Origin of the sequence: Cytobacillus stercorigallinarum (assembly GCF_014836495.1) — a bacterium.
Classification (GTDB): Bacteria; Bacillota; Bacilli; order Bacillales; family Cytobacillaceae; genus Cytobacillus; species Cytobacillus stercorigallinarum.
The window spans coordinates 269,901-374,646 of sequence record NZ_JACSQT010000003.1 but is presented as its reverse complement, the minus strand read 5'-3'; the positions used below and the strand labels follow the sequence as shown (position 1 = coordinate 374,646).

Annotated in this window: 110 protein-coding genes and 2 pseudogenes (1 of these 112 running past the window's edge); 72 read left to right on the top strand and 40 right to left on the bottom strand. The window is 38.6% G+C overall.

Annotated elements, in window-relative coordinates; all coding sequences use genetic code 11:
- Together H9655_RS09860 and H9655_RS09855 are read right to left on the bottom strand one after the other, a co-directional pair.
- Nucleotides 1-491 (bottom strand): LXG domain-containing protein (locus H9655_RS09860; RefSeq protein WP_191813446.1); only part of this gene is annotated, 491 nt, incomplete at its 3' end.
- Nucleotides 492-1,082: 591 nt separating this feature from the next.
- A complete protein-coding gene (locus H9655_RS09855; protein ID WP_191813444.1) occupies nucleotides 1,083-1,790 on the bottom strand; it encodes an ArsR/SmtB family transcription factor in 708 nt (235 codons plus the stop codon).
- Between the two features lie 118 nt (nucleotides 1,791-1,908).
- Between H9655_RS09855 and H9655_RS09850 the strand changes: the two genes are divergently transcribed.
- Nucleotides 1,909-2,814: a DMT family transporter gene (locus H9655_RS09850; protein ID WP_191813443.1), complete on the top strand. Its 906-nt coding sequence runs from the start codon at nucleotides 1,909-1,911 to the stop codon at nucleotides 2,812-2,814.
- Nucleotides 2,815-2,858: 44 nt separating this feature from the next.
- On the opposite strand, the gene H9655_RS09845 is transcribed toward H9655_RS09850, so the two are convergent.
- Complete coding sequence (locus H9655_RS09845) at nucleotides 2,859-3,695, bottom strand: hypothetical protein (protein ID WP_191813441.1); 837 nt, start codon at nucleotides 3,693-3,695, stop codon at nucleotides 2,859-2,861.
- 389 nt (nucleotides 3,696-4,084) lie between these two features.
- Between H9655_RS09845 and H9655_RS09840 the strand changes: the two genes are divergently transcribed.
- The 11 genes from H9655_RS09840 (at nucleotide 4,085) to H9655_RS09790 (ending at nucleotide 15,012) form a co-directional block, all read left to right on the top strand.
- Nucleotides 4,085-5,299: an acyl-CoA dehydrogenase family protein gene (locus tag H9655_RS09840; protein ID WP_191813439.1), complete on the top strand. Its 1,215-nt coding sequence runs from the start codon at nucleotides 4,085-4,087 to the stop codon at nucleotides 5,297-5,299.
- A gap of 102 nt (nucleotides 5,300-5,401) precedes the next feature.
- Complete coding sequence (locus tag H9655_RS09835; protein ID WP_191813437.1) at nucleotides 5,402-6,424, top strand: methionine ABC transporter ATP-binding protein; 1,023 nt, start codon at nucleotides 5,402-5,404, stop codon at nucleotides 6,422-6,424.
- Nucleotides 6,414-7,076 carry a methionine ABC transporter permease gene (locus H9655_RS09830; protein WP_191813435.1) on the top strand — a complete coding sequence of 221 codons (663 nt, stop codon included), beginning with the start codon at nucleotides 6,414-6,416 and terminating at the stop codon, nucleotides 7,074-7,076. The genes H9655_RS09835 and H9655_RS09830 overlap by 11 nt, the downstream gene beginning before the upstream one ends.
- A gap of 19 nt (nucleotides 7,077-7,095) precedes the next feature.
- Nucleotides 7,096-7,977: a MetQ/NlpA family ABC transporter substrate-binding protein gene (locus H9655_RS09825; protein WP_191813433.1), complete on the top strand. Its 882-nt coding sequence runs from the start codon at nucleotides 7,096-7,098 to the stop codon at nucleotides 7,975-7,977.
- Nucleotides 7,978-7,991: 14 nt separating this feature from the next.
- Nucleotides 7,992-9,377 carry an LLM class flavin-dependent oxidoreductase gene (locus tag H9655_RS09820; protein WP_191813431.1) on the top strand — a complete coding sequence of 462 codons (1,386 nt, stop codon included), beginning with the start codon at nucleotides 7,992-7,994 and terminating at the stop codon, nucleotides 9,375-9,377.
- A 12-nt stretch (nucleotides 9,378-9,389) separates the two neighbouring features.
- On the top strand, nucleotides 9,390-10,382 hold the full coding sequence (locus tag H9655_RS09815; protein ID WP_191813429.1) for an aldo/keto reductase: 993 nt from the start codon (nucleotides 9,390-9,392) through the stop codon (nucleotides 10,380-10,382).
- A complete protein-coding gene (locus H9655_RS09810) occupies nucleotides 10,383-11,555 on the top strand; it encodes an acyl-CoA dehydrogenase family protein (protein WP_191813427.1) in 1,173 nt (390 codons plus the stop codon).
- A gap of 825 nt (nucleotides 11,556-12,380) precedes the next feature.
- Complete coding sequence (locus H9655_RS09805) at nucleotides 12,381-13,397, top strand: LytTR family transcriptional regulator DNA-binding domain-containing protein (protein WP_191813425.1); 1,017 nt, start codon at nucleotides 12,381-12,383, stop codon at nucleotides 13,395-13,397.
- 14 nt (nucleotides 13,398-13,411) lie between these two features.
- On the top strand, nucleotides 13,412-14,131 hold the full coding sequence (locus H9655_RS09800) for a hypothetical protein (RefSeq protein WP_191813423.1): 720 nt from the start codon (nucleotides 13,412-13,414) through the stop codon (nucleotides 14,129-14,131).
- Between the two features lie 113 nt (nucleotides 14,132-14,244).
- Nucleotides 14,245-14,733 carry a hypothetical protein gene (locus H9655_RS09795; RefSeq protein WP_225230530.1) on the top strand — a complete coding sequence of 163 codons (489 nt, stop codon included), beginning with the start codon at nucleotides 14,245-14,247 and terminating at the stop codon, nucleotides 14,731-14,733.
- Nucleotides 14,734-14,823: 90 nt separating this feature from the next.
- Nucleotides 14,824-15,012 carry a DUF6440 family protein gene (locus tag H9655_RS09790; protein ID WP_191813421.1) on the top strand — a complete coding sequence of 63 codons (189 nt, stop codon included), beginning with the start codon at nucleotides 14,824-14,826 and terminating at the stop codon, nucleotides 15,010-15,012.
- A gap of 299 nt (nucleotides 15,013-15,311) precedes the next feature.
- Here the strand turns inward: H9655_RS09790 and H9655_RS09785 are convergent, their stop codons facing one another.
- The 4 genes from H9655_RS09785 to H9655_RS09770 all read right to left on the bottom strand — a co-directional run bounded on the left by H9655_RS09785 (nucleotide 15,312) and on the right by H9655_RS09770 (nucleotide 18,177).
- Nucleotides 15,312-15,971, bottom strand: coding sequence for a hypothetical protein (locus H9655_RS09785; protein WP_225230529.1), 660 nt, complete (start codon nucleotides 15,969-15,971; stop codon nucleotides 15,312-15,314).
- Nucleotides 15,972-16,227: 256 nt separating this feature from the next.
- On the bottom strand, nucleotides 16,228-16,623 hold the full coding sequence (locus H9655_RS09780; RefSeq protein ID WP_191813416.1) for a 5-carboxymethyl-2-hydroxymuconate Delta-isomerase: 396 nt from the start codon (nucleotides 16,621-16,623) through the stop codon (nucleotides 16,228-16,230).
- Between the two features lie 13 nt (nucleotides 16,624-16,636).
- Nucleotides 16,637-17,389, bottom strand: a complete 753-nt coding sequence (locus H9655_RS09775; RefSeq protein ID WP_191813414.1) for a fumarylacetoacetate hydrolase family protein — start codon at nucleotides 17,387-17,389, stop codon at nucleotides 16,637-16,639.
- Entirely contained in the window at nucleotides 17,386-18,177 is a 792-nt protein-coding gene (locus tag H9655_RS09770; protein WP_225230528.1) for a fumarylacetoacetate hydrolase family protein, read from the bottom strand. Before H9655_RS09770 ends, H9655_RS09775 begins: the two co-directional genes overlap by 4 nt.
- 306 nt (nucleotides 18,178-18,483) lie before the next feature.
- Here H9655_RS09770 and H9655_RS09765 point away from each other — a divergent pair, with 306 nt between their 5' ends.
- The 3 genes from H9655_RS09765 to H9655_RS22700 are packed head-to-tail and all read left to right on the top strand — an operon-like array spanning nucleotide 18,484 to nucleotide 20,539.
- Nucleotides 18,484-18,810 carry a DUF485 domain-containing protein gene (locus H9655_RS09765; protein ID WP_191813412.1) on the top strand — a complete coding sequence of 109 codons (327 nt, stop codon included), beginning with the start codon at nucleotides 18,484-18,486 and terminating at the stop codon, nucleotides 18,808-18,810.
- 1 nt (nucleotide 18,811) lies between these two features.
- Nucleotides 18,812-20,368, top strand: coding sequence for a solute symporter family protein (locus H9655_RS09760; RefSeq protein ID WP_191813410.1), 1,557 nt, complete (start codon nucleotides 18,812-18,814; stop codon nucleotides 20,366-20,368).
- A gap of 48 nt (nucleotides 20,369-20,416) precedes the next feature.
- Nucleotides 20,417-20,539, top strand: a complete 123-nt coding sequence (locus tag H9655_RS22700) for a hypothetical protein (protein WP_263600746.1) — start codon at nucleotides 20,417-20,419, stop codon at nucleotides 20,537-20,539.
- A 79-nt stretch (nucleotides 20,540-20,618) separates the two neighbouring features.
- On the opposite strand, the gene H9655_RS09755 is transcribed toward H9655_RS22700, so the two are convergent.
- Entirely contained in the window at nucleotides 20,619-21,506 is an 888-nt protein-coding gene (locus H9655_RS09755; RefSeq protein WP_191813408.1) for a LysR family transcriptional regulator, read from the bottom strand.
- Between the two features lie 156 nt (nucleotides 21,507-21,662).
- On the opposite strand from H9655_RS09755, the gene hpaI reads away from it, so the two are divergent.
- From hpaI to H9655_RS09720, 7 genes are all read left to right on the top strand, one after another.
- Nucleotides 21,663-22,592: a 2,4-dihydroxyhept-2-ene-1,7-dioic acid aldolase gene (hpaI, locus tag H9655_RS09750; protein ID WP_191813406.1), complete on the top strand. Its 930-nt coding sequence runs from the start codon at nucleotides 21,663-21,665 to the stop codon at nucleotides 22,590-22,592.
- A 27-nt stretch (nucleotides 22,593-22,619) separates the two neighbouring features.
- On the top strand, nucleotides 22,620-24,140 hold the full coding sequence (gene hpaE, locus H9655_RS09745) for a 5-carboxymethyl-2-hydroxymuconate semialdehyde dehydrogenase (protein ID WP_191813404.1): 1,521 nt from the start codon (nucleotides 22,620-22,622) through the stop codon (nucleotides 24,138-24,140).
- A gap of 12 nt (nucleotides 24,141-24,152) precedes the next feature.
- Complete coding sequence (gene hpaB, locus H9655_RS09740; protein WP_191813402.1) at nucleotides 24,153-25,625, top strand: 4-hydroxyphenylacetate 3-monooxygenase, oxygenase component; 1,473 nt, start codon at nucleotides 24,153-24,155, stop codon at nucleotides 25,623-25,625.
- A 13-nt stretch (nucleotides 25,626-25,638) separates the two neighbouring features.
- Complete coding sequence (gene hpaD / locus H9655_RS09735) at nucleotides 25,639-26,628, top strand: 3,4-dihydroxyphenylacetate 2,3-dioxygenase (protein ID WP_191813400.1); 990 nt, start codon at nucleotides 25,639-25,641, stop codon at nucleotides 26,626-26,628.
- Between the two features lie 79 nt (nucleotides 26,629-26,707).
- A complete protein-coding gene (locus tag H9655_RS09730) occupies nucleotides 26,708-27,559 on the top strand; it encodes an FAD synthetase family protein (protein ID WP_191813398.1) in 852 nt (283 codons plus the stop codon).
- Between the two features lie 99 nt (nucleotides 27,560-27,658).
- Nucleotides 27,659-29,479 (top strand): XylR N-terminal domain-containing protein, encoded by a 1,821-nt coding sequence (locus H9655_RS09725; RefSeq protein WP_191813396.1) that lies wholly within the window; start codon nucleotides 27,659-27,661, stop codon nucleotides 29,477-29,479.
- A 102-nt stretch (nucleotides 29,480-29,581) separates the two neighbouring features.
- Complete coding sequence (locus tag H9655_RS09720; RefSeq protein WP_191813393.1) at nucleotides 29,582-31,093, top strand: 4-hydroxyphenylacetate 3-hydroxylase family protein; 1,512 nt, start codon at nucleotides 29,582-29,584, stop codon at nucleotides 31,091-31,093.
- Here the strand turns inward: H9655_RS09720 and H9655_RS09715 are convergent.
- Nucleotides 31,047-32,393 carry a hypothetical protein gene (locus tag H9655_RS09715; protein ID WP_191813391.1) on the bottom strand — a complete coding sequence of 449 codons (1,347 nt, stop codon included), beginning with the start codon at nucleotides 32,391-32,393 and terminating at the stop codon, nucleotides 31,047-31,049. The genes H9655_RS09720 and H9655_RS09715 overlap by 47 nt on opposite strands.
- A gap of 204 nt (nucleotides 32,394-32,597) precedes the next feature.
- Complete coding sequence (locus H9655_RS09710; protein WP_225230549.1) at nucleotides 32,598-33,497, bottom strand: nuclease-related domain-containing protein; 900 nt, start codon at nucleotides 33,495-33,497, stop codon at nucleotides 32,598-32,600.
- Between the two features lie 152 nt (nucleotides 33,498-33,649).
- On the opposite strand from H9655_RS09710, the gene H9655_RS09705 reads away from it, so the two are divergent.
- The gene (locus tag H9655_RS09705) at nucleotides 33,650-34,966 is read left to right on the top strand and encodes a short-chain fatty acid transporter (protein ID WP_191813388.1); all 1,317 of its coding nucleotides are present in this window, start codon (nucleotides 33,650-33,652) and stop codon (nucleotides 34,964-34,966) included.
- Here H9655_RS09705 and H9655_RS09700 read toward each other — a convergent pair.
- From H9655_RS09700 to H9655_RS09690, 3 genes are all read right to left on the bottom strand, one after another.
- Entirely contained in the window at nucleotides 34,963-35,457 is a 495-nt protein-coding gene (locus tag H9655_RS09700; protein ID WP_191813385.1) for a hypothetical protein, read from the bottom strand. The genes H9655_RS09705 and H9655_RS09700 overlap by 4 nt on opposite strands.
- The gene (locus tag H9655_RS09695; protein ID WP_191813383.1) at nucleotides 35,441-35,791 is read right to left on the bottom strand and encodes a hypothetical protein; all 351 of its coding nucleotides are present in this window, start codon (nucleotides 35,789-35,791) and stop codon (nucleotides 35,441-35,443) included. Before H9655_RS09695 ends, H9655_RS09700 begins: the two co-directional genes overlap by 17 nt.
- 121 nt (nucleotides 35,792-35,912) lie before the next feature.
- Nucleotides 35,913-36,086: a hypothetical protein gene (locus H9655_RS09690; protein ID WP_191813381.1), complete on the bottom strand. Its 174-nt coding sequence runs from the start codon at nucleotides 36,084-36,086 to the stop codon at nucleotides 35,913-35,915.
- A gap of 52 nt (nucleotides 36,087-36,138) precedes the next feature.
- Here H9655_RS09690 and H9655_RS22395 point away from each other — a divergent pair, with 52 nt between their 5' ends.
- Together H9655_RS22395 and H9655_RS09685 are read left to right on the top strand one after the other, a co-directional pair.
- Nucleotides 36,139-36,921 carry a hypothetical protein gene (locus H9655_RS22395; protein WP_225230527.1) on the top strand — a complete coding sequence of 261 codons (783 nt, stop codon included), beginning with the start codon at nucleotides 36,139-36,141 and terminating at the stop codon, nucleotides 36,919-36,921.
- Nucleotides 36,905-37,534, top strand: coding sequence for a hypothetical protein (locus H9655_RS09685; protein WP_225230526.1), 630 nt, complete (start codon nucleotides 36,905-36,907; stop codon nucleotides 37,532-37,534). Before H9655_RS22395 ends, H9655_RS09685 begins: the two co-directional genes overlap by 17 nt.
- Before the next feature lie 262 nt (nucleotides 37,535-37,796).
- Here the strand turns inward: H9655_RS09685 and H9655_RS22835 are convergent, their stop codons facing one another.
- On the bottom strand, nucleotides 37,797-39,557 hold the full coding sequence (locus H9655_RS22835; RefSeq protein WP_191813377.1) for an ABC transporter ATP-binding protein: 1,761 nt from the start codon (nucleotides 39,555-39,557) through the stop codon (nucleotides 37,797-37,799).
- A 120-nt stretch (nucleotides 39,558-39,677) separates the two neighbouring features.
- On the opposite strand from H9655_RS22835, the gene H9655_RS09675 reads away from it, so the two are divergent.
- From H9655_RS09675 to H9655_RS09655, 6 genes are all read left to right on the top strand, one after another.
- Nucleotides 39,678-41,138, top strand: a complete 1,461-nt coding sequence (locus H9655_RS09675) for an ABC transporter permease (protein ID WP_191813375.1) — start codon at nucleotides 39,678-39,680, stop codon at nucleotides 41,136-41,138.
- A gap of 13 nt (nucleotides 41,139-41,151) precedes the next feature.
- The gene (locus H9655_RS09670; protein ID WP_191813373.1) at nucleotides 41,152-42,651 is read left to right on the top strand and encodes an ABC transporter permease; all 1,500 of its coding nucleotides are present in this window, start codon (nucleotides 41,152-41,154) and stop codon (nucleotides 42,649-42,651) included.
- Nucleotides 42,652-42,682: 31 nt separating this feature from the next.
- On the top strand, nucleotides 42,683-44,482 hold the full coding sequence (locus H9655_RS09665; RefSeq protein ID WP_191813371.1) for an ABC transporter substrate-binding protein: 1,800 nt from the start codon (nucleotides 42,683-42,685) through the stop codon (nucleotides 44,480-44,482).
- A gap of 52 nt (nucleotides 44,483-44,534) precedes the next feature.
- The gene (locus tag H9655_RS22685) at nucleotides 44,535-44,663 is read left to right on the top strand and encodes a hypothetical protein (protein ID WP_263600745.1); all 129 of its coding nucleotides are present in this window, start codon (nucleotides 44,535-44,537) and stop codon (nucleotides 44,661-44,663) included.
- A gap of 304 nt (nucleotides 44,664-44,967) precedes the next feature.
- On the top strand, nucleotides 44,968-45,726 hold the full coding sequence (locus tag H9655_RS09660) for an ABC transporter ATP-binding protein (protein WP_225230525.1): 759 nt from the start codon (nucleotides 44,968-44,970) through the stop codon (nucleotides 45,724-45,726).
- Between the two features lie 3 nt (nucleotides 45,727-45,729).
- Nucleotides 45,730-46,482: an ABC transporter permease gene (locus tag H9655_RS09655; protein WP_191813367.1), complete on the top strand. Its 753-nt coding sequence runs from the start codon at nucleotides 45,730-45,732 to the stop codon at nucleotides 46,480-46,482.
- A 198-nt stretch (nucleotides 46,483-46,680) separates the two neighbouring features.
- Here H9655_RS09655 and H9655_RS09650 read toward each other — a convergent pair.
- Nucleotides 46,681-47,112 (bottom strand): annotated as a pseudogene (locus H9655_RS09650) (ClbS/DfsB family four-helix bundle protein).
- Between the two features lie 491 nt (nucleotides 47,113-47,603).
- Between H9655_RS09650 and H9655_RS09645 the strand changes: the two are divergent.
- The 5 genes from H9655_RS09645 to H9655_RS09625 all read left to right on the top strand — a co-directional run bounded on the left by H9655_RS09645 (nucleotide 47,604) and on the right by H9655_RS09625 (nucleotide 50,852).
- Complete coding sequence (locus H9655_RS09645; RefSeq protein WP_191813365.1) at nucleotides 47,604-48,359, top strand: SDR family NAD(P)-dependent oxidoreductase; 756 nt, start codon at nucleotides 47,604-47,606, stop codon at nucleotides 48,357-48,359.
- A 274-nt stretch (nucleotides 48,360-48,633) separates the two neighbouring features.
- The gene (locus H9655_RS09640) at nucleotides 48,634-48,996 is read left to right on the top strand and encodes a PadR family transcriptional regulator (protein ID WP_191813363.1); all 363 of its coding nucleotides are present in this window, start codon (nucleotides 48,634-48,636) and stop codon (nucleotides 48,994-48,996) included.
- Nucleotides 48,957-49,733 carry a VanZ family protein gene (locus H9655_RS22830; protein WP_191813361.1) on the top strand — a complete coding sequence of 259 codons (777 nt, stop codon included), beginning with the start codon at nucleotides 48,957-48,959 and terminating at the stop codon, nucleotides 49,731-49,733. The genes H9655_RS09640 and H9655_RS22830 overlap by 40 nt, the downstream gene beginning before the upstream one ends.
- Nucleotides 49,734-50,144: 411 nt before the next feature.
- Complete coding sequence (gene yiaA / locus H9655_RS09630; protein WP_225230546.1) at nucleotides 50,145-50,594, top strand: inner membrane protein YiaA; 450 nt, start codon at nucleotides 50,145-50,147, stop codon at nucleotides 50,592-50,594.
- A gap of 78 nt (nucleotides 50,595-50,672) precedes the next feature.
- Nucleotides 50,673-50,852 (top strand): DUF6366 family protein, encoded by a 180-nt coding sequence (locus H9655_RS09625; protein ID WP_191813359.1) that lies wholly within the window; start codon nucleotides 50,673-50,675, stop codon nucleotides 50,850-50,852.
- 782 nt (nucleotides 50,853-51,634) lie between these two features.
- Here the strand turns inward: H9655_RS09625 and H9655_RS09620 are convergent.
- Nucleotides 51,635-53,290, bottom strand: coding sequence for an ABC transporter substrate-binding protein (locus tag H9655_RS09620; protein WP_191813357.1), 1,656 nt, complete (start codon nucleotides 53,288-53,290; stop codon nucleotides 51,635-51,637).
- A gap of 90 nt (nucleotides 53,291-53,380) precedes the next feature.
- Between H9655_RS09620 and H9655_RS09615 the strand changes: the two genes are divergently transcribed.
- The gene (locus H9655_RS09615; protein WP_191813355.1) at nucleotides 53,381-54,571 is read left to right on the top strand and encodes an MFS transporter; all 1,191 of its coding nucleotides are present in this window, start codon (nucleotides 53,381-53,383) and stop codon (nucleotides 54,569-54,571) included.
- Nucleotides 54,572-54,796: 225 nt separating this feature from the next.
- Here the strand turns inward: H9655_RS09615 and H9655_RS22390 are convergent.
- Nucleotides 54,797-55,018 (bottom strand): annotated as a pseudogene (locus H9655_RS22390) (Tn3 family transposase); the annotation flags it as partial.
- Nucleotides 55,019-55,280: 262 nt separating this feature from the next.
- Here H9655_RS22390 and H9655_RS09605 point away from each other — a divergent pair.
- Complete coding sequence (locus H9655_RS09605) at nucleotides 55,281-55,547, top strand: YxiJ family protein (protein WP_318245467.1); 267 nt, start codon at nucleotides 55,281-55,283, stop codon at nucleotides 55,545-55,547.
- Between the two features lie 203 nt (nucleotides 55,548-55,750).
- On the top strand, nucleotides 55,751-55,984 hold the full coding sequence (locus H9655_RS09600) for a hypothetical protein (protein ID WP_191813350.1): 234 nt from the start codon (nucleotides 55,751-55,753) through the stop codon (nucleotides 55,982-55,984).
- Nucleotides 55,985-56,013: 29 nt separating this feature from the next.
- Here the strand turns inward: H9655_RS09600 and H9655_RS09595 are convergent, their stop codons facing one another.
- Together H9655_RS09595 and H9655_RS09590 are read right to left on the bottom strand one after the other, a co-directional pair.
- A complete protein-coding gene (locus tag H9655_RS09595; protein WP_191813348.1) occupies nucleotides 56,014-57,189 on the bottom strand; it encodes a chromate transporter in 1,176 nt (391 codons plus the stop codon).
- An 11-nt stretch (nucleotides 57,190-57,200) separates the two neighbouring features.
- The gene (locus H9655_RS09590) at nucleotides 57,201-57,560 is read right to left on the bottom strand and encodes a PadR family transcriptional regulator (protein WP_191813346.1); all 360 of its coding nucleotides are present in this window, start codon (nucleotides 57,558-57,560) and stop codon (nucleotides 57,201-57,203) included.
- A gap of 205 nt (nucleotides 57,561-57,765) precedes the next feature.
- On the opposite strand from H9655_RS09590, the gene H9655_RS09585 reads away from it, so the two are divergent.
- The 6 genes from H9655_RS09585 (at nucleotide 57,766) to H9655_RS09560 (ending at nucleotide 63,896) form a co-directional block, all read left to right on the top strand.
- Complete coding sequence (locus H9655_RS09585) at nucleotides 57,766-58,569, top strand: class I fructose-bisphosphate aldolase (protein WP_191813344.1); 804 nt, start codon at nucleotides 57,766-57,768, stop codon at nucleotides 58,567-58,569.
- A gap of 82 nt (nucleotides 58,570-58,651) precedes the next feature.
- Entirely contained in the window at nucleotides 58,652-59,203 is a 552-nt protein-coding gene (locus H9655_RS09580) for a glycerol-3-phosphate responsive antiterminator (protein WP_191813341.1), read from the top strand.
- A gap of 118 nt (nucleotides 59,204-59,321) precedes the next feature.
- Nucleotides 59,322-60,584: a PTS galactitol transporter subunit IIC gene (locus tag H9655_RS09575; RefSeq protein WP_191813339.1), complete on the top strand. Its 1,263-nt coding sequence runs from the start codon at nucleotides 59,322-59,324 to the stop codon at nucleotides 60,582-60,584.
- 11 nt (nucleotides 60,585-60,595) lie between these two features.
- Nucleotides 60,596-62,113 carry an FGGY-family carbohydrate kinase gene (locus H9655_RS09570; protein WP_191813337.1) on the top strand — a complete coding sequence of 506 codons (1,518 nt, stop codon included), beginning with the start codon at nucleotides 60,596-60,598 and terminating at the stop codon, nucleotides 62,111-62,113.
- Between the two features lie 2 nt (nucleotides 62,114-62,115).
- Nucleotides 62,116-62,877 (top strand): SDR family NAD(P)-dependent oxidoreductase, encoded by a 762-nt coding sequence (locus H9655_RS09565; RefSeq protein WP_191813335.1) that lies wholly within the window; start codon nucleotides 62,116-62,118, stop codon nucleotides 62,875-62,877.
- Nucleotides 62,878-62,891: 14 nt separating this feature from the next.
- Nucleotides 62,892-63,896: a 2-hydroxyacid dehydrogenase gene (locus H9655_RS09560; protein WP_191813332.1), complete on the top strand. Its 1,005-nt coding sequence runs from the start codon at nucleotides 62,892-62,894 to the stop codon at nucleotides 63,894-63,896.
- Between the two features lie 89 nt (nucleotides 63,897-63,985).
- On the opposite strand, the gene H9655_RS09555 is transcribed toward H9655_RS09560, so the two are convergent.
- The 7 genes from H9655_RS09555 to H9655_RS09525 form a co-directional block, all read right to left on the bottom strand.
- Nucleotides 63,986-64,672, bottom strand: a complete 687-nt coding sequence (locus H9655_RS09555) for an N-acetylmuramoyl-L-alanine amidase (RefSeq protein ID WP_191813330.1) — start codon at nucleotides 64,670-64,672, stop codon at nucleotides 63,986-63,988.
- Between the two features lie 560 nt (nucleotides 64,673-65,232).
- The gene (locus H9655_RS09550) at nucleotides 65,233-65,409 is read right to left on the bottom strand and encodes a hypothetical protein (RefSeq protein ID WP_191813328.1); all 177 of its coding nucleotides are present in this window, start codon (nucleotides 65,407-65,409) and stop codon (nucleotides 65,233-65,235) included.
- A gap of 89 nt (nucleotides 65,410-65,498) precedes the next feature.
- Nucleotides 65,499-65,699, bottom strand: a complete 201-nt coding sequence (locus H9655_RS09545; RefSeq protein WP_095371726.1) for a cold-shock protein — start codon at nucleotides 65,697-65,699, stop codon at nucleotides 65,499-65,501.
- A 278-nt stretch (nucleotides 65,700-65,977) separates the two neighbouring features.
- The gene (locus tag H9655_RS09540) at nucleotides 65,978-66,793 is read right to left on the bottom strand and encodes an ABC transporter ATP-binding protein (RefSeq protein ID WP_191813326.1); all 816 of its coding nucleotides are present in this window, start codon (nucleotides 66,791-66,793) and stop codon (nucleotides 65,978-65,980) included.
- Complete coding sequence (locus H9655_RS09535) at nucleotides 66,793-67,824, bottom strand: FecCD family ABC transporter permease (protein WP_191813324.1); 1,032 nt, start codon at nucleotides 67,822-67,824, stop codon at nucleotides 66,793-66,795. The genes H9655_RS09540 and H9655_RS09535 overlap by 1 nt, the downstream gene beginning before the upstream one ends.
- Entirely contained in the window at nucleotides 67,821-68,855 is a 1,035-nt protein-coding gene (locus H9655_RS09530) for a FecCD family ABC transporter permease (protein WP_191813322.1), read from the bottom strand. The genes H9655_RS09535 and H9655_RS09530 overlap by 4 nt, the downstream gene beginning before the upstream one ends.
- Nucleotides 68,848-69,912 carry an ABC transporter substrate-binding protein gene (locus H9655_RS09525; RefSeq protein WP_191813320.1) on the bottom strand — a complete coding sequence of 355 codons (1,065 nt, stop codon included), beginning with the start codon at nucleotides 69,910-69,912 and terminating at the stop codon, nucleotides 68,848-68,850. The genes H9655_RS09530 and H9655_RS09525 overlap by 8 nt, the downstream gene beginning before the upstream one ends.
- 228 nt (nucleotides 69,913-70,140) lie before the next feature.
- Here H9655_RS09525 and H9655_RS09520 point away from each other — a divergent pair, with 228 nt between their 5' ends.
- The 3 genes from H9655_RS09520 (at nucleotide 70,141) to H9655_RS09510 (ending at nucleotide 71,576) form a co-directional block, all read left to right on the top strand.
- Nucleotides 70,141-70,488, top strand: a complete 348-nt coding sequence (locus H9655_RS09520; protein ID WP_191813318.1) for a hypothetical protein — start codon at nucleotides 70,141-70,143, stop codon at nucleotides 70,486-70,488.
- A 72-nt stretch (nucleotides 70,489-70,560) separates the two neighbouring features.
- Complete coding sequence (locus H9655_RS09515) at nucleotides 70,561-70,836, top strand: hypothetical protein (RefSeq protein WP_191813316.1); 276 nt, start codon at nucleotides 70,561-70,563, stop codon at nucleotides 70,834-70,836.
- A gap of 398 nt (nucleotides 70,837-71,234) precedes the next feature.
- A complete protein-coding gene (locus tag H9655_RS09510) occupies nucleotides 71,235-71,576 on the top strand; it encodes a hypothetical protein (RefSeq protein WP_191813314.1) in 342 nt (113 codons plus the stop codon).
- Between the two features lie 41 nt (nucleotides 71,577-71,617).
- On the opposite strand, the gene H9655_RS09505 is transcribed toward H9655_RS09510, so the two are convergent.
- From H9655_RS09505 to H9655_RS09490, 4 genes are all read right to left on the bottom strand, one after another.
- Nucleotides 71,618-72,808 carry an iron-containing alcohol dehydrogenase gene (locus H9655_RS09505; RefSeq protein WP_191813312.1) on the bottom strand — a complete coding sequence of 397 codons (1,191 nt, stop codon included), beginning with the start codon at nucleotides 72,806-72,808 and terminating at the stop codon, nucleotides 71,618-71,620.
- A 17-nt stretch (nucleotides 72,809-72,825) separates the two neighbouring features.
- Nucleotides 72,826-74,247, bottom strand: a complete 1,422-nt coding sequence (locus tag H9655_RS09500) for an aldehyde dehydrogenase family protein (protein ID WP_191813310.1) — start codon at nucleotides 74,245-74,247, stop codon at nucleotides 72,826-72,828.
- A gap of 1 nt (nucleotide 74,248) precedes the next feature.
- Nucleotides 74,249-75,646, bottom strand: coding sequence for a hypothetical protein (locus H9655_RS09495; RefSeq protein WP_191813308.1), 1,398 nt, complete (start codon nucleotides 75,644-75,646; stop codon nucleotides 74,249-74,251).
- A gap of 170 nt (nucleotides 75,647-75,816) precedes the next feature.
- Nucleotides 75,817-76,806, bottom strand: a complete 990-nt coding sequence (locus tag H9655_RS09490) for a LacI family DNA-binding transcriptional regulator (RefSeq protein ID WP_191813306.1) — start codon at nucleotides 76,804-76,806, stop codon at nucleotides 75,817-75,819.
- Between the two features lie 133 nt (nucleotides 76,807-76,939).
- Between H9655_RS09490 and H9655_RS09485 the strand changes: the two genes are divergently transcribed.
- The 3 genes from H9655_RS09485 to H9655_RS09475 all read left to right on the top strand — a co-directional run bounded on the left by H9655_RS09485 (nucleotide 76,940) and on the right by H9655_RS09475 (nucleotide 79,049).
- A complete protein-coding gene (locus H9655_RS09485) occupies nucleotides 76,940-77,698 on the top strand; it encodes an SGNH/GDSL hydrolase family protein (RefSeq protein ID WP_191813303.1) in 759 nt (252 codons plus the stop codon).
- A 30-nt stretch (nucleotides 77,699-77,728) separates the two neighbouring features.
- Nucleotides 77,729-78,142, top strand: a complete 414-nt coding sequence (locus H9655_RS09480; protein WP_191813301.1) for a hypothetical protein — start codon at nucleotides 77,729-77,731, stop codon at nucleotides 78,140-78,142.
- Nucleotides 78,143-78,395: 253 nt separating this feature from the next.
- Complete coding sequence (locus tag H9655_RS09475) at nucleotides 78,396-79,049, top strand: spr1630 family ClpXP-sensitive toxin (protein WP_449757704.1); 654 nt, start codon at nucleotides 78,396-78,398, stop codon at nucleotides 79,047-79,049.
- A 37-nt stretch (nucleotides 79,050-79,086) separates the two neighbouring features.
- On the opposite strand, the gene H9655_RS09470 is transcribed toward H9655_RS09475, so the two are convergent.
- The 4 genes from H9655_RS09470 to H9655_RS09455 all read right to left on the bottom strand — a co-directional run bounded on the left by H9655_RS09470 (nucleotide 79,087) and on the right by H9655_RS09455 (nucleotide 81,574).
- On the bottom strand, nucleotides 79,087-79,812 hold the full coding sequence (locus tag H9655_RS09470) for an alpha/beta family hydrolase (protein ID WP_191813297.1): 726 nt from the start codon (nucleotides 79,810-79,812) through the stop codon (nucleotides 79,087-79,089).
- A gap of 21 nt (nucleotides 79,813-79,833) precedes the next feature.
- Nucleotides 79,834-80,547: a TspO/MBR family protein gene (locus H9655_RS09465; RefSeq protein WP_191813295.1), complete on the bottom strand. Its 714-nt coding sequence runs from the start codon at nucleotides 80,545-80,547 to the stop codon at nucleotides 79,834-79,836.
- 95 nt (nucleotides 80,548-80,642) lie between these two features.
- Nucleotides 80,643-81,119, bottom strand: coding sequence for a glutathione peroxidase (locus H9655_RS09460; RefSeq protein ID WP_191813293.1), 477 nt, complete (start codon nucleotides 81,117-81,119; stop codon nucleotides 80,643-80,645).
- Nucleotides 81,116-81,574: a MarR family winged helix-turn-helix transcriptional regulator gene (locus H9655_RS09455; RefSeq protein ID WP_191813291.1), complete on the bottom strand. Its 459-nt coding sequence runs from the start codon at nucleotides 81,572-81,574 to the stop codon at nucleotides 81,116-81,118. The genes H9655_RS09460 and H9655_RS09455 overlap by 4 nt, the downstream gene beginning before the upstream one ends.
- Nucleotides 81,575-81,750: 176 nt before the next feature.
- On the opposite strand from H9655_RS09455, the gene H9655_RS09450 reads away from it, so the two are divergent.
- A complete protein-coding gene (locus H9655_RS09450; RefSeq protein ID WP_191813289.1) occupies nucleotides 81,751-82,374 on the top strand; it encodes an acyltransferase in 624 nt (207 codons plus the stop codon).
- 162 nt (nucleotides 82,375-82,536) lie between these two features.
- Here the strand turns inward: H9655_RS09450 and H9655_RS09445 are convergent, their stop codons facing one another.
- The gene (locus H9655_RS09445; protein ID WP_191813287.1) at nucleotides 82,537-82,968 is read right to left on the bottom strand and encodes a GNAT family N-acetyltransferase; all 432 of its coding nucleotides are present in this window, start codon (nucleotides 82,966-82,968) and stop codon (nucleotides 82,537-82,539) included.
- A 260-nt stretch (nucleotides 82,969-83,228) separates the two neighbouring features.
- Between H9655_RS09445 and H9655_RS09440 the strand changes: the two genes are divergently transcribed.
- Genes H9655_RS09440 through H9655_RS09425 form a run of 4 tightly spaced genes read left to right on the top strand, consistent with a single transcriptional unit; the run spans nucleotide 83,229 to nucleotide 86,046 of the window.
- On the top strand, nucleotides 83,229-84,029 hold the full coding sequence (locus H9655_RS09440; protein ID WP_191813476.1) for an MBL fold metallo-hydrolase: 801 nt from the start codon (nucleotides 83,229-83,231) through the stop codon (nucleotides 84,027-84,029).
- 26 nt (nucleotides 84,030-84,055) lie between these two features.
- On the top strand, nucleotides 84,056-84,682 hold the full coding sequence (locus H9655_RS09435) for a histidine phosphatase family protein (RefSeq protein WP_191813285.1): 627 nt from the start codon (nucleotides 84,056-84,058) through the stop codon (nucleotides 84,680-84,682).
- Between the two features lie 13 nt (nucleotides 84,683-84,695).
- Nucleotides 84,696-85,727, top strand: a complete 1,032-nt coding sequence (locus H9655_RS09430; protein WP_318245464.1) for a DUF2804 domain-containing protein — start codon at nucleotides 84,696-84,698, stop codon at nucleotides 85,725-85,727.
- Nucleotides 85,728-85,743: 16 nt separating this feature from the next.
- Complete coding sequence (locus H9655_RS09425; protein WP_225230524.1) at nucleotides 85,744-86,046, top strand: hypothetical protein; 303 nt, start codon at nucleotides 85,744-85,746, stop codon at nucleotides 86,044-86,046.
- A 39-nt stretch (nucleotides 86,047-86,085) separates the two neighbouring features.
- On the opposite strand, the gene H9655_RS09420 is transcribed toward H9655_RS09425, so the two are convergent.
- Both H9655_RS09420 and H9655_RS09415 read right to left on the bottom strand, forming a co-directional pair.
- Complete coding sequence (locus tag H9655_RS09420; protein WP_191813281.1) at nucleotides 86,086-86,568, bottom strand: hypothetical protein; 483 nt, start codon at nucleotides 86,566-86,568, stop codon at nucleotides 86,086-86,088.
- Between the two features lie 276 nt (nucleotides 86,569-86,844).
- Entirely contained in the window at nucleotides 86,845-87,999 is a 1,155-nt protein-coding gene (locus H9655_RS09415; RefSeq protein WP_191813279.1) for an acyl-CoA dehydrogenase family protein, read from the bottom strand.
- Between the two features lie 215 nt (nucleotides 88,000-88,214).
- Between H9655_RS09415 and H9655_RS09410 the strand changes: the two genes are divergently transcribed.
- The 7 genes from H9655_RS09410 to H9655_RS09380 all read left to right on the top strand — a co-directional run bounded on the left by H9655_RS09410 (nucleotide 88,215) and on the right by H9655_RS09380 (nucleotide 93,168).
- Entirely contained in the window at nucleotides 88,215-88,967 is a 753-nt protein-coding gene (locus tag H9655_RS09410) for an amino acid ABC transporter ATP-binding protein (protein WP_191813277.1), read from the top strand.
- A 17-nt stretch (nucleotides 88,968-88,984) separates the two neighbouring features.
- Nucleotides 88,985-89,830, top strand: coding sequence for a transporter substrate-binding domain-containing protein (locus H9655_RS09405; protein ID WP_191813275.1), 846 nt, complete (start codon nucleotides 88,985-88,987; stop codon nucleotides 89,828-89,830).
- Between the two features lie 51 nt (nucleotides 89,831-89,881).
- On the top strand, nucleotides 89,882-90,580 hold the full coding sequence (locus tag H9655_RS09400) for an amino acid ABC transporter permease (protein ID WP_191813273.1): 699 nt from the start codon (nucleotides 89,882-89,884) through the stop codon (nucleotides 90,578-90,580).
- An 18-nt stretch (nucleotides 90,581-90,598) separates the two neighbouring features.
- The gene (locus H9655_RS09395; RefSeq protein WP_191813271.1) at nucleotides 90,599-91,351 is read left to right on the top strand and encodes an amino acid ABC transporter permease; all 753 of its coding nucleotides are present in this window, start codon (nucleotides 90,599-90,601) and stop codon (nucleotides 91,349-91,351) included.
- A 153-nt stretch (nucleotides 91,352-91,504) separates the two neighbouring features.
- Nucleotides 91,505-91,828: a PadR family transcriptional regulator gene (locus H9655_RS09390; RefSeq protein ID WP_191813269.1), complete on the top strand. Its 324-nt coding sequence runs from the start codon at nucleotides 91,505-91,507 to the stop codon at nucleotides 91,826-91,828.
- Entirely contained in the window at nucleotides 91,821-92,378 is a 558-nt protein-coding gene (locus H9655_RS09385; protein WP_191813267.1) for an HAAS signaling domain-containing protein, read from the top strand. The genes H9655_RS09390 and H9655_RS09385 overlap by 8 nt, the downstream gene beginning before the upstream one ends.
- The gene (locus H9655_RS09380; RefSeq protein WP_191813265.1) at nucleotides 92,371-93,168 is read left to right on the top strand and encodes a DUF4097 family beta strand repeat-containing protein; all 798 of its coding nucleotides are present in this window, start codon (nucleotides 92,371-92,373) and stop codon (nucleotides 93,166-93,168) included. Before H9655_RS09385 ends, H9655_RS09380 begins: the two co-directional genes overlap by 8 nt.
- A gap of 376 nt (nucleotides 93,169-93,544) precedes the next feature.
- On the opposite strand, the gene H9655_RS09375 is transcribed toward H9655_RS09380, so the two are convergent.
- Entirely contained in the window at nucleotides 93,545-94,753 is a 1,209-nt protein-coding gene (locus H9655_RS09375; protein ID WP_191813263.1) for a M20 family metallopeptidase, read from the bottom strand.
- 142 nt (nucleotides 94,754-94,895) lie between these two features.
- Between H9655_RS09375 and H9655_RS09370 the strand changes: the two genes are divergently transcribed.
- From H9655_RS09370 to H9655_RS09345, 6 genes are all read left to right on the top strand, one after another.
- A complete protein-coding gene (locus H9655_RS09370) occupies nucleotides 94,896-96,698 on the top strand; it encodes a sigma-54-dependent Fis family transcriptional regulator (protein WP_191813261.1) in 1,803 nt (600 codons plus the stop codon).
- Nucleotides 96,699-96,833: 135 nt separating this feature from the next.
- Complete coding sequence (locus tag H9655_RS09365; protein WP_191813259.1) at nucleotides 96,834-98,027, top strand: iron-containing alcohol dehydrogenase; 1,194 nt, start codon at nucleotides 96,834-96,836, stop codon at nucleotides 98,025-98,027.
- Between the two features lie 22 nt (nucleotides 98,028-98,049).
- Nucleotides 98,050-99,387 carry a GntP family permease gene (locus H9655_RS09360; RefSeq protein WP_191813257.1) on the top strand — a complete coding sequence of 446 codons (1,338 nt, stop codon included), beginning with the start codon at nucleotides 98,050-98,052 and terminating at the stop codon, nucleotides 99,385-99,387.
- 21 nt (nucleotides 99,388-99,408) lie between these two features.
- Nucleotides 99,409-100,872 carry a CoA-acylating methylmalonate-semialdehyde dehydrogenase gene (locus tag H9655_RS09355; protein WP_191813255.1) on the top strand — a complete coding sequence of 488 codons (1,464 nt, stop codon included), beginning with the start codon at nucleotides 99,409-99,411 and terminating at the stop codon, nucleotides 100,870-100,872.
- Between the two features lie 92 nt (nucleotides 100,873-100,964).
- Nucleotides 100,965-101,621, top strand: coding sequence for a carboxymuconolactone decarboxylase family protein (locus H9655_RS09350; protein WP_191813253.1), 657 nt, complete (start codon nucleotides 100,965-100,967; stop codon nucleotides 101,619-101,621).
- A gap of 314 nt (nucleotides 101,622-101,935) precedes the next feature.
- Nucleotides 101,936-102,382: a VanZ family protein gene (locus H9655_RS09345; protein ID WP_191813251.1), complete on the top strand. Its 447-nt coding sequence runs from the start codon at nucleotides 101,936-101,938 to the stop codon at nucleotides 102,380-102,382.
- Between the two features lie 117 nt (nucleotides 102,383-102,499).
- Here the strand turns inward: H9655_RS09345 and H9655_RS09340 are convergent, their stop codons facing one another.
- On the bottom strand, nucleotides 102,500-102,847 hold the full coding sequence (locus H9655_RS09340) for a YnfA family protein (RefSeq protein WP_191813249.1): 348 nt from the start codon (nucleotides 102,845-102,847) through the stop codon (nucleotides 102,500-102,502).
- A gap of 46 nt (nucleotides 102,848-102,893) precedes the next feature.
- Here H9655_RS09340 and H9655_RS09335 point away from each other — a divergent pair, with 46 nt between their 5' ends.
- The 3 genes from H9655_RS09335 (at nucleotide 102,894) to H9655_RS09325 (ending at nucleotide 103,532) form a co-directional block, all read left to right on the top strand.
- Nucleotides 102,894-103,124 carry a hypothetical protein gene (locus H9655_RS09335; RefSeq protein ID WP_191813247.1) on the top strand — a complete coding sequence of 77 codons (231 nt, stop codon included), beginning with the start codon at nucleotides 102,894-102,896 and terminating at the stop codon, nucleotides 103,122-103,124.
- Between the two features lie 15 nt (nucleotides 103,125-103,139).
- Nucleotides 103,140-103,283: a hypothetical protein gene (locus tag H9655_RS09330; protein WP_191813245.1), complete on the top strand. Its 144-nt coding sequence runs from the start codon at nucleotides 103,140-103,142 to the stop codon at nucleotides 103,281-103,283.
- A gap of 66 nt (nucleotides 103,284-103,349) precedes the next feature.
- A complete protein-coding gene (locus H9655_RS09325) occupies nucleotides 103,350-103,532 on the top strand; it encodes a hypothetical protein (protein ID WP_191813243.1) in 183 nt (60 codons plus the stop codon).
- A 32-nt stretch (nucleotides 103,533-103,564) separates the two neighbouring features.
- On the opposite strand, the gene H9655_RS09320 is transcribed toward H9655_RS09325, so the two are convergent.
- Nucleotides 103,565-104,746: the 3' portion of an amidase gene (locus tag H9655_RS09320; RefSeq protein ID WP_191813241.1), read on the bottom strand. 348 nt of this gene lie beyond the right edge of the window; 1,182 of the gene's 1,530 nt are visible here — the last part of the coding sequence; the start codon falls outside the window, past its right edge — the gene reads right to left on this strand; the stop codon is at nucleotides 103,565-103,567.

Genomic DNA, 104,746 nt, shown 5'->3' with positions numbered 1-104,746 from the left:
TGATGTAATCTTTCCACGGTTTGTTTGATTTGATTGTTGGCCGACTCGGCATGTTGGTGTAAACGGTTATCATCCAAACGCGGCAAGGAGACGATATCACCGACTGATTGGATGGTGCGGTTGCCTTCGTCTGTTAAATCGCTTGTGATGTTTTCTGTTCTTCTGATACTTTGGGATAGGTCTTGTTGAAGGAAGCTTTCTCGTATCATTGCTCGGCTAGATGAGTCTAACGAACGTAATGATTGGGTAAGTTCCTTTAAAGTTGCTTCATATTGTTCTACCATTTGTTTCATCGATTGGAGAAAGGGGAGATGGACGTCTTTGTAAAACGCGCGGATGGAATTTCCGCCTTCCCCGCGGAGCTCACTTTCTAAGCTACTAATAGAAAGGATGCTCATTTTTAGCGTTTCGAGCTGGTTTCTTAAGTGCTTCAATCCATTTTGCGTGTTATTTATGCCCGAATGTAACTCATCAGCATCTAATACTTTCATTATATGTCACCTCGTAGGTCTCGTACAAATATGGCCATTTGTTAAAATTGGAAATATATATGTAAATTGTAGGAGTAATGGGTAAATAGTTCAATATGAGGATAGTAGTAGTTTATTTTTACTATATATGAAGCAATTTTCTGGCACATAACAATTGGAAAAGACAAATGCACTCTTGCCCAACTGAGTTACGTTTTTTATTCAACGAACCCGATTCCTGGTTTTAGTGATGTGATCACTTCCTGCTTTTTCTCAGCCGTAATTCGGCCTGTTAGTGTATAGATAAAATGGATGGGTTTTCTCCACATTATGCACCTCTATTCGTTTGTTTGGGTAAGAAGAAAAATAAGGACAATTTCCCAAGAAGGAAACAGTGGGGACGGGTGGATCGCCTAGAAAATGCAAAAGAATGGATAGTTCAATTTAAAGGGAATCGTATCATTAAATCGTATGCTAAGTAGTAGGGTGTTAATAAAAGATGTGGCTTAAATGAGATTGAGAAAAGAAGAAGGCAGTCAATAAATAGCAGACCTTCTTCAGCTCATTCCTCGTAACATTCATATGATCAAACGTATTCTAAAATATCTTCGCTTATTTTGTTTTGTCCAGTAAATCATGTTCCAGTCCAAAAAAGTCCCTAAAACCGGATTTACCCACGGTAGTTATAGTGATTTCCCTCGAGTTTTCTCTAGATTCTATCCACCCCAATTCGAGATATCTTTCAAATAAACCATTCCCTAAAGCGCCGCCTAAATGATGTGTACGTTCACTCCAGTCAAGACAGGCGTGGCAGAAGGAGCGGCGTTTTTTGGATAGAGCAATTACATCTATCCCTAATTCTTTGAAAAAATGCTCGCCTTTTGTTGTTATGATAAATCGCTTGTTGGATTTCTCAATATATCCTTCTTCTTCCATGATATTGGTTAGTTTCACACTCAGACGTCCGGCTAAATGGTCGTAACAAGTTCGGGCGTTTTCTAATCTTTTTAGCTGGCTTGATTGTTTTAAAGAGCGAACTTCAGGTGGAGGGGAGATGGACATGAAAATTTCTAGTGTGTTGGCCACTTTATCATTTGCTATACGGAAATAGCGAAATCGGCCATTTTTTTCACTGATTACGAGATTGTTTTCTACTAGTTTGGCAAGATGAAAACTGGCTGTCTGGGGTTTAATGGTGGCCATGTAGGCTAGCTCGCTTGCTGTATGGAATTTCCCATCCATTAAAGCTGCCAGTATAGTGGCTCTTGATTTTTCAGCAAGTAGCGCCGTTAGTGCCGTAATATTCGGATGTATACTCATTTTTTCACACCTCTGTAATCCATACTTCGATAAGTATCGTATGATATAGGTTTTATAATAGTTCAAAGAAAACCTATTTACAAGGTAGGTGGGGATATTTTTGGGGAGGGTCATATACATGAAGAAATTTAATTTTTTTACTTTAATTATTTTGACTACAGCACTAATGGGTTCATCTTTTGCCATAGGGAAAATAGGGTTAGGCTACTCATCTCCTTTGTTATTGGCAGGTTTACGCTTTTTTCTAGCTGGTTTGATCATGATGGTGATTGTGATGATACAGAAGAGGGAGCACCCTAGTAGCATGAAAAATTGGGGAAGAGTGCTATTGATTGGGTCGTTTCAAACGGCTGGGGTCATGGGATGCATATTTATCAGCTTAAGAACGATAACAGCCAGTGAATCTTCTATTTTAACTTTTATGAATCCGCTATTGGTCATTATTTTTGGCACTATTTTATTGGGTCACCGTTATAAATGGTATCAGTGGAGTGGGGTTGTCTTGGGCTTCATAGGTGTAGGAATTACATTAGGGGGCATTAGTGATTTTAGGATTGGTCTTGTGTTTGGGGCTTTTTCTGCTGTTTTTTGGGCAATTTCTACTTTATTAGTTAATCGCTGGAGTGGGCATTTCGATACATGGGTGCTTTCCGCCTATCAAATGTTGCTTGGCGGTGGCATTCTCTTATTTTTAAGTAGCGTACTGGAAGAGCCATTCTTCCATGTGACGAGGCATTCAGTATTTATTTTGTTATGGCTAAGTATTATGTCTTCTATCGTGCAATTTGCGGTTTGGTATTTCCTTTTACAAAAAGGCGATCCAGGCAGGACGAGTTCCTATTTATTTTTAGCTCCATTCTTTGGTGTTTTGACTGGATCTGTCCTGCTTGATGAACCGATTTCTTTGTCACTTTTAGTTGGGGGCTCATTTATCTTAATAGGTATTTATCTCGTAAATATTACTTTCAAAAAAGAAGTGATAGGCGACATGCGTTTCGTTCAAAATAAAGCAAAAAGTGGATAATAACTAAACAAAAAGGTCGCCATCCTAAAGCGACCTTTATTCACTCATTCTCTGCAACTATACCCCGAAATATCACTACTACCAAATGCACCATACCGGCCAGATGGCCAAAATACGCCTTGTGTTTGCCCGTTTGCGTCGTGCCCTGTAATATGCATTAATAGTATTTGCCCGTCTGTTAACTGGATGATGCTCCATTTGTTTACACAGGCGGAACCTTTGCTTTGTAGAATGTTTTTGGCGGTTTGTGGGTTTTTGAGTAGAGAGTAATATTTGTTGACGATATAGTGTGATGGTGGTGCGGGTAAGGCAGGGGCTGTTGCTCCTTCCTCGCCAGCGCTTTCACCTGATTGTCCGTTGCCATTTGTCCCGCTGTTGCCTTCTGGTTGCCCGTTTTGTCCGTTTGACTCGTTCGGCTGTGGGAGAAGTTCGGTTAGGTCCTCTAAGCTTGGCATGCCGCCATTTGCTCCGGATTCTCCTTGTCCAGGAAGGATGTCTTGTAAGTTCGGTAACCCTCCGCCATTACTGTTGGAGCCGTTTTGTCCTGGTAATAATTCCTGGAAGTTTGGCATGCCGCCTCCATTTCCATTTTGTCCCGGTAGGAAGTCAGCTGGATTGGGCATACTTCCCCCATTATTTTGCCCTGGCATCAAGTCACCTAAGTTAGGCAACCCGCCGCCGTTATTAGGTGAGCCTTGGCTCGGCATGAAATCATCTAAGTGTGGTGCGCCGCCTGATGGGGGGCCATCTCCTCCTGAAAAGCCACCAGCGCCAGGAAATCCTCCGGGTAAGCCGCGAGCGTTGTTTTTATTGGCCTGAGGTTGATTATAAGGTTGTGGCCCGAATGGACCGTAATAATAATACATGTTGTGCCTCCTCATTCAAATCTCCATAAAGTGTCTAGATAAATTATGATGAAATTACCTATTTGTGAATGGTTTTGCATTGGTAAATAGTCATTTTTTAAATATTAATTACTATGTCTCTTACTTTTTTTAGTGAGAAGGCTATTTTGTCTAGGGAATGGCATCTGATACGGAGTTAAATATCTATAATTATTAAATAATTCTATATTATCTAAAAATTATGTTGACATCTTTACTGTTACCGTTTAAGATATGATTAATTTATTAAAAAGATAGCCGACTGGAACACTAGAGGCTCTCTATACAGCGTGTGAAATGCTGTATAGAGAGTCTTTTTATTTTTTATAATTCCTACTAAATTAGTGCGAATAATTGGATTAAAACAGTAAAGAGGTGGCGTGGTGATGTCAGGAAAAGAGCTAGTAACATCAGATAAAGCAATGACAATAGATTCCTGTGAGATGGAGGAACTATTAATAGCAATTGCGCAAGATGCGAAAAAGAGAAGAGAAGATGGTAGTGATGCCAGACCTTTTTACGCGATGAGATTAATTAAAGAGAACAAAATAGGAGCATTGAGGGTACCTAAAGCGCTTGGTGGAGGCGGTATTGAATTGAAGGAATTAATACAAGTCGTCATCCGTTTAGCCGAGGCAGATCCAGATGTTGCTCATTTATTAAGGTCTCATTTCTCACACGTGGAAAGGTTGATTCAGCTAGGGGACGAAACGAAACGTGAACAAGAGTTGGATAAAATTGTAAATGGAGAGATCATCGGCAATGCTTATACGGAAATCTCGAAGAATGCGGCAGGCAGTTCAAAGTTCGAAACGACCTTATCCGTAGATGGAGAAAATTTTCGATTAAACGGTACAAAGTATTTTTGTACAGGAACCATGTATGCCGATTGGGTGAGTGTGATGGCAGAAACGTCGTCTGGTAAAGTAGTGTCTGCTTTTATTCCGACAGATAGAGAGGGTGTCATAATAAAAGATGATTGGGACGGGTTTGGACAAAAGGGGACAGGAAGTGGAACGACCATCTTTAAAGATGTCACGGTTTACCCGGAAGAAATCAAGGAGCTCAAGGAGGATAAAAAATCATTTAACGCCTTTCTGCAATTAATCCTACAAGCTGTGATTGCCGGTATTGTCCGCAATGTGGTGACGGATGCGAAAGATTTGATACATAAACGAAAACGCACGTTTAGTTATGCACCGGCAGAACAACCGAAGGACGATCCCTTATTACAACAAAAAGTGGGTGAGATTGCCAGTATCGCTTTTGCTGTAGAAGCAACGGTGTTAGCAGCCGCGGAAGCGTTAGAGAGGGCGACGAGTCAATCAGGTAATACGGAACAAAATTATGAGCTTAACCATGAAGCGTCATTGCAGGCAGCACAAGCAAAAGTAGTTGTGGATGAATTAGCATTAAAAGCAGCGACTCTTCTATTTGAGGTAGGAGGTGCATCAGCGACGAAGCAGTCAGCTTATTTAGATCGTCATTGGCGCAACATCCGCACGATATCTTCTCATAATCCAACTGTTTATAAAGCACAAGCGGTTGGTAAATACATCATCAATAATGAACAGCTCCCAGTAGGGGTTGTGTATTTCTAATCACATTTAAGAAAAGCCGACTAGATCAACTAAAGGCAGACTTCTTTTATAGAAGGCTGCCTTTTTGTATTTAAAGAAATGAGTTTTAGAGGGGGAAAAGGTTTGATTCGATTTACGAATGTAAGTAAAACATTTGGCACAAAGGAGAATGTCGTAAAAGCCGTTCAAGATGTAAGTCTAGAAGTGAAGAAGGGTGAGATTTTTGGGGTTATTGGGTTTAGTGGGGCGGGAAAAAGCACCTTGTTACGTTTAGTTAATTTGCTCGAGCGACCGACTTCAGGTGAAATCATAGTTAATGACAAAAGAATTGATGCTCTCTCACAAAAAGAGTTGCGTCAATTAAGAAGCCGTATCGGGATGATTTTTCAATCTTTTAATCTCTTTAGTTCGCGAACAGTCTATGGCAATATTGCTTACCCACTTAAGCTTGCTGGCTGGTCAAAAGCAAAGCTCGATCAACGAGTGAAGGAAATGCTGAGGTTCGTAGGTTTGGAGGATAAGGCAACTAAATACCCGGAAAGTTTATCAGGCGGTCAGAAGCAAAGGGTGGGCATTGCCCGTGCCTTGGCAACATCGCCAGACATTCTCATTTGTGATGAGGCTACATCCGCACTAGATCCAGAGACAACGGAAGAGATTCTTCAGCTCCTATTGAAGGTGAATAAGGAATATAACATTACGATTATGCTCATTACCCATGAGATGCATGTGATTAAGAGAGTATGTAACCGTGTGGCTGTCATGGAGGATGGCAGAGTGATAGAAGAAGGTCAAGTATTTAACGTGTTCACGAAACCACAGAACGAGACGACTAAAAATTTCATTCGTTCCGTCCAGAATGACCAACTTTCCTCACATCTATTAGAAAAATTACAGGAGAGCAAGCGGGGGAAACTGTATCGCATTATCTATAAAGAAGGGGTTAGTAATCAGCCCATCCTATCAAAAATTAGTAAGAAATATCAGGTAGACTTCAATATTCTTTATGGCAATATTAGTGAACTGCAAGAAAGATTGTTTGGTAGTTTAATAGTCGAATTCATTGGTGAAGAAGTAGAAGTAAGTAAAGTGATTAAGGAGTTAGAAAAAATTGTTGAGTTGAAGGAGGTTCATTATGCAAGTTGATTGGGCGACATTTTGGCCAAGAATTATAGAAGCAACTGGGGAAACGATTTTGATGGTGATCTTGACTTTAATATTTGCTACTATTCTCGGTCTTGTAATTGGTTTGCTACTCTTTGTTACGAGAAAAGGAAATATTTTAGAGAATCGTTGGATTTTCTATTTCTTAAATTTATTGATTAATATTATTCGACCAATCCCATTTATCATATTTCTCGTTGCCATTAGTCCCTTTACGAGAATGATTATGGGCACAACAATCGGTACGGCCGCGGCGGTGTTGCCAATGACGATTGCCGCAGCCTTTGCTGTCGCTCGCATTGTAGAAAATAATCTTGTATCAATCGACCCGGGAATTATTGAAGCGGCTCAGGCGATGGGAGCTAGTCCATTAAGAATTATCTTTACGGTGCTCATACCGGAGGCACTTGGCCCGCTGATTCTTGGGATTACTTTTATCACTGTTGGTTTAATCGACTTCTCCGCGATGGCAGGGACAGTTGGTGGCGGTGGATTGGGTGACTTGGCGATGACTTATGGTTATCAACGATTCGATACGTCAGTCATGATCGTCACGGTTGTGATCCTTATTTTACTTGTACAAATCGCTCAGTTTTTAGGAAATATGCTTTCAAGGTTCTTTTTAAGAAGATGAAGAAAAGAGGGGTTTTTAATTGAAAAAAGGAAAATTTGTTTTCGTGCTATTTCTATTAACTGCGGTATTTTTAAGTGGATGTGGTTCTGATTCAGCTTCTGGTGACACAAAACATGTCAAAATCGGTGTGACAGGTTCAGATGGTCAGTATTGGCAGATCATTCAAGAAAGGGCAAAGGAAGAGGGAATTGAGGTCGAGTTAGTCGAGTTTTCCGATTACACTTTACCCAATAACGCTTTAATCAATGGAGAAATTGACGTGAACTCCTTTCAACATTTAGCGTTTCTAAGTCAGTTTATCGTCGAAAATGACGATGCAGATATTCAACCGATTGGCTCGACAGTTGTCGCACCAATGGGGTTATATTCGGAAAAATACGATCATCCAGACGATATCCCGGGGGGTGCAACAATTGCTATCCCAAATGATCCAGCAAATACGGGGCGGGGGTTAAAAGTATTGGAGGAAGCGGGCTTAATTACTTTGAGAGAGGATGTTGGGTTATATCCAACACCTGATGATATTGTAGACAATCCGCGAAACATAGAAATATTGACTGTTGTTGCACAACAAACGCCAAGAGTCTTACCTGATGTTGCCGCTTCGATTATTAATAGTGGAATTGCTGGTCAAGCAGGTTATCTTCTAGAGGATGCGATTTATCACGATGACCCACATAGTGAAGAAACACGGCCATACTTAAACGTTTTTGCGGTTCGTGGGGAGGATGCGGATGATGAAACTTATCAAACGATTGCTAGAATTTATCAAGAAGAAAGAGTCGTAGAGGCTGTGAAGGAAGACTCCAATGGCGGGAATGTCGTTGTTGATATTCCAATTGCAGAATTACAGGACACGCTTGATCAACTTCTAGCAGATATTAAATCTGGTAAACAGTAAGAGGAGGAGAGTCGATGGGTAAGCAAATTCAATTGAATGCATTTGAAATGGCTGGTGCCATGCATAATTCACATGGCTTATGGAAGCATCCTCAAAGTAGGCGGCATCGCCATTACAATGATTTGTCTTATTGGATAGATTTAGCAAAACTTTTAGAAAGGGGCAAGTTTGACGCCCTTTTCTTTGCTGATGTAGCAGGCGTATATGATGTCTATCGTAATAATAAAGAACCAGCGATAAGAGACGGTTTGCAATTTCCTTTAAATGATCCAGCGATGATGATTTCGGCGATGGCTAGTGTGACAACGGATTTATCATTTGCTGTGACAGTGAGTACAACATATGAACATCCCTTTAGTCATGCCCGTCGTTTTTCAACATTAGACCATTTAACAAAAGGGAGAATCGCTTGGAATATTGTCACATCCTATTTACCGAATGCTGCGCGAAATTATGGCTTAACAAATATGATTAAGCATGATGAACGCTACGAGCGGGCAGATGAATTTTTAGATGTTGTCTATCAATTATGGGAAGGTAGCTGGGAGGATGGCGCGATGATAGCAGATGTCGAACGCGGCATTTTAGTCGACCCTGAAAAAGTGCATTCTATTAACCATGAAGGCCATTATTATCAAGTAGAAGGACCTCATCTAACAGACCCTTCTTTACAAAGAACGCCTGTGATTTATCAAGCGGGCACTTCTGAGAGAGGAAAAGAATTTGCCGCCAAGCATGCGGAGTGTGTCTTCATTGGCGGTCCAACAAACGAGAAAATCCGTGAGCATATTAAGGATATTAAAGCACGGGCAAAAAGGTATGGCAGAAACCCAGAACAGGTGAAATTATATACATTTTTAAATGTGATTGTAGCGGAAACGACGGAGGAAGCGGAAGCGAAGTTTGAAACGTATCAAAAACTGTGGAGTGCAGAGGCCGCAAAAGCGCAGTATGGTGGTTCAAGTGGATATGATTTATCAAAATATACCGATTTAGATAGTTATTTTGAATACAAGCATACTGAGCATGGACAATCGCGAGCAGCCTCACTAACAAAGGATGCGCCGAAAAAATTAACGGTGCGGGAAGTGTTAAACCGTTTTGAAACAATCAATCGTGATCATGTGATTGTCGGTAATCCTAAGGAAGTTGCAGATGCCATTCAGTTTTTCTTTGAGGATACAGGCATTGATGGCTTTAATTTAGCGCATTTTGTCACCCCACAAAATTTACAGGAGTTTATTGATTTAGTGATTCCTGAATTACAAGATAGAGGGTTGTATAAAAAGGATTATGCAGAAGGAACGTTTCGCGAAAAAATATTTGGTAAGGGGCAGAGCTTATTACCTAACGGACATCCAGGAAGTAGATATAGGCAAACGCACACGACAAAACTGTAAGGAGCGAGAATAGTGACTAATCGATTAGTAGGGAAAACAGGTATCAAGGTGTCCAATCTATGTTTTGGCACGATGTCATTTGGTGGAAATGCAGATAAACAGACATCTAAAGAGATGTTTCATTTAACGAGAGAGGCTGGTATTAACTTTTTTGATACAGCAAACGTATATAGTCAGGGCAGGTCAGAAGAAATTTTAGGTGAATGCATCAGCAATTGTCGTAACGAGGTGATTATTTCTTCTAAAGTAGGTTTTCCCGTTGGTGAAAATATGAATAGTAGAGGGGCATCAAGGCGTCATATTTTTCAAGCAGTTGAAGATAGTCTGAGGAGATTAAAGACAGACCGAATTGAATTTTATTTCATCCATTTGTTTGATCCTCATACAGATATAGAAGAAACGATACTTGCGCTAGATGATTTACAAAGGCAAGGGAAAATTCTTTACCCGGCAGTGAGTAATTGGTCAGCATGGCAAATTATGAAGGCACTTGGCATTTCTGCTAGAAAAGGGCTTGCTCGGTTTGAGCTCATTCAACCGATGTACAATTTAGTGAAGCGCCAAGCGGAAGTAGAACTTTTCCCGTTAGCGGAGGAAGAACAATTAGGGGTCATTTCCTATAGTCCTTTAGGTGGCGGCTTATTATCTGGAAAATATAATCATGACAACTTACCCGCTCAAGGTAGATTGATAGAATTAAAAAATTATGCAAGACGGTATGGAACGAAGCAATACTATACGACGACTGAGCAATTTATCCAATTGGCACAAGAATATGGTTATCATCCAGTCTCATTAGCCATAGCCTGGGTGTTAAGGAACCCTGTAATCACGGCCCCAATCATCGGTGCACGTAGTGTGGAACAATTACAGTATGCTATTCGTGCAAGGGAAGTTCACTTAAGTGATGAGCTCTATGAAGCGATTACTAACTTATCGGAAGCACCCCCTCTTTCCACCGATCATAGTCGCGAAGAGGATTTATTTAAAGGAGTGAAGCTATAAATGCTATTAACCAAAACAAAGGACATCCACCTACGGAATGAACGGGAAGCAGCTTTAGCGGAAAAGTTTGATGAAGTAGCAAAGCAGCTAGAATCTTATGCGACTGAAAATGACGAGCGAGGGACGTTTCCGTTTGCCTCTTTTAACATATTAAGAGAGGCAGGCTTCTTTTCGTTAACGACCCCTGAGAAATACGGTGGGTACGAGGCATCATTATATGAAATGACATTAGTTTTAGAACGGTTGGCTAAGGGGGATGGAGCAGTTGCCCTTGCAGCCGGTTGGCAGTCTTGTTTATTCCTTAATTATCGTGAGGGAAACCGTTGGAAAGAGGAGGTGTTTGCGAAGGTCTGTCAAGGTGTTGTGCAAAACGGAGACATTCTTAATATCTTTGCAACTGAAAAGAAAGGCGGCAATATTTTTAGAGGCAGCCAACCAGAGACGATTGCGAGAAAAACCGCTAATGGTTACCTCATTTCAGGGGAAAAGACATTCGCCACGCTGGCACCGATTGCTGATCCACTGATAGTGATGGCCTGGGTGGAGGATGAAGGTGTACTTGGGGAATTTCTCGTTCGCAAATCAGATAAAGTAGTAGTGAAAGAAACATGGAACACAATCGGTATGCGTTCGACAGGTAGTGATACGATTGTATTAAATGAAGTGTTCGTACCAGAGGAGGCACTGCTGGCAAAAGCAACTGGCAAGGACGGAGGCTTAAAAAACCGCTCCACCTTTCTGTTCATCGCCTCAGTCTTTCTTGGTGTTGCCCATGCAGCCAGAGATTTTATTATCGACTTTGCCAAACACCAACAAGCAGGCAGTTTAAAAAAACCAATAGCCGAAGTCCCCCACATCCAACAAAAAATCGGCGAAATGGAAATTTCCTTAACCACATCCCGTACATTACTGTATTCACTAGCAGACAAATGGGATCGCTTCCCCCACCAAAGAAATGACTTACTAAACGACTTTCAAGCAGCGAAATACACCATCTGTCACCAAGCGATACGAATCGTGGAACTCGCCATGAGAGTAGCTGGTGGAATAGGACTGTCAAAAGACTTTAAACTAGAACGCCATTTCCGAGACGTGCAATGTGGCCTGTCTATGCATCCGGCTGATGATATGATTGTGGAGGGGTTGGCGAAAGCTGCTTTATTTTCTGAGTAACGAATGCTTGCTATAAAATGATAATACGGACCCAATAGGAGAGAAAGATGTGGGGTATGTAAAAGTGCGACCAGCCTTAATGTTAAAGGGTGGTCGCTTTTTGTATCTTATTGACTATAAGGATGCCACGGCATATAGGCACACCAAGGTGTCACCATAATGTTTGCTTTTTTTAAAGTAACTATTTAGTCGAAAGCTTGTCTTATTTCCCGGAAAATGATTGGATATGTAGAATTTTGATGAAGGTAGTCAGGGAGAACGGATAGATATGCTGCTTTTAGTGTGATCAGTAGTATTTATGCTTAAAAAACATCTGTTTACCAATGTTAGCATGCTTGAAAATTTAATCACGTTTCTCGCTTTTTCTAAGTTCGTGTGAAAATAGGGAGTCAGTTGAGACAAGGAGCAATGACACTAACGGTTATTTTCAATATTGTTAATTTCCTTAATGAATGTGGTGAGATAGTAAATGAATCTTGCCACATAGTTTTCTCAAAATGTCCTTTTCTCTGTGCCATTATGTATACCCATTTTTTATTATTTGCCATTAGGAGCCACTATTTCCCCAATTATAATATGATAAATTTCCGTCTGAAAAATTGCGTACTCCAATGAAAAACAGTTATTGTATCATAAATTAACGTATCAGTTTTATACACCCCGATAAAAATGAATGTCCACTCGTTTAGGCGTAAATAATAAAAGGATGAGTTTAACCAAGATTTGCTCCCTTTTCGTTTGCTTTTTCCTCTTTTTCGTTCATTATGAAGGTACCACTTATAGAAATCCGTCATAATAAATAGGTTCAGAAGGAGAAGAGTGTAAATGTCATTAATCTTTGAAGGTTTTGGAAAGGTCGTTGGCAATACAGTTGTCCTGCCTTCTATACAATTGAACATTGAAAAAAAAGATGTAATTGCGATTCAAGCAGACATGGAATATATGCATGCATTTTTATCCTTAATGGAGGAAGATAGAAGTTATATGACAAATGAAATCCGTCTTTCAGACGGTGTTCTCTGTGGGGTGGAGGATTTATTCTTTTACCGGACGAATATGGGCGAATATAAACGGTTAACCCCTGAACAGACGGTTCGTTTTTGGTGTGACTTGTATGGTGTGAAAGTGGATATAGATAGAATTTTAGCTCTTGTCGAATTAAATGAAGTACGTAGAAAGAAAAATAAGGGACTAACGTTCTCAGAGAAAAAAAGATTGCAATTTGCACGCAGTTTGATTCAACCTACGAACATTTATATTTTCCAAGAACCCACTTATCACATTGATCTCCAATCGAAGCAAGTGTTGAATCGTATTCTAAATGAATTGCTGAAAAAGGATGGTTTCATTATTATTCTTACCTCTTCATTAGAAGAGAGCATTCGTATAGGGACAAAAGTATTCCGTTTGACCGATAGAGGACTACAGCAGCTTGAATATAACGAGGATGCCGAAGAAGAGGTAGAGGAAAAAGAGGCTAGTGACATAGAGGACGAAACAATTTACCAACAAAGATTTGAGAAAATATCAGCTAAATCAGACGATAAATTTATTCTATTTGATCCATTGGAGATTGATTTTGTGGAATCGAGAGATAGACAAACAATTCTCCATGTGAATAATGAAGAGTTTATATCAACTGTTTCAATGAAGGATATTGAAACGAGATTACATATATACGGTTTTTTCCGTTGTCATCGCTCTTACTTAGTGAATTTGCAGCGGGTTAGGGAAGTTGTGGTATGGAGTAAGAATAGTTATAGCCTCACATTGGAAAATGAAAAGACGGTCCCTTTATCCAAATCAAGATATGGGGAGTTAAAAGAACTGTTGAACTGGTAAAAGGGGTGAGTCGGATGAATGTACGACAAATTAAGGTTTTAATGGTAAGGGAACTCAAAGATTTGCGCTTTAATGGGCAAGTATTACTACTCTTTTTCACTGCCTTCGCGATGATTTTTCTCATTTACATATTAAATAATCTGACAATCACCTTTTCAAATGAACAGATTACCTTTTTCAAAGGCATGACTTCACTGCTGAGTTTTATTAGTATATTGGTGACAATGTACACACAAGGAAACATAATGGTTGAAGAAAAAGAGCAAGGGACAGGAATAGTATATCGATTGATGAAGGTAAGGCGAATCAATATTTTCTTAGCTAAATCCATCGTCACCTATAGCATGTCTTATCTTTTGTTCACTATTGGCATGATTATTTATGGCTATAGTTTACCGCAAATACTGATGGCCAGTATATTTACCATCCCCTTTTTCAGTATGTGGCTTTTTATAGGGACGGCTATCGCTGAATATGCAAAAAATACAATTGATGTAAGTTTATATGGATGGCCAATTATGATAGCTTATTTCTTAATAGAAGGATTTGTTTATTCTTCGCTCCTGAATAAGTTAACGATTCTTTTTCCCAATTATCATATTGAACGGGGTCTTACTCTGATTGAAAATGATGACTTTACCTCTGTATTGAAGTTTATGGTTGTGCCATTTATTTGGAGTGGCATGGCTTTACTATTCCTTATAAAGAGAAGGCAAAAGAACGGTCTCCATTGAGGCATAAATCGTCTCCACTCGGAATGAATTTCCCTCCTTTCATGCAAAAGTGGCTGATATAGAAGGGATTATCCTTCATACTAAAAGTAGGCAAACATGAGAGGGGAGAACTTATGCAAGACATACAAGATTTCTATTTGAACTTAATGCCAGCACTAGAAGATAATTTATTTCTACAATTACTGAGTATTTTTGTTTTATCGCTCATCCCATTTTTTGAATCATACGGTGCGATTCCATTCGGGTTCCTTTTGGGATTTCCTGGAATACCCGTTATTTTAATAGCGATATTAGGTAACTGGGTATCAGTCATGGCTTTTATATGGGTTATTAATGCGTTGAGGTCAAAGTTGATGAAAGGAAAGAAAAAGGAAAAAGAACCAACTAAACGTATGATCAAAGCAAAGAAATATTTTGGAAAATATGGTGTACCAGGCGTTTCTTTAGCAGGACTTCTATGGGGATTTCATATTTCGGCTGCAATCGGATTAGCAGGAGGGGCAAAAAAAAGCTATGTCAGCTTATGGGCAACCATTGCTATCGTAGCACAGGCACTTATTATTGGAATTTTAATCATGTCTGGTATTAATTTATTCTCTTAAAATGAAATACTTCCATTGATTATTACAAATACTTTTATCAGTATGCCTTGTATTTCTTACTAAAAATGAAATTTAGAAAGGAGTGTTGGCGTGTTTAAAAAAAGAGAGACCCGTTTTGTAGAAATATTGAAAGAAAGTTACTCATCAGGGCTGCTTTCCATCCTCGTTGATCGTGAAACCGGGGTCCATTATGTTCATACATGGGCAAGTACAGGCGGAAGTGGACTTACTCCGTTGTTAGATGAAACCGGGAAGGTTGTTGTGAAGAAACCAGAGTAACCTTTTATGCCAGAGACCGTTGTTTTTAACTCTCAGACTGTAGAAAACCCTACCTTGCATTAATCGAAGGTGGGGTTTTCTGCTGCTTTAGAAGATTTTCTTCTTTTTTAGGTTGGCACCATGCGGAAGCCAAAGATATAAGCCATGTAAAACAAGGAAACGACGCTAATAGAGCGGAAGCCAAAAATATAAGCAATGTAAAACGGTGAAACGACGCAAATAGAGCGGAAGACAAGGATATAAGCAATGTAAAACGGTGAAACGACGCAAATAGAGCGGAAGGCAAAAATATAAGCAAATTAAAATGGTGAAACGACGCTAATAGAGCGGAGGACAAAGATATAAGCAAAGTAAAACGAAGAAACGATGCTAATAGAGCGGAAGCCAAAGATATAAGCAATGTAAAACGGTGAAACGATGCTAATAGAGCGGAAGACAAAAATATAAGCAATGTAAAACGGTGAAACGACGCAAATAGAGCGGAAGTCAAAAATATAAGCAATGTAAAACGGTGAAACGACGCAAATAGAGCGGAAGGCAAAAATATAAGCCATGTAAAACGAGGAAACGACGCTAATAGAAAGGAAGCCAAAGATATAAGCCATGTAAAACGAGGAAACAACGCTAATAGAGCGGAAGCCAAAGATATAAGCAAAGTAAAACGAAGAAACGATGCTAATAGAGCGGAAGCTAAAGATATAAGCAATGTAAAACGGTGAAACGACGCAAATAGAGCGGAAGCCAAAGATATAAGCAATGTAAAACGAAGAAACAACGCTAATAGGGCGAAAGTCAAAGATATAAGCCATGTAAAACGAGGAAACGACGCTAATAGAAAGGAAGCCAAAGATATAAGCCATGTAAAACGGTGAAACGACGCTAATAGAGCGGAGGACAAAGATATAAGCAAAGTAAAAGGAAACAACGCTAATAGAACAGAAGCCAAAGATATAAGCCATGTAAAACGAAAAAACAACGCTAATAAAACCGAAAACAAAAATATAAGCAATGTAAAACAAAGGAACAACGCAAATAAAACGAAAGACAGAGGAATAAGCAACGCAATATGAGTAAACACCAAACCAAGGCCACCCACCAACATTAGCTATTATCCGTAACTAATTTACACATATAAAATGAGTGGCCCGAATACAAGTCATCCCCGTATCCTTAACTCCTTATCCATGGAGACAAAGGAAAAACCCTGCTCAACTTTTAGAGCAAGGTTTTCTTAAACCGACCATGAATATTATTCCACTTATACGTACCTGCTTCGCTAAATTCATATAGTTCCATTGATAAAGCAAAATAGCGGTGATCATATAGTTCCTGGAAGTGTTCCTTCATCATGGTAAAGAGTTCATCACATACCGATGCCTTTTCTTGTTCACTTCGTCCGGAGCCGATTTTGAGGGTTGCATGAACGAAGGCATCGTCTGCCTGACCATCTGCAATATAGTAGTCTTTTAGTTCAATTGCCCTTGAACGGATACCGCCTATTGGAAAAGTAGGCGATTTACTGATGAGGATCTTGTTCGCTTTTTCCAATAAAGCGGGAATATGTGCATCACTTTTGATGTTACTTGTATATTCAATAATGAAATGTGGCATAAATATCCTCCTTTTACTGATAGACCGGTTCACTAACAATGGTGTTCTTGAGTCGACCGATGCCTTCGATTTCAGTGATGACCGTGTCGCCCACTTTCGTATCGACTGAACCTTTTGGCGTCCCAGTGAGAATGATATCGTTTTTATTGAGTGTCATGAAACTGCTTAAATAAGCGATGAGCTTTGGAATACTAAAAATCATATCTTTCGTTGTTCCTTCTTGGACGATTTTGTCATTTACATAGGTGCGTAATGCGAGATTCATTGGATCTTTTATTTCATCTGCGCTGACAAACCAGGGGCCGAGCGGTGTCAATGTATCACGATTTTTCACACGTAAGTTCGGGCGATAGTAGTTTTCCAAATAATCGCGGATGGCATAATCATTGGCCACGGTATACCCAGCGATATAGTCATATGCATCCTTCTCTTGAATGTTTTTACCAGATCGGCCAATCACAACTGCTAGCTCACATTCATAATGCATATAGGTGACATCGGCAGGGCGAAAAGTTTCCCCGTTATGACCGATAAGTGTATTAGGTCCTTTTAAAAAAACAAGTGGCTCTTTCGGTGCGTTAAAAGCAAGCTCTGCCGCGTGATCAGCATAGTTGAGTCCTAGTGCAAAAATTGTTTGTGGCACAATAGGAGGAAGCCAAACGACATCATCCTCTGAAACGGTGGCGCCAGTATCTAATTGTAGCTTACCGTCCCATTCTGTGGCCTCATGAATATTTCCTTGATAAGCGACACGTGCGGTTTTCATATCGTATTCTCCTTTACAGCTTGTTTTGTGACAACCACTTGGTTTTCAAGTGAGCCGATGCCAGCAATCGTTATTTTAACAACATCCCCATTACGAGCAAGAGGTGGGTTCTCTGGTACACCGATCAGTAATGTATCTCCTTCATACAAGGTCATAAAGGAAGTAACTTCTGCAATCAGCTCGTCGACAGAGCGGATTAAGTTTCTTGTTGTTTGCTGCTGCTTTAACTCGCCGTTAATATGGACAGTAATGTCTAAATCATCAGGGTTTGGTATTTCCTCATTTTCAACAATCCAAGGTCCAATAGGGCAAAATCCATCTCTTGCTTTTTCTTTGATGGCAGGACGATACACACTGCTGTGTGGGATACTGACATCGTTGGCGACTGTGTAGCCCAAAATATAATCCCGTACTTCTTTTTTTGAGACTTTACTTGCTTTTTTACCGATGACTACTGCAAGAGCAGCACCTATTTGTAAGGAATCTTCTTCTTGTGGCAAAGGAATGGTCGCTTGATGGTTGTTGATTGTATTGACTGGTTTGATATAAAGAATTGGTGCTTTCGGTGGTTGTTGGTAAGGGCTTTCATAAATAGCTGAACCGAGTGCTTCTAGCTCACCTTTGTAGTTAAGTAGTGTTCCATAAATTGTTCCTGATACAGGGGGAAGGACGTCAAGCTGGTCCATTGGGGTTGTTTCTTCTCCAATGGTTATTAACTGTTTAGTAGGTTCGACAAGAACTTCTTGTAAAATCAATTGTCCATTATATCTCATCATTGCTTTTATCAATGGATTCAACACTCCTTCAACAAAATGGTGATTAAATCATAATAGATTACGAGTTATTTTTCAAATTATTAAAATAGTCAATTAGTTATTTACTGATGTAACGATTTAACGTAAAGAATAGAGAGAGTAAGGAGCAGAGGGGTTTTCGCAAGATGATCTGGGAGATCTATACTTTTTTTATATTAGAAACCAATGAAATTGGTATTTTTCTAATTTTGGACGGTCATGATAGAGTGTTTTTGAAAAGGCTTTCAAATTAATAGACTGAATTTTTAGATAAGTAATTAAATAAGGATGTGATAGTCTATGCAAAATGAAGTGCGCAATCATCATTCCCATGTAACTAAATATGATCGAATAGCAGAGATGGATGAATTTCGAGTGTTAATGGCAGAAAAGAAAAAGTTTATTCTCTCGTATACACTGTTCTATGTTGGTTACTCATTACTTTTGCCCTTTTTAGCTCTGTACACGGATGTATTAAATGTCCATGTTTTTGGAGAAGTGACACTTGCTTGGTTATATGGTGTTTCTTTTATCCCTGTTTCCCTTTGGGTGTGCAATGTTTATGTGAAACGAGCCGCTCATTTTGATGAAGTGGTGAAAAGTATATTAGAAAGGGAGAATGTATAACATGGATATGCAGGTTATTATACTTTTTTCAATTATTACTATTGGCACCTTGCTAATAACGTATTTCGCTTCGAAAAAAACAAAAACGGCTGGCTCTTTTTATACAGCAGGCGGTGGATTAACTGCTAGGCAAAATGGTTTGGCTTTAGCAGGTGACTTTATGTCTGCCTCGACCTTTTTAGGATTAATTGGCGCCTTTGCTTTGTCAGGTTTCGATGGATTCTTCCTTATGTATCCTGCATTACTATCCTTCTTAGTGATTTTATTTTTAGTAGCTGAACCTTTACGTAACTTAGGTAAGTACACATTAGGTGACATGATTACTGCACGTTACCGTTTCAAGCAGGTGCGCGCGGTCACTGCCATTAACACAATTGTTATATCCATTTTTTATATGCTTGGCCAATTGGTTGCGGCTGGTGCTTTGTTCAAATTGTTATTAGGTATTCCATTTCATATCTCAATCATTATTGTTGGTATTGGTATGCTCACATTTGTACTCTTCGGTGGAATGACGGCAACGAGCTGGGTCCAGATTATTAAGGCGATATTACTCGTGGGCGGAACCTTTATTTTGTTTATCATGGTGATGTGGCAATTTAATTTTAACTTCATTGGGATGTTTGCTGAGATGAAAACTGCTACACCAGTTGGAGCCGATTTCTTGAACCCTGGGGTAAAGTATTTAAGCGGATTGGATGCAGCCTCATTGGTGTTAGGGTTGTTGCTTGGGGCGGCAGGCTTACCGCATATTTTAGTCAGATTCTTGACTGTTCCAAATGCCCAAGTTGCGCGTAAGTCCGTTGTTTGGGTCATGTGGATTATGGGGTGTTTTCATTTTATGGTGATCTTCTTAGGATTTGGTGCGGCGAAGTTAGTAGGAATGCCAACCATTATTGAAGCCAATCCAGCCGGTAATATGGCGGCACCATTATTGGCGCAACTTGTTGGTGGGGATTTGATGTTTGCCTTCATTTCAGCGGTTTCATTTGCAACGATTCTAGCAGTTGTAGCGGGGATTGTTGTGACAGGGGCAGCTGCGTTCTCTCATGATTTGTATAATGAAATTTTCAAAAATGGACAAGCGACAGAGAAACAGCAAATGACCATGGTTCGCTTAGCTTCAATAGTGATTACGGCGGTATCCATCGTACTCTCCCTTTCTTTACAAAGCTTCAATGTTGCTTTCTTAGCTTCCCTTGCTTTTACTTTGGCAGCAAGCTCGAATCTTCCAGTTATTTTATTTACGGTATTCTGGCGAAAGTTTAATAAAACGGGGGCGGTTTTCGGGATGTTGGTCGGTTTACTGGGGACGCTTACACTCGTTGCCTTAAGCCCAAATGTGTGGAATCCTGTACCAGGTGCGGCACTCCTAACAGGTGAAGCTATCTTCCCGCTTTCTTCACCAGGTATCGTTTCCATCCCACTTGGTTTCTTAGCTTGTTACATCGGGACAAAAATTGGTGCCAAGAAAGCAGCTTTGGAAGAAGATCGCTATACAGAAATATTAGTAAAATCACATACAGGTAGCGATGTGAAAGGTGTAATTAAACATTAAATATTGGTGAACGAGATGCCTGGTTGTTGGCGGGTATCTTGTTTTTTTATGAGGAGAGATGTTACGGCTCTTGTAGGAAGAGCGGGGGATGAGAGCGACGCAAAAAGAGAAATTGTTGCTCTCAGTTTACCAAGCGAATCGAAAAAAATCACCGGTAAAAAGGAACTGTGAAAATCCCCTTTCCCCCCGTTCGAAACCAAATATACCCATCTCAAAAAACTACTCTATCAACCTATCTCACCCAATTCAATCAAACGTTTGTTTGAAAGGTCTCTATCATCCGACTCGCACTTTTGGAGAGGTAACGATTTTTCAACCAGATAATGGCTGATTCTGATTGGATGGTTGCATCTTCTAGTTCTACGACCATCGTCTTGTCTGCATAATAGGATTGCAGTGTAGATTTAGGCACAATCGTTGCGCCAACACCGGCACTCACAAGGGATAATAGCATAGAGGCATCAGGACACTCCAAAATCACTTTCGGTTCGAAGCCGTGACGTCGGCATTCATTTGTGACGATTTCGAATTGACCTTTGCCATTGATGCGATGGAGTAAGAGTAATGGGAAGTTTTTGATATCTTTCATTCTGATTGAGGTCTTGTTGTGGATATGTTGTTGCCATGATTCCGGGATGACGAGGACGTATGGTTCTGTCGGAAAACGAATCATCTCAATATCATCCATCTCTAGTGGGAGGCGAGTGACAGCTAGTTCGATTTCACGATTCTTCAGCAGCTCGCCAATGTAGTATGTGTCACCTTCTCTTAACTGAAAAGTAACGAGAGGGTATTTTTCACGAAAAGCACGCAGGCGATCGGGTAAAAAGGCGAAACATGATTTGCTCGCGCCGATAGCCAATTTTCCTTTTATGCCTTCATTTGTTTCTTTGACTTCATTTTTTGCCTCATCTAACTCAGATAATATTTGCAAGGCGCGTTCATAAAGGACCCTGCCTGATTTGGTCAGTTCCATTTTCCTGCCGATGCGATCGAATAATTTGACTTCTAGTTCATCTTCTAACTGTTTCAGCTGGTGACTAAGTGGTGGTTGTGCCATATGTAACTTCTTTGCTGCTCGAGTGATTTGCCCTTCTTGAACAATTGTACAAAAGTATTGCAGCTGCTTTATGTCCATATTGCGCCTCCTTGAAACTATACTTTTTTTATATCCAAAACAAACAAAAACAATATTTTTTATATAATCTAACACATGTTAAACTGCAATTGAAAGAGCTTACAGTAAAAATATTCTAAAATTTCAGAACTAAATAAAAAGAAGGAGTGTTTGTAAATGACGAAGTTTGCAGAAGTAAAACAAAGATTAAGAGGTTCGATTGCCCCGATTATTACACCATTTCATGAAGATGAATCGATAGACTTTGAATCATTTAAAAAACTCATCCATTGGCATATTGAAAGCGGAAGTCATGGCATTTCTGTTACGGGAACAACTGGAGAACCAAGTTCATTGACAATCGATGAACGAATCAAAGTGATGGAAGTGGCAAAAGAAACGATTAACGGAAGAGTACCATTTGTACCAGGTACAGGCTCAACAAACCATCAAGAAACGTTGTATTTAACGAAGAAAGCAGAAGAAATGGGTGCAGACGCTGCCCTTATTATCGTTCCTTATTATAATAAGCCTTCGCAACATGCGTTATATAAACATTTTAAGCTCGTCGCTGACTCTGTACCTGATCTTCCCCTTATTGTATATAACATCCCAGGTCGAACAGGAACAAATATGCATGTGGAAACACTTGCGAAGTTAAGTAAAGATTGTCCAAATATTATTGGTGTAAAAGAATCAAATAAAGATTTCGAACATGTGAATCGTGTGTTACTAAATTGCGGTCGTGACTTCCTACTCTATTCAGGAATTGAACTCCTCTGTTACCCGATGCTGGCCATTGGTGGCGCGGGACATATTAGTGCAACAGCAAATATTGTTCCTGATAAAGTGGCAGCGATTTATGATGCATGGAAAAATGGCGATGTCGAGCAATCTCAAAACTTGCATTACGAACTCATGGAGTTAAATGATGTTTTGTTCAAAGATACGAACCCTGCCCCATTAAAAGCAGCGCTAGGTCAAATGGGCAAAATTAAGCCCGTTCTCAGATTGCCAATGGATTTACCAACGAAGAGCTTACAAGATGAAATTGCAGAAGTATTAAAACAATATGTAGAGCTTCCAGGCGGTGTCGTGCAGAAGTAAGCCGATTTTAAAAAGGAGTGAATCAATATGGCCAATCATGTAACCGAGACGAACCAACCGACACAAAATCTAGCTGTTGAGGACGTATCGCTGTTTATCAACGGTGAATTTGTTGATAGTGTTTCAAAGAAAACGTTTGCCAATTTAAGTCCTTTTACGAATGAAACGATTAATCTTGTAGCTGAAGGTAGGAAGGAAGATATTGATGCCGCGGTAGAAAGTGCGAAAACCGCTTTTGATACGACTTGGAAAACAATGAAAATCTCAGAGCGTATGGTTTATATTAACCGCATCGCTGACCTTATTGATGAAGAAGCGGAAGAGATTGCGAGATTAGAAGCGATTGATACAGGGTTACCGATCAGTCAAACGAAAAAACAAGCAGCACGTGCGGCGATGAACTTCCGATTTTACGCGAAAATGGTTGAATCTACCTTGCATGGTGAGGCTTATCAAGTGGACGATGAATTTATCAATTACACAATCTATAAACCGCTTGGGGTGGTGGGGTTAATTACTCCGTGGAATGCGCCGTTTATGTTAGAAACATGGAAGGTGGCGCCTGCTTTAGCGACTGGGAATACAGTCGTCCTTAAACCTGCGGAGCTATCTCCTTTAACGGCAAATAAACTGGCTGAAGTGATACAAAAAGCCGGTTTGCCGAAAGGGGTATTCAATATTGTCCACGGTTTCGGGGAAACGGCCGGTGATGCGCTTGTTCGTCATCCTGATGTGGAAGCGATTTCATTTACGGGTGAAACAACGACTGGCTCGACCATTATTAAAAATGCTGCCGATACGTTGAAGAAAACCTCAATGGAATTAGGGGGGAAATCACCGTTGATTGTTTTTGAGGATGCCGATTTAGATCGCGCCCTTGATGCAGCTGTTTGGGGGATATTCTCGTTTAATGGTGAGCGCTGTACATCGAATTCCCGCGTGTTTTTACACAAAAATATTAAAGAAAAGTTCGTTGCAGCACTTAAAGAACGGGTGAAGAACATTGTCGTTGGTGATCCGATGGATAAGTCCACTGAACTTGGCCCGCTGATTGAAACGGCCCATTATAACAAAGTGAAAAAATATATTGAAATCGCGGGAGAAGAAGGTTGTGACGTTTTCCAAGGGGACGTGCCAGCAGCATTCTCTGCCGGTAACTATGTTCCGCCTACTTTATTATTAAATGCGACGAATGATATGAAGGTTTGTCAGGAAGAAATTTTCGGACCAGTGATGGCTGTAATTGAATTTGAAACAGAAGAAGAGGTCATCAAAGTGGCGAACGACGTTAAATACGGCTTAGCTGGGTTCGTTTGGACGAATGATATTAAGCGTGGTCACCGCGTGGCCCAAGCTGTAGAGGCAGGAATGATTTGGATTAATTCACAAAATACACGGGATTTACGCATTCCGTTTGGTGGAACGAAGGCGAGTGGTATCGGCAGAGAAGGTGGACATTATGCCATTTTCGAGTTTTATACAGAACCTAAAGTCATTCATGTCGCCATCAGTGATCACCATATTCCACAATTCGGTAAGAAAAAATAAGGAGGGGAATAGATGGGGGCAAAGAATGGGAAGCAATATATTGAGCGGCTACAAACAGCAAGCAATAATATTTATTTGCACGGCGAAAGAGTGCAAGATGTAACAACACATCCCAGTTTAAAAGGTGTCGTGAAATCAATGGCGAACCTATACGATTTGCAGTTTGAAAAACCGGAGAAAATGCTTTACACATCACCGACAACAGGTGAACAAGTAGGCATGACTTGGCTGCAACCAAAAACGATTGAAGATGTAATAAAAAGACGTGAAGCCATTCAAGAGTGGGCCCTCACATCTGGCGGTATGATGGGACGATCACCAGATTACTTGAATGCAGAAGTGATGGCGATGGGTGTAGCTAATAGTCTATTTGCTGAGGCAGACCCGATGTTCGCAGAAAATGCCCGTAAGTATTACGAGTTTGCTAGAGAAAATGATATTAGCTTGACTCATACATTGATTCATCCACAAGTGAACCGTGCTAAGGCACAACATGAACAGAAGGATGCTAATGTCGCTCTCCATTTAGTGAAGAAAACAGATGAAGGGATATATGTGGATGGTATCCGTTTATTAGCGACGCAAGGCGGCATCACTGATGAGATTCTCGTGTTTCCATCTACGGTGAAAAAAGCGGGTGAACTAGATGATCCGTACTCACTCGCCTTTGCCATTCCAAATAATACTCCAGGTTTAAAATTCATTAGCAGGGAATCATTTGATTACGGTAAAAACAGTTTTGACCATCCACTTAGTTCCCGTTTTGAAGAAGGGGATGCGATTGTTTCATTTGAAAATGTTTTTGTGCCTTGGGAGCGCGTATTTGTGTGCGGGAATTCATCGATTTGTAACCGCACTTTCCGCGAAACAAATGCAGTCGTGCATATGTCGCACCAAGTTGTCTCCAAAAATATTATCAAGACGGAATTTATACTTGGCGTGGCTTTGTCGATGATGGATGCTATCGGTATTGATGGTTTCCAACATGTGAAAGACAAAGGAACAGAAATCATGTTGGCACTTGAAACAATGAAATCTCATATGTACCGTGCTGAACATAATGCAAAGCTCGATAAGTGGGGGACGATGACACCTGATTACGAGGCACTCGATGCTGCACGTAACTGGTATCCAAGAGTTTATCCACGTCTCATTGAAATTCTGCGTGTACTAGGTGCATCTGGATTAATGGGTATTCCGACACAAGCGGATTTCCAAAATGAAGAAATTGGCGATATTATTCACCGTGGATTACAAGGAAAAAATCTAGAAGGTTACGAGAGAGTCCAACTATTTAGGTTAGCTTGGGATATCACGATGAGTGCATTTGGCAGCAGGCAGATGCATTATGAATACTACTTCTTCGGCGATCCTATCCGTATGGGGATGACATACTTTGATAATTATCAAGCAAAGGATGAGTTAAAGGTCAGAGTCCAAGAATTTTTAGGCAAAGGGTCTAATTCAAAGTTTTTAAACGTATAAGGGGGAGCGCGTGATGAGTGTAGATTTTGATATTATTCGCACGGCAAGAGCGGTTTTACATGTGACTGATTTAGAGCGGTCTCGTGATTTTTATATAAAAGGGCTTGGTTTAGTTGAAACCGAATCTGATGAAAATACGATTTATTTAAGGGGTTTAGAGGAACATGTTCATCATAGTTTAGTGTTGAAGAAAGCAGACGCACCACATGTCGAAGTAACAAGCTATAAAGTGCGCTCAGAAGCAGATCTCGATGCATTAGCTGCTTTATTTGAAAAACGCGGAATGAAAACGAAATGGCTAGAAGAAGGTAGCCAACATGCAATAGGCAGAGCCTTACGCGTACAGGATGTCAGCGGAATTCCCTTAGAATTCTTTGCGAAAATGGATACAGTGGAACGCCTATTACAGCGCTACGACTTATATCAAGGCGCAAAAGCCCAACGGATTGACCATTTCAATAATATGGTCTCTGATGTGGAAGCCGCTTATGATTTTTATACTAAAGATCTCGGTTTCTCCTGTTCAGAATACACGGCAACTGAAGATGATAAAATCTGGGCAGCCTGGATTCACCGGAAACCGTCTGTGCATGATGTGGCATTTATGAATGGGAATGGCCCAAGAGTACATCATATTGCTTACTGGTTAAGTGATCCGATGAGTCTAATCCATGGTTGTGATGTGCTAGCAGCACTCGGTTATGCAGAAAATATTGAACGCGGTCCAGCAAGACACGGTTTATCCAATGCCTTCTTCCTCTATTTAAGAGACCCAGATGGCCATCGTATCGAACTATATAATGGCGATTATTTAACGAGTGATCCTGACTTCAAACCAATCCGCTGGGAACTCAACGACAAACGTCGCCAAACATTTTGGGGCGCTGAAGCACCGGACTGCTGGTTTAATGAAGCATCAACCGTTCTAGATGTACACACTGGCAAACCGCTTGAAACCGTAGCAGGGAAACTAAAGCAGGCGAAACCGATATTTATTGTGTAATACAAGTAGCGAGTCTTTATAAGAGGACTCGCCTACTGCTCTTTGGCCGGAGCGCGTTCACTCGTTAGGAGGTATAAGCATGGAAATCTATCACTTAAATGAAAAAACGATGAACCTTCACAACGTAACATCATGTGTTCTTGCCTTAGGATTTTTTGATGGCGTACATAAAGGACATAGGCGTTTGTTAGAAACAGCTAAGAGAATGGCTACAGAAAAAAATCTGACGTTTTCTGTCATGACGTTCTTCCCTCATCCTAGTCAATGCATCCCACACGCTCAAACAATTGATAAGTATATAACACCGCTCCCCATGAAAATAGAAATTTTCAAGCGATTAGGTGTAGAAAAACTTTATATTGTTCAATTTAATCTTCAATTTTCACGCATTACTCATACACAATTTGTTGAGCGGTATATCGTTGGTCTTGCATGTGCACATGTGGTGGCCGGTTTTGATTTTACCTATGGATTTAAAGGAAAAGGCAATATGAAGCAACTGGAACAAGATAGCGACGGACGCTTTTCGGTAACGACTGTGGAAAAATATGAGCATCATCATCATAAAATAAGCTCAACAGCCATTCGCCATCTTCTTCAAAGTGGAGATGTACAGACAATCCCGAATTACTTGGCAGCTTATTATTCTGTTCGCGGCAAACTATGTTACCATTACCGACCGGATGCAAGCGAATTCGTACTGTGTATTCAGATCGATCCCACTTATTTTTTACCAAAAACGGGCTTGTACCACGCCGCTCTCGTGATGGATAGTGATGAATTATCCGGCCTATTGGAAGTCTCTAACCCTTCAACATCAACATTGAAATTTTTCGTAAAAAAACCACAGCTAGCATTGACTTACGAAGAAGTAACTATTCATTTTCTTTCATATGCAGATGATATAGCCTTTGAACAGGCTGCAACTTAGGGTACTGATTGGTACTCTATTTTCTTTTGTGGAAAAAGAAGGGAAATACAGGTTGAGACGAGAATGAATGGATAACTTCAATAAGGAAGGGTGTATGTTATGAGTCAGCAGAATCCGACAATGATAGTAAACAATCATAATGGGTCCATCTATTTGGACACCGAGCGCGTCATTATTACTTCATCCTCAGTATTCGGTACTTTACGTAAAGATTTGATTAAAAATATTGGTTTAGATCGAATGAAAGGATTTCTCATAAGGTATGGTTGGAACCTTGGGATAAACGATGCGAAAAGAGTACTGGAACAACCGTTTTCGTCCATTCGGGAAATTTTGAGCCAAGGTCCGATTTTGCATATGATGAAAGGGTATACGAAGGTAAAAACCTCTTATTTACATATAGATCAGCAAGCAGATGGTACGGTAAAATCCGTTCATGTAGCAGGTGATTGGTTAAGTTCGTATGAAGCAGAAGAACATCTTACGCAATCAGGCCCAGCTGAACAGCCCATTTGTTATACGCTTATTGGTTATGCAAGCGGCTATTATTCTAGTATTTGCGGTCATACCGTTATTTTTAAAGAACAATCATGCAAAGCAAATGGGGCACAAACTTGCCATTATATCGGGAAATCGTTACACGATTGGGATGACACTATTCGTGAGGAACTACATTACTACGAAAATCATACAATCGTTGATGAATTAGAACAAACCTACGAAAACCTTCTAGAAGAAAGGAATAATCTCCAGACGACCCTCACCTTACATAAGCTATTAATGGATGAACTAACGAAAGGAAGTGACCTGACTTCTATTGCCCTCGTACTTTATGAAAAAACCGGTATCTCCATTTTGATAGAAGATGCTGACCACAAGCCTCTTGCTGTCGTTGGCATGGTAGAAGGATTGCCAATAGAAAGGCAAGGCGTTCAGCATACGGAGCTTTTTGAGTATGAGGAATATAAACGTATGATTACACCGATACGACTGGAGAAAAAGACGTTCGGCTACTGTTCTTTTATTTACCAAAAGGGAGAAAAGCAACCGGCAGTTGTAGACGAAATGATACTAGAACGAGTGGCGACGGCTTGTTCGTTATTTATGTTAAATGAGAAAACGTCTTTCGAAGCGATGGAACGGATGAAGGGGCATTTTTTAGAACAAATATTGAATGGACAATATCAGGCAGTAAGTGATGTTTTACAAAAAGGGAGGTATCTAAACATTTATTTAGATCGCCCTTATTACATATTAGCTATGCGTTATGTGCAGAAGACATCCTCAGAGGACAACGAACTGTTTTTCCATGAGCAGTTGCTAGCATTTATGTTCAAATATTTTCAGAAAGACGATGGTACATTAATTGGTCAACGAAATGGACAAATTATTTTTTTAATGCAGCCTTCGCAAACGGAATCAATGAAAGAGCAGTCGCTCAGGTTGCTGAGAGCGGTGAAAAGAGCTTTTCCTTCCATCCTGATAAAAATAGGCATGAGTGCGCGCGCTGAAAATATCGGTAAAGCAGCAACTCACTATGAAGAGTCGTTAACGTCACTCAGTCTTGCCACTAGTTCCCATCCATTTGTTTCGTTTGAAGAAGTGGGCGTTGTCGGAATGCTTATTCAAACAAGTGGGAATGGAACCATTTTGAAAAAAGCTAAAGACACGTTGGAACCGTTGTTGACGTATAAGAATGACCAATTATCTTTATTGAAAACACTGTACTATTTTCTTTCGAACGCATGTAATTTAGAAAAAACGATGGAAGATTTATCTTTATCGATGAGTGGTTTACGTTATCGTGTGAAGAAGATAGAAACCTTATTAGGGAAGGACGTACGGGACCCTTCATATGGTTACCAACTATACTTAACACTACAAATCTTAATCGTTAATGGTGATCTAGAAATTTTTTAGACAAAAAGATGTGAAAACGCTTAAATTTATAAGCAAGTATTGTTGTAGAAACCCTTGTTATCCTTTTATTAATAAACAAATAAATAAATGGAGGGTTTCACTATGCTAACTGGTAAAGAATATTTAGAGAGTCTACGTGATGGCCGTGTGGTTTATTTAAATGGAGAAACAGTCAAGGATGTGACCACCCATCCAGCTTATCGCAATGCAGCAAGGTCAATCGCGCGAATGTATGATGCGTTACATGATCCGAGTACGGCACCCGTCCTAACAACTGAGTCTGAATTTGGCTTCCGTACCCATAAGTTCTTCAAAGGATCAAAAAATGCGCAAGAATTGCTCGAGGCAAGAGATGCCATGGCCGAGTGGTCACGAATGAGCTATGGATTCATGGGCAGAACACCAGACTATAAGGCAGCATTTACCGGATCACTTGGACCTTATGCTGACTTTTATAAAGGGTTTGAAGACAATGCCAGAAGATGGTACAAAAAAGCACAAAAAGATGTTCCTTTTTGTAATCACACCATCGTTAATCCACAATTAGACCGCGGCCAACCGTTAGAAAAGAATAAGGATGTTTTTGTACGTGCGGTTGAAGAGAAGGAGAATGGCATTATTGTAAGCGGTGCCAAAATGGTCGGTACATCCGCGGCGCTAACCCATTATAATTTTGTCGCTAACTATGCGCCAGTGATGGATGGTGATCAGAGCCACGCCTTGATTTTCTTTGTACCGATGAATGCACCGGGTTTGAAAGTCATTAGTCGTCAATCTTATGAAGAAATCGCTACAACATTAGGCAGCCCATTTGATTATCCACTATCTAGCCGGTTTGATGAGAATGATGCCGTCATCGTGTTGGATAATGTTTTTATTCCGTGGGAAGATGTATTGGCTTATAAAAATGTAGAAATTACGAACGGTTTCCGACCGAAAACGGGCTGGATCAATCGCTATACTTTCCAAGGATGTACCCGTTTTGCCGTTAAGCTAGACTTTATGGTTGGCTTGCTAATGAAGGCAACGGAAGCAGCCGGATCTCACCAATTCCGTGGTGTGCAAGCTAGTATTGGTGAAGTCATCGCCTGGCGTAATATGTTCTGGTCGATCTCTACTGCTATGGCCCTTGATCCAGAAGAAGCGCCGGGGGGATATGTGTTGCCGAATAGCACCTATGCCACCGCTTATCGTACTTTTGCACCGGTTGTTTGGCCAAAAATCAAGGAAATCTTCGAGCAAGTAGTGGCAGGCGGTTTGATTCAGCTTCCTTCCAGTGCGAAAGATTTCCAAAATCCTGAAATCCGCACGTATTTGGATAAATATTATAAAGGATCGGACGGGATTACAGCAGAAGAACGTGTCAAACTATTGAAGCTTGTTTGGGATGCCATTGGCACCGAATTCGGCGGCCGCAATGAACTCTATGAAATTAACTACGCCGGTAATCAAGATGGCATCCGCTTAGACAACTTGAAAATGGCAGACGCCGCAGGTCACACCGCTCAATTCAAATCCTTCGTCGATCAAGCACTAAGCGATTATAACCTAGATGGCTGGGTCGGTTCTACGTGGATAAACGGTTCGGGTGGGAAAGAAAAAGTATTTTATTAATAATTAGTATGAGAGCCCGCAGTGGAGTTGTGGGCTTTTTTTGGATTTGTGTGGTGTTAGGGATGATGTTTAGTATAGTAAACATTCTGTACGGGAAACAGGAGGGGGAAGTTAGAGCTGAGAGCGGCGCGAAATGGGAAACCGAAGCAAATAGAGTGTCTGGCTGAAATATGAGCAACGTAAAAGAGGAAACCGAAGCAGATAGAGTGTCTGGCTGAAATATGAGCAACGAAAAAAGAGAAAGCAAAGCAAATAGAGTGTCTGGCTGAAATATGAGCAACGATAAAAGAGGAATGAAAGCAGATAGAGTGTCTGGTTGAAGTATGAGCAACGATAAAAGAGGAATCAAAGCAGATAGAGTGTCTGGTTGAAGTATGAGCAACGAAAAAGGGGAAACCGAAGCAGATAGAGTGTCTAGTTGAAGTATGAGCAACGAAAAAGGGGAAACCGAAGCAGATAGAGTGTCTAGTTGAAGTATGAGCAACGAAAAAGGAGGAATCAAAGCAGATAGAGTGTCTGGCTGAAATATGAGCAACGAAAAAAGAGAAAGCAAAGCAAATAGAGTCCCCATCAGAAATATGAGCAACGAAAAAAGGGGAACCCAAGCAAATAGAGCCCCCATCAGAAAAATGAGCAACGCAAAAGGAGAAAGCAAAGCAAATAGAGTCCCCATCAGAAAAATGAGCAACGGAAAAATAGAAAGCAAAGCAAACAAAGCCCCCACCAGAAAAATGAGCAACGCAAAAGGGGAAACCCAAGCAAATAGAGTCCCCATCAGAAATATGAGCAATGAAAGAGGGGGAACCCAAGCAAACAGAGTGTCTATCTGAAATATGAGCAACGAAAAAAGAGAAAGCAAAGCAAATAGAGCCCTCATCAGAAATATGAGCAACGAAAAAGGGGAAAGCCAAGCAAATAGAGCCCCCACCAGAAAAATGAGCAACGCAAACGGAGAAAGCCAAGCAAATAGAGCCCCCATCAGAAAAATGAGCAACGCAAAAGGAGAAAGCAAAGCAAACAGACCCCCCACCAGATATATGAGCAACGCAAAAGAAGAAACCCAAGCAAACAAAGCCCCCACCAGAAATATGAGCAACGCAAAAGGAGAAAGCAAAGCAAACAGAGTCCCCATCAGAAAAATGAGCAACTTAAAAATAGAAAGCAAAGCAAACAAAGCCCCCACCAGAAAAATGAGCAATGCAAAAGGGGAAAGCAAAGCAAACAGAGTCCCCATCAGAAAAATGAGCAACGCAAAAGAAGAAACCCAAGCAAACGGAGTCCCAGCCTGAAATAAGAGCAACGCAAAAAGGGAAACCCAAGCAAACAGAGCCCCCACCAGAAATATGAGCAACACAAAAAGAAAAGAAAGTTTTAAGGCTAAAGCCTCGAATACTCGTAACCAAAAGCAAATCTAATAGTTATAAAGAAAACAAACGAATAATTAACGAGCATAGATAGCGACGACTAATAAAAGTCGTCGCTAGTAGAATTAATTGGTTCTTATCTATTCGTAGTAAACACCTCTTGATTTCCCTTTTTCAGTATAGTTTTGTTGCAAGACTCTTAATATTGAATCTCCACTTATTTCCTTGCCGCACCAATCATAAATGGTACTTTTTTTGATTTTACGTTGCGGGAATAGGAGTTTGTATTGCTTGATCATTTCTAAGACTACTTTTTTTAATACAATGATTTGAGAGCAATGAGTGCATTTAAAACTTTTTTTGCTTATCCGCATCATCCTCCCACAACACCCGTTACAAAAGACGCCCTTTGCCAATTCTTCGTAGTCATATTCTGGTTTGACGAGCATTGTAAGTTTGCTCTTATGGTTGGTTAGTAAAGTATCGATGACTTTCGTATGGAGACCTGTTGGCGAGATTGTTTGATTTTTAAAGGTGTCTAGGAATGCTGGAATTTGTCCAGGGAAAATAACGTTTTGATTTGGCGTCGCACCGTATAAAACAAATTCGGGATGGACGAATATAAGGTGATAGTCAAAGGGGATTGGAAGCTGATGCTTTTTAAGAAATTGGTGAATGAGTGTTTCGTTACGTTTGATTTGGAGGAGGGGGTCTTTCATTTCCTTTTTTGTTGGGCTAAACCATTGATTATCTACTATTGAATAATTTCCTCTGTAGTTTTTGATTTCAAATATAACCATTTTGTTTTGTAGGATACAGAGGGCGTCGATTTGAAAAACGGTTTGGTTTATTTCTAAATTGAGATCATAGAGAATGGGTATGTCATCTGGCAGTTCGTTTAAGAGGGTTGTCCAACGTATTTCACCATCTGCTCCTTTTTTCATTGATTGTAGGTGATGGAGCTGGCCTGACGATAATTCTTTTCTAGCATGGAGTGCGTTGAGAAAACGGAGTTGTTGGGGAAGAAAGAGGGGTTTCATAATAGTCAAACAAAATCATCCTTTCCTATTTTTAACTATTATAAAACAAATCTACGCTAAAGCCTACAAAAATAAAGCGGTATAACATTCTCTGAAAAATCATACCATGTACTACAGCCTAGTGCTGACAAGCGTATTAGGGGGAGTTAGGAATGAATCGTTTGGCAGAGAGATTTTCAAAAATTGTTGAAAGATTTTTGCCGGATGCCTTTGTCATTGCCGTGATACTGATGTTGCTTATGATGGTTATTGCTTTAGTGATGAATCCAAGTGATCCATTGACGATTGTGGAGTCTTATGGTGATGGCTTTTGGGCCTATCTGACTTTCACTATGCAAATGATTTTATTATTAATGACAGGTATGGCGCTAGCGAAAGTCCCTTTTATTGAACGTTTTCTTATTAGAGTCGCGTCCCTAGCTAAAAGCGCAAATCAAGCTTATGTGCTAACATTTCTCGTGACTTCATTTGCTTATTATATTAATTGGGGATTGGCGGTTATTGTCGGTGCGATTATTGCTCGAGAAGTGGGGAAAAGAAATCAGAAAGCACATTTTCCCTTACTAGTAGCGGCTGCTTATGCACCAACAGTTTTATATACTGCTGGGTTATCAAGTTCAATTGGATTATCGGTGGCGACAGAAGGGCATTTCCTTGAAAGTATGATTGGTGTTATCCCCACATCAGAAACGATTTTTCATTCAGGTACTATTATCATCTTGTTAGCTTTATTGATTACTATGCCTATTTTTCTCGTCTTAATGGCTCCAAAGAAAAACATTATTCCTTTTGTGGAAAAAGAAAAAAAGATCTCTTCTCGGATAGATGGCGATGAAGCAAATAAACATTCGTTTGCCTCTCGGTTAGAACATGCCAGAATATGGGGGATAATCACAGGAATTATAGGCTTATTATATGTTTTTATTTCTTTTTTTAATGGTAGAGATTTAGACTTGAATATTATTAATCTTACATTCTTATCTCTCGGTTTATTATGTCACCAGTCTCTCTTTCGATATGCTGAGGCATTTAAAGATGCCGCAACATCGATTTCGCCGATTATCTTACAGTTTCCTTTTTATGCGGGAATTATTGCTGTCTTAGGAAGTTCTGGGTTAGCAGAAAATATTGTTAATTGGATGGCATCGGTAGCATCGACAGAAACGTTTAGGTTATTTACTTACTGGACTGCTGGGTTTGTTAATTTACTTGCTCCTTCAGGTGGGGGCCAATGGGCGTTGCAAGGTCCTTTACAAGTAGCGGCTGGAGCAAAATTAGGAGTGGATCATGCAATCACGGCGATGGCTGTTGGATGGGGAGATGGCTGGACGAATCTTATACAGCCATTTTGGGCACTCCCTATTTTAAGTGTAGTAGGTCTGCATATTCGTCATATTATGGGCTATTGTATTTTATTGAGTGTTTGGGTTGGTGTGATTACTTCTATTCTCATATTTTGGGTCTATTAAACCAAAGGGAGCTTTTTTACGAAGCTCCTTTTAACAATTATGCCATACAACACTACCGCATGGGAACGGGTCATTCCGTCCGATTTTTTTTTTGTCACCGGCTGTTGGAAGTACACATCTAACAGTTGTTTGGCGTGTGCCTGTTGTTGAAGAACATTGTTTTTCATTTCATTTATATAGGGCTTATCTATTTGTTGGAGCACCAAGTTTGCATAAAGAGATTCATCTAATTCTAGGATGCTCGCATCAAAACCTTCTTCTAACAAATGTTCTACTTTATGAATGGCTGCAATAGATAGTTGTTGACACAGGGCATCAGCTATTACTGTTTGAATGGATATATTCTTTGTTTGCTCAAAAAGTCGGAGTAAGGCTTTTTCAGACGCATCTGTTCTTATTTTTGCTAATCTATCGATACAATGAATGTAGTTCTCGTTTAAAGCAATTTTTTCAACCTCTTTAATAACCGTATCATTACCTATTCGAATCAATGAGCGACAAGCCTCTTCTAATTATCTTTAAAAGGGCTTGAAGTGCGCCTTCGTATTTAATTTTTCCAGCAAAATATAGAAAGTAAATAGCATCGTAAGTAAAAAAAGGTTTCTTAAGGTTTTCTTCTAGAACGATATCAATTTCGCTCGTCAATAGTTCGTTCCTAAGGAGAAGTTCATCTACAATGTATATTCCATAAGGATGTAGTTCTGGGTTAAATTTCTTGTCCGGTTCGGCTAAAACCATACCAAAGTCTTCCCAGAGACTTTCGTTATTAGCTGCTTTCAAACCTTCCAACCATTCTAATAGTGATGGTTCTACATATGACTTCAATTTCTTCTTATTCGCAAGTAGTAATTCTGGTGATGCTTGTAAAAGTAAATATTGATAATGGAAAGATCTAGAGGATGGGAAGATTCAATCCTTTTAATTAAGAGATCGATACTTTTTTTATCTAATGCATATATTTGATATGTGGAATAAGCGCATCAGCATATTGAGAATCTAATACTTTATTAAGCGTATCAGGAGTTGAAAGAAAAGTATGTTCTAATGTCTCTGACGCATAAGTCCGGATGATAGAATTTGAACTTAAAAGAGCCGACTCCCAAGTTTTTAATAAATCCATAAAGAACCTCCTATAGTCTCGTGTCCTTTTAGTATAAATAGTTTGATGGCAGATGAATAGGGAAAAGATGGGGACTCTGTTTGTTTGGTTTTCCCGTTTTGCGTTGCTCATATTTCTGATGGAAGCTCTGTTTGCTTGGTTTTCTCCTTTTGCGTTGCTCATATTTCTGATGGAAGCTCTGTTTGCATTGCTTTCTCTTTTTGCGTTGCTCATATTTCAGATGGGGACTCTGTTTGCTTTGCTTTCTCCTTTTGCGTTGCTCATATTTCAGATGGGGACTCTGTTTGCTTGTTTTTCTCCTTTTGCGTTGCTCATATTTCTGGTGGGTGCTCTGTTTGCTTTGCTTTCTCTTTTTGCGTTGCTCATATTTCTGATGGGGACTCTGTTTGCTTGGTTTCCCCGTTTTGCGTTGCTCATATTTCTGGTGGGTGCTCTGTTTGCTTTGCTTTCTCTTTTTGCGTTGCTCATATATCTGGTGGGGGCACTATTTGCTTGGGTTTCCCCTTTTACGTTGCACATATTTCTGATGGGGACTCTGTTTGCTTGGGTTTCCCCTTTTGCGTTGCTCATATATCTGGTGGGGGACTCTATTTGCTTGGTTTTCTCCTTTTGCGTTGCTCATATATCTGGTGGGGGCACTATTTGCTTGGGTTTCCCTTTTTACGTTGCACATATTTCTGATCGGGACTCTGTTTGCTTTGCTTTCTCTTTTTGCGTTGCACATATTTCTGATGGGGACTCTGTTTGCTTGTGTTCCCCGTTTTGCGTTGCTCATATATCTGGTGGGTGCTCTGTTTGCTTTGCTTTCTCTTTTTGCGTTGCTCATATTTCTTAAGGGGACTCTGTTTGCTTGTGTTCCCCGTTTTGCGTTGCTCATATTTCTGATAGGGGCTCTGTTTGCTTGTTTTTCTCCTTTTGCGTTGCTCATATTTCTGATGGGGACTCTGTTTGCTTTGCTTTCTCCTTTTGCGTTGCTCATATTTCAGATAGACACTCTGTTTGCATTGCTTTCTCTTTTTGCGTTGCTCATATTTCAGATGGGGACTCTGTTTGCTTTGCTTTCTCTTTTTGCGTTGCTCATATTTCTGATGGAAGCTCTGTTTGCTTGGTTTTCTCCTTTTGCGTTGCTCATATTTCTGATAGGGGCTCTATTTGCTTGGTTTTCTCCTTTTACGTTGCTCATATTTCAGGCTGGGACTCCGTTTGCTTGGGTTTCCCCTTTTGCGTTGCTCATATTTCTGATGGGGACTCTGTTTGCTTGGGTTCCCCCTTTTGCGTTGCTCATATTTCAGATAGACACTCTGTTTGCTTTGCTTTCTCTTTTTACGTTGCCCATATTTCTGATTGGGAATCTATTTGCTTTAATTTCTCTTTTTACATTGCTCATATTTCTGATGGAAGCTCTGTTTGCTTTAAGTTCAATGATTTTTAAGTGGGAAAAAATATAAGAAGATTAGAGGTTTATACATTTGTATTATACAGATTCGTTTAGAGGTCAGCATCGATTTGCCTAAAATCGCATGGGACTTCCAAAATCATCTAATCATATTGCATTTCGCAAGTAGTTGCAGCAAATGGGACGGTTAACTCTGTTCTCTCCCCTTGCCCTAGTGATGCCACTCCACTAACTGAAACTCTCCTTGAAGTGAAAAGTAGTTGTCTTCAAAAAAGCACAAATCTCTCATCGGAGATTCATGCTTTTTCTTTCTATTATTTTGCAACCACTGTCTCCCGCACCTGCGCTACCCAATGGCCTGGCGTTACTTCTACCAGTTCAGCTTGATCGAGTTGATATGCCTCACGTCGATCTTCTTGTGCGGACAAAGTCTCGCGTTTTTTCTGCCGTTCAATCGCTGGGTCAGGGATTGGAATGGCAGCGAGGAGTGATTTTGTATATGGGTGTTGCGGATTAGCATACAGTTCTTCACTTTCTGCGAGTTCAACGATTTTCCCACCGAACATGACGGCTACACGGTCACTAATATGTTTGACCATTGAGAGGTCGTGGGCGATAAATAGATAGGTTAATCCAAGCTTTTGCTGTAAGTCTTCAAGTAATTTAACGACTTGTGCTTGGATGGATACGTCTAGTGCAGAGAGTGGTTCATCACAGACGATGAATTTTGGTTCAACGGCGAGTGCGCGGGCAATCCCAATTCGCTGTCTTTGTCCCCCTGAAAATTCATGGGGATAACGCATTGCATGCTCCTTCTCCAAACCTACCATTTCTAGTAATTCTTCAACGCGTTTCCGACGTTCTTGCTTATTTTTTACAAGCTTATGAATATCTAGTGCTTGCCCGATAATATCAATTACTTTAAAGCGCGGGTTTAACGAAGCATAAGGATCTTGAAAAATCATTTGCATATGCCTGCGCATCATCTTCATTTCCTTTGCTGTTAGTTGATTTACAGGAATACCCTGGTACAACACTTCACCAGCGGTCGGTTCGTTTAATCTTAAAATCGCACGCCCGGTTGTGGACTTACCTGAACCTGACTCCCCGACAAGACCAAGTGTCTCGCCTGGCTGAATAAAGAAGCTAATATCATCAACTGCCTTCAATACTTGGCCTTTGCCTAAATCAAAGTGTTGTTTCAATGATTTCACTTCGAGAAGAGGTTCATTTGCATTAATATGCTCGCTAATACGCGGAGCTGGTTTTGCTTTCTTTTTCTCATGAAGCTTTGGTAAAGCATTGAGTAATCGTAATGTATAAGGGTGAGTGGCTTGCTCAAAAATTTCTTCGGTGGTGCCTTTTTCAACAATTTCCCCGTCTTTCATGACGACAACACGGTCACACATGCCAGCAACAACGCCAAGGTCATGGGTGATTAAAATAATCGCAGTGCCAAATTTTTCTTGCATATGCTTCATTAGGTTCAGTATTTGCGCTTGTATAGTTACATCAAGTGCTGTTGTTGGTTCATCAGCGATCAGGAGCTTAGGACGACAAGCAAGAGCGATAGCAATCATTGCCCGTTGCCGCATCCCGCCAGAAAACTCATGTGGGTATTGAGCAAAACGAACTTCTGGCTTTGGAATCCCTACTAATCTTAAAAGCTCAATTGCTTCAGCCTTTGCTTGTGTTTTAGGTAATCCTTTTGTATGTTTAAGCATCGTTTCAGTTAATTGTTGACCAATACGCATCGTCGGATTCAACGATGTCATCGGATCTTGGAAAATCATGCTAATATCTTTCCCTCTGATCGCTTCCATTTCTTGATCACTTGCATTGACTAGATCTTTACCGGAAAATATAATCTCGCCGTCTTTTAAAAGGGAAGGAGGAGACGGGAGTAGTCTCATAATCGAGCGGGCAGTCACACTCTTGCCACTGCCTGATTCACCGACAATGCCTAATGTTTCTCCTTTATTGACAGTTAAGCTGACACCTTTCACAGCTTCAAATTCCTTCTCTCGAGACATAAAGGATACTTGTAAATTTTCTATTTTTAATAACGGTTCCACATTCTCCACCTACCAAACTTTGATGTTTACTCTCGAACGATATTGACAGTCATATTATACTAGAATTAAAATATAGTATACAACTAGGAATTATCGGGACTAGAGGGGGTGAACGGATGAATGAATACAGTGAAAAATGCGCCACAAAGACATTCATCTAGCGTTCCAAATGTGCTTTCGACACTCAGTCAAACCTTTGGGAAAATGAACCAATACCCATTTTTAAAATGGGGGATGTTGATTATAGGTTTACCAGTTTATGTAATTAGCTTCATTATTTACCTAATGAAGAGAAAAGATGATGCTTATCAGCGGTTATGGCATGAACTTCATCAAGCATGTACAGATGCCGGATTAAAAGAAAAATTAATTACAAAGCATTTAGAACAGCAAAGGCGAAAGCAAACTTTCTTTCAGCAAAAGATAGACGAGTTGAAGATAAAACAAGTAGCTGAAAAGAGAGCAGAAGATGAATTTCTTCAGATAGTAGAGGATAAAGTGCAAGAGGAATTAGCGCAGCGAGGAGAAAATCAATTAACTTTCTCAGGTATCATGCGGACATTATTAAAACATCCAGTATTTGTTGTCCTTACGTTCATACCTGGATTATTGTTCTATATCCTTATTTTCTTGTATATGAATCCGTATATAAAGTATATCTTTGAAAGGCTTGTTTCCACCCTGTTTGTCATTATAGGGGTCGCTTTTTTTGTGTTTACGATTTTGTATATTTCACCGTTTGATCCAGCTGCCAATATTTTAGGAGTAACGGCTACGAAGGAACAAATCGCAACATTTAACCAGATTTATGGGTTAGATCAACCGTATTGGGTTCAGTTATGGCAAGCCATTCAAGGTATTTTTACATTTGACTTAGGCGCTTCTTTTGCCGGAAATGAAAATGTTGTTGATGCCATCGCTAGAAAAATTCCAATTACATTATTTTTAACGTTTATTGCCTTAATTTTAGCGGTTGTTATTGCTATTCCCATTGGGATCATTTCCGCTACAAGGTCTAATACGTTTTTAGATTATACGCTCATGTTCGTAGCTTTAATTGGATTATCGATTCCGAACTTTTGGCAAGGTTTAATCTTTATTTTAACATTTTCAATTGAGTTACAGTGGCTGCCGGCTACTTTTACACCAGGCAATTTACTTTCGATCATCATGCCAGCGGTTGTTCTGGGAACCGGTTTAATGGCTTCCATTGCTCGGATGACTCGTTCATCTACGCTAGAAGTCATTCATGAAGATTATATTATTACTGCAAGAGCAAAGGGGCTTAATGAGCGCCGAATACTATGGCGTCATGCTTTTGGAAATGCATTGATTCCAATTATTACTGTAATTGGTTTAATGTTTGGCGGTATGCTCGGTGGAGCTGCTGTTACAGAAAAAGTTTTTAATATAAGCGGAATTGGCAGTTATATTGTTGATAAACAGTTTATCCCTGATATTCCCGCAATTATGGGCGGTGTTGTATACATTGCCATTACAATCTCATTAGTGAACTTATTCATTGATATTTTATATGCATTTATCGATCCAAGAATACGTTCAAAAATGAAACAATATTAAAAGTAGGTGCAGCATGTCTACTCATAAAGATAGCTTGTTAAAAAAATTCGCCTTAAAGGCGACATCTGAATATACGCAGGCAAACTTTGCCCTTGTTGTCTCGATTGCCTTAACGCTGATTTTTCTGCTTGCAGGCATTGATTTTTCCGCGGGGGCAATCAAGCCATTTTTCTTTACTTTATTTATTGCCTATGCCGTTTTCTCTATCATTCAAGCTTTTATTGCTTATCAAGTAAAGCGGGATTTGAAAAGAGATGGCGTTATTCGCGCATCGACAAGAATTTGGGGTTATATTCAGCTATTAAGTGTACTGGTGGGGAATATTTTCACAACCGCTTTTGCATTTGGGCTCATTAAAAAGAAAAAAAACCCACAATACTTATTTACAATGTTTATGTTGATGACGCAATTCTATTGTTTGGCCGTATCTGCATTAAACTTATTTAAACCGTATGTAGCGAACACGTTTTTAATGGGTATGTTTCTGTTACTGGTCATTTTTGTTTTCCAGTTGGTTGTACTATTCCTTGTGATAAAGGATAAAGGCCAGTCACCGAAATGGAAGTTATATGTTGGGATTTTATTGATTATCACTTCATTTACTGGGAACTTATTTGCCCTTGCCTTAGGTCTATTTATGCTATTAGAAGTGCTTAGCAAAACGCCATCTACTGTTGCCAAATGGTATACGATATGGGAGAAAATTGCGAGTAATATGACAGCGATGCTAGGATTATTTTTCATTCTGTTTATTTTCACCTTATCGATTTGCAGTTATTGGACCTTTGATTATGATATGGCGATTGAAAATAATTATGGTGCTACATTACAAATGCCGAGTCTTGCCTATCCTTTAGGTACAGATAATTTTGGTCGCGATGTTTTTTCCCGCATTGTCTTTGGGGCGAGAATATCTCTGATTGTAGGGGTATTATCAACCTTAATTCCGTTTGTGGTTGGTGGGATTCTAGGAGCGATTTCTGGTTATTATGGAAAACGAACGGATAATATTTTAATGCGCTTATTAGACGTTTTATATGCGATTCCAGGTATTTTACTTGCGATTGTTATTATCGCAGCTTTCGGAGCAAGCACAACGACACTAGTGATTGCCTTAAGTGTTGGTTCCATTCCAACATATGCAAGAACAATGCGAGCAAATGTGCTGATGATTTCCAACATGGAATATGTCATGTCGGCTCGTGCGCTGGGAGCAAGTAATTTATCGATTATTTTTAAACAGATTGTCCCAAATAGTCTGGCACCAATGATTGTAAAGGCAACGTTAACAATCGGAGGCGCAGTGATTGCCACAAGTAGTTTAAGTTACTTAGGATTAGGAATTGAGCCGCATATACCGGAGTGGGGGAATATCTTAAAAGTAGGTAGTGCATATTTGGAATCACATTCTTACTTAGCCATTTACCCTGGTATTGCTATTATTGCACTTGTTTTATCGTTTAACTTTCTTGGGGATGGGTTGCGTGACGCACTTGACCCTAAGCTTGATTAATAAATTAAAAGACTTTCAGGGGGGAAAGCAGATGAAAAAGGCGGTACTATCATTCTTGTTAATATTTACATTAATTTTAACAGGATGTGTGAATACAAAATCTGATGTTGAGAATGAAGGTTCAGGTAGTGGTGATGGCTCTAAGCCAACAATAGAGATTCTTGGCATGAGCAGTAATGAAGAGGACATGAACATTGTTCGTGACCAATTAACGAAAAATGGTTTTGATGTAAAACTAAACATCCAACCTGACTATGGCAGCTTTACTGCACAACAAGATGCAGGAAACTATGATGTTGCTTTAACAAGTTGGACGACTGTAACAGGAAACCCAGATTACGCTGTGCGTTCATTGTTTATTAGCGACGGAGATTACAGCATTATGGCTGATAAAGAGATTGATGAGTTAATAAATAAAGCAAGTACTGAAACACCAGAAGAATACGCGAAAACATATAAGGAATTCGAGGAAAAACTTGTATTTGATAAAGCTTATATTGCACCATTATATAGCTCATACAAAACACAAGCATTGAATAAAGATGTGCTAGTACCAGATTCTGTTCGCCTTTCTAAATCCCGCTCTTTAGCATGGGAAACGATTGATTTCCAAGATGAAGCGAAGAGAGAAACAGATCCACTCGTATTGTCACAAACACTTTCAACATTAACTTCCCTTGATCCAATTAAAGGGAATGATGGTTCGATCAATATGTTAAATTCGAATATGTATATTCGCCTTGTAAACTTAACAGATGATGATGTTGTTACGGCTGATGGTTCCCTATCTCGTAATTTTAGTATTGCAGACGGCAATTCTGAGTATTATTTCTTATTAAGAGATGATGTTAATTTTGCCAAAGTTACTGATAAAAAAGTAGAAGAAACAGATGATCTTGTTGGTGCAGAGGATGTTGTCTTCTCACTAGAACGTGCGAAAGACAAAAATTCTGTACCAGATCACCGCACATATAGCTTACATGAGCATATTGAAACAGCTGAAGTGGTGACAGATGTTTCAGAATTAGAAAAGGTACAAACTTCAGGCGGCGAGGGAACGGTTAAAGCAGCACTTGAAGAAGGCTTAGAAACAGAGATTGCCGAGTTAGTGGCTGAAGATAATGCAGCAGACAATGCGTCAGGTAAATACCAAGTGGTGAAGGTAACAACAACTGAACCTTTCCCACAAGTATTAAACTATCTTGCGCACCAATCAGCAGGTATTGTATCAAAAGAACAAGTCGAATCAATCAATACGTATAAAGTAGAAGACTTTGATGTAAACAAGGACATCGCTTATGGTGACCAAAACACAATAACTGAAGGCGATAGCTATGACAATACGTTATATGCAAGTGGCCCATACATCTTATCTCATAAAAATGATTATGAAGCTGTATTCTACAAAAACCCAGGCTATATGACAGGTACCGAAAATGAACCAAACATTAACCAAGTAAACGTTCGATTCATTGCCGATATCGATAGCTCACTATCTGCCTTACGTAACGGAGAAACACATATTCAATACAGCGTTCCAGAAAATAAATATGAAACAGTGGAAGGCGATAGCAAATTACAATTACAAAGCATTCCAAGTAATGCTGTATCCTACCTTCTATTCAATACAGAAGGTCGTGCCGTTTCTGAAAGTGCCGATCTAAGAAGAGCTGTGCTTTACTCAATCAACCAAGAGGAAATCATTGATTACTACCAAGGTAATAAACTCAAAGCCTCATCTACAGTAAGTCCACTCGTAGACACTGGCAATGAATTAAAAGCCGATGCGGATAAAGTGAAGGAATTCTTAGGTAAGTATCAAGCTGAATAATGGAGAGAAACGAAAGATGCCCCTCACAGAAGTTCTAGTGGGGGGCTTTTTTATGTGGCGTCATCGACTTCATCGTTTATGGCGGCAGATGATTTACTTGCGTTTAAAAATCAGTGAATGGCCGCAATCGAACGTATTGCCAAAGTTCAAAGCGAAAAAAGGCTCAGAACAAGAAAATTAGTAACGCAGGAACATTCTAAAACTATTTACGCTTATCACCAAATCCATTGTATTGATTTCTGCAACAATCTTTTTACCTTTCCCCCATTGCCAACAAACCATTCGTGTAATCCACTAGCTTTTAAAAATAAAATAAAAATTTTAGTAATCAAATAAACATTTTTTAACATTATATGGTATATTTTACTTGTGGTAAAAAGAATCGGCTATCGTTTTTGGAGTGCTTTTAAAATTTTTATGAAGACATTAACAAAGTATGAACAATTAAAAATTTGATATTGGAGGGAATTATGTCTAATACTCTAATGAAGACAATCGATGATGATGAATTCAGTATTAGTGTAAAAAATTTAACTAAAAGTTTTAAAAACCAAAAAGTTATTGAAAACTTAAATCTCAATATTCATGCAAAAGAGATACATGGGATTATTGGTAGAAATGGAGCAGAAAAGACCACATTGATTGAAAGTATTGTCGGTTTTAACGAAATTGATCAAGGTGAAATTCGCCTATTAAACTTTGACTCTAGTATAAATAGAGAAGAATTGATGAAACATATCGGGATTCAACCCCAAGTAGCTAACCTTTTACCTAGGCAAACAGTTAATGAAACAATATATTTGTTTAGTAGTTTTTATAAAGAGACAATGGAACCAAAAGAAATAATGGAATTGCTTGAGTTGACAGAAATATCGGCGAAAAGGGTGAAAGATTTATCTGTCGGCCAAAAACAAAGATTATTGGTAGCGTTGGCTTTAATCGGCAATCCTAGTTTAATCATTTTGGATGAACCTACCACGGGAATTGATCCTCAAATAAGGCAATTAATTTGGAATGTTCTTCGAGGGATTAGGAATGAAGGTTGTACAATTGTATTAACTACTCACTATATGGAGGAAGCAGAAAAACTTTGTGACCGTATCTCAATATTACATGACAAAAAAATAATAGTTTCTGGGACACCTAAAGAGATTATAAATACCCATAGGAAAAAAACTTCTGACTCATTAGAAGATGTATTCTTATACTTAACTGGGAGTAATCTAAGGAAAGAGGTTGATTAGGAAATGAGTAGTCAAAATGTTGTGAAAAATTTAATGATCTCTGGTCTAAAAGAGATTATTCGCGAGCCTAAAATTTTGTTTTTTACATTGTTTTTTCCTCTCTTTTTTCTTGTGTTATTTTATAGTATGAGCTCTATCATGGGGCCATCAGTAGAATCTGGACTTTCTTTTATTGAATATTTATTTCCGGGTATTCTCATTTTTGCATTGATTTCTATCGGATTTCTCGGAACATCGGAACCAATTATTGAAATGAGAGAAAAGGGAATCCTCAAGACATTTAGAACCACCCCTCTAAAGGAAAGTACATTTGTGATTTCCCAAATCATGGTTCGCCTGATTTTAGCCGCAGTACAAATTCTTATTTTTGTAATCGTAGGTGTATTTTTAGATGTACTAAACGTATCTAATATCATTCCTTTTTTACTGATTTCTTTATTAGGTATGTGTTTCATATTAATTTTAGGTTTTTTAATGGGGGGACTATTTAACAATACAGAATTGGCATCTGGTGTATTAAGCGTTGGAATGATGCCTCTTATTATGTTAAGTGGAGCTATGCTTCCATTGTATATACTACCTGATATATTTGAAACGATTTCTTACTTTATTCCGTTTACATACCTTACAGATATTTACCACCAGATATTATTTGATTTCGATGGAAAGTTGCCAATCTTAGGGAATATTTCAATTATACTTGGCTTAAGTATTGTTTTTTATCTAATTACAATTAAAACATTTAAGTGGCTCTGAAGTGAAAATAGACTAAACATATAAGAGAATAGACTTAGCAGTCCAGTTACTATGGTTGGTTTACAGCGAAAAATGTACTCTATAAGTAGATAATTAAAAAAGTCTACCTATAGGGTACTTTTTATGAAGTTATTGGTCTCGTCGTTGGCAGAGGAAGAACGGTAACATCTAATTTAAAACCGCAAGCTAGATCTAAAACTATTTACGCCCATCACCAATCAAATCCATTGTATTGAGTTCTGTGATAATCTTTTCGCATTTCCCCATTGCCCACAAGTAGTGCTTGGATGTATTAGCAGCAAAATAGCTATATAGATTGCCTGTTTTTGTCCATTTGTAATGCTTTTTCGTGATGACTTCTTCAGTGGTATGGGACCTGATAATGTTCATGATTCGCTCATGGCTTAATTTACCTTTTATGATTGCTTGGTTGAGTTTCATATCTTGGTAGTTTTCCTAAATTTGTTGATTAAGCTGTTGGATCTTGCGCCACTTATACCCGGGTGCCGGCATGGATGGTGTATCTCCGGCCATGCCTTCTCTATACCATCGTTCCAACATCGCATGCCATTCATATAGATGCATAAGAATATCGCGGAAATTTTTATCCCGGCCATAGTATACCCCTATAAACGATATTTTCTATTAAACAATCAGGTGTATTAATCCAACAATTGGAAAAAAACGAAACGCTTCTTTACTTATGCCCTTGTTGAAAAAGTGATACTTATGAGGACAGCGAGCATTCGATAAATTGTATTCAGTTTTCTAAATAAAGGATGCTACTACTGAAAATAATAACAAATTTTCCCTAGTTTTACATGTTGAGGATTTACCATTAATTGCTGTGGTCAATTAGCTAAAGAAACAGAATACTCGTGGAATGATGAGACTTATTTGACTATTTCTCATCACTTTACGAACCTTTCCCCCACTATGTTCAAAAAAATATTATAAATCGCTAAGATCTAATCCCTGAAGGAAATCAGAAATGAAATTATTTTTATTTCAAAAATAGTTTATACTAGGAATAGTAGTATTTATACTATTGTTAGATAGTATGGTCAGGCTATTTGTAAGCGTTTTAATGGAGCCTGAGATTACCAAGGAGGAATGACATTATGACAAAATTAAAAGATAAAGTAGCAATTATAACTGGCGGAGCTGGTGGAATCGGGAAAGTAACAGCGAAACAATTCCTAGATGAAGGAGCAACTGTCGTACTGGTTGATTTATTTGATGAAGCATTAGCCAATACAAAGGAAGAATTGCTGTCATATGGTGAAGTACATATCATTCAAGCAGATGTGTCCAAAGAAGCAGATGTCGAAAACTATGTTCGTGAAACAGTTGAACGATATGGAAAAATAGATATCTTCTTTAACAATGCTGGTATTGAAGGAAAAGTAGCTCCAATCACGGAACAAAAAGTGGAAGATCTAGATAAAGTACTTGCAGTAAATGTTCGTGGTGTATTCCTTGGCTTAAAACACGTTCTTCGTGTCATGAAAGAACAAGGATACGGTAGCATTATCAACACATCTTCTGTAGCGGGATTACACGGTAGTCCTGGTGTAACGCCATACATTGCTTCTAAACATGCAGTTGTTGGCTTAACCAAAGCCGCTTCCATTGAGGTTGCTCCATATAATGTTCGTGTAAATAGCGTTCATCCATCTCCTGTAAACACTCGTATGATGCGTTCACTAGAAGAAGGTATGGGAACAGATCAAGATGCGTTGGCAAAAGCGATTCCACTCGGACGATATGCTGAATCGGACGACATTTCAAACCTTGTCTTGTTCCTCGCTTCTGACGAGAGTGGCTTCATAACAGGTGGTCAATATCGTGTAGATGGTGGTATGGGCGCGTTATAGGAAATAGAGTTACATTACTCACGAAGGTGGTCTATAAAGACTGCCTTCTTTTTTTATAACCATTTACTATTGACTATAATTAAACGATATTTTGTATTATGAGGACAGCGAGCATACGGTTTCACTCTTCGAAATAAAGTATGCTACTATTGAAAATAATAACAAATTTGGTTTATTAAAACATTAAGACAACATTTTTTATAAAATACCTTGTTATTCGATGTATATCGTATTACAATATATTTAGTAACTTTCCAAATAAAGGAGAAAAAGAATGGATAAAGAGATTATGAAGGGCAGTATTGATATTTTGTTGCTTTCATTATTATCGAAAAAAGATATGTACGGATATGAGATGGTTAAGAGCTTAAAGGAAAACAGTCATGAGTTGTATAACATGAGTGAAGGGACATTGTATCCGGCTTTAAAGAGGCTGGAGAAGAATGGCTGGATTGAATCATATTGGGAAGATTCACAGCTTGGTGGTCGAAGAAAGTACTATCAATTAACAAACGGTGGAAAAACAGAATTAAGTAGGAAACTAGGCGAGTGGCAAAAAGTGAATGATTTGATTAACGTAACAACGGAGGGGCTCAAGTGGACAAAGAAATTGAATCCTATATCAAACAAATTGTAAATACTATTGATTGTAACCATGTTGAAAAACAGGAGATCATTGATGAAATGACTGACCATATTTTACTACTGAAACAAGAACATATGCTAAATGGCAAGAGTGAAAAAGAGGCCGTACAGTTGGCTCTAGCTGATTTTGGCAATCAGAAAAGCATTGCCCATGGGTATAATCAATCTATCTTCCCATTCTATCGACTCTTTAAGGTGAGTAGCTGGTTGCTGTTTTCATTGTTTGCGCTAGTCGTCTCATGGAAGTTAATTTTTGGTCGGCTTTTGGAGAGAGTGATGAATTATGCTAATGGTTATGGATATAATTTTTATTTTTTTTCAAGAGAAGAACAAATGAGCTTTTTTAACTTTAATTTTTCTGAATGGGGAATGAATTTGAATATTATCCCTTTTAAAACAACAATCAACTATCTGTTAAATGCTGATCTTTTTAATTTGGATATTATTATAACTAACACAATTGGAAATATCCTTATTTTTCTTCCATTAGGATTATTACTTCCGGTGCTTTTTAAACAATGTCGTCTTTTTTCAGTCGTAACCATCACTGCCATTACTGCGAGTTTTTCTATTGAGCTTCTACAGTTTTTCTTGCAAGTCGGGCAGTTTGATATTGATGATATTATCCTCAATACGATGGGGGCAATGATCGGTTATTTGATGTATAAAACTATCCTTAATGTGAATTTGTTCATAAGAAAAGCCAATTTAAAACTGAATAAAGGATAAAAGAGGAGTTGGTTCGAGTTTTCGGACTAACTTTTTTTAGGTATTTATTCTCAAAAATGAGATTTTTCATAAATAAACATTTTTAAACGAATTAACTAAGTGTATAATTACACTGAATTAAACAAAAAGAGGCATTTCATTTGTTTACTCCTTAGCACGCTATTTGTCATATTTGGTCAAGATTTTGCTTATTACCTTAATGCCATGTTGCCTAATAGTTATCCAATCACTTTCTTAACGATAAGCAGTTATTTATTTTATATGCTTAGGGTTGCGGTAACATTTTACAGAATAATTTAACATAAAATGTAGTTATTATAAGCTCATCATGTCAGGCTGGTCAACTTTTGTGTTAGCCGTGTGGTGGGGTTGAGAAAGGTGGAGATTATGTTGCCAAGTGATGAAGAGTTGATGATAGAAAAGGTGAAAAAGACTAGTAATAAAGTGAAAGAAGAAAGAAAAGAAGGGGAACCATCAGCAGCTTTTAAAGGTGCTTCATGGGCAGCGCTATTAATCGGTGTGGCGGCTTATATTATTGGTCTATTTAATGCCGCGATGGAATTGAATGAGAAAGGCTATTATTTTGCTGTTCTAATATTTGGATTGTATGCCGCAATTTCTTTACAAAAGGCGGTAAGGGATAAGGAAGATGGTATTCCTGTGACAGGTATTTATTATGGTATCAGTTGGTTTGCTTTAATTGTCGCCGTTTCATTAATGGCCATTGGGTTATATAACGCTGGCAGTATTATTCTAAGCGAAAAAGGATTTTATGCGATGGCTTTTGTCCTTAGTTTATTTGCAAGTGTGGCAGTACAAAAGAATATTCGCGATACACAAGCTGCAAGAGAAAGAGAATGACAGTGGCGATAGGGAAAATGCAGTAAATATAGCTATCTATTGCTTTTCCCTAAAATGAAAACAAAAAGGGGTGGTTAAATGCCTTCAGAAGATAGAAAGAAGAAGGAGTTGGAGAATCATCCCACAGTTACGCTAAATGATAGCATCAATAAAAGTCAGAGTCCATCACCTGATGTAAGTGGGATGGGTTGGAAAGATTTATTGTTACTCATAATCATTGCTATTGGGGGATTTTTCTTTTATCAGTGGTTCTTTTGATATCGGGAAGAACAGCTCTCAATAGAAGCCTTTATTTTCCCTTTGCTAACATAAGCATGTAATCAATCAACAATTTAAATCGGTGGTGATCATATCAATAAACAAACAATATTTAAACAGTTAGTGGAAAAAAGGGAAAACCTATATCATCCTATGCCATATGAAGACTTAGCAAAGATTAATAATAATTTTGGCTAACTGCTGCTGGAGAAAAAGGGATTTTTCTTGAGTAGTGATACACGATATAGACAAGTTAACATAACACAAAAAAATGGATGCGTAACGCATGAAATTTTTTACATTAATAAGGGGCAACAGAAATTTGAAATACCGGTAGAGATTTATTTAAAATTATTTAAATAAATAGTTTCAAAGGGCAAAGTGTAACTGCCCTTTTTATTTAGATTATAATATTGTTGAAATATCCTATAACGCTGCAACAACATTAGTAATTTTAGCAGCTGGATTAAATTGAAATATGATGGCTAAGATCGATAATGGCTTCACCTAAATCTGTCCAAGAAAAGTTACCATCAAATGAAAGATGAATAATCTTTAGTTTAGGAGTTAGGTTATCGGTTAAACGTTGAACATCTTTATTATTGTTCTAAAAAATAAAAGTTAATTTTGTCTCAGAGCTATTCTCAGACATAAAAACCGCAAAAAATATCTTATTATACCGAGCTTTTTCTTCCATATATATAGTGTTTCTTTTGAAAACAATTTTTTATTAAAATCCCCTCGAATAGGTACACTCATAAATAGTAATTATTTCGGGGTTTTCACGCTTCTTCTAAATAATACATATTACGATAATCAATGCGACCATTTTTATCGAATATGACATGCTTATATGGTGTATCTTCTCGCAAATAAACAATATGTTTACGGTGTGTTAAAAACTTAACAACATAATTTTCTTGAATATACCTCTCGATATCTTTGAAAATCTCAAAGTTATCATTCTTCTCTATAAAGGTTTGTAGCAGTTCTCTTACATATTTAGCCTGTTGACTCTCCATGAAAGTGCTAATAATTTTTGGCTCTGCTAGATATACATTTATCAGTGCTAAATAAATATTATGTCCTAGCGCAATCCCCCCGATAAAGAGATCAATTTGTGTGTGTAGATTGACTTGTTTCTCTTTAAAATCTATGCATTTTAAAGTTGAGTGAATCCCAACACTTTTCAACAACTGTTGTAAAATTTTCGCCTTCTCTTCATGGTTCACCCCTTGGCGAATTTGTTGATACCCAATTACTAAAGGTTTAGTGAAAATAGGTTTATAAGAAGGTTTTGGCAAATTAAATAAATCGTCGCCTATAATCCAACTATAAGCAATATCCTCTCTTAACGGATAAATAATAAACTGCGAAGGTTCAATTAAATGCCAAATATATTCTCGCTTATCTTTTCCTTGTAATTCTCCAAATTGGGCATTTAAACAAATAAAATCTGCCCCAAGCTCTTGAGTAATAATTTTTCTGTTCGGTACGGAGGCTTCAAAAGGTTCGTAGCGAATGGAATCTAGTAGAAATTGATTATTATAGACAATTTCTACTAGATCAATCCATGGTCGGTGTTTAAAGTATTGGGGGAATGCCTCCAATTTTAATAGTCTTTTACTTTGTTCAATTAAGGAAAACGGTCCGCAGCCTATGTTTTTTGTTCCATCTGCCGGTGTAATCGCGAACCGAATTCTTGACAAAAAATAAGGCAGCAAAGCACAGGGACTGTTTAAGGTAATATATACTTCATACCGATTAACTTCTTGAATGTCCTTGATTTTTAAGGAATGTGAATAGAGGTGCGCAGCAGTTTTCAGTGATGAGACAACATCTGTGGCCGTAACCTCTTGTAGATTATGAAATTGTATCCCTTTCCTCAAAATGAAATGCCACTGTACAAAATCTTCATTGTTCACATGAAACAATAAATTCTTACGGGCATTACCTTTTTCATCAATATAAAACAAAGTTTCATGTATCTGTTCTAATACATGATGATCATGACGTGATAAAGCCTTTACTGGATCTAAACAAAGTTCAACAAAATACATACTGTGTCGAAAAATATGTAGGTTTTTTTCATTTTGTAGTCCAAATTTGACATTTAACCATTGTTGAATTTTGGGATGTGTAAATAGTTCCATTTTTTTAGCGATTTGAAAAGCTTCTTCATATTTTGACTTATGCCAAAGTATTTGCATGACATCTATTAATACTGAGATTGGATCTCTTAGCAGTGTTAGAAATGGTTTTTTTCCTCGACCTCTTTTTGTTTCCCACTCTATCACTTGCTGTTGGTGCAATAGATGTATTTGTGTTTTTGCATGACGAGTTGAACAATGCCAAATAGTTGCTAAAAAGTCGATTGAAGTTTGTGTTCGAACATTCGATTTAAAGTGTTTATATAACTCTAATTCATAAAAATACATATTCTCCTCCTAAAAGGTGAATTAAATAATTTAACTTTTCACTTTTTGTTCTCCTTTTTATATTTTACACTTTTTATGGGAGGGAAGAGAATGAATTTACATAAAAATCAAATTTTTCAAAAGATATATGCATTGCACTTTTTCATCAATCTATCGATGACCATTTTTTCGTTTATTTTACCGATTATTTTATATGAATATACAAAATCAGCGCTTGCCATGAGTATAATGCGAATCATGGATTTTTTGCCAAATGTTTTGCTAGGTATGCTAATCGGGGTTTTAGTTGATCGAATAAATCGGAGATATATTATAATTTATGGAAACGTGATTCGAATGATTATTTCCTTTGTATTCGTCTTTCTATTAACGAACACAGATTTTATGCTGTGGCACATTTATATACTTGGTTTTTTGATATCTACTATCAGTTACACAATTGGTAGTGCGACCAATGCCATAGTGCCTCAGTTGTTTGATATATCCTTGATGACGGAAATACAAGCAAAATTCGCTTTATTGTCAACGATGATCACCATTATTGGTCCTGGCCTACTCGGTATTTTGCTTCTCTGGATGTCAAATTCTCTTTTTCTATGGTTGTTTTTAGGATGTCAGTTATGTATGACGATTATTGCATTCTTTATCGAAAAAGTACCTACACCAATTAGTAAGGTGAAACGTTCTCTTTTAGAGGATATGAAAGAAGGAATCGTTGCACTTATTGGCAATAAGTCACTCCTTCTTCAGACATGGACTATTTTTTTCTCTAATTTTGCATCGAGTTTAATTATTGGTGTGTTAACGTTTTATTCTCTGGATCAATTACATTTTACAAAAGAAGAGCTTGGGATGATGCTTACGATTTCAGCGATTGGAGGTATCATCGGAGCTAAGATTATACGCCCATTGCAAAAACGTTATACACGTGGGCAAATATATACAAATAGTATGTTTATTGAGGTATTTGTACTCGTATTATTTTATTTTGCTGATCATTGGATCGGCTTAGGGATTTTACTGGCGACTCGAACTACTACCATAACAATGACAAATATCGTTTACTTAGCCATTCGGCAAGAAACAACACCTAATCATTTGCTAGGACGTGTTGCTGGAACAACTTCAATGATTATGAAGTTAGCAGTGCCAATAGGTCTTTTTATCGGAGGAATTTGGGCAGAAAGCTTACCAATTGCACCAATTTTTATACTAAGTGCTGCTTTTGTTTTATTTAATTTTATATTGTTGAAAAAAAATAAATTTGAACTGATTGTTTAAGGGAAAGTCCTAAAAAGTAGATTCCTTGGGTAGAGTCAGGATTTGGCGGATAAACATTGTTAAGAAAAAAGGATGTGTTTGTTATAGCAAAGGCTACAGTGTTACCTCAATAGGGTGGATTAATCTATTGAGGTAAATTCAATTATATATGAAAAAATTCTAGCTGGGCAATTTATGAGGGCTTAAATGGATTAGTTAAACTCTTTGCTTAATTAACAGGAGCATAACTTTTGCATATATATCTTTGTAGCTTGAAGCAAACTGATAACCAAAAAAGTGAAGAATCGCAAAGTTTCCTTCACTGGTCCCGTGTGTATCCATAGAATGTATCTCAAGTTGGATATCAGTGTTATTGTAAAGAATATCGAAAACATAATGACTTTCATGTTCGTTGGCGCCGAATTATTCGGTCATTCCCGGAATGTGGTTGGCAACCATTGTATAAGAAACGTTACAGATTTATATTTACATATTTTATTGCATTTCCTAACCCCTTGAGAATCCTTCGTTTTATATTTTTTCCCGAAAGTGCATTTTTTTTTTTAGTTGCAAGCCCATTCAAAAGTTCCGTAAACAACAGTTTATGGTGCATACTTAGATTTCGATTTAAAAGAATTGAAATCCGTTTATTTATGGACCAAAACTCAATTTCAATTTTCAAAGTACCATTTATTAAGAGTAAAAACCTTTTTGATAAGGTCTTAGCGTTATAAATTTTCTTATCGTACAAAATTTCCCATTAAAAAATTTAAATACATACTGGATGAATATAGCAGGTAGTCTTAGTTACGTTGCCAATAAGCGCCAAGATCAGCTTCCACAAGGGCAAATAACCTTATTGGCATCCAACTTTTTTGAGCAATTCCCAACCTATGAGTTTTTAAAATGGGTAATGAAAGATTATCCTCTTTTTTTAGATAAATATCTGCTGTACGATGAGGTGCGTGTGTTGCTGTTAGCGTATTTGGTAGAATAGAAGTTAATAAAAAAATAATATTCTTGTATCAAAAGTTTTTGTGAAATCATTCGGGTTTTTCCGAAGGAGGGCGGAGTGGACAAGCTGTTGTTTCAGTTTATACTATTAGTAGCCTATGTGGGAAAATAAAGAGTGGCTCTATGGAAATGTTGACTATATACTAATTAAACAATAAGATATTCATTCAGTTGGGAGTAGAAATCATGGGGTTTGGGGATATGTTTGCGTTAGTTAATGGGATAATAATATTGGCTTTTGTTATTATCATTCCTACCGTACTTATCATCGTATTTGTAGCAGCGTGTAAAGTAATAAAAAGATATTTGAAAAACGGAAAACTAATGGAGGAAAAATTAAGAATGGAGCTTGCTGAAAGGCAGGAATTAGAGCATCGTGTAACGGAGCTAGAAAATAAATTAAAGATGAAGGAAAAATAAAGTAAACCGCTATTTTACAATAACGGCTTTCAAGTCATTTCTATTGATACTCCCCCTAGTGCTCCAGCTAAAACAATGAGCCACGGTGGAAGTTTCCAATAAACCAACATAAAGAATAATATGGCTGCTAAGGAAAAATCTAATGGCGTAATCATGGCACTCGTCCATATGGGCTTATAAAAGGCTGATATTAATATTCCAACAACTGCAGCATTAATGGCAATGAATGCTCCTTTTATATGTTGATTCTTTCTTAATGAATGCCAAAAAGGTAAGACACCAAAGATCAGTAGTATGGCAGGTAAAAAGATAGAAAATGTTGCAACCATACCTCCTAACCAACCATTCATATCCGCGCCAATAAATGCTGCAAAGGTAAATAGAGGTCCAGGCACAGCCTGAGCAGCCGCATACCCTGATAAAAAGGCTTCTTCACTAATTAATCCAGTAGGAACAAATTCTCTTTCTAATAAGGGAAGAACGACATGTCCTCCTCCAAATACCAATGCTCCAGCCCGGTAGAAACTGTCAACCATACTTAGCCAAGTACTTGAAATTAAATTGTTTAAAATCGGAAGGATGGTTAAGAGCCCAAAAAATAAACTTAAGCAAACCAATCCTATCTTCTTTGATAACGGTACTTGTAATGATAAACCGTCATGCTCCTCTTTTTTACTAAACATAAAATAACCAAGCAATCCAGCTACAAGAATGACCCCAATTTGCGATAGGTTATGGGGAATAAGTAAGGTGATTAAAAGCGCGAATAAAGCGATTGATTTCCTAGTCAAGTCAGGGGTTAAACTCTTCGCCATTCCTAAAATCGCATGAGCAACAATGACCACAGCAACTATTTTCAACCCTTGGATAATACCAAATTCCAATAGACCAAGCTGTTGAGCAAAATAAGCGAATAAAATAAGAGCAATGACTGAGGGCATTGTAAAGCCAATAAAAGATACAATCCCACCTAAAACGCCACCTCTCATGACCCCAATGCCAATGCCGACTTGACTGCTTGCTGGGCCAGGTAAAAATTGACTTAATGCTACAAGATCGGCATAACTTTTTTCATCCATCCATTTTCTTTTACGAACATATTCCTGATGAAAGTAACCTAAATGCGCGACTGGTCCTCCAAAAGAGGTGAAACCAAGTCTTGTTGATACAATGAAAATTTCAAGTAGTTGTTTAAAGTATTGCATGCAGGACCCCTTTACTCTTTAATTTCTTTGAATAATTCATATGCTTTTGCTCTTGCTTCAATTAAGATAGCTGCACCCTTTTCAGTAATGCGATAATATTTTCTTATTTTTCCATCTACCAATTGCTCCTCTTTTAGCAATAAGCCATCAGCTTCCATCCCGTGGAGTATTGGGTATAGTGTACCTGCGCTAATGGTATAACCATGTTCTCTTAATTCGTCCAACATCCAGCTCCCATATATGGGGTGCTCCTTCGCATGATGTAAAATATGAATATGAATAAAGCCTAAAAATAACTTTCTTATTATTTTATTGTTTTCCAAAGTAAAGACTCCTTGATTTGTAAAATCGATATCGGTTTTCGATTTCATAGTAATATAAATTTTCGTTTATGTAAATATGTAAAGAGTTTAATTCTCTTTGACTAGGGTGGTATTTTTCTGATAATATAGAAGTATCAAAATAAAATATAACCATTTTGGTCATGTGTTCATGAGAGACCTCAATAAATCGTTAGCTTAAATAGTTAATGCATTTTTTGAGGTCTTTTTTATGGTTTAGAAAGGATGAGGTTATATGTTTAAAGCAAGAAGATTGCGAAGAATATTTTCTGAAGATGGGAAAGCATTAGTTCTCGCTCTGGATGGGTTTTATTTTTCAAACAAAACAAATGGGATTGAACAATCGATTAAATTATTGCCTGAAATGATTGAACAGGGTCTAGATGCCATATTAGTTACTTACGGAATGGCTAAAATGTATGTGGAAGAGTTTTCTGGTGTAGGTATGCTATTGCGTGCAGATATGTCTAGTAAAATTTATGATCCAAGTGTACCTTTTACTCAAACTACCTTTTCAGTTGAAGATGCATTGAGAATAGGAGCAGATGGTGTGATATCCATGACTTTTCCAGGTGCTAAAAATGAGGGCATTGCTCATGAAATTGCTTTGAAATTAGCGAAAGACGCAGATCATTGGCAGATGCCTTTTATGTGTGAAACCTTACCTTATGGTTATGCTGTAACAAATGAAGCCTCCAATAGACCTGAAGTCATTGCCACAGCTGCTAGGTTAGGTACAGAATTAGGAGCAGATATAATTAAAACAAGGTTTACAGGTACGTTGGATGATCAGTTAATTGTTCAGGCTGCTAAACGTCCAGTATTAGCATTGGGTGGGCCAAAGACAAATGATTTTAAAGAGTATTTAGAGTTTGTTCATCATTGTATGAATGTTGGGGCAAAGGGAGTAGCGGTAGGGAGAAACGTAACACAAAATGAACATCCTGTTGCTGCTATAGCGGCACTTCATACGATTATTCATAAAGGTGGCAATGTGGCCGAAGCCCATCAGGATTATAAGGCATTAAGCGAAAGATAGGGTCATAGACTGGAAGTAAAACAGATTGACACTCTTTTGTAAGCGTTTTACGATAAAATTATCAAATAATAGAAGGTGTCATATGTTTAATGAAAAAACAGTTATTCCATCCATTCGACAGTTAAAATATTTAGATGATGCTTTAAAGAGTCAGTCGCCATTTATATTGTTATCTGATGTTCATATTGGTAACTTAGGTCAATTAACGAAAAGATGCCATGAACATAATAAAAAAGTACTTGTCCATATTGATTTAGTCGAAGGATTAACAAAGGATGCAAAAGGTGTAAAGTGGTTGAAGGATTTATTTAAAGTTGATGGGGTCATTTCACCCAATCAGCGTGTTCTCCAACAAGCAAGGAAGATAGGGTTAATAGCAATATATCGAATTTTTCTATTGGATTCACGTTCTTTTGAACAATCTCTTAGTGCTTTAAATGGATCGCAATTCGATGCAGTAGAAGTTCTACCAGGTCCATTTGCGACTCAGTATATTAAACGTATTAGAGAGGTTTTGCCACATAAACCATTGTTGGCAGGGGGATTTATTGATCAAAAAGAACAACTTGATTCTGTTTTTGCAGCTGGCTTTTTGGCTGTAACAACGAGTCAACCTTCTTTATGGTTATATTAACAAAAAAATAGATTTGAGGGTTCAGTGTCCATGAGAAAACCCCCATATGGAATGGGTATGTGTAGTACCTTTTCTTTGTGGGGGAATTTTTTAATTTAAAGTGTTTAGGGGGAGCTTTATGGAACTGATAAATTGGGTAATTGATTTAGGTCCATCTGTCATGATGCCGATTATTTTCTTTATATTGGCACTATGCTTCAGGGTACCTATTGGTAAAGCATTTAAAGCTGCCATGCTAGTTGGAATTGGTTTTGTTGGTATTAATCTCATTATAACCTTATTGCTTGAAAGTATTGGACCAGCTGCAGAATCAATGGTTGAGCGTTTTAATTTGAACTTAACTATTATAGATCCAGGCTGGCCAGTAGCTGCAGCGGTTGGTTGGGGTTCACCAATAGTGCCATTCGCTGTTTTTGGGCTTATACTAGTAAATATAATATTGCTTTTCTTGAAGGCAACAAAAACAGTGAATATTGATATCTTTAATTTTTGGATTTTTATGATTGTTGGCGCAATTGTTTACACACTCTCAGGAAGTATTTGGTTAGGGGTTGTAGCATCAATTGTACATTTTCTAGTGACACTCTATATTGCGGACAAGACAGCTACCCGTATACAAGAGGATTATCAATTAAAAGGTATTTCATTTCCACATGGGACCACGGCCATATTTGTTCCTGTGGGTATAGCGATCAATTGGATAATAGAAAGAATTCCAGGTTTAAGGGATGTAAAGGCAGATCCTGAAACGGTTACAAAGAAGTTTGGGATATTTGGAGAGCCTATGACATTGGGCGCAATTATAGGAACATTATTAGGAATTTTAGCTGGGTTTGATGTAGCGGCTGTAATGACACTAGGCATAACAGTTGCGGCAGTAATGGTACTACTACCTAAAATGGTTGATGTGCTTGTGGAAGGTTTAAATATTATTAGAGAAGCTGCTGAAACTTTTCTAAAGAGAAGATTTCCAGATCGAGAGTTTTATATTGCGATGGACACGGCATTATTGATTGCAAGGCCAGCGGTGTTGGCTACTGGTTTACTAATGATACCGACGACATTATTACTCGCTGTTATTTTACCAGGTAATCGTTTATTGCCATTCACTGATTTGGCATCGCTTTCATTTCTGTTTGCCATGTGTGCGCCATATCTTAAACAAAATATGGTGAGATTATATATAACCGGAATAGCTATTATGACATTAGTGCTTTATATAGGGACAGATATTGCTGCTGGTTTTACAGAAGCTGCTAACCTATCTAATGTCACTTTACCAAGTAGTATTCATGAAAAGACAGAGCTTGCTAATCTTGTTGGTGGAGCGACCACACCGTTAGGGTGGATAATTATTAAGATTGCTGGATTATTATCTTAGGGGGTAGAACAATGGAGAAGTATATTATGGGAATCGATAATGGAGGTACGATCACAAAAGCAGCATTATATACTTTGAGTGGCAAAGAAATTGGCATAGCATCAAAAAAGACAAAAATGATTATGCCAAAACCCTATCATACTGAACGTGATATGGATGAATTATGGGAAGCGAATCTAGCAGTCATTCGAGAATTAATTAATAATTATTCAATTGATACAAGCACGATTGTGGGTCTTGCCATTACTGGACATGGGAATGGTTTATATCTATCAGATAAAAAAGGGGAGCCTGTATATAACGGGATTATCTCGACCGATAATCGTGCCAAGAAATATATAGAAGAATGGTATGGCGATAGTCGTTTTGAAGAAAAGGTGCTACCAAAGACAATGCAATCTGTTTGGGCTGGTCAGCCTGTAGCGTTACTACGATGGTTAAAGGATCACCAACCATCTGTTATAGAAGCGGCAGATTATATATTTACTGTGAAAGATTATATACGCTTCAAATTAACGGGCGAAGCTTTTCTAGAACTAACAGATGTCTCAGGAACAAATTTGTTAAATGTCCGCGACCGCTGTTATGATCAACAATTATTATCCTTTTTTGGTATCGATGATCTCATAGATAAATTACCGCCACTTAAACAGTCAACAGATTATTGTGGGGCCATTACTAAAGAGATAGCTGATATGACAGGGTTAAAAGAAGGAACGCCTGTTGCGGGTGGGATTTTTGATATCGCAGCTTCCGCAGTTGCCTCAGGTTTGGTAAAAGAAGACCGGTTAGCGATTGTTGCAGGTACATGGAGTATAAATGAATACATTACGAAGAAACCGGTCATTGATCGTGAGTTATTTATGACATCAATTTATTGCTTGGATGACTATTGGTTAACCACGGAAGCAAGCCCGACCTCAGCAAGTAATCTGGAATGGTTTATTGATCATTTTATGATAGAAGAAAAACAACAATGTGCCCTGACAGGTCAATCGATCTATGATATTTGTAATGAGCTGGTGGAAGAAACGACACCAGAGGAGAGTCAGCTTGTATTCTTCCCGTTTTTATTCGGTTCAAATACAGTGCCACATGCTACATCATGCTTTATTGGAATGAATAGTTGGCATGAAAAGAAACATTTTATTCGAGCCGTTTATGAAGGGATTGTTTTTGGACATATCTATCATATTGAAAGGTTGTTAAAATATATTGAAAAACCTGAAGCTTCTAGAATAGCTGGCGGTGTGACAAAATCTGATGTGTGGTTACAGATATTTGCTGATAGCTTGCAAGTACCATTAGAAATTGTGGAAGTAAAAGAGCATGGAACATTGGGAACTGCCATGTGTGCAGCAGTTATGAACGGGGACTACGAATCAGTTAAAGAAGCAGCTGAAGCAATGGTTAAGGTGAATCGTGTTATTCAACCTCGCCCTGAAAAAAAGGCAATCTATGAAAATAAATATCAACAGTATAAAGAGACACTAGCGAAAATGGAAGAGGTATGGAAGGTAGGGAGATAAGGATGGATTTAGGTTTAAGGGGAAAAACAGCCGTTGTGACCGGCGCCTCTCGTGGCGTAGGCAAAGAGATTGCTAGAACACTTGGTAGAGAGGGGGCGAATGTTGTCCTTACTTACCAAGGGAACAGAGAACAAGCAGAGGCAGTAGTTAAAGAGATAGAAGGGTATGGACAAAAATCAGTGGCTATTCAACTGGACCTCTCGAATGAGGAAGCAGTAGCAGAGTTAGTGGAAAAGGCAAGTGAACGGATAGAAGAATCTATTGATATTTTAGTTAATAATGCTGCGGTATGGCCAACCAATTATATTAAAGATATGTCATTGCAAGAATGGCAGAAGACAATCGGAATTAATCTGGATAGTGTGTTTCTAACTTCACAAGGGTTTATCAAACACTGTTTATTTCATAAGAAAAGTGGTCGTATTTTAAATATTACTTCACAGGCAGCGTTTTATGGCTCAACAACAGGCCATTCACACTATGCAGCTAGTAAGTCTGGGATGATTGCGTTTGCGATCTCACTTGCTAGAGAACATGCAAAGGATGACATTACAGTTAATAACTTGGCACTCGGTATTGTAGAAACCGATATGATTAAAGATTCTTTACAGCAAAAAGGCGACTATTATGTCAATCGGATTCCAGTTGGTAGAGTAGCAAAACCAGAAGAAATGGCAGATATTGCGGCTTTTTTAGTATCAGAAAAATCTAAGTATATGACCGGGGCGACAGTTGATGCTACTGGCGGAATGTTAATGAGATAAGGAGAGAAGCACAGATGAAATGTTTAGCTATTGCGGATTTATTCATCACGAAGGAAATGATGGAACAAGGATTAAACACTTTAATAGATAGTGGTTTCGAGTTGACGATTCGAGAGTGGCGACATGAGAATTTAGAAGCGTTGCAAAAGGATAATCTTGCTATCGAGCAACAAGGTAGTGAGGTAGTATGTTTACCAGAAAACTTATATGACGATATCGATCAGTATGATGTGATCATTACACAATTTGCACCTATTGGCCAAAAAGTGATTGAGAAAGCCACATCTCTTAAATTAATAGGTGTTTTACGGGGTGGTGTAGAAAATATTCACATAAATGAGGCTAAAGCAAGAGGGGTAGAAGTGATTAATACTCCCGGTAGAAATGCAAGAAGTGTAGCTGAATTTACGGTGGGCATGATTCTATCTGAAATTCGAAATATTGCCCGTTCACATGCTGCCTTAAAACAAGGAGATTGGCGCAAAGATTTTAGTAATGTTGATTTCGTACCAGAATTAGAAGATAGAACAATAGGGATAATTGGATATGGTCATATTGGGCAACTTGTTGGAAAATTTCTAAGTGGTTTTGATACTAGAATTATTTTCTATGATCCTTATTTTCAGGGGGAAACAGCATTTGAAGAAGTTGATTTAGAGACTTTATTGTCAGATTCAGATGTTGTGACTCTACATGGGAGATTAACGGAGGAAACGAAGCATCTTATCCGGTATGAACAGTTAGCAATGATGAAAAATACGGCTGTTCTTATCAACACAGCTAGATCGGGATTAGTATGTGAAGATGATCTTATTCGAGCATTAAATGAGAAGCAAATTGCTGGTGCAGCTATTGATACCTTTGACCAAGAACCTTTAGGAGAGGCGAGCCCGTTTGTAGACCTTGATAATGTAACAATTACGGCGCATTTAGCTGGGAGCACAATAGATGCTTTTAAAAATACGCCAAAAAAATTAGGTAAGTTAATTCTACAATGGAAAGAGAGTCAAGAGGCATAAGAGGGTTTTATTAGAAATAGAAAGTCGGGCTTGTTCGGTTTAGGGGCAGCCCGACTTTCACTTTTAAAAATAGTTGTTGCACGAATCATTTACTTCACCCGCAAAACTTGCCCTGGATAAATTGTATAATTAGCATCTAAGCCATTCCAACTTTGGATTTGTGCAATCGTGCTTCCATACCTTTGTGATAAGGCGTATACAGTATCTCCGCTGACAACTGTATGATGGATAGCGCCACCTGAAGGAACCAGGTTGAAGGCGCGTACGAGTCCATTTACATGTCCTTGGGCAATGGCTTGAATAAATGAAGCTTGTTTTAATTTATTAGCATCAGCGACTGTGTCAATAAAACCGTTCTCTGTTAAAATGGCCGGCATATTGCTTTCTCTTAATACATGAAAGTTGGCTTGTTTTTTACCACGATCGGCGAAGTTAACGACTTTCATTATTTCTTCATGAATGATATTTTGATAGGTTGTTGTAGGAGTGCTGGATCCAGGATAGATATAATCCTCATAGCCAGTACCGCCACCGGCATTAATATGAATGGATAAGAAATAATTTGCCCCCCAAGCGTTGGCATCATTTGTTCTTTGGGTAAGGGAAACGGTTTGGTCATTTGTTCGACTCATTCTCACTTCGGCATTACTATATCCTGATAATAAATCTCTCACTTTAATCGCTATTTGTAATGTGAGATTCTTTTCTTGTAAACCATTCCCGACAGCTCCTGGATCGGTACCGCCATGACCTGGATCAATGTATATTTTGACCATATGAAAAATACCTCCTTTTTTAATAGCTTTATGCAGGGAGTAGCATTACTGCTTGTACACTTAAACTATTTTTGGTGTTGATTCGTAAAAAAAAGGAGGTTTAGTAGGGGAAAGTGGATTTTAAGAGAGGTATGTATGAAAATAAGAAGGCAGTAATTTTTTCTTTCATTACTGCTCTCCATCACGTACTACATGTGCTATCCTTTTCGATATTGGCATAATCGGTATGCTTCAATATCTTCATAGAAATCAGATAGGCAAGGACATCGGCGATATGTACCATCCCCACTTGTTCGTTGGAGAAGGACCGTTCGTATGTCCCAAAGTTTAGCTATCTGTCCGATTTAATGGGACACCGATAAAGGCTTTGATACCAAGTGCTTCGGTCATTTTATTGCCTGCTTTTTTGGCTATCTATGCAGAATTGACATCTAAGTTTTTAGTTAACAAACCAATTATTTAGTAGAAGTATCCACTAGTGATTGGTGTACCCTCAACGAACATCTCTTCAAAATTGATTGATACTATAATTTAGAATCATTGATTACAGATGGAAGAGCTTAATTCTTTTCGTTCTTCATCAATTCTTCTTCAAAGAAAAATGTGCCAGGATATTTATCAACGACATAAGAGTACCTTTTCATATTTTTTACATACTGACTTTTTGAAATGATCACTTGCTCTTTCGTTTTTTTTATACTTACCTTTTCCCCGATACGAAACATTTCTACGCTCATCATCTCAATCCCTTTCATTAGTGAAGATAATGTGTTCTTATAGTGAATGAAAAAAAGACCCCTAGATGGAGTCTTTCATTCTATAGTAATTATGCTTTGTTAACGTTAGCAGCTTGTAGGCCACGTTGACCTTGCTCGATGTCAAATGTTACTTTTTGACCTTCGTCTAAAGATTTGAATCCTTCGCTTTGAATCGCGCTGAAATGTACGAATACATCTTCTCCGCCTTCTTGCTCAATAAATCCGAATCCTTTTTCTGCGTTAAACCATTTTACTGTACCTGTTTCCATGTTATCGTCTCCTATTGTGGGAATTCCACAAATGTATTACTACCCTTGTTCAATCATACGATCTTAAGATTAAAAATTTCTTGGAAGAGATTTCCTCTCTCTCAATTTTACACCGAACAAAAATAATTAACTTCATCATAACATCTATCCATGAGATTAGCAAATACAGGAAGGGTGTTTTTTTGTTGGAAAGATTTGCAATAGGTGATGAATAGCGTTGTTCCTATACAAATTGTGAAAAAAAGATACCCGCTAGTAACTTAGCGAGTATCTTATCCTTATAATGAGTCATTTACTTGTACATGGTACCGTCCTCTAGGCACAACCAATGGAGAGAGGGAGACAGGATCGTTGATAACCATACAATCTAGACCAAAGACTTGTTTCACGAGGTCACTGGTGATGACTTCAGAAGGCTCACCTTCTGCAATGAGTTGTCCTTTTTCTAATGCGAAAATATAATCGGCATAGCGTGCGGAAAGATTAATATCGTGCAGCACCATGACAATCGTAGTACCATAATTCCGGTTCAAGTCTGTTAATAAATCTAGTATTTCTACTTGATAGGCAATGTCTAAAAACGTCGTGGGTTCATCTAGAAACAAAATATCCGTTTGTTGCGTCAGTGCCATAGCGATCCATACTCTTTGCCGCTGTCCACCAGATAGTTCGTCAATATTACGATCAGCCAGTTCTGCGATATTCATAATTTCCATTGCTTCTGCTACCGCTTCATAATCCTTCTTAGACCAACCACTGAACATTTTCTGGTGAGGATAACGCCCCCTACCAACGAGGTCAGTTACTGTAATCCCCTCTGGCACAATAGGGGACTGTGGTAAAATACCGAGTACCCGAGCGAGTTGCTTCGGGGGAATCTGATCAATTGATTTCCCATCAAGAATAACTTGACCGGACTGTGGTTTGATTAGTCTCGCCATCGTTTTTAACAAAGTCGATTTCCCACAAGCATTTGCCCCGATAATGACATTTATCTTATTGCTTGGAATCTCCACATCCAACCCGTGAAGAATCGTTTTTTGATCATAGCCGGCTACGACTTCCTTCGTTTCAAATTGGTGTATTGTTTTCATTATAAACTACCCTTTCGATTCATACGGATAAGTAAGTAAATTAGATATGGTGCCCCGAGTAAACCAGTAACAATACCAACAGGATATCTAGTTGTAAAAGCAAATTGACCAATCAAGTCAGCTGCTAAAACAAGATTCACACCAACGAGGCCTGCAGGAATAACATTCGAATACCCGACACCAACTAGTCTTTTTGCAATCGGTCCAGCTAAAAAGGCAACAAAAGCAATCGGTCCGGTCGTTGCAGTGGCAATGGCTAGCATGGCGACAGAGCTAAGTACAAGGAGTATTCTTGTTTGATTCGTATTGAGTCCGAGTGATGTCGCGGATTCTTCACCTAATTCAAGAATGCCGAGCTGTCTACCCAAAATTGCCACAATAGGCGCAAAAAGGATGACAGTAATCATTAATGGAATCGTTGAATCTAGCTGAGCACCATTCAAGCTACCGTTTAACCATCGTAAGGCAGTAGGTATATCTTCTTGCGCGCCTCGCATTAATAGAAAAGAAATTGCTGCACTCAACATAGCTTGGATACCAATACCGACTAGTATTAAACGTCCGATGGAAAAAGATTTTCCTTTAGATAAAATAAATATAAGGAAAACCGTTAATAATCCAGCAATGACTGATGCAATAGATACGACCGTGTTACTTGTATGGAAAATAAGAATACAAATTAAAGCGGCCACACTTGAGCCAGCAGTAATACCGAGAATATCGGGGTTAGCAAGCGGGTTCCTTAGCATCGTTTGAAATGTATTCCCTGCGATACCAAAAGCAATGCCTGCAAAAAAACCGGCTAACATTCTCGGGAGACGGATTGTATTGACGGCAAAGGAAGCACCGCCAGCAGCATCCCCTGTTAGCGCACTCCAAATCTCTTGTGGTGGATAATAAGAGTTACCAAACATAAGCATGGCGCAGCATAAGGCTAAGGCTGTAGCAAAGAGTAAGCTATTAATCAGTAACCAGCGCTGTCTTCTTTTTTTTCGTCCTTGTTTAATAACGGATAACAATGAATGTCTCATAGTGAACGCACCTTCATTCTAATCGCTAAAAATATTAATAAAGGCGCACCGATAAAGGCTGTCACAACTCCAGCTTCTAACTCCCCGGGGCTACCGATGAGTCGACCTATGATATCAGCGATTGTTAAAATGACTGCCCCTGATATCGCTGACATGGGAATGGTGAATCTAAGGTCAGCACCTAGAATGAGTCGCATCAAGTGCATCGCTAATAAACCGACAAAGCCAATTGGACCGGCTAGTGCAGTCGCGGCGCCACATAAAATGACCCCTGCAAATGCAGCGATTAAACGAATCATACCGGTTCTGACACCTTGTCCGGTAGCCACTTCGTCCCCGAGTGCTAATGCATTTAAAGCAGAAGCAGTCATAATCGCGAGCAAAATTCCTATAATTAAAAAAGGTAAGAATGTGAGGATTAAGTCCCAGTTAGCAGACCCTACGCTACCTACTTGCCAAAATCTAAACTGATCCATGACATATGTACGGGATAGCATAATGGCACTAACGAGGGAAGAGAGAGCGGCACTTGTCGCTGCCCCTGCTAAGACGAGCTTAAGTGGGGTCGCACCTGAACCCCCCATAGAACCAATTCCATATACAAAAATGGCTGTTAGCATAGCGCCAACAATCGCAAACCAAATATATTCCGCTGCACTGCTAATTTGAAAAAAAGCAATCCCACAGACGACAAAAAGCGCTGCCCCTGTATTTACGCCAAGAATACTAGGGTCAGCAATTGGATTTCTTGTTACAGATTGCATGAGTGCACCGGAAACACCAAGAGCAGCACCACATAATAAACTAAAAACTGTACGAGGGATGCGTTCTTGCACAACACTTGAACTAAAAGACGCTACTTCTGGATGAAAAAGACCGGTGATTAACTCATTCCATGTTACAAACCTTGCGCCAAATGCCAAAGAGGCAACAACACATAAGCATAATAGAATGATAGATGCGGTGAGCACAATTATCAAATGCTTTGGTAGATGCCTTTTTGGGACTTGCTTTTCAATTAGATTATTCATCAACTTTCTCAACCGCATCTGCGATTAATTCTAAGTATTCATCGATTGTATATTCGATAGAAAGCGGGTTAGGATTCCCAGAAGCTGCAAGTGGTGTGTTGTTACCAATAAAGACAACCGATCCTCTTTCTATAGCCTTGATTTTGCCAAGACGAGCGTCTGCTTTTACAGCATCATATGTGCTTTCATCATTATAACCGATGATAATATCAGCATCATTAAGTACATCAGCATTTTCAGCACTCAAAGATAAAGAGAATGCATTTTCATCTTTGATTAGATTGGTAATACTCTCAGGTGTTTCTAATCCCATTTCCATAAGGAAAGACACACGTGGATCAGCAGGTGTATAGAGGTGGAACTGAGACAAATCGTTTGCTGAGAAGTTAGCCCAAACTACTTTTTTTCCCTTTAATTCAGGATATTCCGCAACTTTTTCCGCAACTAAATCCTCTGTATCTTTAATGAGTTGTTCTCCCTCTTGCTCCATCCCCATTCCTTTGGCATTTAGAAGAACTTGTTCACGCCATGTTGTTGTCCAAGGAGTAGTTGGATAGGCAACAACTGGTGCAATTTGTGTTAATAAATCGTAATCTTCTTGTGTAATTCCAGAGTAACCAGCAAGAATAACATCTGGGTTGGAGTCTGCAATCGCTTCAAAATCAAGACCATCTGTATCTTGATAAATATTAGGGTCTTTAATATCTAGTTCTTCAAGTTTCTTCGTAGTCCATGGAAGTAAGCCACTACCATCTTCTACACCATAGTTTGCTGCAGAAAAACCGACAGGTTCAACGCCTAAGGCTAGTACAACATCATGGTTCGCCCATTGAATCGTTGCCACTCTTTCAGGTTTTTCTTCAATCACTGTTTCACCAAAGGCGTGTTCAATCGTAATTGGATATTCTGTTTCGGATGCTTCATCTGTAGTTGTTTCTGCCTCTTTATCTTTTTCATCTTCAGAAGCAGTTGATTCATTATTTGAGCAACCAATTAAGGCAAACATGACGGTAGATACAAGTAATAGTAGTAATAAGAACGACTTCTTTGCTTTCATTTTTTTCCCCTTCTCTTCTATTAAACTGTGACAATCGTATGTAGTGATTTAATAACGATAATCATTCTCATTCAGTGTATAATTACCTAGAGTAGAAGTCAACGATTTTCGGAAATTTAAAACAACTTTATAGGTGAAGGATTAATGGAATCTAACTATTTTTGATAGGATTCTGTCATGTGGAAAATGTACAAAAGAAGAAATCATTGTTTGAAGGGAAATCCATGAATGGGGGATGGGGGGAGCATAGAAACGAGCATCACCGTACATGATCAAGAAATGGTCCACTTTCATGAGATAACTGCCAAGATGTATAGGCAAAAAGTAAATGCGGCCACAAGAGATGAGAAACCGGTCAGGATGTGTGGGCAAAAGGGAAATGCGGCCACAAGAGATGAGAAACCGGTCAGGATGTGTGGGCAAAAGGGAAATGCGGCCACAAGAGGTGAGAAACTGGCTAAGATGTGTGGGCAAAAGGGAAATGCACACATAAGAGATGGGAAACTGGCTAAGATGTGTGGGCAAAAGGGAAATGCGCCCATAAGAGATGGGAAACTGGCTAAGATGTGTGGGTAAAAGGGAAATGCACCCACAAGAGATGAAAAACCGGCTAAGATGTGTGGGCAAAGAGATGGGGAACTGGCTAAGATGTGTGGGCAAAAGGGAAATGCACACACAAGAGATAGGAAACTGGCTAAGATGTGTGGGCAAAAGGGAAATGCACACACAAGAGATAGGAAACCGGCTAAGATGTGTGGGCAAAAGTCAAATGCGCCCACAAGAGATGAAAAACCCGCTAAGATGTGTGGGCAAAAAACAAATGCGCCCACAAGAAATGAGAAACCAGTCAAGATGTGTGGACAAAAAACAAATGCACCCACAAGAGATGAAAAACCGGCTAAGATGTATTGGCAAACCCCGTAAAACCCCACATCATATATCAAATATGTACATCGCTAGCTTGACACTGACAGTTGTAATGTAATTAGAGAGCGCAGCAAAGGAGCAGTCACACGCCTTTAATATAGCCACCAGAATGCCGTGGTCGCCTCCTTTGACCGTGTGAAAACAATCACTCTAGATGACTACCAATATCATTTTGAGTGAATGTATAATAATACCAAGTGAATAAAAGGAGCTTATTCAAATTTATGAAGTTCACTCAAGCAGTTTTATCTCTGCTAGTTATCGTAACGATATTGTACTTGATGTAATCTTCATACGGTGCTATATGTCATTTTACCAAGTGTATGGGATTTTTTATGTGTGTGGTTTGCGATAAAATGCTTACATCCAAATGGGAGGGAGAAGCGTAAGCAACTTTGGTTGTTTTCTTTAGCATTGGTATTGCTAATCGTATTGATTATCCTACGAGTTTTAATGGAGTCCAAGCCAAATTTAATGAACTGGATTGGAGAAATAAATCACACGAACGAGTGGGAATGATAGACGATTTGTTAAATACATATGATTTAAAAAATAGACATTATAACGAAGTGATTGAAAAACTAGGAACACCAACAGAAAACACGTATTTTATAAGTGACAATAACATCGTTTATTATTTGGATAATAAAAAGAGTATCATTAGTACCGATAGTGAATGGCTAATAATTACATTTAAAGATAATCGAGTAGCTAATTATGAATTGAAAACAGATTAATAGAAAAAGGGGCTGCAATCAATTGCGCCCCTTTTTTATCATCATGCTTTTACTAAAGTTTGATCAACAACCTTACCCTCAAAGGCAGCTTCATAAATTGCATATATATCTTCTTTACTTAGTTCCATTGGACTTCGCGCGAGTAAACGAGTTTGTTTTGTTGCGTCTTCTGTTAACGAATCAAGTGCATCATGGCCAATGTTAAACCCTTTTAAAGAGGACGGGATGCCAACATCTTCGACTAAGCGTTTTAGTTCTTCGACACAACGGTGGGAAGCTTCTTCTTGTGAAAGATAGGTAGAGCTGAAGCCCATTGTATCGAGAATATCCTTCATTCTTTTTTCACATGCAGAACGAATATAGCCCATCACATATGGTAGGAGAACGGCATTTGAATCACCATGAGCAATATGGAATTGCCCGCCTAGTGGATAAGCAAGTGCATGAACACCAGCTACACCTGCGTTAAAGAAGGCAATACCAGCTAAATAACTACCATAGCTCAAGTCAATACGTGCTTGTTTATTGTCGCCATGATGCACAGCTGTGCGGATGGATTGACTGATTAGGCGAATAGCTTGTAGTGCTAAAGCGTCCGTGACTGGGCTCGCATTTTTTGACACATATGCTTCAATCGCATGTGTAAGGGCATCAATACCAGTAGCAGCTGTTACCTTTGCAGGTAGAGACATCGTGAGTTTTGGGTCAACAATAGCTACATCTGCAAGTAAATAATCATGTGTGACAACATCCTTTGTTGTTTCCAATGAAAGGACGGAGATATTTGTTACTTCTGATCCTGTGCCAGAAGTAGTTGGGATTAAGATACTCGGTAATCCTTTTTTTGTAATCGCTTTTGTACCGGTTAGATTTAAATAATCAGCTACATCACCTTCATGAACAGCGATGACACCAGCTAGTTTTGTTAAGTCAAGAGCACTGCCGCCACCAATGCCGATGACCATATCAAAAGCGTGTTGGCGCGTATAGGAGACCAGTTTTTCCCCAATGGCTAGTGGTGGTTCAGGGATGACATCAGTGTAAACATCAGTGGTATATCCTGCCTCATTCAGTGGGTGTGTCACTTTATCTGTTAAGCCAATTTCTTTTAAAAAAGGGTCAGTAATTACAAGGATTTTTTTGACGTTAAACTTTTCTACTTCTTCAACGAGGTGGGAAAGGGCATCCCAACCAGTGTAGCTTATTGGGGTAAAGGTGATTTTTTCAGACATGATGGTCACTCCTCTAGTTAATTTTGGTTCCAAACAATTAATTTTGTTTCTGTCATTTCGTGAATCGCGTATTTCAAACCTTCTTTGCCAGTACCGCTTTCTTTCACTCCGCCATATGGCATTTGGTCTACACGATAGGTCGGAATATCATTAATCATCACGCCGCCCACTTCAAGCGCTTTAGAAGCATGGAAGGCAGTTTGAATATCATTAGTGAAAATCCCTGCTTGCAAACCATAGTCAGAATCATTGATTGCATGAATACCCTCTTCAATTGAAGCGATTCGGTTTACAATAACAATAGGGGCAAACACTTCTTGGCAAGAAACCTTTGCTGTCGCATCGACATTCGTTAAGATGGTTGGTAAAAATACACCATTTTCAATTTTTCCGCCTGTAATAATCTCTGCTCCTAAGGAGACTGCTTCATCAACCCAACTCAATGCTCGCTCCTGTTCAGCCGAATGAATCATCGCTGATAGGTCAGTTGTTGTATTCATTGGATCACCGATTGTTAATGCCTGAGTGGCTTCGGCAAACTTTTTAACGAAAGTAGTAAATATCTCTTCTAGTACGTAAGTGCGTTGTAGAGAAATACATACTTGACCTTGGTTAGAAAAGGCACCTGTTACGCACTTTGGAACGATTTCATCTAAGTCTACGTTTCTATCAATAATTAGTCCTGCATTCGAGCCAAGCTCTAAAGCAACTTTCTTTAACCCTGCTTTATTGCGAATGCCAATCCCAACCGCTGGGCTACCAGTGAAAGTAATCATTTTCACAAGCGGATTTTCGACAAGTGCATCTCCAACAATACGACCACTGCCAGTAACTACGTTAAATGCACCTTTGGGTAAAGAAGTTTGGTCAATGAGTTCTGCAAGAAATAGAGCGGATAAAGGTGTTTGCGATGCTGGTTTTAATACAATCGGGTTACCAGAGGCAATCGCTGGTCCCACTTTATGTGCTACTAAATTTTGTGGAAAGTTAAATGGTGTAATGGCTCCAATTACGCCAATCGGTTCCTCGATGGTATAACCGAATCGGTTAGCCCCGTTTTTGGCTGCATCCATTGGAATCATTTCTCCTGTTAAGCGCTTTGCTTCCTCAGCGGCGAACTTATATGTTTCAATTGTACGGTCAATTTCACCGAGTGAGAATTTCAAAGGTTTCGCTGATTCTAAAGAAATGATTTCAGCCGCTTTTTGCCGATTTTCCTTAAATAATTGAACAAGCTCTTCTAGTATTTCTGCACGCTCGTAGGCCGTCAAACGAGCCATCTCTGTTCTTTTTTGATGCGCAATCTCAATGGTTTCTTCCACTTCCTCTTTTGAAGCTTGTGGAATTTGCGCAATCACTTTATTTGTATAAGGGGAGAGGAGCTCAGCATAGTTTGCTGAGTCTCTCCATTCACCATTAATATATAATTGTTTCTTCATATTAACTCACCTGCTTTTCTTGTTTTTTTAGTTCTTCACTATCTTTATTAAACGTTTTGTCAATTTCTCCTTTAAAGAAATCTTTTCCGTATAATAATAGACAAAGCATGATGCCAACTGCAAATGCCAAAGCGGCACCTTTCGTACAAAGGACAGCAGCGACGATACCCGCTACACCTAAATCTTTTTGACTTCTTGCTTCTAGAACACCGATTTTAATGTTGACATACCCTTGAATGAGTAAGGTTAATGCCATTGCTACACCTAGTATAGGTTCAACTAAACTAACAATAGGAAGCAAAAATAATCCGGTATTCGTACCCCAACGGAAAGAACCAACTCCGCCGAAAATGGAGTCCATTGCTTTTCTACCTTTCTTGTAGCGCTCAATCATTACAACTTGCATCGCGCTCCAAACAGGTCCACCCATCGTTACATCTGGACCAAGGATACTCATTGCGCTATTGCGTATACCAAAGATCCAGTGAGAGCGGTTAGGATTGTATTCTACCTTTTCGTCCGGACGAACAGATTGCCCATCTTCAACTAATGCTTTCACTTGCAGTACATCACCGAAAAGAACGATATAAGCTGCTAGGACAGTTGGGATAGCTGTAATGAACATCATCAATGGTGGCAACCCTAGACCGAATACCGTGTATTCATTCCAAAGAGTAATGAAATCAGGTGATGAGAAACCCCATTCAATCGATGGCCACTTTGCTTCACTAAATATTGGCGCAATCAGTACAGCGAGTAGGATAACAGGAAGTATACCTAATTTAGCAATGGTTTTCCAAAAAGAATTTCGGTTTTGAAATTGAGTGAAATGCTTAGAAAATAGTAAGTAAAAGCCAATGCCGATTGCAATCGAGATCGTCCAAGGGAATAGTTCAAAACGACCGCCCACTTGGAACACTGAGATAATAGCTGCCAAACCAGCGCCTAAGATAATCCCAGATTTTAGAGCAGGTGGAATAAAGCGAACAACCTTTGATGCCAATCCAGTAGCGCCGAGTAATAATGATAGAATACCGAGTGTTAATTGGAAGGCGATCAGTGAGTGAACACGTTCAGGGCCTTCCGGAAATTGCTGACAATACAACATGATCAAAGGAATGGCTGGCGTTATCCAACCAGGTACAGCCGGATCACCTAGTAAATGATGTAATAAGTAAAAAAGTCCATTTAAAACAACAATAGCAAGTGCTACTTCAAAAGGCATACCGAGTAAGTCCATTAAAAGCGGGATGGCTGATAAATCAACAGCACACATTAATAGTCCTTGCACATAATCGGGCCATTCAAAGCGGTAATGGATAAAAGGTAAACGAACCTTAAAGGGTCCAGCTGGGATATACGGTGACTCCTCGCCGTATTTTCTGTTTTTCCATTTCATTAGGGTATTCTCCTCCTTATTTTGTAAACCCTTACAAGTTTGAATATTAAATTATGAATACGTAACCATTTTTTTATAAAGCGATTCCATATGAGTCGTTTAAGCTCATATGGAAGAGGGTATGGGATTATGCTTCAATGGTTACGTATTCATTTTTGCATAAATAAAAATTATTGATATGCCTTTGTTGTTTTTCTATTAAATACTTTAACAGATTCAGTGATTTTTACGCAACTATTTTTTTTATTTTCAATCATTTCAATCAGTTCGCTGATAGCGAGGTAACCTAAATTTTGCTCAGAAACGCTGCCGATTGTCGTTAATTCAATCCTACCATGTTTACTAATATCAACATTATCGATGCCAACAACACTGATGTCTAATGGCACATGAAATCCGGCTTTTGTAGCTTCATCAATCGTTTGTAAAGCGATTGCATCAGTGGCAGCACAAATAGCTGTAGGTGGAGTGGGCAAATGCATTAACTTTTCAAACGCTTCTTTGACACCTTGTTTCGTTGTATCTGTTTGAATGACATATTGCTGTGAAAGCATATGGTCACTCATGGTATGGGCAAAGCCATCATATCTATTCTTAAATGTACTAACTGTAGAAGGTCCACCAATCCAGGCAATTTGTTTATGACCAAGCTCAAGAACATGCTGAGCTGAAAGCACACCAGCTTGATAGTTATCTATTTCAACAAAATGTTTATTATTTATATGTTTGCGATTATAGGTGATAAATGGAATGTCCATTTTTTCGAACTTCTCAAAAATAGGGTCATCAAGTAAGATGCATGACATTACAACACCATCTACCTTGTTTTCAACGGCAGATGTATAGGCTTCATTCAATTTTTCATCATTCACAAATTGAACATGAACACGATATCCTTTGCTATTTGCGTAATTAACAATGGCTGCTGTTGTATCGACAAAGAATGGGTTATGAAGCGGGCCTGAAAGAAGCGCAATCGTATACGTTTTATTTTGTACAAGTGAACGCGCATGAGCATTTGGAATGTAATGAAGTTCTTCGATCGCAGCCATCACTTTATCTACTGTCGGTTTTTTAACAAGGTTTGGTGTATTGAGTACACGTGATACGGTCGTTTGAGAAACGCCAGCATGTTTGGCAACATCCTTAGAAGAGACCATCTAGTTTCCTCCTTTCAAGAAAAGCTGTGCTTCCTTATTTTATCAGATTCTATAAGGAGAGAGAAGTTAAAATGACCTAGATTAACCGGCTCAGAAAAGGGGTAAGTAGAGAGTATGAAAGGAAGCGAGTGAAATGAAAAGAATGATGATTTTAGCGTTTACGAGTATTTTGTTGTTTTCTGGCTCTGCTGTGTCGGCTAAAACAATCCATTCATTTAGCGAGCAGACAACCATTTATGATTATATCGTCTCTGAAAGCTACAGTGAGAACGGTGCAAAAATAGCGGTTATTGGCAGTAGTGTGGCTCGTGGAAAAGGGGCATCTCATCCGATGTTTTCTTGGTTTCATTTATTAGAAAAGGAAGTGCGTGAACGCCATTTACCACATAAAAAACAGCTGTCATTTCATAACTTTGCTAAAAGTGGCTACACATTAAATATGCTCCTTACGGAAGGAACGGTTGATCAATTGGTAAAAGCAGAGCCTGATTTGGTAATGATTGAAACAGGTGTTGTTAATAGTTATCAGTATCATCAAAGCATAAAAGAAACAGAGCAAGCAATTGAAAAAACCGTTGATAAAATTAAAAAGGCCACTCCTCATACGAAAATTCTATTTCTTTCTCCTAATCCTACAACTGTTCTATATAACGGAAAAGTTGAAAACAAGCGCAATCATTCTTATCAAGACTATTTAAAAGCAACAGAACAGTATATTAAAGAAAACGAATGGCCATATATAGATATTTATCAACCGATGACAAAAAGATTGGCGGACAGTTCAATTGAGTTAGAAGACACATTGGCAGATGGGGTGCATCCGAATAATATTGGTTACTATATTTGGTTTCAAGTAATGAATGAGTACTTTAATCAGCCCATCCCGTGGTAAAATGAAAGAAAACCTCGGAGCTGATGAACTTTGAAACAACAATTAACTTTAATGGAAGCATATATGATTGAACTATTACGTAATCAAGGTGTAACGGATGAAGAAATTATCAAAAAATCATTGTCTAACGACACGACAGAGTGGAGAAAGTATAACGAGCAGTTCGAATTTGAACAATTAGCTCATCTGGCACAAAAAGATGAGGCGAACTTTGTTTCAATGATTAACAATGGTTACCGCATCAAATTCCTTACTTTCCCTGGTTTGCAACGCATTCTAAGTATGAAGTTCGGATTAGAGAAAGACCAAGATTACATGCTCGTAGAAAACGGAGTGTCTAATATAAAAGTAAGTGAGGGGCAATTAAAGGAGATTGAAAAAGTTTTATCGCTCAACTGGAAAATTAAGAGAGAAGAAACTTCAATTTCTATTCAAAATGGTTAAAAGAAAGATAGCATTCGTTTTTTTACTAGGCGAATGCTTTTATCATTTCTGTTTACTAGAAGACCATAAATAATAGAATAGAGACAAGAATAAAGAAGCTCCTATTGCGTATGGTATGGGAGAGCGAAAAAGAATTAATAGACAAAGGGGCATGGCAATTACGATGGCTTTTTTCCAAAACAAGCAATGATCTTCCTTTCCAAAAAAGGTTGAATGTGCGAAAAAACAAAACATAGGAGGAAATAAACACTTGATGAATTATAAATTCTCACCTGAATTAAGTCAGGCGATTGTTGATGGGATATTAAAAGGATATAGACACTACATTCATGAGCGTGAACAGAAGAAACGTGAAATGCTTATTAGTACAGGTTATGCATGGGTAAAAGGCAATCATATTGAAGATGCCGTAGCCCAAGAATGTCGCAAACTGGGGATTCAATTTGAATTTTCTAAAGCAGGCTATGCATGGGGTTACTTGAAATTTGAAAATACGGCAACAAACTCTTTGTTTATCATTAAAAGTGGAGGCCCTTCACCACAATCATCACCTAGTCGAAAAGAGGAGCACTATTTAGTTGAACTCTCCAAGATTAATCGCCATATTGATTGGCAGCAATTAGAACAAATGAATGAAGGAGGCGAACAGTTAATCTTAGAAGACGTCACTTCTCAGAACTTTGAACAATTAAGCTTTGGTGAATTCGATTTTCTTAAACAAACGTTTGATCAATTTTATATTGTTTCTTATGAAATGGATGAATCAAAACTATTATCAAAAATTCAACTGCTTATGCCAACCCCAGGCATGAAGAAAATTCATTTAGTTGAAGACTGGTTACCTTTGGCATTTCATTCATCTTATCATATTACTGAGATTGAAGTAGAAGGAATTAGAGGAGAATAACAAAAGGGCTAGCTATAGTAGATAGCCCTTCTTAATATTATTTTTGTTCTTTTATCCAGTGAGTAATTGTATCGATGATCGTTTCTTGTTGTTTCTTAATAGAAATATCAGCTTGGTTGTCACCTGATTGTTCTCCGTATACACCGAAATAGGCATGGTTTCCACCTTCGATTTCTACGAAGTCGGCTTCATCTGGAAGAAGAACTTTCTTCTCCTCAATTTTAGCAGGCGTGCTTAATCCGTCATTTGAGCCACTTATGGATAAGACAGGTAATTGCGAATTTGTCAGTGTTTCATTATCAGAGGCGTAGGCACCCAATAGTATTAAACCATTTACTTGATGTATATTTTGATCAGCATACATGGCTGCTGCTGCCCCGCCCATTGAATGACCGCCAACAAACCAATCCACATCGTTATACATATGAATAATTTCGTTCGCTTTGGACACATCAAATATGGCCATGTTAAGTGTCATATGAGGTAGAGCGATAAATAAATTTTCTTTAGCTAATTCTTGAGCAAGATAGGCATAGGCTTCAGGTTCAACTTTTGCACCAGGATAAAGTATAAGCCCTACTTGGCTATTAGGGTTACCGAATAAGAGCCAATCATCTTCAACGCTCATTTGGTTGTCTAAATGGATCGTTGGCTCATTCACTGAATGATAAGTGATCTGAGCCCAGATAATAAATCCTCCGATTGCTGTCACTAATAGTGCTGATAGGATAAGGAATATTTTAGATTTGAATAGTTTCTTCATAATTTGCCTCTTATAATGTATCTACTTTTTGAAAAATTTATAGAGCGTATAGATAAAAATAACGATTAATAAAAGGATGAGGATCATCACAAACGTTTTCAAAGTATCATTAGGTGTTTTTGCATAAATACCAATGTATGCCCAAATAAAAACAATTGTATAAATAAAGTCTTTAAATCGAATAGAGAAAAGTATCGCTATTATCGTAACAACTGATAACGTAATAAAGGTCCAAGTCAATTCATCCATTCCAAGAAATACAGTTTGTTCCATTCCTACAAACCAAACAAATACATTTAAAATGCTTGCTACAGAAACCCAACCAATATAAATGGAAAATGGAAGTTTTTCAAAGAAAGTGTGAGGTGTATTGTTTATTCTGCCATAAATCAGAATTAATGTGACAAGTAATGCAAAAATGATGACTACTGATGTAAGTAATGCTTGAGCAGTAAAGGCAAGAATCCAACAGCCATTTAATAAAAAGTTAAGAGCTGGTAGGTAGCTAGTATTTTCATAAACAGCATCATTCTTTACAAAAAAAGCTCTTATCACCCAAATGAATAAAAGGAAATAAATAAAACCCCAGATGGAAAATGCAAAACCAGCAGGTTGCAATAATGGTTGATTCGCATCAGCAACATTGCCAACATTTGTAGCGGACCAATAATTTAAGAAAATCATGATAGCGAATGTAATAAGGTAGACGATACCTAGTTTCTTTGACCGATTCATGAATGAACCTCCCCTTGATAATTAATTGATGGTATTTATTGTAATACCCTAAAGTGAACGGTAATAATCATGGGGAGGATGAAGTTTCTTATTTGTTAATTTGCTAGTAGATGTTTAATCTTTTCCTCAAAATCTCTTGGTTTATCCGTAGGACCGAATCGCTCTACCACATGCCCGTTTTGATCAATGAGAAACTTGGTAAAGTTCCATTTAATGCTTTTGCTTAAAAAGCCTTTTGCTTCTGTCGTTAAATAATTAAATAGAGGGTGTGCTTCTTTCCCATTTACTTTTATGATTTCATGCATAGGGAATGAAACACCGTAGGTCATCCGACAAGCTTCACTTGCTTCCTCAGCAGAGTCGAGCTCTTGTTTAAATTGATCCGATGGAAATCCTAATATAACCAGTCCCGCATCCTTATAATTTTGATAGAGGCTCTCGAGTTCTTCAAATTGTGGAGCCAAACCACATTTCGTTGCAGTATTGACAACTAATAATACCTTGCCTTCATATTGCTCCAATGTATAATTGGTCCCGTTTTCGAGTGTTACATTTATATCATATAAACTCATTTTTTCTCCTCCAAGTCATTTAAATGGGATAACAGTGTATTCAATTCTTGTAATTTTAATTTGAATTGATGATCAAATACAGTAAAAGAATCACATTCAGTAGCTTTAGTTGAAATCATTTCTGATATCGTCTTTTCGGAGTTTTTCCCCTTTGGTGTCAATGAAATGACTACAGATCGTTTGTCCATTGGTGAAGGTGTTTTTGTAACATAATCTTTTTCAACTAATTTAGAAATAATGGGGTTTAATGTGCCGATCCCTAATGATAACTTTTCACTTAATTGTTTAATAATCATATGATCACTTTCCCACAGGGCGAGTAGGACAATATATTGTGGGTAAGTTAGGTCAAATGGTTCCAGTGCTTTTCGATATAGCTTCGTATATTGATTTGTTGCTTTATAAATAGCGAAACATAATTGGTCCTCTAGAGGTTGTGCTTTTACTTTGGCCACCTCCTCATTTACATCGTATACGATTTATTATATATCGTGTGCGATGTAAATACAAAAATAAAAGATGACAATTAAATCATATGTAACAGTTGTTTTCAGATTCTGTAAATTCTTCCTTTACATAACGTCAGTGATGTTATAATACGAGCAATCATTGCGCAAGGAGGCCTATATTCATGATACTTCAGGAAGAAATTAAAGGACTAACGACGAAAGTATTCGGAAAAAATAATCAACTCATATATGATGAAGAATCGTTTATTTTTAAAAATGCGGAATTAAGGATCACTGGTTCAAATAATAAAATCCATATTGGAAAAGGGACAAAACTATCGAATATATTAATTCACATACGAGGATCAAACAATGAAATTACAATAGGGGAAGATACCGACTTGATTGGTCATATATTATTAAAAGGCAAAAAACAATCGATTAAGATTGGTGATCGAACAACCTTTAAAAATGTTTATCTATTATCTCAAGAAGGAAAGAATATTCACATTGGCGCAGATTGTATGTTTTCTTATGACATAGCAATAAGAACAACAGATGCTCATTCCGTTCTTGACATTGAAACAAATGAAAGATTGAACGGTGCAAAGGATGTTGTCATTGGTAATCATGTTTGGATTGCTGCCAGTTGTTTGATTTCTAAAGGAGCGGTGCTACCAGACGATACGATTATCGGGGCAAGGTCTGTGGTTACAAAACCTTTCTCCGAAGCACATACAACCATTGCAGGCTCTCCAGCTAAGGTAATCAAAACAGGAACAACTTGGAGTCGAGAGCGGTTATAGGTGCGGAGCGATAATCATGTTGAATTTTGTTTTCAAAAATAATAGCCTTATTATTTTTATAATGTAATAAGGCTTTCAAAGTCTTTATAAAGCGAATGGAATCGTAAGGTGATTTTCAGTCTCTATGGAGATTGTGGAAGAATATAAATCAATAGCCTATTCTTAGCTCATTTTTTTGGCAAATCCAATACTTTTTTCTACATAACCATTCTTTTTATAAAAATGGTGCGCGTTAATCCTCTCAGGTCTATCCCCACTGTTCAGCCCTATTCCTGTTGCTCCAATATTATTTGCCCAACTTTCTGCATTTTCTAATAGTTGTTTACCTATTCCTTTATTACGATAGTTTTTATCTACCACAAGGACGACAATACGAATATATAATCCATCCAGTTCATAGTAATATCCCTTAACAAGACCAATCATTCCAACTATTTTGCCGTTATCTGAGGCTATTAAAGTATGATAATCCGGACTTGAATAGATATTATTTAGTCTTATTTTCATTTTATTGAATGTGGTAGGATACCCAAGATGCCCCATCAATTCGGTTATTCCTTCGATATCATTCATTGTTGCCTTTCTCATTTCCATTATCACTCACACCTAACAAATATTATTTCTATAAGGTTTCGATAATGATCAAAACTTTCCTTCCTTAACAACTTTATATATAGATTCTATTAAAATCAGAACGAGAGAGTAGCCGTTCCACCAAAACTATTTAATTGAAAGGTTGGTATCCTTTTTTGGGAAACGTTATCTATTCACACCTACCAAAAATTGCTATACTTAGGAATAGAACAACCATTATATATCAACTACCTCAAAACCCTTCCATCCCAATATTCGAAATGCAGGTGAAGCATGTGTTAATAAATGATTCTTGGTTTACTGTGCAATTAATTGATAAGAAAACGTATGCAATTAGTGAATATGGCCACTGGGAAAAAGTGCACTCGTTTTTACTCATTGGTGAAGAAAAGGCGGTTCTCATTGATACTGGCCTTGGAATTGATGACATTAAACGTATAACCGACCAATTAACTTCCTTACCTATTGAGGTCATTACGACGCATGTTCATGTCGACCATATTGGTGGTCATGGATTGTACGATACCATTTACGTTCATGAGCTAGATAAAGACTGGTTAGTAAATGGCATTAGTGGTCTAACGATCGAGCAAATTCGCACGGATATCCAAAGGGATATAACAATCCCGACCCCAAAAACATTTAATCCTGAAACATATCAGCCTTTTACAGGAGAGCCAACCGCTTTACTGGCGGATGGTGATGTGTTGCAATTAGGGAATAGAACTCTCATTATCTATCATACGCCAGGACACTCTCCGGGACATATTACTATTTTTGATGAAACAAATAACTACTTATTCACAGGTGATTTATTGTATGATACCGAGCCGATATTCGCTTTTTATCCTTCTACGAGTCCATCTGATCTCGTGCAATCAATTGAAAAAATAGCGATGATTCCCAATGTGGAAAAAGTGTTCGGATCACATCATACATTAGGATTAGCACCGACTGTTTTGCAGGAAGCTTATGATGCCGTTCAGTATTTAAAGAGTCATCAATTGGATCAATTTGGGACAGGTATTCATTCCTTTCATCAAATTAGTTTCCGATTTTAGTTTTTGTACAGAAAGAAGGATGAATAGTGAAAATATACATAACAAGACATGGTCAGACAGAATGGAATAGAGAAAGAAGGCTACAAGGGAGATTAGATTCTAACCTAACAACAACGGGGAGTGAGAACGCCAAATTATTAGGCGAACATTTAAGCAAAGTCCCGTTTGAAGCTATTTATGCCAGTCCAAGTGGAAGAACGATGATGACAGCGAGCCTGATTAAAGGCAATCGCTCTATTAGGATTTTTACTGATGAGGATTTACAAGAGATTTATATGGGAAGTTGGGAAGGGCAGCAACAATCAGATGTAGAAAAACAATACGCAGCTGAATTCCATGCTTTTTGGCGTGCGCCCCATCTCTATCACCCAACAGAGCGGGAAAGTTTTCAGCAAGTACAAGACCGAGCGGTAAAAATGTTAGAAAGAGTGATGACAAATCATAAGAATGGTCATGTTTTGCTTGTCACACATACGGTCGTAATTAAAACGCTTCTTGCCTACTTAAAACAAATACCTATGGAAAATCTTTGGGATGCCCCGTACATTCATGATACTTGTCTTTCAGTAATTGAAATCGTAAATGGGCAGAAAAATATCCTATTGGAAGCAGATATGTCTCACCTTCAACCGGACCAATATGAATTCACCTAGGGAGGTAAATACTGTGCAAAGAGAAATGACGGAAACTGGCCATCTTCTAAATAATAAAGGTGAGCTTATGCAGACTGGTTATGCCAAACAGCTCCTACTTACATATGATAGAAAGGCAATCAAGGCTCAAGGCTGGCGAATAAAAGAATGGGATTATTATTTAATTACTAATGATGACTTTGGTGTGGCTTTAACTATTGCGGATAACTCGTACATGGCTTTAATCAGTGTTTCTTTCATAGATTTTAAACGTGCTTCCTTTCAAACGACTAGTGTGATAAAGCCTCTTACCTTTGGAAAGTTGAACTTGCCATCAACCTCTAAAAAAGGGGATATTGTATACCAAGATAAGCGAATCCAGATGTCCTTTTTGCATACGGTGAATGGAAGAAAGTTATGTTGCCGTATGAAAAATTTTGATGGCAAAAAAGATTTCGCCTGTGATATTGATTTATTTAATGAACCTCAAGATTCTATCGTAATGGCCATTCCATTTAAGGAAGATAAGAAAGCTTTTTACTATAATCAAAAGATCAATGGGATGCGCGCAAAGGGGCATGTTCATTATGGCGCAACAGAATATCAATTTCATGAGAGTACGACTTTTGCTACGTTAGACTGGGGTAGAGGGGTTTGGACATATAAAAATACTTGGTATTGGGGCGCCGCATCTGGAGTCGTGAATGGGAAATCATTTGGATTTAATATTGGCTATGGATTTGGCGACACTTCTAACGCCAGTGAAAATATGCTCTTCTATGACGGCGTGGGCCATAAACTAGATGAAGTCACTTTTCATATTCCACAAAAGAATGGAAACTTTGATTATCTAGAGCCTTGGCAGTTCACCTCAAATGACGGCAGATTTGAAATGGATTTCATCCCGATTTTAGATCGTAAAGACTACACTTCGGTTATGATCATATCCAGTGACCAGCACCAAGTATTTGGTCGTTTTACAGGAAAAGCAGTATTGGATGATGGAAGCATCATTCAGGTGAAAGACTTTCTTGGCTTTGCGGAGAAAGTGTCGAATAAGTGGTAAGGGAAAGGGAATCATTTTGGATTGGTTGAATATAGGTAGTCTTATTTTAGGAGTAACCGCTTGGGTACTACCATTTCTTCACTTTAATCGGAAGCAGGAACATGCTACACGGTGGGTTACGTATTCATTTTTTAGCTTTATTTGTTGTGGTATGGCCATTTTATTCCAATTAATGTTTCAATACCACTTGGTGAAAATAGAGGATTTTAGTGCCATGATGGATACGGCAGGTTTTGCGGTTTTTGCTGCAAGTGTGCTCTTCGGTGTAACGATTATTTTAAATATGTTTGCATGGTTGAATGATAGGCAGACGAAGTAAAGGTAGAATGGGGACGAGGTCAGTGATTACACGGGAATATTAATAAGAAGAACTATGTTTCAAAAGAGAGGTGCCCCCATAAGAGGGTTCAAGATCAGGAAGAAGTGTGGGTAAAAGAGAGATGCCCCCAAAAGAGGGTTCAAGATTAGGGAGAAGTGTGGGTAAAGGGGAAATGCCCCCAAAAGAGGGTTCAAGATTAGGGAGAAGTGTGGGCAAAAGAGAAATGCCCCCATGAGAGGGTTCAAGATCAGGAAGAAGTGTGGGCAAAAGAGAAATGCCCCCAAAAGAGGGTTCAAGATTAGGGAGAAGTGTGGGTAAAAGAGAGATGCCCCCAAAAGAGGGTTCAAGATTAGGGAGAAGTGTGGGTAAAAGAGAGATGCCCCCATAAGAGAGTTCAAGATCAGGAAGAAGTGTGGGCAAAAAAGAAATGCCCCCAAAAGAGGGTTCAAGATTAGGGAGAAGTGTGGGTAAAGGGGAAATGCCCCCATAAGAGAGTTTTAGAACAGAAAGAAGTGTGGGCAAAAAGGGAAAGCCCACCTAAGAGAGTTCAAAATTACGAAGAAGTGTGAGCAAAAAGGAAATACCCCCATAAGTGAGTTCAAAACCAGAAAGAACTGTGGGCAAATCAGAAATGACGAACCTACGAGGTGCCCACCCCAAAAACCCCCAGCCAAATAGAACCCCCACTCTTCCATCAAGAATGGGTGAACCTACTAATACCACCCACAACGCGCATCGACTTCCTCATAAAAAGAACACGAGAAAGTTTATTCTCTCGTGTTTGTTACTAGCAGTTCCTCATTTAAATTCAGCAATTGCCGATTCGGCAAGTTTTTGGATGGTGATGTTGTCCATTGGCGGATTATGAAGACCCGCACGAACGTCACGATAATATCTTTGTAGCGGATTGTTACGTTGTAAGCTTTTTGCTCCTGCGACGCGCATCGCTTTATCGACAACAGTCAGTGCTGCATGCGTCACTTGATATTTAGCAACAGCTAGTTCGTTTTCAATATATTTTCTTCTATCTTTATCATCGTATACTTCGGCCACATGATAGAGTAGGTGTCTCGCAGCAAGTAAAGCGGCATCGATTTCACCGAGAAGTGTTTGTACATTCGGTAGTTCACTAATAGACCCCTTTATGCTATTTGGTTTATGCTCTAAGGCAAATTGTACGGCATAATCTCTAGCGGCTTGCGCAATTCCGAGATAGCAGGCGGGGATATGTAGTACCCATCCGTTTAAAGCTTTTCCCCTGTCAGCAATTGTTTCAACGAGTGCCTCTTCAGGAATGACTACTTGATTTAATACAAGATCATGACTTCCTGTTCCTCTCATAGCAACGACATCCCATGTTTCGTCAATAGATAATCCTGGCGTATCTTTATGAATTAAGAAAAAGCCAATCGTTTGTTTCTCTTCTATCCAGGCAGAAGTGAGAAAATAGGTTAAAGCAGGCGACATGGTTGTGAAGTTTTTACGGCCATTAATAACCCACGAACCATTTTGGCGTACAGCTGTTGTTCCGGGGCGGCCACCTCTTGTCGGGCTACCCGTTTGTGCTTCGCTCACAGACCGGTTCACGAGTGCGCCTTTTTGTACATCATTTGCAAAAGATGCTAGTTGTTGATCTGTCCATAATTGATTTTCATAGATTTCGCCTAATCCACCAACATGCCAACCGATACTTAAGGCAGTGGCACTATCGTAGGAAGCAAGGGTTTCTTGGAAAAGAACCATGTCATACACACCAAGCCCCTCACCGCCATATATTTTAGGTAATGTCACTTTTGAATAACCTAATGTCACTAATTCACGAATATTCTCATGAGGGAATTTCGCCTCTTCATCTATTTCTTGTGAACGACTAAGAAATGCCGCTTTTTTCGTCTGTAATGCATGTAACCACTTTCTCTGCTCTTCCGTCTTCACGAATAATTGTGAAACCAATGTCTCTTCCTCCTCTAATTTAACTATCTAATTCCTACTTCCTTTGTTGGTTTAAATGTTAAACAAGTGGTTCTGGTTCGTCAAGGAGGGGATGCTTGTTTGTGTAAATATTTAAAAAATAGAAAAATTCCGACTTTACATATAGAAATTGTTTTGTTAATCTTTTTTTATAAAATTCAAACACCAATGCAGTAATGCAGGAAAGTGAGGTTTAAATGATCTTACTGAAGCATATTCATAAAAAGTTCAAAAATAACCATGTATTAAAAGGGATTGATTTAGAAGTTTCAAAAGGGGATGTTGTCACAATCATTGGTCCGAGCGGTTCAGGAAAAACAACGCTCCTTAGATGTGTGAACTATTTGGAAAAACCAGACGAAGGAATAATATCAATCAATGATTTAACGATACAAACAAAAAAACCAGTGAAGAAAGATATCCTCCAATTAAGAAGAAGGACGGCGATGGTTTTTCAACACTATAATCTTTTTGAGAATAAAACGGTTCTCGAAAATGTAACAGAAGGTTTAATCATCGCACAAAAGAAATCGAAAAAAATGGCGAGGGAAATCGGGGTAGACATTCTAACTAAGGTAGGATTAGCAGATAAAATCAATGCGTATCCGCAACAACTTTCTGGCGGACAAAAACAAAGAGTGGGGATTGCCCGGGCGTTAGCGCTAAATCCGGACGTCCTATTGTTTGATGAACCAACTTCTGCACTTGACCCAGAAATGGTAGGAGAAGTGTTAGAAATTATACGAGAAATCGCGAGTGGTGGGGTTACGATGATGATTGTCACACATGAGATTGATTTTGCTTGTGAGGTTTCGAATAGAGTGGTATTTATGGATGATGGTCAGATTATCGAACAAGGGCCACCCGATGACATTCTTATTCATCCGAAACAAGAGAGAACAAGAAAGTTTTTAAAAAGAATAATGAAGGAACCAGACTTTACTATCTAGGAGAATGGAGGACTAAAATGAAAGGGTTAAAAATTACATTCCTGCTTATAATAAGCGTTTTATTCGTTGCTGGATGCTCGTCTTCAAGTAATGGGACAACTGAAGATGGTAAGAAAATTATTACTGTCGCCATAAGTGACGAGGTGAATCCACCATTCCTATATGCGGATGATGATAATAAGCCAATTGGTTACGATATGGATTATTTGAAAGAAGTAGAGAAGAAATTAGAAGACTACCATTTTGAATATGTTTGGGGAGAAGAGGAAGCTAATTTAGTTGGCGTGGATACAGGAAAATATGATTTTGCGATTAATTGGTTCTTTAAAAACCCTGAAAGAGAAGAAAAGTTTCTTTATCCAGAACAGGAATTTGGTTATTCACTAACTTCCCTCGTAACACAACCAGATCGCGATGATATCAAAACATTAGAAGATATGGTTGGCAAAAAATTAGCACCGATGTCTCCTAGTGGTGGTTTAAGAACAATATTAAATAGTTATAACAAAAACAATCCTGATGAGCAAATCGAAATTGAGAGTATTGAATTTCCTTCTAATGCAGATAACCTACAGCGCGTTAATGATGGTAAAGATGATGCCATGTTTATTAATGTAACGACATTCAATGCGGTCCAAGAAGAGTTGGATTTAAATTTGAAAGTGGCTGGGATTGTGTCAAAGGAGCCTGTCTATGCCGTTTTTAATAAAGAACAAACAGAATTAGCCAAAGAGTTCGATGAAGTGACGAAAGAACTTATTGAGGATGGCACCTTACCAGATTTAGCTGAAAAGTGGTTTAAGATCAATTTTTTTGAGAACTTAGATTATATTAATGAGGAAAACTATAAATTTAATCCGTAATCATAGCGAATTACGGATTATTCTTTGTTATTTGAAAAGGGAGAGGGTTGAATGTCTGTGATGAATGATTGGTTTAGTTTGTTTATACAAGTATTAGATAAGCTGCCAATCACCTTATTTATGTTATTGATTTCATTAGTTTGTTCATTAGTATTGGGTGTAGCTATTGCGATTGTCCGTATTAAGAGATTCACAGTACTTTATCAAATTGCAACATTCTATTTATCGTTCTGCCGCTCCACACCTTTATTAGTGCAATTATTTCTTGTTTATTTTGGGTTACCCCAGCTGTTATTAGCTTTTCAAATTGATATTAATAGTCTGGATCGGATGATTTTTGTTTTAATTAGTCTCTCGCTGCATAATGCGGCCTATCTATCAGAAGTTGTACGTTCTGCCTATTTGGCAGTTGGTGAGGATCAATTTGAAGCAGCCTATAGTGTCGGAATGACCTATACACAAGCATTATGGAGAGTCGTGTTGCCGCAAGCCTTCGTTTTATCCTTACCGAATTTAGGTAATAACATTATCGAACTATTAAAAGATACTTCTTTAGCATTCACGATTGGTATTATCGATATCATGGGTCAAGTAAGGATTATATTAGGTAATAACCATGGTATAGGTATGTTTGAGATTTATGTTGTCATTTCTCTTATATATTGGGGCACTTGTATTTTAATAGAGATGGTCATTAGCACATTAGAAAAGGTTTTAAAGAAAGGAAAAGTCAGTTTATCCAAATCATAATGAAGGAATGAACGTTTAATGCCTATTATCAATTTTGAATTTGCTATTCAGGAAATTCCAGCGGTTTTAAAAGGGGTGCCAATCACCTTAGCGATTGCCGTTGTTGCCATGGTGTTTGGGTTAATATTCGGTCTTCTGATTGCTCTTTGCCGGATTTATCGCGTCCCTATCCTTAATCGCCTATTCATTATTTATATTTCATTTATTAGAGGTACACCATTATTGGTACAATTATATGTATTCTTTTACGGTGTTCCTGTTCTATTAGATAAGATGAATCAATCTTTCGGTACAGCTTATAATGCGGATCATATTTCACCACTGCTTTACGCTTTTATTGCATTCACAATTAATGTATCAGCATATCAAGCAGAAATCATGCGGGCCTCATTAAATGCTGTACAAATCGGTCAAATGGAAGCCGCTCATTCTGTGGGAATGACTACTTTTCAAGCGTTAAAAAGAATTGTTCTTCCGCAAGCGTTCTTAGTGGCCTTACCCAACTTAGGAAATACCTTTATTGGTTTAATAAAGGCGACGTCACTAGCATTTGCGGTGAAAGTAGTAGAAGTGATGGCGCTGGCAAAAATAATTGCTAATGATGGTTATCACTTTTTGGAAATGTATTTAGTCGCTGCTCTAATTTATTGGTTAATTTGTTGGTTATTGGAAGTGTTATTTACCTTTGTAGAAGAAAAAATGAGGAATAAAGAGATAAAGCAAAAGAAAATGAACACAACAATTAGTAAAGATCTCCCTTTAAGGGTATAAAGCAAAAATGAAGTCTGCGGGCTTCTTTTTTTTTGGTGAATTTCATTCAGTACCTTGCAATGTATAATAGCACCTGCTATAGTATGGTTACAGAATTTAATAACACATATTGTTTAGTACTATATAATATATAGTAGTGGAAGGAGGAAGAAAATGAACGTTCAGTTTAAGAAGGGTGTGCTTGAGTTGTGCGTATTAGTTTTGCTTGATAAGCAGGATCATTATGGATATGAGCTAGTACAGAAGATATCTGATCAAATTCAAATATCTGAGGGTACGGTTTATCCATTATTGCGCAGGTTAACGAAGGAAGAGTATTTTACAACCTATTTACAGGAATCGAAAGAGGGCCCACCAAGAAAGTATTATCAACTAACAGATAAGGGGCGCGGCTATTTGCAGACGTTGTTAGCAGAGTGGTATGAATTTACAAACGGGGTTAATCATTTAATAAAAGAGGGTGTTAAAGATGAATAAAAGTGAATTTCTCACCACCTTAGAAGCGGAATTAAAAGGTATTGATAAACAAGAGAGAGTTGAATTACTTCAAGATTATGAAGCTCATTTTGAATTTGGGTTAGAAGAAGGGAAAACAGAAGAGGAAATTGCTAAAGATCTCGGTTCACCGAGAAGCATTGCCAAGGAGGTTAAGGCGAGTTACCATATTGAGCAAGCCAAAAGTGATGGTGGCATCCAAAATATTTTGCAGGCAACACTAGCTGTTATTGGATTAGGTCTATTTAATCTCATCATTGTCCTCGGTCCTTTTCTTGCACTCGTTAGTATGATCTTTTCCGGTTGGATCGTAAGTTTTGTAGGTATTATTTCACCCTTATTAGTACTCATCGACATTTATATAGCCTCATCATTTGAATTAGTGAACTTATTTGCGGCTATTCTTTTTTGTGGGTTAGGGTTATTATTATTGGTCGCTATGATTTATGTGACTAAATTTATGAAGAAAGTTTTTATTCGTTATCTTTCTTATAACGTATCGATTGTTAAAGGAGGTATGAAGGGTGATTAAAAAGTTATTATTAATTGGTGGACTGCTCGTTTGTGTTGGAGGAGTAGGGGTTGCTTTTACCCATGGTCAAACGCAATCAGAAAATGTCTCGGATACGAAAACAATGGAAGAAGCCTTTAATAAAGTAGAGATTAAAACAGATAATACCCAAGTAATCCTCGCCCCAACCGATGGTGAAGCAGAGGTGAGATTAAGTGGTCAAATGAAAGAAAAAGAGAAGGAAGCTTTCAAAGTATCCGTAGCAGGAGATACATTGAAAGTAGAGCATAAAACGGATAAAAGTACGTTTCGCTTATTTAATGTTGATTTAGAAGAGCTTAATAAACAAATAGAAGTTTATTTACCAAGAGAAGCATATGAAGAAATAAGTGTCGAAAGTAGCAATGGCATGATAGAGATATCGGAGTTGAATGCCAATCAAGTCATATTAGATACGAAAAATGGAAAGCTACGATTAGAGCAACTTGATAGCGATTATATTCATGCGAAAACGAGTAATGGTGCGATCATCGCAAATGATATACAAGGTGAGATAAAAGCTCAAACAAGTAACGGAGCTATCGAAATGTCACTCCCAACCATCCACTCTCCGTTAGACTTAGCCACTTCCAATGGTGCGATTAATGTGGAGGTAGATGAAGCAGTTAACAATACAACGATCACAGCTAACACTTCCAATGGTTCGGTTTATATCCTTGGATCGAATGAAGGAAATCGAATCATTGGTGACGGGTCGATAGAGGTGAAGTTGAAGACAAGTAATGGAAGAATTGAATTAACGGAAAAATAATGAAAGTAGGAGGCAGTCATTTTGAGACTGTCTTTTTTTTAGAGGCAGATGCTCATTGATGAAAAATGTGGTCTCACCAGTATACATAACGGCTAGAAATCGAAGGTTAGTGTTGAGAAAAAGAAGTAATCGCGATACTCAAGACAGGAGGAAAAAACGAATGCATTGTGCATAAAAGGGAATACGCGCAAAAGCTAAGCAAAGCCCAGTGACAATTGCGCGTAAAATACAGCTTTGATGCATGCGGTTATCACACTTTTTTAGAGGCGTATCGAACAATGACATCAACCATAATGCTACCATAAGCCTATGAAAAGAAGTATCCGCCGCTCAGTGAAACCCACATCCTTAGACTCTAAGAGTGCCTGAGAATAGATCAAAGCGTCTCAATCACCGTGTTATCAACTACACCTTGTTGTTCCATATATTTTACTGTTGCTGTGGCGAGCATATTTGCTGCAATGAGCATGCCTCTTTCATCTATATCAAATTTGGGGTGATGATGAGGGTAAGGTGTTCTGCCAACAATAGCAGCACCGGTATTGAAGAAGGTGCCAGGAACTTTTTGTAAATAGTAGGCGAAGTCTTCACCGCCCATACGAGGGGAAACTTCAATAGCTGCAGTTACACCAGGAACCTTACCAGCTAATTGGGCAATAAATTTTGTCTCAGCTTCATGGTTGACGAGAGCTGGATAGCCATGAACATATTTATAGTCATAACTTGCCGCTGCGGTTAAGCAGGTACCTTCAATTACTCGCTCGATTTCCCTTTCCATTTTATTTCGGATATTCTCATCAAAGGTTCGAACCGTTCCTGTGAGTGTGACAGAATCAGCAATGACATTGAAAGCATTCTTAGCATCGAATTCTCCAATAGAAAGAACAGCAGATTCAAGTGGATCAATACGGCGGCTGACGATTTGTTGGAGATTAACAATGAGTTGAGCGCCGAGAACAATACTGTCATTTGCTTCGTGAGGATGGGCGCCATGTCCGCCTTTTCCCTGGAGTTTAATATGGAATCGGTCAGCTGCTGCCATGAGTGGTCCAGAACGATAGCCAATTTCACCTAACGGTTCACCGGATGAAATATGTTGACCAAAGATAACATCGACCCCGTCCAAGCAACCATCTTCAATCATGGCAATCGCACCACCCGGCATATATTCTTCCGCATGTTGATGAATGAAGACAACCGTGCCCTCGATTTCATCTTGTAGTTTATTGAGTACTTTTGCTAAAACAAGTAATGTTGCTGTGTGTGTATCGTGGCCGCAAGCATGCATGACGCCAGGATTTTTTGATTTATAAGGGAAATCATTTTCCTCATGAATGGGTAATGCATCGAAATCCGCTCTTAAAGCAATGGTTTTTCCGGGCTTTGCTCCATGTAATTTAGCAACAACACCACGCTCTCCTACACCAGTTTGGACTTCATGCCCAAGCTTTTCATGATAGTTAGCAATGAACTTAGGTGTTTCTACTTCTTGGAAAGAAAGTTCAGGGTGCTGGTGCAAATGTCTTCTGATTTCAACCATTTCGTTATAATGTTCTTGTAGTAATGAATAAAGCTTTTCTAACATATAAATCCTCCTTCTATGTAAAAAAATATGGAAAATCGTCCATCACGTTTGAGTGAATATGTTTATAATAGTTGAAGAGAGGAATAAATTCCAATATATTTTTTGAATATTTCGTTTTATTTCTTTGCAGGAGGTGTTTTTCATGTTTATTGAAGACCGTTCAAAGACAAGGGAGAAGCTAGAAAGAGAGGAATTCTTGAAAGTAAGGTATTGGATGTCTCCTGATCCACCGTGTATTTCATTAGGAGACACATTAGGACAAGCCAGTGAGAAAATGAATCGTTATCAAGTAAGTAGCTTACCAGTCATTGATGATCATAAGAAGTTAGTTGGCATCGTATCTATGAAAAAATTATTCTCTTATCTACTTAAAGGTCAAGATAAAGATGTCACCATTCATCCGGTGCCAACGAAGAATTTTGCTTATGTCCGGTTGGATGATTCCATCCTCTATGCAGCGTCCTTTCCTTATGAAGAACTGCCAGTAGTAGACGAAAATGATTATGTTGTCGGAATGATTCATACAAGAGATATGATGGATGGATATAAAAAATGGATCCATCGCATGGAACAGCAAGAGAATGCATCAGAAGTATTGAAGGTTATTTTAGAGCGAGCTTACGAAGGGATTGCTGTTGTTGATCAGTATGGGGTCGTGCAGGAATTTAATGAAGCTTATAGTCAGTTTATTGGTGTGAAGAGAGAGGATGCGATTGGGCGTCATGTGACTGAAGTGATTGAAAATACGAATCTTCATCAAACGGTTAAAACAGCTACACCAGAACGTGGGGTAGTCCAAAGAATCAATGGCCAAGATATGATCGTTCACCGAATTCCACTATGGCAAGATGGGAGAGTGATTGGTGCTATTGGCATGCTTATTTTTGAAGGTGTGACGGAAGTATATAAAATCTATCAATCATTACAAAAGAATCAACAAGAAGATAATCATGTTCGCCCCTTTGTCGAACAACTTAAAAACGATCGCCATGTTACATTAGACGATATTGTTGGTGAAAGTAGGGAAATTAAAGAAATTAAGCGATTAACAAGGCGTGCTGCGCGTACCATGGCCACAACATTGATTACGGGAGAAAGCGGGACAGGTAAGGAAATGATTGCGAAAAGCATGCATGCATTGAGTCCGTTTGCCGAAGGCCCTTTTATTAGTGTGAATTGTGGGGCAATCCCAGAGAGTCTGTTTGAATCAGAGCTATTTGGCTATGAAGAAGGTGCCTTTACTGGTGCAAAAAAAGGCGGGAAATTAGGTAAATTTGAATTGGCGCAGTATGGAACGCTCTTTTTGGATGAGATTGGCGAATTACCTTTAGTCATGCAAACAAAACTGTTACGAGTCTTGCAAGAAAAAGAAGGGGAGAGAATTGGTGGAAACAAGAAATACCCGATTCGTGCCCGTATCATTGCTGCAACGAATCGTAACTTAAAAAAATGTATTCAAGAGGGGAGCTTCCGTGAAGATTTATATTACCGCTTAAATATTATCGAAATTCCCCTTCCTTCCCTCAAAGAAAGGAAAACAGACATTCCGTTATTATTAAATGACTATACGAAAAAAATCTGCAAACAATATCAAATCGAAGAGAAAACCTACACACCAGAAGCGATTGGGGTACTTGTACAACGGGATTGGCCGGGTAATATTCGTGAACTCGTTAATGTCATAGAAAGGTTAGTTACTCTCGTCGAACAAACGGTGATTGACATTACTCATGTACATACTTATTTAGCAGAACAACCAAAAGCTATAACGAAGGAGCCTTCTTTAATAGAAGAAGCGAAAGATATGGGAAGAAAACGGGAAAGAGACCTTATAATAGATACTTTACGTCAAGTAGGTGGCAATAAGAAAAAGGCTGCGGAACGTTTAGGTATTCACCGCACCACATTATATCAAAAGTTGAAAAAGTTTCAAATACAAATGTAGTGTAGTTATTTCACTACACAAAATCTACACATGTAGTGATTCTCCTACACTAAAACTCTTACAATCTTTTAAATGTAAGGGTTTTCTTTTTGGCATATCAATTGCATATAAATGAGTAATAGAGGAGGGAGAACAATGAGTACACAGATTTTTAGAACACCACAAACGGTCATATATGGAAAAGGTTCTTTTGAAAAGCTTGGCGGGGAAGCCAGTTTAAGAGGAAAGAAAGCGCTTATTATTAGTGACCAAATTATTGATGGTTTAGGGTGGACGAAAAAAGCAGAAGCCATCTTAACAAAATCTAATGTTGAAACGATTCTTTATCTAGGTGTATCTACTGAACCAACTGATAAGTTTGTATCAGAAGCATTATCTCTTTTTCAAAAGGAAGCCTGTGATTTAATTATTTCGATTGGAGGAGGAAGTTGCATTGATACCGCTAAAGCGGTAGCTGTATTAGCTACTAATAGTGGCTATATTGGTGACTATATGGGCGCGGAAAAATTAGCAAGCCGTGCAGCTATCGATCATATTTCTATTCCAACAACCGCAGGAACGGGGTCTGAAGCAACAGATGCAACCATCATTACGAATACGACTAATGATGTCAAAATGATGATTAAACAACCAGTCTTTATGCCGACTGTGGCTATTGTTGATCCAGTGCTTTCGATGACGTCTCCCCAACATGTCACTGCGGCGACCGGGGTCGATGCGCTCAGTCATGCGATAGAAGCGTACATATCGAGAAAAGCACACCCGATGACGGATATGATGGCTTTATCAGCAATGAGATTAATTGTAGAGAATATCGAGAAAGCTTTTACAGATGGTGAAGATGTTGAGGCAAGAGAGGCAATGGCATTAGGTTCTATGCAAGCAGGGATGGCATTTTCTAACGCAAGTGTTTGTCTTGTGCACGGAATGTCGAGACCGATTGGTGCACTATTCCATGTGCCCCACGGCTACTCCAATGCTATGCTATTGCCGGCTGTTTTAGAATTTAGTAGAGGGGCTTGTGTCGATCGGCTAGCCGATTTAGGAAGAATCTTTGCTAATGGAAGTGAGCCACTCACAAACGAACAAGCTGCCGATTTGGCAGTAGAAGCCGTTAAAAAGTTATGTGTGAACTTAAAAATACCTAATCTTGCTGGATGGGGAATAGATGAGAATCTATTTAAACAATCGATTAGTAAAATGACACATGATGCCATTGCAAGTGGTAGTCCAGGGAATAACCCGAGAGTGCCGACAGTTCCTGAGCTAGAAGAATTATATCTTGCTTGCTACCATTACCAATTTGCCAAAAAGGAACAAGTGAAGTAATAGTCCAGGGGAGGGCGTTTAAATGTTAGGAATGCTAGGGTTAATATTAGGTTTAGTCCTACTGATGTTTTTAACATTAAGAGGCATTAATATTATTATTGCTGCCATTCTAAGCTCAATTGTTGTTGCCATAACAGGTGGCTTAAATTTAGAGACGGCGCTGGCAGGTTATTATATGGACGGCTTCACAAATTATTTTGCCTCATGGTTCTTAATTTTCTTACTAGGAGCGATTTTTGGGAAGATTATGCATGAGACAGGTGCCGCTGAGAGCATTGCCCAATGGATTAAGAGAACATTAGGGGCGAAAAGAGCTGTATTTGCCGTAGTGGCTGCAGCCGCAATCATGACTTATGGTGGTGTAAGTTTATTTGTGGTCGGTTTTGCTGTTTATCCAATTGCAGTTTCTTTATTTAGAGCGGCGAATCTTCCACATCGATTTATCCCTGCTGCTCTTGTGTTTGGATCGATTTCATTTACGATGACGGCGCCTGGTAGTCCAGAAATTCAAAACTTAATTCCAACTGAATTTTTCGGTACAACTCCTACGGCTGGCGGCTGGGTTGGGGTACTCATGGCACTTCTTGTAATGGTTGCAGGAGGACTGTTACTAAGCAAATTCGTACAGAATGCTGTTAAAAGAGGAGAAACTTTCTCATTACCAGGTAATAGGGCAAAAGAAGAAGTATCTGCAGGTTTAGCGGAGAAAACAGAAGGAGAAATCTTAGTAGAAGAAAAATCATTACCGCATATTATTTTCTCAATTTTGCCATTAGTCTGTGTTATTGTTATGCTAAATATTATCGCACAGTTTGCTTCTTCTACTGCAGCCGCACTTATTTCTTTAACGGCTGGAATTGTCATTGCTTGTCTGACGATGTATAAGTTTTTAGCCCAATTTTGGAATGCGTTAGCAAAAGGAGCGCAAGATGCACTGGTCGCCGTTGCGAATACTTGTGCGGTCGTGGGCTTTGGTAGTGTAGCTGCTCAAGTGTCCGCATTCGATACTGTAGTCGATGGACTTGTAAGTTTGCCAGGTCCACCTTTATTAGGTTTGGCGGTGGCTGTCACATTAATTTGTGGCATTACAGGATCAGCCTCAGGAGGGCTAGGTATTGCCCTACCTATCTTAGCGCCAATCTATTTAGCTCAAGGTGTCGATCCTGGAGCCATGCACCGTGTAGCGACATTAGCTTCAGGTGGTCTAGACTCTATGCCGCATAACGGTTATGTTGTTACAACTGTGCGAGCGATTTGTGGAGAAACACATAAACGGGCGTACTGGCCAATATTCTGGCTTAGTGTAGTGATTCCAACAATTGCTATGTTCCTAGCAGTAGTCTTGTATTCTATATTTTAAAATTTGAGAGGAGTATGACAAATGACAACAACTACAACATCTACATTAAAGAATTTTATTAACGGACAATGGGTAGAAGCAAAAACGGAAAACTATCAACCGGTTCCTAATCCAGCAACTGGTGAAGAATTAGCACAAGTACCAATCTCAACTATTGATGATGTCAATGAAGCAGTAAAAGCGGCAAGTGAGGCATTCAAAACTTGGAGTCAAACACCTGTACCAAAAAGAGCTCGCGTACTTTTTAAATATCAACAACTACTCGTCGACCACTGGGATGAGTTGGCACAGCTTGTAACCGAAGAAAATGGAAAAAGTTTTAAAGAAGCATATGGTGAAGTACAACGTGGAATAGAGTGTGTAGAATTTGCTGCGGGTGCACCGTCGTTAATGATGGGTAAACAATTACCTGATATCGCCACTAATATCGAATCTGGTATGTATCGCTATCCTGTGGGGGTAGTGGGCGGTATTACACCTTTTAATTTCCCAATGATGGTCCCATGCTGGATGTTCCCGTTAGCCATTGCTTGTGGTAACTCGTTTATCTTGAAGCCATCAGAAAGGACTCCTTTACTTGCCAATCGCCTAGCAGAATTATTTAAAGAAGCGGGATTACCAGACGGCGTATTGAATATCGTTCACGGTGCACATGATGTCGTGAATGGTTTACTTGAACATAAGGACGTACCAGCCATTTCATTTGTGGGCTCTCAACCTGTTGCTGAATATGTGTATAAAACAGCTTCCTCTCACGGCAAGCGAGTACAGGCGTTGGCGGGAGCGAAAAACCATTCTATCGTTATGCCAACAGCGGATTTAGACGCTGCTGTTAAAGAAATTATTGGTGCAGCATATGGCTCTGCAGGAGAGCGTTGCATGGCATGTTCAGTTGTCGTGGCAGTAGATGATGTGATTGAGCCATTATTGCAAAAATTAAATACCGCTGCTGATCAAATAACAATTGGTAATGGTATGGATGAAAATGTATTCTTAGGTCCAGTGATTCGCCCAGAGCATAAAGCACGTACAGCTAGTTATATTGAATCAGGGGAAGAAGAAGGTGCCGTTTTAGTACGCGATGGACGCAAGGATGAAGCTTACCATGAAGACGGTTATTTTATCGGGCCAACCATTTTTGATAAAGTAACACCGGAAATGAAGATTTGGAAGGATGAAATCTTCGCACCCGTTTTATCAATTATCCGTGTATCATCGCTCCAAGAAGCGATTGATCTAACGAACCAATCAGAATTCGGAAATGGTGCTTGCTTGTTTACGAAGAGCGGCAGTGATGTCCGTCAATTTAGGGAGCGCATCCAAGTCGGCATGCTTGGAGTTAATATCGGAGTACCAGCACCAATGGCTTTCTTCCCATTCTCAGGTTGGAAAAATTCCTTCTATGGTGATCTTCACGCAAATGGCAGTGATGGTGTAGAATTTTACACTCGTAGAAAAATGCTTACTCAACGCTGGGAGTTTTGATCGATTTAAAAGGAATTTGTCGAAAATAAAGGATTCTCTTCCTTTTTTCAAGAATATTTCTGGGGAAATAAAATGAATCGGAGGGGAATGTGTTGGCAAATGACAGTTTGTATCAAAAATCAAAGATTAGTAGGATTGGAGAATTAGGAAAGTCAGCAGCGGAAGCCAATAAAGCCTTTTTTGCTTTTGATAAGGCGGCATTAGCGGATGGCGCCATTACGGAAAGAACGAAAGAAATTATTGCTGTCGCCTGTGCTCATGTTACGGGGTGTCCGTATTGCATTGAAATCCATGTTGGTAACGCGAAGAAATTGGGGGTTTCAAAAGAGGAAATAACAGAAGCAGTCTTAGTAGCGACCGCCCTTAAAGCAGGTTCTGCTTTCGCACATGGCACTCATGCGTTAAATGCTTATGATGAAGTAGAAGCAGATAACCTCTACCGAGCGGAAAATATGAAGAGAATGACTGAGTTGAAAGACTATGCCCCAGATGCGGTAAAAGGTTTCTTCGGCTTTGATGAATCAGCTATGAAAGACGGGGCGATCAATAAGAAAGATAAAGAGCTTATTGCCGTCGCCGTTGCCCATATTACAGGTTGCGCCTACTGTATCAACATACACACAAAGAATGCGAAAAGACTCGGTATTACAAAAGAAGAACTTGTCGAAAGCATCTTTGTCGCAACGGCCTTAAAAGCTGGTTCCGCACTAGCACACGGTATCAATGCATTAAATGCCTATGATAAATAATTGAAATAGGATTATTCCACGGACATGATTGCCCGTGGATTTTTTTGAATGTTAAAGATTTGTGTTCATGGGGAGTCCAATAGTTTAGCATCCTTTCGGAAAGTAGGGGATACAACAAGGGGAAGAGGAGCTGCAAGAAGTGTTGGAAACTAGGAAATGCACACAATAGGTTAGAAAAACCCAAGTTGTCTCACATGAAGAGTGAATGCTCATCATCTAAAATAAACGTAATAAGCCCTATCTGTGGCTAACCCGTGAAGGATGTCAGCAACTAAGGTATAATAGCGTTATGACATATAAAGGACGACATGCTTATGAAAAAACTATTATATTGGCTCCCTAGTATTTTATGGATGGCAATTATTTTTATTTTATCTCATCAACCGGGGACACAATCAAGTCAATTAAGTGGTGGGATTACAGAAGTTATTGCTGCTTGGGTTCCATTTTCAATTGAAAACTTACATACTTTAGAGACTTTTATTCGTAAAAACGCGCATTTTTTTGCTTATTTTATTTTAGGTATATTTATTCTTTTTGCCATAAGACAAGGGAATATCCTTACGCGTCAAAAGCTATTTATATCCTGGATCCTCACAACACTTTATGCGGCGTCTGATGAGTTTCATCAACTTTTTATTCCAGGGCGTTCGGGTGAATTAAGGGATGTATTCATTGATAGTGTAGGAGCAGCAACCGGGCTCATTTTATTTTCTATCGCTTATTATTTGCGGAAAAGTAAAAGACGTAGATCTGTGTAGTTACAATAAGGGAGAAACGCCCACACAAGAAGGTTTCAAAACCAGTGGAAGTGTGGGCAAATTTAAATAGTCCATCACCCATTATGCAGAGCAAATCGCTTTTACCTAATCATATGCTTAATGACGAGGTGCTAGTAACATCACACCCACACCAACCAAGCAGATGGCAGCTCCAATCCAGTCATACATATCAGGCGCTTTTTTATCAATGCCCCAGCCCCAAAGGACAGACAAAACAATGAATACACCACCATAGGCAGCATACACTCGTCCGAAAGATGGGAAGGATTGAAAGGTAGCAATCACCCCATACAACGCTAAGGCAACCATGCCGCCAATTCCCCAATAAAAAGGTTTCCCCTCTCTTAGCCATAACCAAATGAAATAACCGCCGCCAATTTCTGCAATTCCGGCTAATAAAAATAGTATAATCGCACTCAAAATTTGCTCACTCCTATTCTTCATTATGGTAAAATATAGGTAGCGAAAATAACAAGAAAGAGGTTATTTGATGAAAAAATTCCTAATATTCTTACTAAGTTTTATCGTTCTCATTTATGTATTTGAAATCGGATCCGGTCTAATCTTGACACTTATGTATACACCCGAAATCACATATGGTACAACGCAAAGTCAAACAGTAGAATTTGGAACCATTGCTAACCAGTTCCCTTATTTATTTGCATTACTTGCCGGCTGTATCGCTTATTTTCTATCTCAACGATTATATCATGCGAAGTAAACTTGAGGTGATGGTTTGAAAAGGAAAAAAGACGAAGAGAGCAAAATGAAGACAGATGATGATTGGAATAGAACGTTTTACGGTGCGCCAACTGTTGGAGGAATGGTTATTGTTCTTGCCATCATAGGGTATATCATTTATCAAGTGCTAATGAGTTAGTACAATCATGATGATGTTCTTTAAGAGCATCTTTTTTTATGGAGCTTGAATATAAGGAGTGATTCCATGCTAACCTTCAGTTTTATCGGCTTCTATTTGATGCCAGTCCTATGTATTGTTTTTTGCTTAAATTTGGTTTCCCTTTTGAAGAAAATCCGTGATGAAAAAGAAACAGAAAAAAATACTTTTTGGCTGACAGTATCGTTTAGCTTAATCATTTATACGATTATGAATCTAGCAGCTATGTAGAAAATAAAAAAAGAGCCCCTTCGATTGAAGGGCTACTTTTCTTTCACTAATTGCGGGGCTCTCCGGCCACCGGCAGCTTTTTCATAGGCATACGCCATACCAAGGATGTCACCCTCGCTCCACATTGTACTGAAAAAGGCGAGGTTAAAGGGTGAGCCGTTATTGTAAAACCCTGCTGGTATTGTAATGAGTGGCAATCCACTAATATTAATTTCGGATATGGTTGAAGTCGCAACATCCTCACTATCTATAGTTGGTACATCTTCTAGCATTGTTGGGTAAACAAAGGCATCTAATTGTTGCTCAGCCATAATGTAGGTAATGGTGCGTAACAGTTCGTTCTTCGTTTCTTTAAAGCAGGTTAAATCAGGTAAGTGTTCAGCATTTTCGAAAGCTTTGTCGGTTTCAAGTGGTCGGACAAAGGAAGCTAAGGGCTGGTCTTCTGCCCAAGGTATCGCTCCCGCTTTTAAGCATACTTTTTCCATATTTAACGAAGGATCAAGGTTTTTGAAGTATTGATTAAGGTCGTAAAAAAAGGACTCTCTCCCAATCATTGTATCAATTGTTTTCATATATGGAGCCAGTGGCTTTGCATGAAAAGGATCTTCAATGACTTCTGCACCCAGTGATTGCAATATTGAAATGCTTTTTTTATAAAGTTCTTCCGTTTCTGCCGTCATTCTCGTTTCTCGCCAACTAGGGCCGTATAAACCAATCCTTTTTCCTTTTAAAGCATGTGATGAAAGGAAAGATGTATAGCCTTTCTTTGGAACCGTACTGGAAATAGTTTTAGGATCATCAGGTGAATAGCCAGCGATCACATCAAGCATGATTGCTGCATCCCGCACCGTTCTGGCATGTGGTCCAAGTACATCTCTTGTACTGCCAGCAAGCGGAGTCACACCTGTAGTAGGAATGAGTCCGAATGAAGGTTTGATCCCCACGATTCCTTGCGCTGCTGCTGGTACTTGTATGGAACCGGCTGTTTCTTCTGCTACTCCAAGAACGGTAAAATTACCAGATACGGCAGTAGCCGTTCCACTACTACTACCACCAGGTGTGAGTTTTCTATTTACCGCATTGTATGTAGGACCTTTCCAACTAGTATTTGCGTGGTAAGCACAACTAAAGGCAGGGATATTTGTTTTGCCGAGTATGATGGCATCAGCTGCTTTTAATCTAGAGATAATGGTGGCATCTTTCTGTGGTAATAA

What these genes read in the sequence shown, in the direction of transcription:
- H9655_RS09855 (WP_191813444.1), bottom strand. Translation starts at nt 1,790, where the DNA reads ATGAGTATACATCCGAATATTACGGCACTAACGGCGCTACTTGCTGAA.
- H9655_RS09850 (WP_191813443.1), top strand. Translation starts at nt 1,909, where the DNA reads ATGAAGAAATTTAATTTTTTTACTTTAATTATTTTGACTACAGCACTA.
- H9655_RS09845 (WP_191813441.1), bottom strand. Translation starts at nt 3,695, where the DNA reads ATGAGGAGGCACAACATGTATTATTATTACGGTCCATTCGGGCCACAA.
- H9655_RS09840 (WP_191813439.1), top strand. Translation starts at nt 4,085, where the DNA reads ATGTCAGGAAAAGAGCTAGTAACATCAGATAAAGCAATGACAATAGAT.
- H9655_RS09830 (WP_191813435.1), top strand. Translation starts at nt 6,414, where the DNA reads ATGCAAGTTGATTGGGCGACATTTTGGCCAAGAATTATAGAAGCAACT.
- H9655_RS09820 (WP_191813431.1), top strand. Translation starts at nt 7,992, where the DNA reads ATGGGTAAGCAAATTCAATTGAATGCATTTGAAATGGCTGGTGCCATG.
- H9655_RS09810 (WP_191813427.1), top strand. Translation starts at nt 10,383, where the DNA reads ATGCTATTAACCAAAACAAAGGACATCCACCTACGGAATGAACGGGAA.
- H9655_RS09805 (WP_191813425.1), top strand. Translation starts at nt 12,381, where the DNA reads ATGTCATTAATCTTTGAAGGTTTTGGAAAGGTCGTTGGCAATACAGTT.
- H9655_RS09800 (WP_191813423.1), top strand. Translation starts at nt 13,412, where the DNA reads ATGAATGTACGACAAATTAAGGTTTTAATGGTAAGGGAACTCAAAGAT.
- H9655_RS09795 (WP_225230530.1), top strand. Translation starts at nt 14,245, where the DNA reads ATGCAAGACATACAAGATTTCTATTTGAACTTAATGCCAGCACTAGAA.
- H9655_RS09785 (WP_225230529.1), bottom strand. Translation starts at nt 15,971, where the DNA reads ATGGCTTATATCTTTGGCTTCTGTTCTATTAGCGTTGTTTCCTTTTAC.
- H9655_RS09780 (WP_191813416.1), bottom strand. Translation starts at nt 16,623, where the DNA reads ATGCCACATTTCATTATTGAATATACAAGTAACATCAAAAGTGATGCA.
- H9655_RS09775 (WP_191813414.1), bottom strand. Translation starts at nt 17,389, where the DNA reads ATGAAAACCGCACGTGTCGCTTATCAAGGAAATATTCATGAGGCCACA.
- H9655_RS09765 (WP_191813412.1), top strand. Translation starts at nt 18,484, where the DNA reads ATGCAAAATGAAGTGCGCAATCATCATTCCCATGTAACTAAATATGAT.
- H9655_RS09760 (WP_191813410.1), top strand. Translation starts at nt 18,812, where the DNA reads ATGGATATGCAGGTTATTATACTTTTTTCAATTATTACTATTGGCACC.
- H9655_RS22700 (WP_263600746.1), top strand. Translation starts at nt 20,417, where the DNA reads ATGAGGAGAGATGTTACGGCTCTTGTAGGAAGAGCGGGGGATGAGAGC.
- H9655_RS09755 (WP_191813408.1), bottom strand. Translation starts at nt 21,506, where the DNA reads ATGGACATAAAGCAGCTGCAATACTTTTGTACAATTGTTCAAGAAGGG.
- hpaI (WP_191813406.1), top strand. Translation starts at nt 21,663, where the DNA reads ATGACGAAGTTTGCAGAAGTAAAACAAAGATTAAGAGGTTCGATTGCC.
- hpaE (WP_191813404.1), top strand. Translation starts at nt 22,620, where the DNA reads ATGGCCAATCATGTAACCGAGACGAACCAACCGACACAAAATCTAGCT.
- hpaB (WP_191813402.1), top strand. Translation starts at nt 24,153, where the DNA reads ATGGGGGCAAAGAATGGGAAGCAATATATTGAGCGGCTACAAACAGCA.
- hpaD (WP_191813400.1), top strand. Translation starts at nt 25,639, where the DNA reads ATGAGTGTAGATTTTGATATTATTCGCACGGCAAGAGCGGTTTTACAT.
- H9655_RS09730 (WP_191813398.1), top strand. Translation starts at nt 26,708, where the DNA reads ATGGAAATCTATCACTTAAATGAAAAAACGATGAACCTTCACAACGTA.
- H9655_RS09725 (WP_191813396.1), top strand. Translation starts at nt 27,659, where the DNA reads ATGAGTCAGCAGAATCCGACAATGATAGTAAACAATCATAATGGGTCC.
- H9655_RS09720 (WP_191813393.1), top strand. Translation starts at nt 29,582, where the DNA reads ATGCTAACTGGTAAAGAATATTTAGAGAGTCTACGTGATGGCCGTGTG.
- H9655_RS09710 (WP_225230549.1), bottom strand. Translation starts at nt 33,497, where the DNA reads ATGAAACCCCTCTTTCTTCCCCAACAACTCCGTTTTCTCAACGCACTC.
- H9655_RS09705 (WP_191813388.1), top strand. Translation starts at nt 33,650, where the DNA reads ATGAATCGTTTGGCAGAGAGATTTTCAAAAATTGTTGAAAGATTTTTG.
- H9655_RS09690 (WP_191813381.1), bottom strand. Translation starts at nt 36,086, where the DNA reads ATGGATTTATTAAAAACTTGGGAGTCGGCTCTTTTAAGTTCAAATTCT.
- H9655_RS22395 (WP_225230527.1), top strand. Translation starts at nt 36,139, where the DNA reads ATGAATAGGGAAAAGATGGGGACTCTGTTTGTTTGGTTTTCCCGTTTT.
- H9655_RS09675 (WP_191813375.1), top strand. Translation starts at nt 39,678, where the DNA reads ATGAATACAGTGAAAAATGCGCCACAAAGACATTCATCTAGCGTTCCA.
- H9655_RS09670 (WP_191813373.1), top strand. Translation starts at nt 41,152, where the DNA reads ATGTCTACTCATAAAGATAGCTTGTTAAAAAAATTCGCCTTAAAGGCG.
- H9655_RS09665 (WP_191813371.1), top strand. Translation starts at nt 42,683, where the DNA reads ATGAAAAAGGCGGTACTATCATTCTTGTTAATATTTACATTAATTTTA.
- H9655_RS22685 (WP_263600745.1), top strand. Translation starts at nt 44,535, where the DNA reads ATGTGGCGTCATCGACTTCATCGTTTATGGCGGCAGATGATTTACTTG.
- H9655_RS09660 (WP_225230525.1), top strand. Translation starts at nt 44,968, where the DNA reads ATGAAGACAATCGATGATGATGAATTCAGTATTAGTGTAAAAAATTTA.
- H9655_RS09655 (WP_191813367.1), top strand. Translation starts at nt 45,730, where the DNA reads ATGAGTAGTCAAAATGTTGTGAAAAATTTAATGATCTCTGGTCTAAAA.
- H9655_RS09645 (WP_191813365.1), top strand. Translation starts at nt 47,604, where the DNA reads ATGACAAAATTAAAAGATAAAGTAGCAATTATAACTGGCGGAGCTGGT.
- H9655_RS09640 (WP_191813363.1), top strand. Translation starts at nt 48,634, where the DNA reads ATGGATAAAGAGATTATGAAGGGCAGTATTGATATTTTGTTGCTTTCA.
- yiaA (WP_225230546.1), top strand. Translation starts at nt 50,145, where the DNA reads ATGATAGAAAAGGTGAAAAAGACTAGTAATAAAGTGAAAGAAGAAAGA.
- H9655_RS09625 (WP_191813359.1), top strand. Translation starts at nt 50,673, where the DNA reads ATGCCTTCAGAAGATAGAAAGAAGAAGGAGTTGGAGAATCATCCCACA.
- H9655_RS09620 (WP_191813357.1), bottom strand. Translation starts at nt 53,290, where the DNA reads ATGTATTTTTATGAATTAGAGTTATATAAACACTTTAAATCGAATGTT.
- H9655_RS09615 (WP_191813355.1), top strand. Translation starts at nt 53,381, where the DNA reads ATGAATTTACATAAAAATCAAATTTTTCAAAAGATATATGCATTGCAC.
- H9655_RS09600 (WP_191813350.1), top strand. Translation starts at nt 55,751, where the DNA reads ATGGGGTTTGGGGATATGTTTGCGTTAGTTAATGGGATAATAATATTG.
- H9655_RS09595 (WP_191813348.1), bottom strand. Translation starts at nt 57,189, where the DNA reads ATGCAATACTTTAAACAACTACTTGAAATTTTCATTGTATCAACAAGA.
- H9655_RS09590 (WP_191813346.1), bottom strand. Translation starts at nt 57,560, where the DNA reads ATGAAATCGAAAACCGATATCGATTTTACAAATCAAGGAGTCTTTACT.
- H9655_RS09585 (WP_191813344.1), top strand. Translation starts at nt 57,766, where the DNA reads ATGTTTAAAGCAAGAAGATTGCGAAGAATATTTTCTGAAGATGGGAAA.
- H9655_RS09580 (WP_191813341.1), top strand. Translation starts at nt 58,652, where the DNA reads ATGTTTAATGAAAAAACAGTTATTCCATCCATTCGACAGTTAAAATAT.
- H9655_RS09575 (WP_191813339.1), top strand. Translation starts at nt 59,322, where the DNA reads ATGGAACTGATAAATTGGGTAATTGATTTAGGTCCATCTGTCATGATG.
- H9655_RS09570 (WP_191813337.1), top strand. Translation starts at nt 60,596, where the DNA reads ATGGAGAAGTATATTATGGGAATCGATAATGGAGGTACGATCACAAAA.
- H9655_RS09565 (WP_191813335.1), top strand. Translation starts at nt 62,116, where the DNA reads ATGGATTTAGGTTTAAGGGGAAAAACAGCCGTTGTGACCGGCGCCTCT.
- H9655_RS09560 (WP_191813332.1), top strand. Translation starts at nt 62,892, where the DNA reads ATGAAATGTTTAGCTATTGCGGATTTATTCATCACGAAGGAAATGATG.
- H9655_RS09555 (WP_191813330.1), bottom strand. Translation starts at nt 64,672, where the DNA reads ATGGTCAAAATATACATTGATCCAGGTCATGGCGGTACCGATCCAGGA.
- H9655_RS09550 (WP_191813328.1), bottom strand. Translation starts at nt 65,409, where the DNA reads ATGAGCGTAGAAATGTTTCGTATCGGGGAAAAGGTAAGTATAAAAAAA.
- H9655_RS09545 (WP_095371726.1), bottom strand. Translation starts at nt 65,699, where the DNA reads ATGGAAACAGGTACAGTAAAATGGTTTAACGCAGAAAAAGGATTCGGA.
- H9655_RS09540 (WP_191813326.1), bottom strand. Translation starts at nt 66,793, where the DNA reads ATGAAAACAATACACCAATTTGAAACGAAGGAAGTCGTAGCCGGCTAT.
- H9655_RS09535 (WP_191813324.1), bottom strand. Translation starts at nt 67,824, where the DNA reads ATGAGACATTCATTGTTATCCGTTATTAAACAAGGACGAAAAAAAAGA.
- H9655_RS09530 (WP_191813322.1), bottom strand. Translation starts at nt 68,855, where the DNA reads ATGAATAATCTAATTGAAAAGCAAGTCCCAAAAAGGCATCTACCAAAG.
- H9655_RS09525 (WP_191813320.1), bottom strand. Translation starts at nt 69,912, where the DNA reads ATGAAAGCAAAGAAGTCGTTCTTATTACTACTATTACTTGTATCTACC.
- H9655_RS09520 (WP_191813318.1), top strand. Translation starts at nt 70,141, where the DNA reads ATGGGGGATGGGGGGAGCATAGAAACGAGCATCACCGTACATGATCAA.
- H9655_RS09515 (WP_191813316.1), top strand. Translation starts at nt 70,561, where the DNA reads ATGTGTGGGCAAAAGGGAAATGCACACACAAGAGATAGGAAACTGGCT.
- H9655_RS09505 (WP_191813312.1), bottom strand. Translation starts at nt 72,808, where the DNA reads ATGTCTGAAAAAATCACCTTTACCCCAATAAGCTACACTGGTTGGGAT.
- H9655_RS09500 (WP_191813310.1), bottom strand. Translation starts at nt 74,247, where the DNA reads ATGAAGAAACAATTATATATTAATGGTGAATGGAGAGACTCAGCAAAC.
- H9655_RS09495 (WP_191813308.1), bottom strand. Translation starts at nt 75,646, where the DNA reads ATGAAATGGAAAAACAGAAAATACGGCGAGGAGTCACCGTATATCCCA.
- H9655_RS09490 (WP_191813306.1), bottom strand. Translation starts at nt 76,806, where the DNA reads ATGGTCTCTTCTAAGGATGTTGCCAAACATGCTGGCGTTTCTCAAACG.
- H9655_RS09485 (WP_191813303.1), top strand. Translation starts at nt 76,940, where the DNA reads ATGAAAAGAATGATGATTTTAGCGTTTACGAGTATTTTGTTGTTTTCT.
- H9655_RS09475 (WP_449757704.1), top strand. Translation starts at nt 78,396, where the DNA reads ATGAATTATAAATTCTCACCTGAATTAAGTCAGGCGATTGTTGATGGG.
- H9655_RS09470 (WP_191813297.1), bottom strand. Translation starts at nt 79,812, where the DNA reads ATGAAGAAACTATTCAAATCTAAAATATTCCTTATCCTATCAGCACTA.
- H9655_RS09465 (WP_191813295.1), bottom strand. Translation starts at nt 80,547, where the DNA reads ATGAATCGGTCAAAGAAACTAGGTATCGTCTACCTTATTACATTCGCT.
- H9655_RS09460 (WP_191813293.1), bottom strand. Translation starts at nt 81,119, where the DNA reads ATGAGTTTATATGATATAAATGTAACACTCGAAAACGGGACCAATTAT.
- H9655_RS09450 (WP_191813289.1), top strand. Translation starts at nt 81,751, where the DNA reads ATGATACTTCAGGAAGAAATTAAAGGACTAACGACGAAAGTATTCGGA.
- H9655_RS09445 (WP_191813287.1), bottom strand. Translation starts at nt 82,968, where the DNA reads ATGGAAATGAGAAAGGCAACAATGAATGATATCGAAGGAATAACCGAA.
- H9655_RS09440 (WP_191813476.1), top strand. Translation starts at nt 83,229, where the DNA reads ATGCAGGTGAAGCATGTGTTAATAAATGATTCTTGGTTTACTGTGCAA.
- H9655_RS09410 (WP_191813277.1), top strand. Translation starts at nt 88,215, where the DNA reads ATGATCTTACTGAAGCATATTCATAAAAAGTTCAAAAATAACCATGTA.
- H9655_RS09405 (WP_191813275.1), top strand. Translation starts at nt 88,985, where the DNA reads ATGAAAGGGTTAAAAATTACATTCCTGCTTATAATAAGCGTTTTATTC.
- H9655_RS09400 (WP_191813273.1), top strand. Translation starts at nt 89,882, where the DNA reads ATGTCTGTGATGAATGATTGGTTTAGTTTGTTTATACAAGTATTAGAT.
- H9655_RS09395 (WP_191813271.1), top strand. Translation starts at nt 90,599, where the DNA reads ATGCCTATTATCAATTTTGAATTTGCTATTCAGGAAATTCCAGCGGTT.
- H9655_RS09390 (WP_191813269.1), top strand. Translation starts at nt 91,505, where the DNA reads ATGAACGTTCAGTTTAAGAAGGGTGTGCTTGAGTTGTGCGTATTAGTT.
- H9655_RS09385 (WP_191813267.1), top strand. Translation starts at nt 91,821, where the DNA reads ATGAATAAAAGTGAATTTCTCACCACCTTAGAAGCGGAATTAAAAGGT.
- H9655_RS09375 (WP_191813263.1), bottom strand. Translation starts at nt 94,753, where the DNA reads ATGTTAGAAAAGCTTTATTCATTACTACAAGAACATTATAACGAAATG.
- H9655_RS09370 (WP_191813261.1), top strand. Translation starts at nt 94,896, where the DNA reads ATGTTTATTGAAGACCGTTCAAAGACAAGGGAGAAGCTAGAAAGAGAG.
- H9655_RS09365 (WP_191813259.1), top strand. Translation starts at nt 96,834, where the DNA reads ATGAGTACACAGATTTTTAGAACACCACAAACGGTCATATATGGAAAA.
- H9655_RS09360 (WP_191813257.1), top strand. Translation starts at nt 98,050, where the DNA reads ATGTTAGGAATGCTAGGGTTAATATTAGGTTTAGTCCTACTGATGTTT.
- H9655_RS09355 (WP_191813255.1), top strand. Translation starts at nt 99,409, where the DNA reads ATGACAACAACTACAACATCTACATTAAAGAATTTTATTAACGGACAA.
- H9655_RS09345 (WP_191813251.1), top strand. Translation starts at nt 101,936, where the DNA reads ATGAAAAAACTATTATATTGGCTCCCTAGTATTTTATGGATGGCAATT.
- H9655_RS09340 (WP_191813249.1), bottom strand. Translation starts at nt 102,847, where the DNA reads ATGAAGAATAGGAGTGAGCAAATTTTGAGTGCGATTATACTATTTTTA.
- H9655_RS09335 (WP_191813247.1), top strand. Translation starts at nt 102,894, where the DNA reads ATGAAAAAATTCCTAATATTCTTACTAAGTTTTATCGTTCTCATTTAT.
- H9655_RS09325 (WP_191813243.1), top strand. Translation starts at nt 103,350, where the DNA reads ATGCTAACCTTCAGTTTTATCGGCTTCTATTTGATGCCAGTCCTATGT.